This is a genomic window from Mucilaginibacter dorajii (assembly GCF_024808255.1).
Lineage (GTDB): Bacteria > Bacteroidota > Bacteroidia > Sphingobacteriales > Sphingobacteriaceae > Mucilaginibacter > Mucilaginibacter dorajii.
This window is the reverse complement of sequence record NZ_JANTYS010000012.1, coordinates 115,343-207,465: the sequence shown is the minus strand read 5'-3', so window position 1 is coordinate 207,465 and position 92,123 is coordinate 115,343. Positions and strand designations below refer to the sequence as shown.

Below are 92,123 nucleotides of genomic sequence, written 5' to 3'. Positions count from 1 at the left end.
TTAAAACAAATTAAACAATAAATAGATATTTGAATTTACAGCAATAAAACATTAGTAATAAAAAAGAGGCTGATCATGATTTATGATACAGCCTCATATATAATTGTTTATATAACAATTATATATGAGGCTAATTTGTCTGTTTTTTTGCTTGAAAAAAGGGGCGATGCGCAAAAAATTAGCAGATACTTACCGTAAATTATCCGGTTAAGCTTAAATGTTGGTTTTTAGGGTTAAGTAATTGTAAATTGAGTAAGGATTTAAAGATTTAAGATGAAGGTTTTACAATTTACCATCCCGGTGCCCCATGATAAAAGTGTAATAGTGGAAAAGGTTGTTTTACCGTATCACTATCCTTACCTGCACCGGCATAAAGAAATACAGATCACCTGGATACAGCATGGCGAAGGTACCCTGGTAGCGGGCAACAACATGCATGATTACTCGCCCGGCGATGTATTTGTGTTAGGCGCAAATTTGCCCCATGTATTTAAAAGCAATCCCGAGTATTTTGCCGGCAATAAGCAGATAGAAGCGTTAACCATATTTTTTAGTACCGAAGGTTCATTGGCCCATTTATTTGATTTGCCCGAGCTTAAGGTAAATAAAATGTTTTTGCAACAGCACCAGCAGGGCTTTAAAGTACCTCACCCGGTTGCCGATAAGGTTTGCAGTATCATGACCACGCTAAAAAACGCCACTGGTACTGCCCAACTCGCAGAATTTTTTAACCTGTTGAACAGTTTATCGTGTATCAAAAAACGGCTCGATCCGCTATCAACCTATGGTAACCTACCGGGAATCACCGAAAATGAGGGCATCAGGATAGGTAACATTTACAACTTTATTATGCAGCATTATGGCAAGCAGATTACGCTTGAAGATGTAGCCAAAGTTGCGTTCATGACACCTGAATCATTTTGCCGTTACTTTAAAAAGCATACCGGCCACACTTTCATTTCGTTTTTAAACGAAGTGCGGATCAACGAGGCCTGTAAAAAACTCATTGCGCATAAGTTTGAAAGCATCAATATTGTAGCATCAAATTGTGGCTTTAAAAGTATCACCAACTTTAACCGGGTTTTTAAAAGCGTTATTGGCAGCTCGCCAAGCGGATATCTGGAGGCTTACCATAACAATTTAATCAGTTTAAACCGGGCGGCAGGTTAAATAAGACAAAAGCAGTTAAGAATTCATGATATAGTATTATTGATGTTGATGAAAGAGAAGACCGCTCCGAAAGGGCGGTCTTTTTTATTGATATGGCTGATGCTGATACATCCTGCACGCAAAGCCGAAGCGGGTTTACCCTGCGATTAGCTTTGAAATGCCATTAACTCAAGATTAAGATGTGGTGATGTAGGTGTTAGGTTTTTTTCGATTTTCAATATAAATACTCGTTCTAAATCAATTTAATAGCTATAATATTCCTTTGCTTGTTGTTTTAAACTTGCGAATAAGTTAATATGTAATTTATTTCCTGCTAACATCATAAGCGTTGTTTTGCACTCAAATGTCGCCCGGTTACAACTCTGTTAACGGGCAGTATTCTTACAGGTTAAAGGGTTAAAACAATTTATTTGAAACTTATGAAAAAAAATTACCGATTTAATTTAAGGCTATTTTATGATTTAAAGCAAAAGGCTATTTTGCTTTTTTCATTGATGCTGCTGGCCTCGGCAAGTACTTTTGCACAGCAGGGTACAACAATAAAAGGAACAGTTACCGACGAGAATAACTCGCCCCTGCCAGGTGTGGTAGTTACGGTAAAAAGCTCGGGCAAAGGAACTTCAACTACTGTTAATGGTACTTACCAGGTTACAGTGAATGGCCCGGAAGACGTAATCAAATTTGCTTTCTTAGGCTCGGTACCCAAAGAAGTTACCGTGGGTACTAAAACCACGGTTAACGTTACCCTGGTAACCGATACCAAACAACTAAAAGATGTTGTAGTTATTGGTTACGGTACTGCAAGCCGTAAAGATGTAACAGGCGCAATCACCTCTGTTAAAGCCGAAGACTTTAACCAGGGTGTACTTACCACCCCTGCCGAATTGTTACAAGGCAAGGTAGCTGGTTTAAATATTACCAAAAGCGGCGATCCGAACAAGCAACCCGCTACCATTTTAAGAGGGCCATCAACACTGCGTGAAGGTGCTGCTCAGCAACCGTTTTATGTAATTGACGGTGTACCCGGTGCATCGATCGACCTTTTAGCCCCTGCCGATATCGAAAGCATTGATGTGTTAAAGGATGCATCTTCAACTGCTATCTATGGTTCACGTGCAGCAAACGGTGTAATTATTGTTACCACCCGCCGTGCAAAGGCTGGCCAAACAAGGTTAACTTACAGCGCTTATGGTGCTGTTGAAAACGTATCAAAAAACATCGACGTACTGACCGGCGATGAGCTGCGCAAATATTTAACTGACAATGGCGTGGCTAAATTAAGCGCTGCCGATGACGATGGCTCAAATACCAACTGGCAAAAACTGGCCGAAAGAACCGGCTACTCTCAAAACCATAACCTTTCATATGGCGGCGCTGGTACCAACTCAGAATATGGTGCAAGTGTAAACTATATGAAAAACAATGGTATATTAAAGAATACCAGCCTTGAGCGTACTATTTACAAAGGTTACATCAACCAGCGTTTTTTTAATGATCGTTTAAAACTGGGTATTACCCTTACTAACAGTGTTACCAAAAACAACGATATATTTCAAAGCCAGGTATTATCGGGTATTTTATTCTACCTGCCAACGGTTAGTCCCTTTAACGCCGATGGTACCTATAAGGAAAATTATTCCCGTACAGGCAGTGGCCCGTTAAACCCGCTGAGCTTAATTAATAACAACTTTACCAAAACAGAGAATAACAAAACGCTGATCAATGGTTTTGCCTCTGTCGATATATTAAACGGTTTAAAGTTTACCATATCGGGCTCAACTCAAAAAGAGCAAAATAACGTTAACACGTACTCTACCAGCCAGTCGGGCATATATGTTAACGCAGGCGGTGTTGCTGTACGTAGTGCTTACACTAATACCAGCAACGTTGTTGAGGCTTATTTTAACTATGATCGCGTTTTTGGTAAGCATTCGCTGAAATTATTAGGCGGTTACTCTTATCAGCAAGACCGTAATAACGATGGATTTGGTGTGCAAACCCAGGGTTTTTCAAATGATGCTTTAACTTACAATTACCTGGCCCTTTCTAACCCTACCCAGCTTTCGCAAATAGTTTTCAACCCTAACTATATCTCAACGTTAAGGTTTGTATCATTTTACGCACGTGCCCAATACGAATTTTCTGATAAATACCTGTTACAGGCCTCCCTGCGGGAAGATGGATCATCAGCATTTGGTATTAACCAGCGCCATGGTTACTTCCCCGCTGTTTCTGCTGGATGGAAATTGATCAATGAAGATTTCATAAAAGCTATCCCGGTTATCAGCGACCTGAAATTAAGGGCTGGCTATGGTGTATCAGGTAACAGTTTAGGTTTTGACGCCTTTACCGCAAGGTTAATTTATGGCGTTCCACCGGGCGGCGGTAAATTTTTAAGCAATGGTAACATTGTTAACCCTATTGGCCCTGTACGTAATGATAACCCGGATTTGAAATGGGAAAGTACAGCAACCACCAACATTGGTTTGGATTTTGGTTTGTTTAACAACCGTTTAACCGGTTCGGTAGATTACTATATCAAAAAAACATCAGATTTGATATACACGTACCCGGTATCAACCACCTTATATTTTTACCCTTTTTACACTGCTAACGTAGGTAAAATTAAAAACAGCGGTCTTGAAGTTGTTATTAACGCTGTGCCGGTAAAAACACGTGACTTTACCTGGCGTACGTCATTCAACGTTTCGCATAACAAAAACGTTGTACAAAGTTTATCAAACAGCCAGTTTGGCCTTAACTTTATTCAAACAGCCCAGTTAGGCGGTAAAGGTCAGTCGGGTAACTACAGCCAGATCATTCAGCCAGGCTATGCTATTGGTACGTTTGACCTGTGGCATTATTTAGGTAAAAACGCTAACGGCGTAAGTACCTATGAAAAGGCCGATGGGTCAACAACTGCTACCCAGCCACTTACTACAGATCAGTTTATTAAATACGATGCCCAACCTAAATTGATTTACGGCTGGAGCAACAGTTTCTTTTATAAAAACTTCGACCTTAACTTCCTGGTGCGCGGGGTGTATGGCAACAAGATCCTGAACGCAACTCTGGCCTCACTAAACAACCCTGCCGATTCAAAACTGCAGAATATCCCAACGTATACCTTAGGCGAATCGTTTAAAGATATCAATGCTTACCTTATCTCTGATCGTTTCCTGGAAAGCGGTTCATACCTGCGGTTGGATAACGCTACTTTAGGTTATACCATTAAGCCGCATATTCAGGCCTTTAAAAGCCTGCGTTTTTATGCATCGGGCAATAATATTTTTATCATCACCAAATACCGGGGTGTTGATCCCGAAGTTAATATCGGTGGCTTAACCCCGGGTATTGATAATCGCGATTTCTATCCTAAAACACGCACGTTCAGCTTAGGTATTACTGCACAATTCTAAAAAATCAGAAAGAGATAAAAAGATGAAAAAGATAATTATAATATGTGCCGCAATTGCTGTGATCATGAGCACATATTCATGTACAAAATTAGATGTACCTGTTGAATCACAATACGTAAAATCAAACTTCCCGGTTACCGATGCTGATTACACCGCATTGCTGGGTACTATTTATTCAAACCTATCGGCAAACTACGCGGTGCCATACTGGCGCATGCAGGATATGTCTACCGATGAGGCTATCCTACCTGCCCGCGACGGTAACTTTGACGACGGCGGTCAGTACAGGCAGTTACACTACCACACCTGGACCTTTGATCACCCCAACGTAATAACCGTTTGGCAATGGGGTTTCGGCGGTATCAATACCTGCAACCGTATTATCACCGTAATTAATGCTTCGTCATCAACAGCGGCAAAAAAAGCAGCCTCTATTGCCGAAGTTAGGGCAATGCGCGCCCTGTACCTTTATTTCATGATGGACCTGTATGGCAACGTACCTATCATTACCGATTTCCCGGTAACTACACAACCTGCCAATCAGCCGCGCGCCCAGGTGTATGCATTTATTGAAAACGAACTTAAAGCCGTGTTACCATTATTGCCTGCCAAAAGCGCCAATGCCGCTACAAACGTATCGCAGTACGGCCGCCCAACAAAAGGTATGGTATTTGCATTGCTTGCAAAAATGTACCTGAACTCGGGTGTATATACCGGAACCACCCGCTACCAGGAAACAGTTACCATGTGCGATAGCGTACAGGCCAACGCCAACTATTTTCTGGATGCTAAATACAGGGATATATTTTTGCCAACCAACGGCCCGGCGATTAATGAAACCATATTTGCAGTACCTTACGACCAGCAAATACCGGGCAACCAGTTTACCCGTTTCGGTTTCTTTTACTACCTGGTTAACGCATATGGCTTTAACGTGGGTTTAAGTATTGCCATGAGCACTACGCCCGAGTTTTATAACCGTTTTAACATTCCGGGCGACGACCGAACCAAAACATGGCTGGCTGGTCCGCAATATTATCCGGATGGTAATGGCGGTTTTACCAATCAACCTGTTTACTATCCTGTGGGAACTGCAGGGGTTCCGGCAAACACACAAATTAACATCAAACCTACGTTAACCTTAACAGGATTAAAACCAATGGATTTAGGTAACGATGTGCTTAACGCACAATCAGAAGGTGTACGTTCAATCAAATACTACCCTGATGTTAACATTATCCAGGCAACCCGTTTAAACAGTAATGATGTACCGGTATTCCGTTTGTCTGATGTTTACCTGATGAAAGCAGAGGCAATATTACGCGGAGCTACACCAACTACCATAAACGGCGAAACACAAATCCCGCTTACATTAGTAAACAAACTACGTACCCGTGCCCATGCGCAAGTGGCGTCGTCAATTGATTTGGATGGTTTGCTTGATGAGCGCGCACGTGAGCTTTCATGGGAAGCATGGCGCCGTAACGACCTGATCCGTTATGGTTTGTTTGAAAAAGAGTACCCACTACCGGTTGCCGGCGGTAAAACGGATGATTTGAAAATGAATACCGACATTACCCGCAGGTTATACCCAATTCCATCAACCGAATTAAAAACAAATCCTAACCTGAAACAAAACCCGGGTTATTAATTGATGTTATATTATACCATAAGCGCATCGGTTTTACCTTTGCGCTTATGGTATTTTTATTGAATACTAAAAAGATAAACCTATGAAACTCATTAGCGGCTTATTAGTAAGCCTTTTATTCCCATTATCGTTTTTTAAAACGGATGCGGATGATATTACCATCAACAAAATCCAGGTGATAGGATCGCACAATAGCTATAAGCGGGCTATTGACCCTAAATTGTTCCATTTTTTGCAATCGAGAGATTCTGTTGCAATGAGCAAAATTGATTATGAGCATATTGGTCTTTCAGACCAGCTTAACCTGGGTTTGGGCGCTTTAGAAATTGACGTGTATGCCGATGCTAAAGGCGGCAAATACGCGCATCCAAACGGGCTTAGCTGGGTGCCGGGCCAACCTGCATACGATACGCAGGGTGTAATGAAAGAGCCTGGCTTTAAGGTTTTTCACATACAGGATATTGATTACCGCAGCAACTGCTTAACCTTTAAACTTTGCCTGCAGGAATTAAAAAAATGGAGTGACGAGCATCCTGGTCATAACCCTATTTTTATTACCATGAATGCAAAGGATGAAGCCATGAAGAAACCTGGTTTTAAGGTGCCTGAAAAGTTTACATCAAAAGTATTTGCCCAGCTTGATCAGGCTATATTAGATAACCTGGGTCGTTCATATCTTATTACGCCCGATGATGTGCGCGGTAAATACAAAACGTTGGAAACTGCAGTATTGCATAACAATTGGCCAACCTTAAAAGCCGCAAAAGGTAAGTTCATTTTTATCCTTGACGAAAAGGGAACTAAACGGGCTACCTATATTGCAGGCCATCCATCGTTAAAAGGTCGTGTGCTTTTTGCTGACGCGATGCCCGGTACACCAGAGGCTGCTATTCATATCATGAACAATGCAAAGAAGGATTTGGCGGCGATAAAAAGCCTGGTAAAGAAAGGATACATCATCCGTACCCGTGCAGATTCTGATACGGAAGAAGCCCGTAACAATGATAAATCGTCATTTATAGCCGCGCAAAAATCTGGTGCACAAATCATCAGTACAGATTACTATAAAAAAAGCACACATTTTAAATCAGACTACGTGATAAGCTTTACCGATGGCACTTATTTTAAAACAGACCCGTTGTTTAAAACGGCGATGGCAAATAAATAAAAAGGTTTATAGTTAGAGCCTGTTTGAATTTTTTGAAGAATATTTTATATGATCTATGAGGCGAGTATTCAGCGCCCAATCAGTCAAATTGGGGCTTCTTTCAGGACGGCACATTTTGAAAGAAGCTTACACATTTATTGAATAGTCCTGTGATTAGTTTACAGGACAAAAATGGTTTTTGGGGGTTAAGTCACTGATAGAGAGGTAATAAAGTGTTCCACTCTTTTTGATATTTAAAAAACGCAACTTGTTGATTATTAATGGAAATGCGTTCCAAAGCGTTCCATGTGTTCCACCCGTTCCGGTGGAACAGTAACAAGGTAATGCATAGTACATCAGCTTAAGCAAACAAAAAGATTCAGAAGTTTAGCCGTTTTTCTTTTTAAACAGAATCTTATTACGAAAAGCCTCGGATCAAAACATCCGGGGCTTTTTTTAGGCCAAAGCCTGCTGTAAATCGGTAATTAAATATTGCGGATCTTCTAATCCGATATACATCCTGATAAGCTGGTGGGCTTCGTTATTAATATCATATTCCGCTGCATTCATGGATGCTATTGCCGGCACAACTAAACTTTCATGGCCTCCCCATGAAACGGCGATAAGGATGTGTTTTAGATGATCACAGAAAGCTTCGATCTTTTCAAGTGAAGAGTTTTTCAAAATAAAACTGAATAAGCCACCGCAACCCTGCATTTGCTCATGTGCCAGTTCATCCTGTTCAAAACCGGGGCTAAAAGGCCATAATACTTTTTCAACCTCCTCATGTGCCGCAAGCCATTGGGTAACAATGGTGGTGCTTTCAAAACTCCTTTGCAAACGCAATGGTAACGTGCGCAATCCTCTTAACAATAGCCAGGCTGAGTGGGGAGAAAGGGCCGGGCCAAGGTTCATAAACTCGTTATCAAAAATCTGTTTGATGAGCACGGTGCTGCCCGTTATCACCCCCGCAACTACATCAGAGTGCCCACCTATATATTTGGTTGCCGATTGCGCCACCAGGTCAATCCCCATTTTTATAGGTTGCTGATAAAGTGGTGTGCAATAGCTGTTATCAATCATGGTGATAATACTCCGCGATTTTGCAAAGGCAGCCACCTTTTTCAAATCCTGTAATTGATAAGTGAACGTATTGGGGCTTTCTAAATAAATCAACCTTGTTTCGGGTTTTACCGCGTTTTCAAAGTTGCTGAAATCGCTGCCATCAATAAAGGTAGCGGCGATGCCAAATTTGAACAGAAAATCGTTGAACAGCTTTCCTGTCCAACTGTATGGATCTTTAACCGTTATCACGTGGTCGCCGGTTTTAAGCAAAGAAAGTATGGTTACGCTGATGGCCCCTATACCGCTATTGAAAAGCAATGCATCTTCGGCACCATCCAAAGCCGCCAGCTTTTTTCTTAAAATGGTAAGCGTGGGATTTTGCCCGCGCGAGTATAGGCTGGCCTCAAATTCATTGGCCATAGCCACCCTTAAATCGGCAATGGTTTTAAATGCAAAATTGGTTGATTGCATAATAGGCGGCGAAACAGCGTTAAAGTAGTTCTCCCGGTCTTCGCCCAGTTCATTTAATATAAACGAAAGATCCATAATTAAGGTGTTGCTTTGGTTTTTTGACTGAATTTGGTAATAAAATATATAGCAAGGCCTACCGCAAATGTGCAAATGCATATTAGGGCAGCTGTAGGATTTTCAATAAAAATGGATAAGGTAACCAGCCAGTAGGTGATGATGAAAATGACCGGAATAAAAGGGAACCATTTTATGGTATAAATGCCTGTTATATCAATATGTTTTGTTTTTTTGCGTAAGATAAATATAGATAGTGCGGCTGTTGATAGGCCCACCGTATCAAAAAACATTACATAACTCATCATTTTTTCAAACGAGCCTACAAAAAACAGGATGATTAACACCGCCGCTACAAAAAAGCTTAGTCCGAATTCCTGTACTTGTGTTTTGGGGTTGATGTGTTTAAATATAGATGGCAGGATGCCATCTTCGGCCATAGCATAGTAAACCCTGGGATTGGCCATAATATTTACATTGATGAAGGCCAATACAGATACAAACATTAATAAGGAAATTACCTTGTAGCCTGTAGCGCCAAACATAACACCGGCTAAAGCGGCTGCAAGGGCAGGTCTGTGCTGAATGCCATCAATCCCCAAAACATAATAGTAAGCAAAATTGATAATCATATACAGGCTGATCACAACCAGCATTCCCCTGAAAATGGCTTTAGGTACGTTCACTTTAGCATTAATGCTATCGCCGCCAAAGTTTATGGTTTGCTGGTAGCCGCCGTAAGTGAAAAATATGGCTATAAGGCTTACCCCAAATCCGCTTAAATTATTGCGGTTGATATGGGAATGATTCAAATGAGCTGTTACCGCGGGCGTATTGCCTTTAAACACCGCGGCGCAAAGCAGTAATATCATTGCTATTTTAAAAAGAGTGAGCACATTTTGTGTACGGGCGCTCATTTTAATACCTAATAGGTTGATTACATATAACACCAATACCGAAGTAATAGAAATGATCTTGATACCTGTGTCGTTTTGCAAACCTGCAGGCATAATAACCGGGCTAATATATTCGGCACCGATTAGCGCTACGGCGGCTACCGAGGCTGCATTGCTGATCACCAATATCCAGTTGATCATGAACGCGAACGCCGGATGAAAGCAATAAGAAAATGCTTTGTAAAAACCGCCGGTAGTAGGGTAACGTGCACCAATTTCTGCAAAGGTAAGCGCGCCGCACAGGCTTATAGCACCGCCAAAAAACCAGGCGCCAAAATATAAATATGGATTGCTTAAGCTTACAGCCACTTCTGCAGGAGTAGCAAAAATACCCATCCCAATTACCAGGCTAATCACGATCATTGACAGATCAAAACGACTAAGCTTTGGAATTATACCCATAGTTGTTTTAAGAGTATCGCCATAAATGTTGATTTTACTACCTGCAAGGTAAGTTAACATTTTGGTAAACTAATAATCAATACAGTAAAAGGTTTTATCGGTTTTTGTGTCGATGAGTTAAAGTTTTGTTATATTTAGCCCAACGCTGTCCAATTATAACCTAAAAAGGTTCATTATCCTGCGCTAATCGTTAAATATTGTTAACATGCTTTATACCTTTACACATAAAAGGCTTAGCTGTGGCATAAATTTATAATTTTGAAAAGGAATGACCTTGCCTAAGCCCATGGTCAGCAGAAAAGGATAACACAACATGATCAAAAAGAAGATCTCGATAAAAGATATTGCCAGGCTCACCAATACGTCTATTACCACCGTATCATTTGTTTTAAACGGCAAAGGGCGCATTAGCAAAGAGATCAGCAAAAAAATATTGGATGTAGCGCAAAAGAACGGCTACGAACCCAATCGCATGGCTATTGGTTTACGCACGGGTGTATCGAAGGTTATTGGCCTTATTGTAGAAACCATTGGTGGTCCGTTTTTTGGTGCTATGGCTAAAGTTATTGAAGAAGAGGCCGAAAAAGCCGGCTACGGGGTTATATATTGTAGTACCAATAATAATATTCAAAAGGGAAAAGATGTGATCAAAATGCTGTCGCAGCAATTGGTGGATGGTTATATTATAACCCCGATGAAGGGTTTGGAAAAAGAAATTCAAAACCTGGTAGCTAATGAAAAACCTGTGGTATTGATTGACGGTTATTTTCCGGGTATCGATATCCCCCACGTGCTTGTTGATAATTATGGCAGTAGCTATAACGCTATCGAATTTTTGATTAAATCGGGCTATAAAAATATAGGTTTTGTAACTGCCGATCTTGAACTGGTTCAGCTTAATGACAGGATGCAGGGTTATAAAGACGCTTTAAAGGCCGGAGGCATTAAAGAAGATAAAAAGAAGATATTTAAATTGCCTTTTGACGCCGAAAGGGAAGAGGCAGTAAATGCTATAAAAACCTTTATCAGTCAGCAAAACCAAATGGATGCCATCTTCTTTACCACCAATTACCTCGGCATCATGGGGCTACAGAGCATTAATGAGCTTAAGTTGAATATTCCTGGCGAGTTGGCTGTGATCAGCTTTGACGATAACGAAATTTTTAATTTGTATCCGCCGGGCATTACAACAGTGAGGCAGCCCACTTATGAAATAGCCAAATCGGCAATTGATATGTTGCTATCACAAATGACAGCCGAAAAGTATAATATCGCCAAAATAAAACTCCAGATTCCGGCTACGCTCATTGAAAGGGGCTCAACTACTACTTTAGTGACTAAATAAAATACATTTTGCCTGTTTAATGTGTTGTTTGGTGGTGAGATATTGCCTGTTTTTTTACATTTTCATTTCTTGTTGTATTTTGTTTAATAAATCATTGATTTTATTGGTGTCATTTATAAAAATATACCAATAAAATTATAATTTTTATAAAATTGATATGTTTTTTATAAAAATGTATGTATTTTTTTGGTAAAACATTTTACTAACATTATATTTGAATTATAACAACGACCCTACATCTACTATTATATTGATAAAACGTTTTATCTGCTGATATTTATTTTGTTTCATTTCAGCGGCTCTTGATTTTGATCAATACTTAGTTCTTTTTTTTATTTTTCTTAGAAGGTAAACGCTTTATAAAATAGATAAAACGTTTTATCTTATTTTGTGAAATAATTTAAAATGAATTAGGATGATAAGATGTAGGTGTTAAGACTTAAATAAAATCGCTTATGACAAAAATTTACTTGCTCAATTACCAGTTTCAAATTCCAATCAAATAATCATCATGTATCATTCCTGTTGTGCTTTCCGGAAAGCACGGCGTGGGAGATAAGTTTATTTGGCGGTGTTATCGAATTGCAGTTAACTGCAATTGTCCTTAGTTCCCATTTTGATCATTTATTCCTTAACTGCGAATAAATTCCTAAAGCACGTTTTGAAACGTGGTGGTAAAGTATTGTCCAAATTTTAGGGTCGTTCCTGTATTGCAACTACTTAATTAATATATATGATTCCAAATTTTAAACAATTAAAAATTAACCTATGAATGTATTAAAACGAACCAGGCAAGTATTGGTAATGCTTTGTATTGCCGTAATTTTTGTTTCGGGTTGTAAGAAGGACAAGGTGCGTCATTACGACCTGCTGCCTCCTGATCCCGAAGATGTAACCGCAACGGGCGTGTTATCAACAAATATTGAAAACACGGGGGGCTCGAATGCAACCGAAGGATCGATCAGGGTAACTGATGGTGACATTAACACCAAGTTTCTCATTTTTAGTTACGATCCAACCTTTTACATCCAGCTGAAATTTAAAACAGCACAGCACATTACCAGTTACACCCTTACATCGGCCAATGACTCGCCTTCAAGGGACCCCAAAAGCTGGACGCTTTCGGGGTCAAACGATGGCACCGCTTTCACAGTATTAGACACGCGGACTAATGAAACATTTGCAGATCGTGAAACAACTAACAACTACACTTTTACCAATGATAAAACTTATACCTACTACCGGCTTAATATAACCGCGAATGGTGGCAGTTCATTATTCCAACTGGCTGAGTGGCGTGTAACTAACGTGCCGCAGTAAACAGTTAATTAATTAAACCAGAATATTTTTCATCCACAAATAAAGAAATTATGTCAAAAATTCGACTCCTTAATGTTCTTGTTGCGAAGTTGAAAAATAATAAGCTCCTGCATATGGCATTTATGCTAATGGTGTTTATTATACCGGCGCACGCACAAGAAACGCTACAAATAACCGGAACGGTTAAAGATGAGCTAAGCATGACTTTGCCGGGTGTAAGCGTTAAAAACTTGCACTCCAAAAAAATAAGTATCACCAATTTAGATGGTAAATTCACTATACCGGCAACCCGTGGCGACTCCTTGTTAGTTACTTATGTAGGTTTCCGTCCGTTTACCACGGTAGTTAAAGATGTAATTACCATCACCATTACATTACAAGCGGCCGAGAACAGCTTAAACGAGGTTGCTATTGTTGGTTACGGTCAACAGAAAAAAGTAAGCCTTGTTGGTGCGCAATCAACAGTTAACCTCGAGGATATAAAGCAGCCCGTGGCCAATTTAAGTGCGGCGCTTGCCGGGCGCATCAGCGGTTTGGTTGGGGTTCAACGTTCAGGTTTACCTGGCCAAAACGGCGCTGATCTTTGGATTCGCGGTATTGCTACTTTCAACCAGTCTGGTAACAGCGCATCTCCGCTTATTGTAGTTGACGGTGTACAAGGCCGGGATATCAATGCGCTTGATCCGGAAGATATATCTTCTTTTACTATTCTGAAAGATGCATCGGCAACCGCGGTTTACGGTGTTGCAGGTGCTAACGGTGTAATTTTGATCAACACTAAAAAGGGTACCTCTAATAGTAAAACTGTTTTAATGTTTAACTACAACCAGGGTATTACTTCATTTACAAAAACGCCCGAGCTTACCGACGGTGTGGAGTATATGATGTTAAGGAACGAGGCCCGTTTAGCCAGCGGCCAGGGCAAAGAGTATAGCAACAACTATATTAACTCGACCATAAAAAATGAAGACCCTAACCTCTATCCTAATGTTAACTGGATGGATGCTTTGTTTAAAAGCACAGCACAAAACAGGCGAGCCAATTTCAGTGCCAGGGGTGGTTCAGAAAATACTACCTTTTATGTATCCGGCGCTTATTATGACGAAGAAAGCTTGCTGAAAACAGATGCTTTACAAAGCTACGACGCAACCACCAGGTTTAAACGTTACAATTTTACCTCAAACGTTTCCATGAACTGGACAAGCACCACCAAGTTTGAGTTAGGTGTGCAAGGATATATTACCAATACTAATTACCCGGGCGTAGACCCTAACGCTGCATTTGCAGACGTAATGCAAACCAACCCTGTACTTTATCCGGTTATGTACCCGGGTAACCTGGTACCGGGAGTAAGCTCGGCAGGTGCGCAGCCCAATCCATATGCAGAGATCACACAAACAGGCTATCAAAATATTTTTAGTAACCAGGTTTTGTCAAATGCAAGGTTAACACAGGATTTAAAATTCTGGGTTCCGGGATTAACATTCAGCGCTTTGTATTCATTTGATGTTTACAATACACATACTATTGCGCGTACCCGTCAAAGAAGCTGGTACCAGATAAATAGGGCTAACCCTTACAATGATGACGGCTCAATTAATTTAAATGTAATACAACAAGGGTCGGATCAACTTGGTTTTAGTCAGGGTAGCGATGGCAACCGTCAGTTTTATACCGAGGCTTCATTGAACTATGATAAAAGCTTTGGTCAAAAAAACCACGTAACCGCGTTGGCATTGTTCAACCAAAGGGAACAGTTATTTAATGCTGCTACAGATTTAACATCTTCACTGCCTTATCGTAGCCAGGGTTTAGCCGGCAGGGTTACCTATTCTTATGATAATAAGTACTTTGCCGAAGGTAACTTTGGTTATAATGGTTCTGAAAACTTTGCACCTGCCAAAAAATTCGGTTTCTTCCCTTCTTTTGGTGTAGGATGGGTATTATCTAACGAGAAGTTTTATGAGCCTTTAAAAGACGTTATTGATTTTGCCAAAATCAGGTATTCTGATGGTATTGTAGGCGATGGCGGTAATGGCGGCAGGCGTTTTGGCTACCTTACATTAGTAAGCACCGGCGCAAGTGGTTATACCTTTGGTAACGGAACCGAAAATAAAGGATACGGAGGTACTGCTATAACAAGTTACGGTACTGATGTACAGTGGGCGAGATCGCATAAAAGAGATTTGGGATTAGAGATCCAGGCTTTCAGATCTCTGTTTTCATTAACTGTTGACGTGTTTAACGAGAGGAGAAGCGGTGTATTCTTACAAAGAGCTTCTTTACCGGCATTGGTGGGGCTTAGCAGCAACCCTTATGGGAACCTTGGTATTATTACCAATAAGGGTATCGATGCTACCATTGTACTTAACCCAACTAAAATTGGCGATTTTACACTTGATGTACGTGGTACGTTCACTTATAACCGCGATAAAGTTATCGAAAATGACCAGGCACCTCAACCTTATCCATATATGGAAAGAAGAGGTACCAACTACCTGGCAACATTTGGTTATGTGGCTACAGGCTTATTCCAAAGCCAGGCAGAAATTGATGCTGCTCCAAGTCAATCAGCCCTTGGTACCGTACGTGTAGGCGATATCAGGTATAAAGATTTAAATGGTGACGGTAAAATTGACGCGAACGACGTTACCCGTATTGGTAACGGAGACGTGCCTACTACTACTTATGGTATGGGCTTCAATTTACAATACAAACATTTTTACATCGGTGTATTCTTCCAGGGAGTTGCCGGTGCTGATAGGTTGCTGAGCGGCGATGGTATTATACCATTTAACAATAGCACCGGTGCCGAGCGTAGCAACCTTTTTGCTGTTGCCGAAGACAGGTGGACACCTGAAAATCCAAACCCTAACGCTTTTTATCCTCGTTTAGCTTATGGCAATAGTGCTAATAAAAATAACGCGGTTACCTCATCATGGTGGGTTAAAAACATCGATTTCATCCGTTTAAAAACCGCCGATTTCGGTTACAACCTGCCTAAAGGAACGCTTAAAAGTGTAGGGTTAAAAAATGCTCGTGTATATCTGCAAGGTTTAAATCTATTATACTGGAGCCCTTTCAAATTGTGGGATCCAGAGCTTAATACCACTAACGGTACCGCTTATCCAAACACAAGAACGTTAACCGCGGGTGTTCAAGCTAATTTTTAAGCGAAGTAAAAACGTATAATAAAAACAACATGAAAAAAATAACATATATAGGTTTGTGCGTGCTGGCGTTAAGCGTGGGCTCATGCAAAAAATATTTGAGCCAGGTGCCCGATGACGCGATCACCGTGGATAAGATCTTTACATCCAGGAACAATACCGATAACTTTTTGGCCAACATTTACAGCGCCATCCCTGATGAGTTAACGCAACGTTATAACGGAACAGGTAACTCTGGCCCTTGGACAGCATCGTCCGACGAAGCCAAATACAATTGGGATTTCAATTACAGTAATAACATGAACGCCAGTACCTGGAGCAATACCGATGGCGACGTGGCATTATATTGGAATAACTATTATGTAGCTATTCGCAACGCTACTTACTTTATGCAGAATATTGATAGTGCCAATCCTGCCGAGGTGGATGCCAACACGAAAAAGACCTACAAAGCCGAAGCACGTGGCCTACGTGCATTATATTACTATTGGTTGCTACGCACCTATGGGCCAGTGCCGATAATTGGCGATAAGGTGCTTGATGTTAACGCGCCGATAACAGACCTGAGGCTGGCCCGTACGCCATTTGACCAGGGGATTGATTATGTAGTTACCGAACTGGATGGAGCCGCCGCGGATTTAAACGCGACTCCTACAAATAACGCGCAATACGGAAGGATTACAAGTGGTATTTGTAAGGCCTATAAAGTAGAGGCTTTATTACTTAAAGCCAGTCCGCTTTATAATGGTAATACAGATTTTGCATCATTAAAAAATCATGATGGCACGGCGTTAATAAGCCAAACTGTTGATGTTGCCAAATGGACTGCCGCCGCCGCCGCTGCTAAAGAATTCATCAGTACTTTTGTGCCTACAACTTACCAGCTTTACCAGGAAACAGATGCCGACCCTTTTATTGCAGCTTATAAATCTTGCAAAAACGTAGTATTGGCAAACTGGAATAGCGAATGGATTTTCGCCAGATCTAATAGCGGAAGTTATACCCAGTATGATCGTACACCTAAACATGTTGGCGCAGCTTCTCCGGATGGCTCTAACCAGGGCGGTGGCGCATTGGGCGCAACACAAACTATGGTTGATGCCTATTTTATGGCCAATGGTTTGCCTATTAGCGATCCAGCATCGGGTTATATTTCAACTGGTTTTTCAAGCTTTAAAGCACCATTTGATGTAGCCGCCAGGAATACTTATAACCAATGGGTAGGTCGCGAGCCCCGTTTTTACGTCGGCATTACCTACACTGGCAGTTATTGGTTAAACCAGGTGTCGGGTTCAACACTTATTACCGATTTTACTTTTAATGGTAATTCAGGCAGGTCGCAAAGTACATCAGATGTAACCCCTACCGGTTATGTTATACGTAAAGATGTAACTACAAGCGATAATGCAAGAGGCGCTATTATGTTAAGGTTAGCAAATATCTACCTTGATTATGCCGAAGCGCTTAACGAATCAGACCCCGGCAATGCTGATATAGTTACTTATTTAAACCTGATACGTAAACGTGCTGATGTGCCACAGTATGGTGCGGGTGGTATCCCAATTCCGGCTGGACAAGTAGCTATGCGTGCTGCAATACGTAACGAGCGCCGTGTGGAACTTGCTTTTGAAAACGTGCGTTATTTTGACACACGCAGATGGAAAATAGCCGAAACTACTGATGCTGGTCCTTTCTATGGTATGGACATGACCAAAAGCGATAATACCTTCTATAATAAAACGCTTTTGGAAACCCGGGTATTCAGAAAACAACGCGATTACCTGTTTCCGGTACCTAACGATGAGGTGTTGAAAAACAACAACATGGTTCAAAACCCAGGTTGGTAATATAAAAGCAGCCCATAATAAAGCCGCATGGTTTTGTTATGGGCTTTTTATTTAAAAGCCGGTTTAAACAGTAATGGGTTGCCCCGTTTTAAATTATCTTTCGATTTACCTATTATGAAAAAAGTGATCTACGTAGCTTGCTTGCTGACACTAATGGCAGCATGCAGCAAAAAAACAACTACCCTGCCTAAAACACCTGGAGTAAATATTGACCCAAGTGCCCCGATGGCAACCTGGAAAGAACATTGGTTTGAACATGTGCAGTTGCTTAATCGGGTATTTTACGATACAAGCGTAGTTGTTTATTATGATAACGATATGAGAGCCGGTATCACATGGCCTAAAACCTATATGGCCCAGGCCTGGGACTATACAAAAAAAACATACGGCAAATTTGGTAATGACTCACGCCTGTACGTGATTTATCACGCCGGCAAATATGGTGGCGGGCACCCATCAACGTATATGGATGCCAGTCATGATTATCATAACCTAACAGATTGTGGTTCTAACGATCCTAATGCATGGACAGCTGGCACAGGTAATGATATCGACCTGTCAACACATGAAATTGGCCACATCGTTGAGGGCGCATCAAAAGGTGTACATGGTTCGCCGGCTTTTGTTATTTGGCACGATAGTAAATGGATGGAAATATATCAGTACGACGTTTACTTAGGTCTTGGCCGTAATGATGACGCAGTACGCTGGAGCAACCTGAAATTATCAACCTCTGATGATTTTCCCCGGGCAGGTACGCATTGGTATAGGGATTGGTTTTTACCTATCTATACCCAACACGGACAAACAAAAGCACTAAACAACTTTTTTACGTTGTTAGCAAAATACTTCCCCAAACACACGTTTAATAACGGAGTGCAAAATTACCCCGAATACTCAAGAGACTTAAATATGGGCGAATTTATACACTTTTGGAGTGGCGCCGCGGGAGCCGATTTAGCGCCTTTGGCGTTAACTGCCTTTGGCGATAAAGATGAACAGGGCAATAGCTGGGCTACGCAATTGGCACAGGCAAAAAAAAATTTTCCGGGCGTTACCTATTAAAAATCAGATTAGGGTTAAATTACCGGGTTAGATTAAACAAGATTAAAACGTTACTACATTATTATTAACAAATAACTATATACATAAAACAATGAAGAAAATGATTTTTCTGGGCGTAATTGGAGTTTTTGCATTTTGTGCCGTTGGCCATGCTCAGAGTACCGAGGTGATCAGCAAAAAAGGTTACAAACTAACCGTTATTAACCAGGACGCGGCATTTGATAAGGCCGAGATTGCCAAACTGGAAGAAACCTTTTTTGAGGTGTACCCTAAACTGGAGAAAGAGTACAACAAAAAGACATTAAAAGAGGTGACTTTTTTAATTGATACGGCCTATGGCGGCGTGGCCGAAACAGGTGGCGGTGTAGTAAAATTCAGCTCAAAATACATGACCAAACATCCTAAAGATATTGATGTAGTTACCCACGAGGTAATGCACATTGTACAAGATTATGGTAATGGTGCCGGGCCAGGGTGGTTAACTGAGGGTATTGCAGATTACGCCCGTAACAAATTTGGTGTTGATAACCCAGGTGCGCATTGGACATTACCTGAATTTAAATCTACACAGAATTATGATAACGCTTACCGTGTTACCGCCCGTTTTTTAATTTGGGTTGAGAAAAATTATAAAAAAGACCTGGTAAAAACTTTCGACAAGCAATTACGTGATCACACTTTTACAGATGATAGCTGGAAAAAGGAAACCGGTAAAACAGTTGATGAACTTTGGACTGCTTATGCTGCCAATCCAGCTATATAATAATTGGCTCTCTTTACAGAAAAAATGAAGAAATTTCTTTTTGCATTACTTTTAAGTCCGGCAGTTTCCCTTCATGCGCAAACGGCTTCGTCCGAGAAATTGGTCCAATACGTTCACCCTATCATCGGGACAGCGCGTATGGGTCACGTATACCCTGGAGCAACAGTCCCCTTCGGGATGGTACAATTGAGCCCCGAAACGGATACAGCCAGCTACGAGCTGAATGGTAGGTATAACCCCGATGTATACAAATACTGCGCGGGCTACCAGTACGAAGATAAAACGATAGTCGGCTTCAGCCATACCCACTTCAGCGGCACGGGGCACTCGGATCTGGGCGACTTTCTGATCATGCCCACCACAGGTACCCTGCAGCTGAACCCCGGTACGGCCGATAAACCCGGCAGCGGCTACAGATCAGCGTTCTCGCACCAGAACGAGCTAAGCCAGGCCAACTACTACAAAGTAAAACTGGATGACCATAACATCCTGGCCGAAATGACCACCACGGCAAGAGTAGGCTTTCATCAATATACTTTTCCTAAATCAGACCAGTCGCATATCATATTAGACCTGATGGCCGGCATCTATAACTACCCCGATAAAAACGTATGGACGTATTTGAGGGTAGTAAACGATAGTACGGTGATGGGTTTCCGCCAAACCAATGGCTGGGCACGTACCAGAACCCTGTACTTTGCCATGAGCTTCAATAAAGCTTTCTTCAAACACGGCTATAAAAAGTACGATAAAAGAGAAGTATACGGCGGTTTCTGGGGCAAATTCAACAAAACCGAGAACTTCCCCGAAATAGCAGGCAAACAGATCCGCGCGTACTTCGATTTTAAAACCGAAGAAGGCGAAAAAATAAAAATCAAATTCGCTATTTCGCCGGTAAGCATGGCCGGGGCGATGAACAATATGCAAACCGAGATCCCCGGCTGGGACTTTGATAAAGTAAAGAACGATGGCCAGCAGCAATGGGAAACCGAATTGCATAAAATAGAGATCAAAGGGAACCAGGAAACAAAGGAAAATTTTTACACCTCCATGTACCATACGATGATCAACCCGACCATCTACATGGATGCCGACGGCCAGTACAAAGGAATAGACCAAAACGTACACAAAGCCGAAGGTTTTACCAATTACACCACCTTCTCGCTTTGGGATACCTACCGGGCCCTGCACCCGCTGTTCAATATCATAGAACCAAAAAGGAATGCCGATATGGTACAAAGCATGCTGGCGCACTATGAGCAAAGCCCGGAGCATATGCTGCCCATCTGGTCGAACTCGGGTAATGAAAACTGGTGTATGAGCGGTTACCATAGCGTAGCCGTATTGGCCGACGCGGTTGTAAAAGGCACGATAACCGATATCAACACAGCCAACAAAGCACTGGATGCCTGTATAGCCACAGCCACTCATAGAGACTATGAAGGCATAGGCGAATACATGGACCATGGCTATATCCCCGATGAAAAAAGCGGCGTGTCGGTATCATCAACACTGGAATACGCCTTTGACGACTGGTCTATCGCCCAACTGGCCAAAAAGCTGAACCGGATGGATGTTTACGAAACTTTTATGAATAGATCGGCAAACTATAAAAACGTATATGATCCTAAAGTAGGATTCATGCGCCCGAAACTGGCTAACGGCGAATTCAGGAAAGGTTTCGATCCGCTGACGACGATCAATGAAGGATTCATAGAAGGCAACAGCTGGAACTATACCCTGTTTGCACCACAGGACCCAAAAAGCCTTATCCAGCTGATGGGTGGCAACAAAAGGTTCACCAGGTACCTGGATTCACTGTTCACGATGAACCTGCCGGATAAATACTTTGCCGAAACAGAAGACATTACAAGAGATGGTATTATCGGTAACTATGTACATGGCAACGAACCATCGCACCATGTAGCCTATTTGTACAACTGGACAGACCAGCCCTGGAAAACCCAGGAAAGGATCAGGATGATATTGCCAAGAATGTATAAACCGACATCGGATGGACTGGGTGGTAATGACGATACGGGCCAGATGAGTGCCTGGTACATCTTTAGTTCACTGGGCTTTTACCCGGTAGCACCGGGCTCAGACCAATACTCCACGGGAAGCCCCGCGGTAGATGGCGCGACGATCAACCTGGATAATGGCAAAACGTTTACCATCAACGTAAAGAACCAAAGCGCGAAGAACGTATATGTACAAAAGATGGTACTGAATGGCAAACCACTAACCGGCCTTACAATCAGCCATGCTGACATTATGAACGGCGGCGAGATCACTTTTTACATGGGAAGTAAACATAGGTAGATGTGCAGATGTGCGGATTTCAGATGTGCAGATGATTCTTTGATTTGAAAATTTGATGATTTGAGAATTTGAAAATGAAGGAATACGAGACTTGCAAATCAAAATCTTGCTAAATCTAATAAATCTGTTCAATCCCGGTTCAGATAAAAGCAAGAAAGCTTCGCATGAAAATGCGGAGCTTTTTTTGTATATATGTACCATAATTTTATGATGAAACCTATTTATCTTATTGCCTTGCTCGCACTGTTTAGCGCGGCATGTACCAACAAAGCTAAATCATCTCATAAGAATGTCTCCGGGCACGATACGTCAGTTAAAAAGGCCGAAATGGTGCTTTTGAACAAACCAACTTTAAAAATAAAACCAGATACTTTAATAATTGATACTACAAAGAAATTGCTTAGCTACTCTGCAAATGAGTTGTTTTCTGATACGGTATTTAAAGATCATTTCAGCATAGCACTTTATGGTGAAAGTATATCGAAGGGCGGCATCATCATTGCCATTGAGTTGTTTTCTGATACGGTATTTAAAGATCATTTCAGCATAGCACTTTATGGTGAAAGTATATCGAAGGGCGGCATCATCATTGCCATACATGACCATAATAACAAACAGATTTATAAAGAGGAATCTTGGTCGACAGATTTATTAGGAGATTCAGAATTATCCAACAATAAACAAATTGAAGATAGCATAAAGGTGCGAATGGCGCATTTTTTTGATAAAAGCAATTTTTTTAAACCGGCGATAGCTAAAGACGAAAAAATAGAAGATAGCTTTGACGACCCCGACGCTACGGATAAACAAAACTGGGCCGATATTAAGGCGGACCCTACTGCTATTAGTTTTAGCTATAACATTGGTTACGAAACCACCTTAGGGATCGCGTTCTCAAAAAAGACAAATAAGATGGTCACTATATTTGCCCAGGATTAAAATAGAGTGTTGTGCTACTGGTAATATGTTAGCTTGTTCAAGGGATTAATTACCCACCGGTGCAACTATTTAATTACCTGTGGCGTCTTTTTATAAAACAACCAAATCATGAAAAGAAAAGCATTCATTTTACTGGCATTGGCGTTTGCATTGATGACCTTTAATAGCATGGCCCAGGAAAGCAGAGCCGTTTCGGGCTTTAATAAAATTGAATCCGGCGGTCCGTTTAATGTACACATTAAAGTAAATGGTACCGAAAGTTTAAAGCTTGATGTAGATGCCGATGTTTTAAAGGATATTAAAACCGAGGTAGTTGATGGTACGCTCAGAATTGAATTCAGAAACCATTTTTCGTGGAACCGTAACATCAAAAAAGCCGATATCTACATAACCGCGAAATCGCTTCGCGGGCTGGCCAATAGTGGCTCGGGGAGTGTTGACCTGGATGGTGTACTAACCGGCGATAACGTAGGCGTAAGGCTAAGCGGATCTGGCAATATGGATGTAGCTGTTAAATCAAATACACTGGATGCCAAAGTAACTGGATCGGGTTCTATTAATATTGAAGGCAGCACCGGTTTGGCCGATCTGCGTATTTCGGGCTCAGGGAATATCTCTGGTAAATCATTACGCACCCAAACTACCAATGCAAGCATTACAGGTTCGGGCGGTGTTGATATCATTGCCGAGAAGAGCATCTCGGGCCACATTACAGGTTCTGGTGGTATCAACTATAGCGGTAATGCCGTAATAGCCGAGGCAAGATATACCGGATCTGGCAGGATCAATAAAGAAGATTAATTTAGGTGCTTTAAGGCAGAGATTAAATTAATTTTATATAACAACAAAGCAGGGAAAACGCATCTAATTGGGTTAACATAACTTAACATATTTCAGATAAAATACCATTTAAATATCTAATAATAAATTATTTGCATTTTTACATGGTTAACACAAAAATGATGTATCGCGCAATTTAGGCGCATCCAAATATTTGTGCCTGTTGTTGGTCAATATAAGTCCCTTCCATACGTGGATCATTTAACCAGGACCGGGCAATAAAAGCAGGGTATCGTTTGATGCTTATATCTTCCCGATGGCATACGCTTATTCCGTTAGCTATCATTAAATAACAGCTAACCATTAATTATTTAGATGCGTTTGCCCTGAACAACAAAGCCTCCTGTGATGGAGGCTTTGTTGTTATAAGATATCTTAACAGGTTAAAGCTTTTCTATTTCTTCAACTGATAGTTTTGTAAATTTTGCTATTTGAGTAATAGATAGCCCATCTTTTTTCATTTCACAAGCAATAGCAAGGGCTTCTTCATGTCGCCCCTTTGCTTCTGCTGTTGATACAGCATAATCCAGCACATTCTTATTGTCCCATTTATATTTCATACTGCTATCATACATGGTTCTTTCCTCCTTTGTCAGATTTGTATATTCAGCAATGCTGAATAACTTTTCAAATACATGGTTTACCAAATATAAAGTTTTATAGATATGATATCACTCCGCGCCGGAATTTATCAGCTATTTCACCAGCAGCTTATCAAAAGCTGTGGTATCGCCCCTGAAAATGCTCATATCAACCTTTTGGTTAATGCCGTTAATGCGGGCCTTATCTGAGTGTTGCCAAAACTGCCAGTTGGTTTTGGTGCCGATGTTAAGCTTGGGTTGATAGTAGTGGGCTATCCAAAGCGGATACTCATCAAAATAGCCCTGCAGGTAATCCTGGTAAAAACTGATATTGGTGTAAATAATAGGTTTTACGCCGGTTTTTGTTTCAACCTGGTTTATAAATAGAGTAAGCTGGGCGCGCATCTTTTCGGGTGTGGTGCGGTAAAGTCTTTCCACATCAACCACCATAGGCAGGTCGCCTTTTTCTATTTTAACGGTCTGTAAAAAGAAACGGGCTTGCCATAAGCCACTTTTCTGGGGTAAAAAGAAATGGTAAGCCCCGCAAATGATGCCGGCTTTCGGGGCCTCTCGCCAATTGCGCTGAAAATAAGGATCGGTCATTAAAATGCCTTCCGTGGCTTTGATAAAAGCAAATTTGATCTTTACGCCATCCTCTTCCATGGCCTTTACCTTTTGCCAGTTTATTTTGCCCTGGTACGATGATACATCAATGCCATGAACGGTGTAACCGCCCGGGATACGTACGTTAAAGCTTTTATAGGTGCGGTAATTAGTATCCTGTCCAATATCCAGGATCCACCGCCAGGTGGCACTCCCAAACCTTAAAATATACCCGTAATAAAAGGGAGATAACAAGATGAGCAGGAGGCCCACCAATGCTATTTTCCATCCCCATGATGTGCCTGCCGGCGCTTTCTTTTTAGCTACAGATTTCCTCTTTACAGGTGATGTGGTTTTTGCAGGTGTTTTTTTTACGGGAGGCGGCACGCCGTAAAATTACAAAAAACGGCCTGTATATCTGCCCGCGAATTTGCAGTTACAATATATTCAGCGGGTTATTTTTGAAGTAGGCTATTTTGTGTTGAAACATTTGGGCCATTTTATTAGCCCGCCACTTGGCTTCGTCGGCTTTAACTCCTGTAAACAAGGTGTCGATAGTTTTTGCAAATAGATTAAGCCATTGGTTAAAATGGGTTTCATCTACCGGCAGCTTTGCGTGCGGCGGAAACGGTGCGCCACTGTAGGTATATTCCTCCAATAACACTGTTTGCCAAAAGGTATACATTTTTTGCAGGTGGGGTAACCAGTTGTCTCCCAAACGGTCGGCAAAAATGGGAGCAAGCAGCGCATCTTCGGCTACTTTATTATAAAATGTGTCAACCAATAGCTTAACATCCTCAAGGGTTAATATGTCGTGGTTTTTATCCATGCTGATATTGCAAATTGACATATTTTAAAGCGGATTTAATCAATAAACATGCAATTTTATACATGATCATAATGAAAGCCAGGAGCTCGATGGTATTCCCTAAAATTAGGTTATGACAATAAAAAGATAAAACAATGCTTATATTTGTAAGGTAAACTTATAAGTTTACTTAATGAATAAAATGGATCAGCAAAAAGATATACAACTGGCGGTTGATTTACGCACCGTGGTTACCAGGCTTATTAAGATACTGCGCAGGCATTCGGTAACGGCCGATAAGCTGTCGTTAACTGAACGGTCTGTTATCGCGGCGCTCGACCTGCATAAGGAGTTGCTGCCTAATGAGCTTGCTACTATGGAAAAGATCACCACGCAAAGCATGTCGCAGATATTGGCTAACCTGCAACAGCGCGGATTGATCAAAAGACGCATTTCTGAAACGGATAAGCGTAAAGCCATCATTACCCTATCAGAAACGGGTGCCCAAATGCTTTACCAGGTGCGTACCGAACGTAACGCCTGGCTTAATGAGGCCATTGAGGCCACCTGTACAGCCGGGGAGCAGGAGCTGCTTAAAAAAGCCATAGGGCCACTAACTAAAATTGTAAATTTTGAATAAGTCCCCAGGGAAGGGGAAGATGGGTGAGGAATGAATATTAACACATTTAATGCTTTTAAAAGCCGTAACTACCGGCTTTATTTTACCGGCCAATCCATATCATTGGTTGGTACCTGGATGCAAAAAACAGCAGTAAGCTGGGTTATCTACTCGCAAACACACTCCAAATTTTTATTGGGTGTTACGTTGTTCGCCAGTTTGTTTCCATCGTTTTTACTTTCGTTTTTGGGTGGGGTGGTGTCTGACAGGTATGATCGGTATAAATTGCTGCTGGCCACGCAGGCGGCATCTATGATCCAGGCTGTTTTACTTACCGGCTTCATATTCTTTGGCTATTATAATGTTTGGGTAATTATTGGCCTGAGCGCCTTGCTGGGCGTTATCAACGCTTTTGACGTGCCGGCCCGGCAATCGCTGGTTTATGAAATGGTTGATGATAAGGCCGATTTACCCAATGCGCTGGCCTTAAACTCGTCAATGGTAAATTTATCCCGGTTGGTAGGCCCGGGTATTGCCGGCCTGGTTTTAGAAAAATTTGGCGATACGATATGTTTTGGTGCCAATGCCGCGAGTTTCATAGCCGTAATTGGTTCACTATTGATGATGAGGTTGCCAAAATCTGCAGCAAAACCACACAACCACAACATCTTTTTTGAACTGAAAGAGGGCTTTGCTTACATCAAAAACACGCCTTCTATAAAGTTTGTGTTGATGATGTTGGCCATGATCAGTTTGTTTGTGTTGCCATTTAGTACGCTGATCCCGGTTTATGCCAAGGATATTTTTAAAGGTACGGCATCTACTTTTGGGGTGATTGATAGCTTGATAGGCCTGGGTGCTTTATCGGGTGCCATATTCCTGGCATCGTTAAAGCCGGGACATAATCTTAAAAAAATCCTGGCTATCAATACGCTGGTATTTGGTGCCGGCCTGGTTATATTTTCCCATATGCCAAGTTATCCACTTGCTTTGCTGTTTGCGGCCGTGACAGGTTTTGGCATGATGTCGCAGATTACTATTAGCAATACCTTAATTCAAACCACGGTTGACCCCGCCATGCGTGGTAGGGTGATTAGCTTTTATGCCATGGCATTTTTTGGCATGCAGCCGCTTGGTGGTTTGTTGGTAGGAGGGATCTCGCAAAAAATAGGCGTACCCGATACCGTTTTGGGCGAAGGTGTAGTAGCGCTGGTCATCGGGTTATTGCATATGCGTTTCCTGAAGAAAAAGACATTGGAAAAAGCTACCGTGGATACTTTGGAGCACTCGCCTATAAATGCATTAGCATCAAACTGATACACACGAATTGCGCGGATTTTGGCGAATTGCACGAATTTGAGTTAACACGAATTGCACAAATTGGATCGAATTACACGAAATCTGCGGAGGCGAATCGACTTAACCCCGAATTTAATAACTAAAATAAAACATCATCATATGATAACTACAATTGATAAAAACACAGCTTTGGTTTTGATAGATCTGCAAAACCTGGTGGTAAAATTGCCATTGGCACACCCGGTTGCAGGTGTTTTGGCAAACTCGGCAAAACTGTTAGCCGCTTTTAGGGCAGCGAAACTGCCCGTTGTTTTAGTAAACGTTAACCCCGCGGGTTCAAAAGCATTTGCCGTGCGTAAGGATAGCAATCCAGCCGGCGGTGTTATCCCTGGTGCTGACTGGCTGGATATTACGCCCGAAATTGAGGTGAAGGATGAAGACATCAGGATCACCAAACACACCTGGGGCGCATTTTACGAAACTGCCCTGCACAATGAATTGCAAAAACGAAACATCACCCAGATTGTATTAGGCGGTATAGCCACAAGTATTGGTGTTGAAGGCACCGCCCGCCAGGCCAACGAGTTTGGTTACAACATAGCCTTTGCCAGTGATGCCATGAGTGATATGCTTGCCGACGCGCATGATAACAGCTTCAAGAATATTTTCCCCAGATTAGGAGAGGTTGGAACTACCGATGATATTATTGCTATGCTACAGGCATAAATTGAAGCAAAAGCATATGTCAATAAAAATCATTTCAACATTTTTTGTTTAATTGTCAAATATTATTCACTTTTGTATCATCAGAATTTATCCACTTATGTTGTCAGGCGGTTTTACCAAAGAAGATTTAATGCAGCAGCAGATCCTGACCGCGGCTAAAAGCCTTTTTAAGGTTTATGGCTTGGCTAAGGTGACGATGGATGACGTGGCTAAGGCGATTGGCAAAGGCCGCAGTTCCCTTTATTACTACTATAAAAATAAGGACGAAATTTTCGACGCGGTTGTAATGATAGAAATTGATGAAATGTTTGCAGCCATGACCCGCGCTGTTGAAGAGGCATTCGGCGTTGAACAAAAGCTTCACGCTTTCTTCCTTACCAAACTGAAGGTACTCCGCGAAAAAAAAGCTTTTTTTAAAATGCTTGATGTAGGGATGGATGCTGATGCTTTATCTAATTTCAAGAAAACCCAAATTGTTCATCATAACCGTATTATCCGGCAGGAAAGCACTTTATTGGAAGCATTGCTCACAGAGGGCATAAACAAGGGCGAACTGCGTAAAATGCAGGCCCCGGAACTGGAGGTGCTTATCCTTGTATTGTTGAGTAGTCTGCACGGGTTAAAAAGGGAACTGGATCTGGAAAATGACCATGCGAAGGTTGTGCCTATAGTAGATATGTTTACCAGGATGGCTATGTACGGACTAAATTCTTAATTTTTTTTAATCAAATTTCGACAAAATGACAAATAATGTCAAAAAGAAAAATATGAAAAACAAACGAACCAGGGATACATTTCGCGCATTCAGCAACCGCAACTATACTTTATTTTTTGCGGGTCAGTCTGTTTCCCAAATTGGCACCTGGATGCAGCGCACCGCTATTATCTGGGTTATCTACTCGCTCACGCACTCCGCCGCCATGATAGGTCTTGCCATGTTTGCACAGCAGTTTCCCTCTTTTCTGCTGTCGTTGGCAGGTGGGGTAGTGGCAGATCGCTACAGTCGTTACCGCATTTTACTCGTTACACAGGCGGCCTCTATGGTTCAGGCCATTTTGCTGGCAGTTTTGGTATTAAGTGGTCACTATGTTATTTGGGAAATCTTGTTGTTGGGTGCGGTTTTAGGTATTATCAATGCTTTTGATGTACCCGCAAGGCAGCCTATGGTACATGAAATGGTTAACAACAAGGAAGATCTGGCTAATGCCATTTCGCTTAACTCGGCTATGGTAAACCTTGCCCGTTTGGTTGGCCCGGCTTTATCGGGAATTGTTTTGCAGCAATTTGGTGCCGGCGTTTGTTTCATCATTAATGCCCTAAGCTTTTTGGCGGTTATGACATCCCTGCTTTTAATGCAGTTTGCCCCTTTTGTAGCCCCAACCGTAAAGAAAAAAGTTACTGCCGAACTTGCCGAAGGTTTACACTATTTGAAACAAACCCGTAGTATCGGCATGCTTATCATCCTGCTGATGTGCCTTAGTCTGCTGGTTTTACCTTATGATACCCTGGTGCCGGTTTTTGCTAAATCCATTTTTGAAGGTAACGCCGCCACCTATGGTTACGTTACCGGTGCTATAGGGTTGGGGGCATTGGGCGGTACTTTTTTCCTGGCTTCGGCCAAAAGAGGTGCCGATTTACGGACGTTTTTGCTGGGCAGTATCGCCGTGCTGGGCATAGGGCTTATGCTGTTTTCACGCGCTACCTGGTTCCCTATTTCGCTGCCGTTTGCCATCATCATTGGTTTAGGATCTATCACGCCTATGGCCGCCAGTATTACCATCATCCAAACAGAGGCTGCTGCCCATATGCGGGGGAGGGTAATGAGCTATGTTGCAATGGCATATTTCGGCATGCTGCCGCTGGGTAGTTTGGTGGTTGGTAACATTTCGCAAAAAATAGGAGCTCCGCTTACCATGCTTTGCCAGGGCATGCTGGCGGTATTGATAGCCATAGTATTTGGCAAACTATTGTATAAAAAGCAATCCGAACAATCTGTTAAAGCAACATTTTAAAAACAACAATAAATAATTACCTCATGGAACAACAAAATAACACCGCCCTTTTAATTATGGATATGCAGGCAGGCATTGTAGCCATGCTGCCCGACGCGGCAACTATCCTGAATAATACAGCCAAAGCAATTGCTAAAGCGCGCGATCAGAAAATTCCGGTCATCTATGTAGTGGTTGGCTTTAGGCAGGGTGCGCCAGAAATCAGCGTTAATAATAAAATGTTCGCCGCCACTAAGGAGCGGCTCGGAGGCGTTAACATGACTGAATTTATGAAGGTTCATGATGACTTAAACCCACAGGCCGATGAAGTGGTGGTAGTTAAACGGCGGGTAAGCGCGTTTACCGGCAGCGATCTGGAAGTTATCCTACGGGCTTATGACATTCAGCATCTGGTGCTTGCCGGTATTGCTACCAGCGGAGTAGTGCTATCCACCTTACGCGAGGCATCAGATAAAGATTACCGCCTAACTGTGCTGGCCGATTGCTGCGCAGACAGCGATGAGGAAGTACACCGCGTGCTAACCACCAAAGTTTTTCCGCGCCAGGCCGATGTGACGACTGTTGAAGAGTGGCATACTGCTTAGTGTAATCAATTTAACATTATTCTAAAACCTACAGCGGTTTGATTATGCCTGGTGTTTCGATTTTTCGGTATAAACATCAGGCATGATTAAAAGACGATCCTTTTTGATGCCGTATGAGGGGCATCAACATTTAAAAAACTCAAAACTGCCAACTCCAAACTCTCTAAGGCGCTTTCACCGCAGTAACTTTTGAGCCATCTATACCCATGCTTTCAAAAATGATATTGGTATCGGTAAGTTCTGAAACATAAAAAACAAAATCGCGCGTTTTGCCATCGGGCAGTACCTCGGTCATGTTCATGTTACTGCCATTGAGGGTATAGGTACCGTGCGACAGGAATTTGCCTCCCCATACAATAACCCATTTACGTTCGGGCGAAAACTGGATATAAGGTGCTACCTCGGCCAGGTCCATGGTTTTCATAGTATCCGGCGGACTGGCATTAGGATGCGCCACCTTTGCGTAATGCCATTTACCGGTAAGCGCTTTTACGCTCAATGACGGCTTACATGCCGCCATACAAAAAAGGATAGGGATGATCAAAAAATAGCTTAGTTTTTTCATAATTGTATTGGTTACGCTAAGCTATGCAATTAGGTTCAAAAATTATTTTACTTATTTACTTTCGCGCGTTTGCGCATGCGGTCTTCGGCTTTTTTAATCTCGTCCTTTTCGCTCATCGGAAAATCGGTTTTCAATTCTTTGGTACTTTGGGTTGCGGGGCTGCCTTCTTTTTTAAGAGTATTGGCCTTACCTGTTGATGCTGATGTTTTCATGATTGTGTGGTTTTGAATTTGTAGTAAAGGCGTTACTATATTAACTCGCCATTAATTGAATTGTTTTGGGCGGTATTGGGCAGCTATTATTCGGCATCAAGATTTTTTTGTCTGAACCGGGGGCTTTGAAACGGAAATTTTTGAACCTTCGTAACCCTTTAATCCTGAAAATGCCGGTTCAGACAAATCCTTGTGTTAGGGGTTGAAACGGATACCGGCCAACGTGGTTAAGGCCTGCGTAGTATGAGTGCAAAGCCCGGGCCGCAGGTAACACCATGTTAAGTCAAAAGTCAAAATTAAAAAGTCAAAAATTTTTGAAAATAGCCTGATAGCGGGAACGATTTGTAATATTCTTTCTATAATTCTTCGATTATTTAAGACTCATTAAATCAGTTGTTTATCTATCAGGATAAATCCGAAATCGAACATACGAAATCCCAACTAAAAAATAATTTGTAATATAAGTGTAACATCCTGTTACTTTACCTGTCTAAATGACACTATATAGCCAAGGTACTCCAATCCAGTTTAAGCTATAAGTGAGTTGAGGGCCCCGCACCTTAAGGGGCCCCGTAAAAAAAATCAATATATTTAAAAACTAAATCTTTAAAAAAATGGACAAATCAATTGTGATGTTATTTTATGCTGTGCCTGTAATTTTAATACTTGTACTATACAAGTTTGTGTTGCGGGTGTTTTTTGGTATGGTGATAGTACCTGATGACCGTATTGGTCTGGTGGTAAAAAAGTTCACCTTATCAGGCAAATCGCGCTTGCCCGATGGTAGAATCATTGCTACCGCAGGCGAAGCCGGTATGCAGGCCAAAGCATTGGCCCCGGGCTTGTATTGGGGTATGTGGCCATGGCAGTATGGCATTACCATGGAACCCTTTACCATTATTGAGCAAAACAAGCTTGGGCTGGTAAAGGCAAAGGATGGTGCATCTTTTGATACCGGTAGGGTATTGGGTAAACCGGTAAACTGCGATAAGTTCCAGGATGCCATCGCGTTTTTAGACAATAATGGTCAAAAAGGCCCGCAGGCGGCTTTCCTTACACCGGGTAGTTACCGTATCAATACCTTTTTGTTTGAAATTGTAACGGTGCCAATTACCCAGATACAGGAAAACAAGGTAGGTATTATTACCACCCTGGATGGCGAGCCACTGGCCAAAGGCGAAATTGCCGGTTACTCGGTTGAGGGGCATAAAAACTACCAGGACCCCATCGCGTTTATTAACGCAGGCGGCCGCAAAGGCTTGCAGGAGGATGTGATACTGGCTGGTACTTATTACCTTAACCCATGGTTTGTATTGGTTGAACAGGTTGATATGATTTACATACCTATTGGTTATGTAGGTGTGGTAAACTCCTTTGTTGGCCCCGAAGGCAAGGATACCAGCGGTGATGCCTTTAAACACGGTAATATTGTAAAACGGAACGAAAAAGGTGTTTGGGACGAACCGCTTGACCCAGGTAAACACCCGGTGAACATTTATACTCACGCGGTTGAAATTGTACCAACAACCAACATTGTATTGAACTGGGCCGATAGCCGTACCGAAGCGCATGAACTGGATAAAAACCTGTGTACAATTACTGTACGTTCAAGCGATGGTTTTACCTTCAACCTGGATGTGTCACAGATCATACACGTACCACGTAACGAAGCGCCAAAGGTGATTGCCCGTTTTGGTAAAATGAAAAACCTGGTATCGCAGGTGCTGGAGCCTACTATTGCCAACTACTTCCGTAACTCGGCTCAAAAAAGTGATGTTATCGGCTTTTTGGCCAACCGTATAGAAAGGCAAAATGATGCCAAGGCACATATTAGCACCGTGCTGCAAACGTATAACGTTATAGGAGTGGACACCCTGATTGGTGACATAGTGCCGCCAGCCGCTTTGATGAAAACTTTAACCGACCGTAAAATAGCCGAGCAGGAGAAAGTTACTTACGAGATACAACGCCATGCGCAAATTGAACGTAAGGAATTTGAAAGCGCCCGTGCCGGTGCCGATATGCAACCGGAGGTTGTAAAATCAACCCGCCAGGTTGAGATCAACACGCAAATGGCCGCTTCAAGGGTTGCCGCGTCACGTGGTGAAGCACAGGCCAAAACTATTAACGCTACCGCGGATGCCGAAGTAAGGATCACGATAGCCAAGGCCGATGCCGAAGCCAAAACCGTGAACGCCAAGGCCGATGCGAATGCTACCGAGGTAAACGGTGTGGCCGAAGGTGCTAAAATTAAAGCCATAGGTATGGCCGAAGCCGAAGTTACCAAGCAAAAAACCGAAGCCATGGGTACCGAACAATACGCCATAGTGCGTGTAGCCGAAGCCCTTGCCGCGGCTGGTATTAAACTGGTACCAGAAATATTGGTGAATGGTAAAGAAGGCGGTGGTAATGGTATGATTGATGCCCTTATAGGTACCGAGATGCTTAAAAAACTACAAAGAGCCAATGATGGTGGTAGTGGTAATGTGAGTGGTGAATAGTGAGCGGTGAGTAGTTATATGATTATTAAACTTACGGAGGGTAAAAGCTTCGTAAGTTTTTTTGTTTTAGGGAAGATTTTATGCTGGTATTTAAATCCCCGATGTCATGCTGAATTTATCTCAGCACCCCACGGGATAGGTGACCAACATGAAGTATACTTATCAGAGTGGGGCTGAAACAAGTTCAAGGGTGACCTTATACTTTATAGTTGTTAGTGATTAATGGATGCGTTAAAAATACTGTTTAAACACATCATACATCAGCCACACAACTCCGGCGCTTAGGCTAAACACTTTAAGGCGGTCGCTAACCTTATATTCCACCCGGATATCGGCGCGGCAGATAAAAACAGAAGCCAATATGCTGAAAAGTATTACCCCTGCCGAGGTAAACAAATAGCGGTAGCTAATGGTGGAACTAAACAGGTGATCCATTTTTACGCTTATATCGCCCTGCAGTATCAACAGTTGAAACAGCGCTTTATAAATGTTAACCGCGGTGATAATAACCCAGCCTGCTTTTTTTTTGAGCGTAAAAAGTACAATACCAACAGGGAATAGGAGGTAAGGTATAACGGCGTGAAAAAAAGTAACACTATAAAAACCAGGATTAAACAAGTTAGCGAGTACAAATCTGCCACTATAGCTCACCGCTACAACGTAAAGTATTATTGTTGCTACTATGGTAATGTAGATATTCCCGGTAACTGCCGATTGCGGCTTTATAACACTTAAAATCGATTGCTCAACAGCTTCAACCTTTTGTTGTTTAAGCGCTTTTTGCCGGTCCGTAATTTCGGCTTCGGCATTAAGCTGGTCAATTAGTTCTGTGCTTAATTGACGGCTTTCCAACTCGGCATTTGCGGCCTCAATAGCTAACGGCTGATAATTGTGAGGGCTATTTAAAATAGCCAGCAATTTGGCATCGCTTAAGGTTTTATATCGTGCAGCAAATAGGTTGGGGTGTTGTTGCATAAGGTTTTGGCAATGTGACAGGACTTCAGTTTATCAAAAAAAAACACAACTAAATATAAGAGGATTAAACTATTCTAAGCAACTCAAACTATCAACACTTACATTACGCCTTACTCACTACCCCCCATTATATTATCTTCATCACCTGCAATGTCAAAAAAGCAAAGGCCGCGGCAATAGTGAGCAACATGGCAGGTAAACCCGTTTTCATTTTTGCACGGATCCCCGGTAAACAAACAACTATTGAAATCAATAAAAAGAAAGCGATAACAACGCTGTTTTGCACAATGTTATCTATAGTTATCGCTTCGCTGTAATGTTTGTCGAGTTTTGCTTCAATGTCATTAATGAAAAAATAAGCTTGTTTTAAGGCATTATACATTACAGCCCAGCTAAGCATAATCCAGCCTAATTGTCGCCTTAAGCCAAAACCAATGGCACCAAACGGCAAGGCCAGGTAGGGTAGGGCTATCCAGATAAAAGAAGGACGATAGGAGCCTGATTGAACTATCATATGCAACACCACGGTATCGCCCTGTGCCAGCGTTATAAAATAAACGGCCAACACGGTTAACGAAACGGTGTTAATCACCCTGATTGCTGTAAAAAAAGGTTGTTTAACGGGGCGCGTTTTTGCCTGTGCCGGTTTAGGTGCCGCCCTTTCAATAGTTTCCTGGTTTACTTTACGTTTCAGGTAAAGGTTGAAATCGTCGGTTATTTGTTTGGCTTCTTCAGGTGATAGTACCCTGCGTTGTAATTCAATATACGCGGTTTCAACAGCAAGTGGCTGAAAGTTTCGGGAATTGTGCACAATAGCGATCAGCTCTTTACTTTCAAGCCGCTCGTACTTATACTCAAAGGTATTAGCGAGGTCCATAACAACGGTTTATAAAAAAGGGAAATTGGTATACAAATATATACACCAACCAACATAATTATATACCTGTAGCAGGGTATTATTTTTTGAGTCGCCTAAGCTCGGTTTTTAACTCCTGCAACTGTTGCTGGGCCTGTCGGTTTTCCAGGTAAAAATAAATGGCGCAGGCTAAAAAAATCTTACCTAACACAAATACAGCTGCAAAAACCCATTTCCAGCTTTTGCTTATCTTCATGTGGCTTGATTCGGCCTCTACCTCTATATACTGATGTTCGTTGTTGTAAGGTTTAGATTGCTTGAAATCATCATCGTTGTCGCGTTCTTTTTCTGTGAATTTTTCAGGGCTGGTTTTGTCGCGTACAATGATATCGTTTATTTCCTGTTCAATTTTTCCCCAGGTATTTGGCGGCGGCGTAATAGCCATATTGCGGGCAAGCAATTCCATATCCAGCTCAAGTTGCTGCAAGGCCTCGTTAACCTCGGGGAAACGGGCTTTCATGAACATTAACTCCTGGGTTTCATCGTCAGAGGCAGCACCCATTACAAAGGTTTCCAAAATGCCGCTTTCTATGTAGTCTTCAACTCTCATTTGGCAACCCGGATAATGGTGAAACATTCTTTCAATAATTTCCTCACAGCCTCTTCCGGTTTTCCAATTTCGGCAGCAAGTTTGCTGATACTTTTACCATGCCAGTGCGCGCCGCAAAAAACCAGTTGCTGATCGGGTGTCATTTCTTTTATAAATTTATTTTTAACAATGAACACATTGTTTTGTACAGCATTGTGGGTGTTGTGGTCTTCAGTATTTTCAAAAAAGCTGGCCATTTTTTTACGGGCCATTAATTGCAGGCGACAAAACGCGTTTACGCCGGGTTTATAAAACTCCTCAATTTCGTTGGGCACGTCATTAAACACCAACATGAGGTATTGCTCGGCCACCGAACGGCTTTTTACCACCTCGAAAAGGTAGCCTAACAGCATACCGGCATAGTTATTATACAGGTTGTTTACAGATGACAACTTACTACCGCCCACCTCTCCAGAAGTTTGTAACTGCATATTTAAAATTAAATCAGGGGTCTAATTTTTACAAATGTACCAATCAAATGTAATTATATTTTAAATTAAATTTCAGTTAATAAATTATCCTTTTTTAAGGTGTTAGCTTTTAAGTGCTTGATGATTATGTGTTTATAACTGATTGTTAATTAAAGTTAAAAGTACTTTCGTACCAGTTTACATTTAAATTTATTTTTTATTTTTAGCCATGCTTAAACATTTTTTTTTGTTATTCCTTGCAAGCACATTTTCGGTATTGGCATACGGCCAAACTACACGCACAGGGCTGGTGTATGAAAATACCACGCGGGTGGTATTACCAAATATACAGGTTGAAAACATTACCACGCACGATGTGGTTTTAACCAACAGGGCAGGCGCTTTTAGCATTGCCGGCAAAAATGGCGACATCCTGGTATTTAGCGGCAGCTTTTATAACGCCGATACCGTATTGCTCACCGGCAATAAGCCCATGGAAATATCGCTGATACCTAAACATAATATGCTGAACGAGGTAAAAGTAACCGCTACTGAGGCTACCCATACCGGCTCGTTCCAATCACCCGATTTTCATAACCAAACGGTGGTATATCAGCGCGATGAAAAAGGCAATTATAAAGGCGGCGTAGCCATACGCTTAAGCTATTTTAAAAAGGACGAGCATAAGCGCGAAAAACAGGCCGCGTTTTTGAAAGACCAGGAACAGCAGGACCAGATAGCCCAGGTTTTTAACGCCAAAAAAATCAGTGAATACCTGCCGCTTAAAGGCAAGGATATGGACGATTTTTTGGTGCTGTATACCCCATCGCCCAAAACATATTTTACACCTGCTTTTAATCTGGCAGCCTATCTTGATACCAGTTATAAAGAGTTTATAAAAATCCCGGCAGATAAGCGCAATACACAGCTGGAGGCGGCAAAAGCGGTTTCAAAAGAGTTGGAATAAATTTGTATTGGTAATTTAGCTATTTAAACAAACTCTCCAGCTTAATATCGTTTTGAATAAGCCCTAATTTATAGCTGTTATCCTGGGTGCCAAAAGTGGTAACCATTACAATAAATAATGTTTTTGAGGTTTTGGTTTTGCTTTTGAAAACATCTCTTTTTTGCACCAGTTCTGCAGCATAGGCTTTGTCTATTGTAAAGGCTGTGGTCGAAAACTTCATTTCGCAAATGCTAATGCAAAAATCCTGTCTGTCAAATAGTAAATCTATTTGTGCCCCCTGCCGGCCTTTGCCAGGAGCATACCTCCACGCCGATTCTTCGGTATAAACCCCTGCTATACCTAATGCTGCTTTAATCTCTTTGGTATGTTTTAAACAAACACTTTCAAAAGCTAAGCCGCTCCAACTTCGCCAGGATGGGGTTGTGGATAATTTGATCCAGGTTCCGGTGCCTGTAGCACGACTGCTTTCCATGAATTTCAGGTAAAATCTTGAGTACTCGTCAGAAAGTTTATAAATGCTGTCGCGCGTGTTTTTTTCAAACGGGAGGTAAGGAGATATAAAGCCCGATTCTGTTAACTCTTCAAGGAGTAGTGTGGCTGTACCACCGGTTGATAAACCACATTCGGTAATGATTTCTTTGCGGGTTAAGCCCGATGGTTTATCGGCAAGTGCTCTTACAACCAAAATATGTTTATCTGCCTCGGCAAATAACGACCGGTAAAGGTTATTGAATTCATTTTGTAAAGCGCCATCCTTGGTAAAGCATATCCGGTCGATATTCTGGGCCGCGCTTTGCCCCGGTAAAATATCTTTTAAGTATTGCGGAATTCCGCCTACAACCATGTATAACTGTGCTATTTGATAGTGATCAAGATTTACGTTGTTGTGCTTCAAATATTCACCGGTTTCGGCAAGGGTAAAAGGGAGCAACCTCAGTTTGCGGGTGATCCTGTTATGCAAACCGCCTTTATTGTTTACTACCTTTTGAATCATCCAGGATGCTGCGGAGCCACAAATGGTTAAAATTAGGTTGTTTTGCTTTGTTCCCCATGAATTCCAAAAAAACTCAAAGGCCGGCAAAAATCCCGATTTTGCGGAACTTAGCCACGGAAACTCGTCCAAAAAAATAACACATTTATTTTTCTTTAGCAGCGGCTCCGCATAATTTTTAAGCATTTGAAAAGCTTGTGTCCAGTTGGCTGGGATGACAGGAGGAACAGGTAATTTCATTGCTTCGGCCAATGTATTGCTGAAGTTTGTTAGCTGTTCCCTTAAAGTTGCATTATGAACGCCCGAAAACTCAAAAATCATTTGTTTTTGAAAGAATTTGCGGATAAGGTATGTTTTACCTACCCGCCTGCGGCCAAATATGGCAATCAGTTCTGCCTCGGTAGATTTTAAAGTTTGCTCAAGTATCCGTTTTTCATCTATGCGGCCAATAATTTCTTTCATCTATATAGCTATAAAATGTTGTGAAATTTATAATTGTGGCTAACTATTGGTGTAGTATAATCAGCCATAACTATACAAATATACATAGTTGTGGCCGATTATAAAAATATATACTCAGCCACAACTATGTTTTTAAATATACTTGTGGCCGATTATAAAATATATACTCAGCCATAACTATGTTTTATGAGGTACTTATGGCTGAGTATAATGTTTGTAAATCTTTTAAATAAACATTAAAACAGCTTTGTGGGTTTGTTTCCTGTCGCCTCCGAATCCTGAAGTCCCAAAGTCTTATCATCCCAAAATCCCATGGTCCCACTATCCAAATTAGCCCAAAAAAGCTATCTTGGCTTAAAATCTGTCACAAATGAAAAAATGCCTTGTTACTTTCGTTTTTATTTTAGCTGTTACTACGTCATTTGCCCAAAGTATTGCCGGCGATTGGTATGGTATTTTAAATGTGAATGGTACATCGATACATTTGGTGTTTCACATTTTGAGAACGGCAGATAAATACACTACCACCTGGGATAGCCCCGATCAGGGAGGCAAACAGCTGGCAACTACGGCAACCACTGTTATTGGTAATCAGGTTACTATTGATGCCACGACATTCGATATCAAATACACCGGTACTTTTGTGCCCGATAGTAACAAGATCAAAGGCTCTTTTACACAAGGTGCTGCTATATTACCACTGGTATTATCTACAAATAAAAACTCGGCAATAGCGACTAAGCCAGCTGCACGCCCCCAGGACCCTAAAGATTTTCCATATAAGCAGGAGGAAGTTACTTTTATAAACCCCAAAGCCGGCGACCGGTTAGCCGGCACCTTAACCATACCTGCCAATGGCAAAGTATCAAAAGTAGTGGTATTGATAACCGGCTCGGGGCCGCAAAACCGTAACGAGGAATTGTTTAATCACCGTCCGTTTTTGGTTTGGAGCGATTGGCTTACCCGCCGGGGCGTTGCTGTGTTAAGATATGATGACCGGGGTATAGCCAAATCAACAGGCGATTTTACCGGGGCCACCACAGCCGATTTTGCCGACGATGCCGAAGCAGCTGTGAATTACCTGAGCTCACGTGCCGATCTTAAATATGCAGCCATCGGCCTCATGGGGCATAGCGAAGGCGGCATTATAGCGCCCATGGTAGCCAGCCGAAATAAAGCGGTTAAGTTTGTGGTGCTGTTGGCAGGCCCGGGTGTACCATCCGAGGTATTGATGCAAAAACAATCGGCCGATCAGATGCGATTATTGGGTGCGCCTGAAAAAGCAATAACACAGGCGCTGGCATCTAACAATAAAATTTATCAACTTATCAGGGAAAACCAAAACCTGCCAACAGCAGCGTTTAAGATAAAGGCCGATACTTTGTTGTACCAGATAGCGCGCGTGTTTTCATCAGGCACGCTGGGTAACCAAACCGCGGATGAATTTGTAAAAGCCAAATCGGCAAGTATTGTAAGTCCCTGGTTAAGGTATTTTATGACCTTAAACCCTGATGATTATCTGAAAAAAGTTACCTGCCCGCTGTTGGCCATCAATGGTACATTAGATAAACAGGTAAGCAGCACCGAAAACCTTGCAGGTATTAAAGCAAGTATGGAAAAAGGTGGTAACAAGCATTACCAGGTGGTGCCATTGGCCAATTTAAATCACTTATTACAAAAAGCTACCACAGGCAGCCTTGCCGAATACGGCCAAATTGAAGAAACTATAAACCCGGTTGCATTGAAAACAGTGGGTGATTGGATAGAAGAGCTAAAGTATTAAAACTAATTTATTTAGGTAGCTACGTATCAGTTAGGTCAGGATTGAAAGCCCCAATTTTATTAGTGTGACAAATACCAAATACACTTCCCAAACATATACCCGATAAATAAAACCGATATTGAGATTATAATTAATAAAATGATTTTACCAGTAAAGCTATTATAATTGATTTTTCTAAGTAAATACATTGCAATTGTTTTTAAGTAAAACAAATATAATGATAAGGTTTTAATTTTCAATGTATTATGGTATGGAACCTGTTTTTACTTGTCACAGTTAAGTAATTTGCATGTTTTTTTAAACTTTTTTAAATCCTTTCCTGTTATAGTATTGATGAAAGGTGATGTTCCGGAAGCTGCTAAAAGATCAAAAAAAAATGCGCGAAACAACTCCTCGCTGTTCTCATTAATTTTTAAGATTGAGATATTTTAGGATCAAACTATGAATGAAATTATTTCGCTGGCAGAAATGGCTGCCAGAACGTTCACAACTGATGTAATTCACTTGTTGAAAAACGAACTTGGCGATCATGGTACCGTAGCCAGCCTGGGCAACCAGGTACTGATCAAAATAAGCCAGACTGATTTTGAATCGAGATTGGGTAATGTGCTTCAGCAAATTTACCGGGTTATTGATCAACACTTCCCCGTTCGGCAAAATCATTTGTCAATTATTATCCAGGATAACGAAGCCCGGTACAAAAATGTGTTCAAGATCTGGAAATCGGCATAAAAAATTATGTTGATGTAGCAATCCTAAAACAATAGGAGTAGCCATCGTCGTCGGTAAAAAAAAGCGTTTGGCCATAATCTCTATCTTCCATGTCTGATAGTTCGTATCCCATTTGTTTCAAGCACGCTCTTGAAACATGAATGTTGGCCGGTGCCGGGTACAGGCCAACCGCATACCCATAGTTTGTTAAGCTTTTGGCCAAAATAAAAAGAGTTGTCATTTCGAACGAACCTGCAGGGATTTGTGCGCTCAAGAGATAGTTTCTCCTCGCCCACCGCTTTTCTCTGCGCATGCTCGTTCGAAATGACATTTTCTTTAATACGCATACCAATCTCAAAACTCCCCTTATCAAAACTTGAACAAACTTGCACAGGTTTGAACTGCCCAATAGCCATACAATGCTGTATGTTTACTTTAAAATAAGGCAAATGAAAAGGCTATCATTAATCAAATTAAAACTGTGCGTGTTGCTTAGTATTTGCTCAATAGCCGCGGGCGCGCAGGTAAAGCAATATAACTTGCAGCAATTATTAAAAGCAGGCAGACTCATTACCGTTCCCGCCCATCAAACGCAGGTTTTGGAAGGCGCCAAACAAGGAGCCATCACCACTAAAGGCATCATTTGGATTAAAGGGATCAACTTTAAAAACGGTACAGTTGATATTGACCTGAGGGGCAAAAATGAGTTTTTGAAAAGTTTCCTGGGGATAGCTTTTCGCGGTACAGATACCACCACCTGCGATATCCTTTATTTTCGACCCTTTAATTTTAAACATGTGGATACGGCAAGGCATAAATGGTCGGTAGCGTACATGCACATTCCCGATAATGATTATGCTAAGCTCCGTAAAGAACATCCTGGTGTTTATGAAAATAAAGTTACTCCTGTGCCCGATATGGATGCCTGGTTTCATGCCACTATTGTGATTAAAGGTGATTTGCTAACTGTTTATGTAAACCATTCTACCACTCCTTCATTAACTGTAACCATGTTAAGCGACCGAAAGGACGGGCTATTTGGCCTTTACTCTGACGGGCTAACCAATGACTTTGCCAATTTGGAAATAAGCGATTAATTATAAACATATCGCCTGCCCTTCAGGCTTGTTTGAAATATGTACCTTTATATCATATAGGTGTATATGCAAATTTTGCCCGCTGCTTCGTTAGCTCATCTTATTAAACACTACCTGGTATTGGAAAATGAGGCTACGCAGACGCTGAATCTCAGGATTTTTGCCGATGGTAATCCCGGCATTGTTTTTTACTCGTCGCAACCGCTTTGGCAGCGCCATCAAAATGAAAACTACCTTCATCCTCAAAGTTTTTTGTACGGGCAGATCACGCAATACCAAAATCTGTTGTCGGCAGGCAGCTTAAAAATGTTGGTTGTTGTTTTGCAGCCCTATGCCATTTATGCACTTACAAAGATGCCTGTTGTCGAACTCAACAATATCAAGCTGGATTTGAAATACCTGTTTGGGCAACAGGGCGCCGATCTGGAAGATCAGGTTTTAAACGCTCCTCACTATCAGGCTAAAATTGAGCATATTGAAAAGTTCTTCCTCCAAAAAATGAGGCTTTTTGTACAGCCCGATCTATTGGTGCCCCATGCCATTAACCTCATTACGCGGCGCAAGGGGATCATTAGTGTTGAATCACTTTTAAAGGAACTTCCTGTTACCGAAAAGCAATTGGAACGGAAATTTAAAACCCAGGTAGGCATCGGTCCAAAAAAGTTTTGCGGCATTATTAAAATGGGCAATTTTTTGAAACTGCTCAGGGAGGGTCGGGCAACCACCAAAATAGGCGATTTGTATTATGAAGGCGGTTATTATGATCAGCCCCATATGAATAATTATTTTAAGAAAAACGCAGGCTTAACACCGCAGCAATATGCCGGTAACAGTAATGTGCTTGCTTTAAATTTCCTGCAAACTACCGCAGGTTTATAATTGTCGGTTTTTTACAAAGACAATCGTCAGGCACTCCATAATTTTGCCTTACAACAAAGTAAACTATGGAAAATTTGAAAATAGCGACCGCCCAATTTGAAAACCGCAGCGGCAACAAAGCTTATAATTTAAGTATCATTAGGGAACTTACCCAAAAAGCAGCGCAGCAAGGGGCTGGCGCAATTGCTTTTCACGAATGCTCTGTTACCGGCTACACATTTGCCCGAAACTTATCAAAAGCCGAACTGACCGAGCTTGCCGAGGTAATTCCCAACGGGACATCCGTAACGGCACTCATTGCCATTGCCGCGGAGTTTAACATCGCGGTGCTGGCCAGCTTGTTTGAAAAAGACCTGGCCGGTAATCTTTTTAAGGCTTACGTATGTGTAGATAAAAACGGACTGGTTGCCAAACACCGCAAACTTCATCCTTTTATTAACCCGCACCTTGTACCGGGCGATAGCTACACCGTATTTGATTTATATGGATGGAAATGCGGGATCCTTATTTGTTACGATAATAATATCATTGAAAATGTAAGGGCTACAACCCTGCTTGGTGCACAGGTGATATTTATGCCCCACGTTACTATGTGTACACCATCGCCCAGACCGGGGGCCGGGTTTGTTGATGCCAGGCTTTGGCTGGATAAGGAAAAGAACAAGCAGCTTTTACGCGAAGAGTTCGACAGCTTAAAAGGCCGTGCCTGGCTAATGAAGTGGTTGCCTGCACGCGCTTATGATAATGGCATTTACGCGGTTTTCTCAAATCCAATTGGTATGGATGATGATCAGTTAAAAAATGGCTGCGCCATGATCATCGATCCATTTGGTGATATTTTAGCAGAATGCCGCTCACTTAACAATGAAGTAGCCTTTGCTGAGCTCAACCCCGAAAAATTAAAGCAGGCCGGAGGATACCGATACCTTAAAGCCCGCCGACCTGAACTATATTCAGCAATAATTGGTGGCAGCCATGAAAGTATGCAGGCTGTAGCCTGGATGGGTGAGGGAAAATAATAAATGGTACACAAGCTTAAGCGATGGACAGTTTGTAAACCCCGAATGCTATAGCTGCCAAATTTTACACCCGCTGATACTTATTTCAGTATCCATGCTGCTTAAGCCCTGAACGGCCGATCCTGCTGTTAAATTGCTGGTGGCCACACTTGTAGTGGGCATATCATTTTTAGTTGCCCTGGGCGTGGTGAGGGTGCCGGGGGTGAGGGAGGTGGTGTAAATATTTAGCCCTAATAGTTGCTTTTAATTCTTCCGTTGCAAGTAACTTTTTTTTAATTGCATGCATTGATCTTCCTATATGTATGCGGCAATAATTCTATTCTGAGAAAAAAAGTTGCTATTATATCAATAAACAGGATGGATATTACCTTAACTAATCGTAATATTAAAAACTTAACTATGTTACCCGACTGTGCTTTTAAATTCAATAATATTACCTTGTTATAGTGTTGTGTAATAGTTGATTAACTTATTTAATTAAAAAAATATATTTAGCTTTAACTTTACAACTAATTGCTATATTTGGCTACTAACCCCTACCTTATGTCAAAACGTTTATTGTGTATTGATGATAACTACATTGATATAGCCATCATTAAAAATCACCAGGCCAAATCAAATACTTTTGAAGATGTTAAGTATTATATGGACGCTAAAAGTGCTATTAAATTCCTTAAGGATAATATGCACAAACCCACCGAACTCCCCGACGTAATTTTCCTTGACCTATATATGGATTCTTTTAGTGGATGGGATTTTTTGGACGAGTATAACCAAATATCAGGAACGCTTGCTAAAGAGATCACTATTCATATTGTTTCATTCTCCATTTTGCCTAAAGATATTTCCCGGTCAAAAAATTATTCGTGCGTTACCTCTTACTTTCCAAAGCCAATGACCCAAAAGGCATTCCAGGTTCTGTAGGGTAAATTGGTATTATATAACTTAACACAAAGCCGGGCTTAATGCATTCTGCCCCTTCGTGTTTACGGGGCGTTATATTACAGGAGCGTATCAACTTAATCCAGTAGATCGGTGAAGATGTATTCTTCATCGAATTCAACATCATAACCTTTTAATATTTCCAGATATTCATCCCTGAATGATTTTTTAAGGTGATGTTGTTTTTGGTTAAGGATGTATTTTACCACCCCATCAATATGCGATTTACTATTACTGAATGCGCCATAGCCTCGTTGCCATTGGAACTTCCTTTTTGTAAATCCCGATTTGTTAATAAACTCCGCGCTATCGCCTTTTACGAGCCGCATCATTTCGGAGATTGATTGTTGCGGATCGAGACCGATGAACATATGTAAATGGTCGGTGGCCGAGTTAATGGCCAGCATTTTATGTCCGTTATTTTTTACGATGCCAGTAATGTATTTATGCAGGTCATCTTCCCATTGAGGTTCTATAACGGCCAGCCGGTATTTGACAGCAAAAACGCAATGGATATATAATTGTGTATAGGTATTTGGCATAACCAAATCTAATAAATTAAGTGGCTTGAGACAGATATGCGTGTCGGAAAAATCATGTTAAAGAGAAGAAACAGGTAGCCGCTATGCGGCATAAACTTCATTCGGAATTGGCTACAAATAGGTAGCCGCTATGCGGCAGATCGGCGTATTGGAATTGGCAGTTATTTGGGAAGCGTTTGGTCAAGCAAACGAATAAAGATCTTTAATTGCCGCATCGCGGCTACCCGTTTGTAGAGAAGATCCCCACGCCAATCATGCCGCATTATGGCTACCTATTTTACCTATTTGTAAAAAGGGTCAAATGTGCCAATCATGCCGCATAGCGGCTACCTATTTGTAGAGAAGATCCCTCACGCCAATCATGCCGCATAGCGGCTACCTATTTGTAGAGAAGATCCCTCAAGCCAATCATGCCGCATAGCGGCTACCTATTTGTAGAGAAGATCCCTCACGCCAATTATGCCGTATAGCGGCTACCTATTTGTAGAAAAGATCCCCGCGCCAGTCATGCCGCATCGCGGCTACCTGTTTGTAGAAAAGATCCCCGCGCTAATTATGCCGCATCGCGGCTACCTATTTGTAGAGAAGATCCCTCACGCCAATCATGCCGCATCGCGGCTACCTATTTGTAGAGAAGATCCCTCACGCCAATCATGCCGCATAGCGGCTACCTATTTGTAGACAAGGTCCCTCACGCCAATCATGCCGCATAGCGGCTACCTATTTGTAGAGAAGATCCCTCACGCCAATCATGCCGCATAGCGGCTACCTATTTGTAGACAAGGTCCCTCACGCCAATTATGCCGCATAGCGGCTACCTATTTGTAGACAAGGTCTCCCTCACGCCAATCATGCCGCATAGCGGCTACCTATTTGTAGAACCTATAAACCGGCAAAAATACGGCGTCCTTCGGTTGTTGTTATGCTGTTTATAAACAGGTGGAGCGCCGCAAATATATCGCCGGGACCCCGTAAACTATTGAATAAAAAGAAGTCGGTTACCGAGGTGTAAATGCTGGCCGTGGTTTGAATATCGATTTCGGGTCTGTAAAGTGCTTTTTTTATACCACATTCCAGGTTTATTTCGATAGCCTTTTTCATGGTATCATTTTTAAAATGATGAAGGGCTCTGTGGGCTCTGGGATATCTTTGTAATACCAGGTCGTTAAAAATATACCTTAAGGTAATCAAATGATTAAAAAGATCCTGTTGAAGAAATAACTCCCTAACAGGATCAAGCGCTGTATTAGAGTTTGCCCTGAGGATATCATCGCCCTGTTTAATGAGCAGGTCAACAACAGCTTCAACAAGGATGCCTTTATTGGCAAAATGCTGATAAAGTGTTTTCTTCGACATGCCTGAAGCCCCCGCTACTTCATCCATAGTTACGCTTACGATACCATGTTTAATAAAAAGCCCGATGGCGTTATCTATCAAATGTGTTCTTTTATCTTCCATTGTGGCAGGTTGATATTGTTCACCATTTCCCCCAGGATTTTAGTAAGAGCAGCTATTGCGGCTGACTCTCTGTTTTTGCAGTAACGTAATTGTATACGGCCCATCGTACATAAAAATCGGCAAATGCGGTCGCCACGGTGCTTGAGGCCTGCTGGTAAGCGGCCTGTGCATCCAGCACTTCCGAAATGGTAGCTAAACCGGCTTTATAATTATCCTGGTTAACTTTTAAGTTTTCGGTAGCCTGTTCCAGGTTGTCTTTGGCATAACTTATCTGTGTAAGCTGGTCTTGCATATCATACCAATAGCGCACAATACCTACTTTTAATTGATTTTGTCCGTCATTGAAATCATTACGTGCTATTTGCTCACTAATGCGGTGCTGTTTAATCTTTTGCTTGCCACGGCCCCATAAACCGTTTGATATGGGGATACTTAGCGTAACAAAGCTGGCCGGTGCAAAATTGCTTCCAATCCCGCTGTTGATTGATCCCGTTTGTGATGCACTGAGGCCAATTGCCAGGCTGGGCAGGTTATCACCATTGGCAAGGCGGGTCTGCAGTTTTTCGCCTTCGATGCGCCTGGTTAGTAATTGATAATTGGCATTGCCGTTTAAGTTAGTATCAGGCTGCAAAGCAGGCAGCGCCGGTGTGGTTTTTTTGTTAAGCGTATCCTGCATCACCATTAGTGAATCAAAAGGAATGCCGGTATACATCGAAAAATCCAATTGGGCAACATGGCGTCCGTTTTGCAGTTTGCTTTTATTAACCAATAGCTGGCTAAGCTGCACCTTCACTTTCAGCAAATCGTTACGCGCTATTAAGCCCGACGCCAGCATATTTTTTTGCATTTTAAGCACGGCGTTAAGTAATGCCTCATTAACCAGTATGGTTTTTTGCTGCTCCTGTATGTTTACCAGGTTCCAGTATTTTTGTTCGGTTAACAATACTACAGAATCTGCCGACTGCTTTTTCCTGATCTGGCTTACCTGCAGCTGCAATGCGGCTAACTGGTTGCCTGTTTTAATTTTACCGCCGGCATAAAGCGATTCGGTACCGGTTACGCCAAACAGGTAAAAATTATCAATGCCTTTTTCTAAAAGGGGAGGCATGGCCGATACAAAATCTTTAAAGCCAAACAACCCCACCCCGGTGGCGCTCACCGAAGGCAGATAATCTGACTTGGCTGCTGCAACGTCGGCCTGTGCCGAACTGATTTTTAACTCGCCATTTTTTAAGGCATAACTATAGGCCAGGGCCGCCTGCTTACTCTCTTGCAGGGATATAATGTGCTGCTGGGCACCAGCCTGCAGGCACGTTAAAATGAATATGGAAAAAAAGAATGTTTTCATGATCATGAACTTATGCGGTTACAGTTTCCGGTGTTTGGCTATCCGGTTTGTTTTGATCTTCCTTGCGGAAGAAAAGCCAGTACAGGGTTGGCAGCACAAATAGGGTGAGCAGCATGGATACCAATAGGCCGAAGCAGATTACGGTACCAAGCGGCCCCCAAAGCGACGACCGGCTGATCACCATTGGGATCACCCCAACAGCCGCTGCAGATGAGGTAAGGAAAATTGGCCGCATCCGGCGCTCTGCAGATAGCTTCGCGGCTTCAAATACAGATTTTCCTTCGTGCAGCCGTAGTTCTTCGGCAAAATCTATCAGGATAATACCATTACGCACCACAATGCCGCAAAGGGCAAGCAGGCCCAAAAATGAAGTAAATCCAAAAGGATAACCCGCTACCAGTAAGCCGAAGGATGCGCCAAGCAAGCTTAACGGCATGGTGGTTATACTTAACAGCGCGTGTTTTAGGTGTTTAAAGTGCCAAAGCAGAATCAGGAATATCAATACAATACTCACGCCTAACGCAACACCCATCGGGCCCTGGTTTTCGCCCTGCAGCTCAAACTCGCCCCCATAACGGATCTCGACTCCCTGTGGCAGTTTTATTTTTTCAATGGCCGGTTGCAGGTCCATCAAAACGGCATTGGCCACCGCCTCCTGGGTTACATCCATCCTAACGGTTAGCGTGCGTACACTGTTTCGGCGGGTAATTTGTCCGTCGTTCCAATCCTGCTCCACATCGGCCACCTGCCTGAGCGGAATAATGGATTTAGTTTGGGGCGATACGATGTTTAGGTCCTGTAAATTAGCAAGGTTGCTCCTGGTCGCTTTGGGCGTTTTGATCTTCACATCCACCGCATAGGTGTTTTCCCAAAGTTGGGTAGCGGTAATGCCTTCGGTATGCATGGATACTGCGTTGGCAATGTCACTTTTGCTTAGCCCAAGCCTTGCTGCTTCGGCCGTTTTTACATCAATTTTAAGTGAGGGCTGCATTTCGTTATAATCCGTTCTGGCCCAGGTTACCTGTTTGTGGGTTTTGCCTATAGCCAAAACTTTATTGGCAACCTGTTTTAAAGCCGCTATATCGTTTCCGCTTATCCTTACTTCAATAGGGGCAAGGGCATTGATCATATTCAGCTGTTTCATACGTACATAAGCCGAGGGAAACAGGTTGCTATACTTTTTCTGGTATTCAATGATCACCTTTTCGGTAGCATCTTCAGATTCTGTTTTGATCAGTATCTGGGCATAGTTTTTTGCCGGAAGGTTTGGGGCATAAACCGAATGGAAACGCGGCGAACTGCTGCCAATGAAACTGGTATAAGTAACAATGCGCTTATCCTGTTTCAAAATGCGCTCCATGCCCTTTACCACACTATCTGTTTGCGATAGGTTGTAACCACTGGGCAGGTAAATCTCCATCGCGAATTGATTTCGTTCCACCTTAGGGAACAGCTGCTGGGGTAAAAAGCCCATCATGCCTATGCCAAGCACAACAGCCATTATTCCAAAAAATACGGTTAGCTTGTAATGTTTCATGGAGTTGCCTATATGGCTGTTAAAGAAATCCTGAAGCCTATCCAGGAAGGATCTTTTCTCGTCGTTTTTACCATGCAATAATCCTTTTTTGATAAAAATGGTGTTGAAAAAAGGCACCAGCAGCATAGATATCAGTAGCGATAGGGTTAGCGCTATCATGATGGTTACCGGGAACAGCCTGATAAAATCTTTAGATACGCCTGTCATGAAAAAAGCAAGGGGAACAAAAGTGGCCGATATAGCCAGCGTGGCTGTAAATACCGAAGGGAACAATTCCTGCGCGCTGCTTTTAGCCGCATCCCATACCGACATGCCATGATCCAGTTTTTCAACGTGATTATCAATCACCACTATCGGATCATCCACAACTATGCCCAGTACCACAATTAAAGCGGCTAAGGTTACCGTGTCAAGCTCTATACCAACCATATACATGATACCCAGTGTTGCTGCAATGGTAATTGGGATAGTTGCTGCCGCAACCGCCGCTACCCTTAAAGGCAACAACAACAGGGCTACCGCTATTACACCGATAAGGGCAAAGGCAAACTCTTTCATGAAATGACTGATAGAATCATCTACCACTTCGGGCTGGTCTGCCAGTTTAACCAATTGAACATCAGCCGGTAAATGGCGGCTTATTTTATCTATGTGCTCTTCCAGTTCTTTACCAAATTGTACAATGTTTTTGCCGGTGATCATCTCCAGCGAAATCACTATAGATTTGGTGCCGTTTGAGGTTACATAGCTATCGGGTTCATCGTACTCCCGTTTCAAGGTAGCTACATCGCGCAGGCGTACTGAGTTGCCGTTGGCATCCTGCCTGATGATCTGCTCTGCAAGCTCAGCTTCAGTTTTATAAAAAGTACTAAGGTGGATGGGCTCATCAACAACATCGCCTTCTTCCTTGCCTGCAGCATTGATAGCGCCTTCGTTTTGCAGGATCTGCATAATATTGTTTACCGATACACCCTTTTGCAACAGCTTATTGTTATCTACATACACCGTTATCTGCTCGTTTAGGTTGCCGGTGTGGGTTATTTTGGCAACGTCCTGTACCTGGCGCAGTTCGGCTTCAATATCTTCTACATTGCGCAGCAGCTCCTTGTAGGGCCTGGTTTTCGATTCTACCGCCATCAGCATGGCCGATGTGTTACCAAACTCACTATCTATATAAAAACCCTTAACCTCTTTGGGTAACTGGCTTTGCAAAATGAGCATGCCATTTTTAATCTTGTTCCAAAATGCCTTGGTTTGAATAGCATTTAAATTATCGGCAACTTCAACAAATACATACATCACCCCATCGCGGGAGTAGGAATACGTTTTTTTCTTATTGATCTCGTTATTGCTGAACAAGTACTCTTCTACTTTTTTGGTCAGCTGTTCTTCTACCTGTTTAGATGAAGCACCCGGATATTGACCAATGATTAAACCTTGCCGTATGGTAAAATCGGGAAACTCGTTTCGCGGCATGTTGAACAGCGCGGTAATGCCGAGGATAAAAAATATAGCAGACAGGGCAAGCGGAAATACATGGTATTCCATAGCCCATTCAATTAAATTACCTTTCTTTTTCATCGTCTGCGGTTAGTTATCGACAATTACAGGGGTTTGATCGGCAAGTTTCTGGTAGCCCGAGGTTATCACCTGCTCATTGCCAGTGAGGCCTGATTGGATAACTATACCTTTGCTGTAAAGCTGGCCGGTGCTTACTTCCTTCCTGGCAGCCTTATGATCGGCAGTGATGATATATACAAAGCTGTTCCCTTTTTCATCCACCTGTACAGCTTGTACCGGAACTATCACTTCTTTGGTGTTTTCGGCAGCGTTTGCAGCGTTGCTTGCTTTATCAAACACCACTTTACATAGCATACCTGGTTTTAACTTCATATCATTATTGGCCAGGGTAATCTTTACATTGTAGTTCGCGCTGCCATTGAGGGCTAAAACGCCTACCTCGGCAACGTGGCCTTGTAAAGGAGTATCCCCAAGGGCATCAATTTTTACCGTAGCTGGTGTTCCTGCTTTGTACCGGTTAATTTCACTTTCGGGCACTGCTACCAGTACTTTAACAGAGCGGGTATCCAGCAACTGTAAAACCGGTTGCCCGGGATTGGCTACCGCGCCGGCTTCGGCTTTCTTTTCGCCAACATAGCCGCTCACAGGGGCATAAAGGTGGGTATGGGCAATGTTTTGATAGGTTGCCTGCGCGGCCGATGTTGCCTGGTCAAAATTAGACCTGGCTTCCAGCATTTTTATCTCGGCAACGCTGCCTTTTTTAAATACTTCATTGATACGGTTGTAGTTTTCGCGGGCGAGTTTTGCTTGTGCCAGCTGGGCATCATACTGGTTGCGGTAAGTAGTTTCATCAACAGAACCAACCAGTTGCCCTTTTTTAACATAATCGCCGGTATGAACCGGGAGTGATAAAATGGTTCCTGAAACCTGGAAACTCAAATCGATGGTTTTATCGGCTTCAAGAGTACCATCGTAAACGGTATTGTTGTTGGCCGGTATGGATTTGCTGCTTAAGTTAAATACGTTGACAGCTAAAGTGTCTGGACCGTTCTTTTGCTCTTTTCCGCCGGAGCAGCCCGAAATCCATAAGGCAGTTAATACTGCTGCAGTAAGTGTAGTTTTGGTTTTCATTTAATTCAATTGAACATTTTATGTATTTTTGTCGATGTTTATTTCAAGCTTTTTTAATAAGATTAGTATAAAACTTAATGATCTTATTAATAAAATAGCAGGACTTTCTTTTTCCTGTGAATTGCGCTTAATATTAGTTTCGACAAATATACATTATTTGTATCTATGATATTTTTAATGTGAATGTCATTTTAGAATTTCGTTGAGATGATGATTAAACCACTTGATTACATATCAGTCACAAACAAAAAATGTATTTTTGTCGGGCCATGAAAGTAGATGAAAACGATAAAGTAAAAGAAGAGATCATTAAAGCATCGGGCGTAGTATTTGAGCGTTACGGTTATTTAAGGGTTTCTATGCAGGATATTTCAAACGAATGCAAAAAGGGACGTAGCACACTCTATCATTATTTTAAAAATAAAGAAGAGGTGTTAGATGCCGTGTGCTACAAACTTTTCTCGCACTGCGTGGAAGAAAGCGTGGCCTCGATAAGTAAAAGGCGTTCTTTTTCGGCCAATATGGAATCTTTTAACAGTATAAAGATTAAAAATTTACGCGAGGTAGTTTTAAAGTATAAGCTTGTTATCGACGATTTAAAGCAGGATCCTTCACTGCTCATATTAAAATCACGTGCTTTTGCCGAAGATGAGGTAGCGGCCGTAAAACAAATGATACGTTGGGGGATAGAAAATAAGGATATCGCCGAATTATCTGAAGAAGATACCCAGTTTCTGGCCGAAACATTAAGCGCAGCTTTTAAAAGCTTTGAACAGGAGATTATGATTTTTGGCCGTTTCCCTCAATTCGAAACTAAAATAGCCTGGCTATCACAAATGCTCCATAAGGGTTTGATGTAATTGTTTGAAACCAGTTACCAAGTGCTAATTTTCAAACAAATAACCGCTGTACGCTAAACCCTTGGCTACACTTTTAAAGTTATCGCCCGAGTTGAGGTTAACATGTGGAAACCTGTTTTTAAACAGCTTTTGAATACTCCCCACCATAGAGGTACCGCCGGTTAAAAATAAACTATTGATATTTTCGGGCTCGATGCTGTTTTGAGCCATAAACTCATCCAGGTAATTGGCAATCCTGTTTACATCTTTGGTTATGATGTCTTCATAAGCCGGTAAAGATATTTCTTCCTCAATATCAATATCCATTTTATGGTAAGTAAAGGTAGAGGTATCCCTGTTTGAAAGCTCAATCTTTGTTTTTTCGATAGATTGAAATACCGAATAGCCCAGGTTGTTATCAATAAGGGTGATCAGGTTTTTAAACTTGCGGTCGTTGCGCGAATAGTAGTAGTAATCTTCTATATCCTTTTTAATCCGCGGACCGTTAAAAAAGTTCATCTGCTCCCAGGAGCAAATGTTTGCAAAAAGCGAGTTGGGTACGGTCAATACCTTGCCCGGTGTGGCTTCATATTGGGTGTTTTTGCCAAAATAGGGGGTGCCCTTTTCCCACATAAAAGCCGAATCTAAACTATCGCCGCCAATGTAAATGCCGCCGCTGGCCATCATATCGTTCTTGCGGTCTTTACTGCCCACCTTTTCGGGATCGAGCACCAGGTAGGTAAAATCTGTGGTACCGCCGCCTAAATCGGCTACCAATACATTCTCCTTTTTTGCCAGTGTTTTTTCGTAGGCAAAAGCGGCACCGATAGGCTCAAATTGAAATCGGACTTCTTCAAAACCGGCAAGTGCCGCGGCTTTATTTAACCGGGTTTGAGCCAGGGTATCTTTTTGTACATCATCGTCATCAAAAAACACCGGGCGACCGATCACCGCTTTGCGGCAATCCTGGCCAATCAATTGATCGGCGCGTTCTTTCAGTTCCTTTAAAATAATGGCAACCAGGTCAGATGCGTTGTAGCGCTTATTGTGAATGCGGGTTTCTGTGAAGCTGCTTCTTGACAGGATTTGTTTAACCGATTTGATGAAACGCCCCTTCATATTGTCGTTAAGGTAGGCCGCAATGGCCTCCTCGCCTACAACATAATTTTTGACGCTTGCAATATCGGGCTGGGCATAAAAATAAATAAGAGATGGAATAATAATGGTATTACAGATCTCCTTGGTGTCTTCATCGTAAATAGCCAAAGCCGAATTGGTTGTTCCAAAATCAATTCCATATAAAAACTTACTCATAGCAGCAGCAATAAAAATTTAAAGGGCGGCGAAAGTATTAAAAAAATGTGTAGCAACGAAATTAATGGCAGTAGAAATGGCCATTTCTACTGCCGCAGTTTTACCAATTTATACACTTACGTTAACAAAAAAGCCCTGCATTACTGCAAGGCTTTTTTGTATTATTTGAAGGGCGGCTTATTTGATAGCGGTAACCTCGCCGGTAAGTAAATTGATAGAAAAGCCGGTGTAGGTACCATCAGTGTTTTTAAAGAAAGCTTTTGCCATACTCTCAGATAAAAACAGGATGTACCCGCTATAGCTATTCGTAGCACCATTATCAATCGCGGTGGTGCTAAAATCTACCCGGCCGAAATTATACATCGTTACGGTTGGTGAACGTATCCCGGCAACGGAAGTAAAAGTGTAAACTGTTGATAATTTGTGCGAATCACTGATTACACCGTTTTTTACCTTAGAAGTATACGATGACGTGGTTGTAGTGCCCCCGATAGTAACTGAGTTATAGTGAGAGTCTGCAGATTTTACTACATAATTTAAAGTAACATCGTAAATGTTATTGAAGCCGGTACCTGTTTCGGTGGTTTTTAAAGTATCAACCAGGGTGTAGGCATCTACATTCCAATTGTTGTTAAAATAGCCATTACACATGTACGTGAACGTTGAATGGCCTACATAAGTACGGGTAGTATCGCCGCTTGTAACTGTTTTATTGGTTGTGCCTTTAACAAACGAGCCACAAGGGTTGCTATTATCCATTACGGCAAGCCCGCTGTTGCTGCCGTTCGTTTTTAAATTATCAGAAGCGCTAACGCCGCTTGATAATGAATGGTAAAGATCAAAAGCGATCTGTTTACTTAAGTCAGAAGTGCTGATTGTTGTTTTAGCCGGATTAGGTGCAGATGCATTTTTTTTACAGGATACTTGTATCAAAATGGCGATGGCCGATAACGCCAGGGTAATTTTTGTGTAAGGTTTCATTTTGGGTTGCAGGGTATTATTTGCGCAAATATATAAAAATATTCGGGCTGGTTGTTGAAATAATACTAAGCATTTATCTTAAAAATCTAATTGCAGGCTGATAAATCACTTGCTTGCCCTGGTAGCTTCTGATGGCGTTAAAAATGATCAGGAAACCATTTACGCCATAGTAAAGTATAGCACCAAGTATGATTACCTCCGGTGCACCAACAGCGCCAATATTTAAATGTACCGGGATATCCAGGTGCAAAAACAGGAGGCAGAAAAATAAAATATAACTCAAAAAGATAAGCAGGCACCAGGTGATTTGAAAGTTGAGCAATCTTTTACCGGTTTCATTAATGTTTTTTACCTGGTCTTTTTTTAGCATATAGATAGTTAGCGGTACTATCACCCCCATCAACGGGAAGGCAATAAAAGCCAAAGCCGAGAGGTTTAAAAATACCAGCAGGCCCCGGTCTTCCTTTTCGGTCCATTCAATAAGGTCGTTGGGTAATACGTTGAGGGCGTTAGCCAGGCGTTTTAAACTATCGCCGTGGGGCTCGGTTTCACCGTTTTCTATGCGCTGAACGGTACGTAGGTTTAACTGCGTAATATCGGCGAGCTCACCCTGGCTTAAACCCATTTTGGCTCGTAATTCTTTGATCTTTTTGGTTAGGTCGGTATTTTTCATTGGTGTTGATATTTATGAAGCAAAGGTATTTTAAAGACCGATAAAATGCGTGCGACTTGTTTACGGCATTTATACGGCATTTGTGCCAAAGGCCCTATTGCCGGTATTTTACCATATCCCAGCTTCTGCCCGCCGGCCTTTTTCTCATACCATTATTTGGTAATTTAAGTTTTGATACCCATTAAGGAATAAGCAATTAAAAATACGCCGATGAGCAGTAAACCCGCGTATACATATTTAAAAAAAGACTCGCCCTGGAGCCGGTGGTTCAGGTACCGGCCCAAAAAGATGGCGGGGAAAACCGCCGGAAGCGATACTATAAAATATTTCAATACCTGTAGCGTAATTAAGCCTTTAAAAAGGTAGCCCAGTATACCAATAAAGCTGGCAGGCAAAAAATAGCCCTGCAACGTGGCCCTGAACTCTTTAGCGCTCCATTTTCTCATGTTTCCATACATCACCAGGGGCGGTCCGTTCACGCCGTAGGCTCCGCCCAAAATGCCCGAAAGAAAGCCGCAGATGAACAACCAGTATTTATTATCTTTTTGCAGATGGAAAGTGTTTTTACCAAACATGGCATACAATGAATACAGGATGATCAATGCGCCAAGGCCTATCTTTACCCAAAACCCGTTTCCATAAATGAGGATGAGCAACCCGATGGGAATACCCAATACGGCGAAAAAGATGAGCCATTTGGCGCTGTTTAAATGAATTTGACGGTGATCCTGGATAACTACTACCAGGGCTACCAATACCGAGATAAGCACCGAAAGCGGAACCGCTACGCTTAGAGGAATAAAAATACTGAATAAAGGCACAGCCACAAGCGATTCTCCGAAACCGAAGGTAGACCGTACCAGTGTTGCTATAAAGCTGATGATAAGTATATAAATAAAAATGATTTCCATTGTTGAAACATTAGAGCTGCCTTTAACATCGGGTATAAAACAGATGTTAAAGGAACCGGTGGCCAAACGTAAAGATAAAGGAGCTAATTGCCGGCAATTTTTACCAGCTATAATAGGTAGTGGTAATCATTAATTAACCACGTATTATCGCCGGCCTTTTATCCGGATTGATTTTTTAATTTTACGCCCGCGAAAAAAAATATATTCTGAATGAAAGAGCAACTACTTCAACTAATTACCGCATCAAAAGAAAAGTCAATACAGTTTACCGATGTTATAGCATTGATAGAAAAGTATTGCACCCATCAGCCAACCGCCTTTAAAAACGGTGGGGCATATAATGAAGCCACACAAAACCAGGGCAGTGCCAAAGTATTAAGCTTTGCTAAATTGAATAATTTGAGTGCCGAAGATACGCTTTACTTATTTGCCGAACATTACCAGGCCGTATTAGCCCATCCCGATGCAACAGACCATCAAAACATCAGGCAATTTATGGCCAATGGCTGGGCCGGTGTTGTTTTTGAGGGCGAAGCTTTAATAGCTAAATAGTTAGTTAAGAACAAAGCAGGAGTGTGATAAATATCGAATGTTAATCTCATAATTCGAAGTTGTCTGAAATGGTTTCGAAGAGATATAAAATCCGGCGGTTTTTGAAGGTAAAAATGACAAAGCGATGAAAGACTTACGAAGTTTTTAAAACTTCGTAAGTCTGGATCTACAACTTGTCATAGGTAGGCACGAAGCAATCCCCAACTATGCAGATCCGCCCTGTAAGTTGGGGATTGCTTCGCCGTTCCTCCTCGCAATGAAGATCTGTTTTTTCGTTTTAAACAACCTTTTGGATATTGGTCATTTGATATCCAGTATTAAATGACCGTCTTAATTCTTAACTCTTAACTCTTGATTCTTTTTTAAGCCAGTTTCCAATCCGGGCGTTCAAAGTGGCAGGTATACCCGTAAGGGTGTTTTTGCAGGTAATCCTGGTGTTCTTCTTCGGCGCTCCAAAAATCAGTGGCGGGTACAACTTCTGTCACTATTTTTCCGGGCCATTTGCCTGATGCTTCCATATCGGCAATTAAAGCGTTGGCCGTTTCCTGTTGTGTTTCATCCATATAAAAAATGGCCGAGCGGTATGATGTACCAATATCATTCCCCTGGCGATTGCGCGTTGTAGGATCATGGATCTGGAAAAAATATTCAAGCAGCTGGCGGTACGGCAAAAGCTCCGGATCAAAAATAATCTCGATACCTTCGGCATGTGTGCCATGGTTGCGGTAAGTAGCGTTGGCAACATTGCCGCCCGTATAGCCCACAACGGTTGATATAACGCCCGGCTGGGCTCTGAAAAGTTCTTCTACTCCCCAAAAGCAACCACCGGCCAAAATAGCTTTCTCAGTTTTCATTATAGCATGTATTTAGTTTGATAAAGGTAGGGTAGAAATGGGGAAATGGCAAGGAGTGCATCAGCTTATGACTTCAATGTTATTATCCGATTGATACAAACATGAAAAAGTTGATTCTATATGACTATTTCCGAGCGGCTATGGTAAAAATACTAACAACGGGGAAATACGGCATTATGCTGATGAATCGATTAAAAGACCTAACCGGCTCAAAATATCACTATATTTGAGCCGAATAATAAATTTAATCGGCTCATGATATATAACTGGCAATTACCCGAATGGCCCAATTTTGTATACGGTGTGCAGGAAATTCAGCCTTTAATACTGGCGTTTGCCCAGGAAACCGGCGAGGTGAGCGGAATAATCCAGGCGTTACCGGATGATTTGAAGCAGGATACTTTGCTGCAATTTATGCTGGCCGAAGCAGTTAAAACATCGGAAATTGAAGGCGAATACATCAGCCGGGAAGATGTTATGTCGTCTATCCGAAATAATATCGGGCTAAATGAAGTGCCTGTTTTTGTGAAAGATAAACGGGCCGGCAGGGTTGCCCAACTGATGTTGGAGGTGCGTAAATCATTTAGTAAGCCCTTAAGCTTGATTATGCTTAAAACATGGCACCGTACACTGATGAATGGGGTTGGAAATATTAATCCGGGCGAATGGCGAAAGGGTGAAGCCCCTATGCAAATCGTTTCGGGTGCTCATGGCCGGGAGGTTGTTCATTACGAAGCGCCCCCTTCGGCCATAGTGGACAACGAAATGGAGCGGTTTGTAAACTGGTTTAATACGGCAACTTTTGCCTTGAGAGGCCAAGTTGCGGAGGCGGTATTAAAATCGGCAATAAGCCACCTGTATTTCGAATCCATTCATCCATTTGAAGATGGCAACGGCCGCATCGGCAGGGCCATTGCGGAGAAAGCCTTGTCGCAATCGCTTGGAAGGCCGGTTATGTTAAGCCTGTCGAAAATTATTGAACAAAACAAAGCCGCCTATTATGCCGCTTTAAAGGATGCACAACGATTGATGGAGGTGAGTGACTGGATCAAATATTTTGCTACTGTTGTTTTAGATGCTCAGCGCGATGCCAGGGTTATGGTGCAGTTTACATTAAAAAAAGCCCGGTTTTTTGACAGGTACAAGCACCAACTTAACGACAGGCAATTGAAAGCTGTAAATAAAATGTTGGAAAAAGGTGCCGACGGCTTTGAAGGCGGGATGACCGCTAAGAAATATATAAGTATCAATAAAACCTCGAAGGCGACTGCCACCCGTGATTTGCAGGAACTTTACGTTACAGGTGTTTTTGTGCAGGAAGGCGCAGGCAGATCGGTAAGGTATAGGTTAAATTTGGATTAGGGTTTTAGGGTTGGTGAAAAAGTCACAAGTCATCCGCCCACAAGTGACTGCTCAAGATTTGCGCTAAGGAGGAAAAACAGGGCTATTTAATCATATTGTCGTACACATTATAAGTACATCCGTATACGGTATCCAGTGAGCCATCCAAATTAATACAAAGATGTTTTGTATCTGCCAGGGGCAGGTTATTATTACGTAATAAAACCGCTTTGGGCGTAAAGTTTAAATTTGCGGCCATTAGGTTACTTACCATGTAGTCAATTACCGGGTTAAAACATTCACTCAAGCTGTTTATAAACAGGTTTGCAAGTGGAATATACCATTCATCATCCCAGCCACTTGTTTTAAAAGTAACAGTACCCCAAACCGCCAGCGGGGCTTTTTTATTAATCATAAACACAATAGCGCTGTCGCCTGTTTCAGCGCCCTTTTCTCTAACTACCAATGAGAAAAAACTATACTGATAATTGGGGATGCCCCGGTTTTCGCAGAGTAAAAAGTTATGTTCCGGAAATAGGGCCCGCAACGATTGCACCCAAATTTGAAAATGGGCGTAAATGATGTAATCGTCTTCAGAAAGATAGGGCCAGTTACCGGCATCGTAGCTAAAATAGTCAACCGGTTTACTCTCATTATAATCTGCAAAACTGTAAGCCATATAGCGCAGGTCTTTTTTGGTGGCATATCTATCGCCCCATAGCAAGCGGTTATCGCCCACCTGCTGCGCGGTAACCGGCCTTAGGTTGTTAAGCATTTGCAGGGCATTGTTTTTGTCATACCCCAGGTAACGTAGTAAGCCATAAGTTATCATACCCGTGCGGTGGATGCCCGCAGAGCAATGAATATATATTTTGCCGCCGGTGTTTAACAGTAATTGTAATTGACCATACAGTTGCAAAACTTTAATGGTATCGTATTGTTCATACGGTTTTGAGGCCGAAAACGGGAACCATACCCAACCTATCCCGGCTTGTTGGGTTTGTGTGCCAATTTTTACCGCACCTTCTTTTTCATGCAGCAGGGTTACAATTGCACTTGCCCCCTCTTTTTTTAACCCCCAAAAAGAAATTTTGCCGCCGGGTTTGTGGCCTATTGCCAGGTAGCCATTTGCAACGGGTACCCAATTAATATCAGTTTCTAACTGTTGTAATTTGAGGCCATTGGTTATTAAGCTTATAAATTGCCCTAATTCTTTTCCTTTTGAGGAGCCGACTTTAATGGCTTCGCGGATGGTGTTAAGCAGTTGCTCGGCCTCATGCTTCGGCATTTGGCCGGTTTGAATAAGGGGAAGCAATCGCTCAATTTCATCTTTAATGGCGTCAGGCATACGTTGGAGCTGCTATTTATCAAACGGGTCTTTGTTTTTGGTGCAAAGGCCGCGCAGGTATACCAAGGCGTTATATACCCGTTCTGTCTCTTTTTCTGTAGCAAAGAAAGCAAAGATTTCATACTCTCCCTTGCTATTCATAATAAGTTTTATATACTGATAATCTGAGTCAACACAGTAAGCTATCCCTTTATCCTGTTTAATATTATTTTTGTTTTCAATTGGAGTTTCATAAAAGTTGAACAGGTTATATGATTTTTCTCCTGCTTTTATGGTTCCATCTTTTTGGGCCGTAAACGTTTTTGGATATTTGCAGACTGCCAGTTTATCATTAATATATTTCACCGTTTCTTCAAAGGTCATGTTTTGGGCTTTTGCGGTAAAGGCAGCAATTGAAAGTAGTAGGATGAGTATTGTTTTTTTCATGATGGGGTGGGGCTGTTAAAATGTTCGAAGGTTATTAATTTATTTTAATATAAACATACAGGGCGATATTTTTCGGGCGGGTTTCGGTGCCAACACCCGCAGTTGAATAATTGTTTTTAGATACAACGGGATAATGATTTTCGTGAGTGGGATCATCTGTCGGATTCATCCAACGTTGTTCACTTTTATTAGGATACCCATTGCCATCACGCCCCGTCCAGCCATGATTATGCGGCCCTACTATATCACCTTGATATTCGCCAGCCACCCTAACGCGGTGATGCTCTTTAAAAAAAGGATCTATTAAATCATCTTGCCTATCATAGTTCAGGCCGCGTAAAAACATGCCGCGAGCATCAGGTATGTTGTTCATGGAAAAGTGCTTTTGAAGTTGGCTGCCATTTACCTTTCGGCCGTCTAATAACACCCAGCCGCTGCCGTTCATTTGTTTAAACTGGTCGGGCGGCAAAATAGAATATTTGACATCGCCTAATGACGTCGCAGGTGATTCCTTCTGGTTAAAAGATAAGGCTGTAGTTATTACTATAACAGCAACAGCCGGGAATAAGAAATTTTTCATTTTATGATAAGGTTTAAGTTTAATATATATTCATTTACCAGCTTAGCCGCCTGTAAGGGCGGCAGTATGATTGCTTTTTATGATTATTCGCAGCTGTAGGCAAAATTGGTAAATTTCACCTCGTGCCCATCTGCCTTTTCCTGGGTAACCAGTTCGTCCATAGCATCCTGAGCCTGCTTTTGACTTAAATAGCTACGTGAAGAATTTTGATGTTTTGACTGTACAACCTGGCTGCTCGAACTGTATGTTTCGTTATCATAATAGGCCGTCAGGTATTTGCCAAAAGCAGATTGTGCATGAGACCAAAAGGAATTGTCCTTACAATCGGGGTATGGCGGCTCATAAATAATGCGACTGATTAGGGCGTGTTTAGAGTCGGTGAAAGTGCCACTTACATATACAAAACCGTACACGCCCTTATCGCCTGCCCTGTTTTTAAAACTGCTTAACGGCAGCGTTGTAATAAGCACCAGTAATAATAAAAGTGTTTGTTTAGGTTTCATATTAATTTATACTATAGTTTCGATGGCGTAGCTTAGCTACCAATTGAATTGCAAAGTGTTGTTTATCAAAAAAATGTGGTGGAGTTTCTGCAATGATTGGTTTAAACATCAGTAAAGTTTGTACCACTAAATAATGCAAAAAAAACAGCTGAAAAAATCCCCGGAAGCGGGGATTTTTAAGAAATAATTGGGCTTAACTATGTAATAATTTTTTTACATTAGCTATACCCTAATTTATGATGATTGAAAATTTAGAAAGTAAAATTCGTGACAGAATTGCTCAAATAGATGCTGTTGCCAATTTATTACCCGGTGTTATTATCATTCACCGTATGCCTGGTTTTTCGTTGGAATATATGTCGCCCAATGGATTGGCTCAGCTGGGCATCAGCCTGGCAGTGTTCCGGAACTATACCCTGCTGGAATATACTGAAAAGTATTTCAATCTTGAAGATGCAGAGGATTACGCTCCCAAATTGCATGCAATGATAGATAACAATACCGACGAAAATGTTACTTTTTTTCAGCAGGTAAAAATAAACGGCAGCCAGGATTGGACCTGGCACATGAGTATTGTAAAAATTTTATTGCGCGATGATGAAGGGCTTCCCCTGCTGGTAATTAATATGGCCTACAAGGTTGACCCAATGCAACACATTACCAAAAAGGTTGACCGCATTTTAAAAGAAAACGACTTTCTGCGAAAAAACCTAAACCGGTTTTCAAAACTCACCAAACAGGAGTGTGTTGTTTTAAAACTGTTGGCATTAGGATCAAGTTCGGCCGAAACAGCCGAAAAGCTTTTTATAACCGAAGGAACGGTAGAGACTCACCGTAAAAATATCAGAAAAAAATTGGATACCTCGGCTTATTTTGAACTGTGCGAATATGCAAGGGCTTTTGATTTGATATGAATAAGGTAATATATGATGCAGTTGAATAGTCCTTTTTTCATAAAGGAAGGTTTCGGCCAGCGGGAGTTAAAAAACTTTCGAACACTTAAATCCCCAATGCCAATTACCCATCCCCACATTTCCTATCTTAGCATCAAAAAGCTAAATACCGCGAATATCCATGTCCGAAACCAACGCCCTGATTGCCCATATTCAACAACGTGTTTCCCTTAGTGCAGCGGATGTAGAAACGATATTGCCTTACTTCAGCCTTAAAAAGTACAAGAAAAAGCAGTTTGTAGTGCAGCCAGATTTTGTGGCTAAGTACCGGAGTTATGTGGTACAGGGAGCTTTTAGGGCGTACGTAATAGGGGAGAACGGCGAGGAGCATACCATTCAATTTGGGATTGAGGACTGGTGGATCTCGGATTATAACAGCTACGTGTTTCAGCAGCCGGCTACCATGTTTGTAGTGGCGCTGGAGGATAGCCTTGTATTGCAGATAGATCATGAAAGCGAGCGCAAACTTAAAGCAGCCCTGCCCAAATACGAAAGCTTTTGCCTTATCATGGCCGAGCGTACAGCCGCCTTTCAGCAGCGCCGCGTAATTGCCAACCTTACCCAAAGCACGGGCGAACGGTATGCCCTTTTTATGAAACAATATCCGCAGGTTGCCCAGCGTATTCCGCAATACGCGCTGGCATCATACCTGGGTATGACTACCCAATTTCTATCGCGCCTGCGCAAAAAGCAGGCAAAAAGTTAAACTGGTTTCACTGTATTTTGTAAACTGGGTCAACTTTTATTGACCGGGGTTCATGCAATTTTGGAGTATTAAAAATAACAAAATCATGAGCTTAAAATTAGAAAATAGAGTAGCCGTAATTACCGGCGGCAGCGCCGGCATTGGCCTGGCAACTGCCAAATTGTTTGCAGCACAAGGTGCTAAAGTGGCCATTACCGGCCGTAACCAACAAAACCTGGATAAGGCCGTTGCCGAAATTGGGCACGGCGCGATAGGCATCCAGGGCGATGCGGCTATCCTGGCCGATCTTGACCGTTTATATGTTACGGTAGCGCAGCAATTAGGTAATGTTGATGTATTAGTGGCCAACGCTGCCGTTTACATGCTTGCCCCCCTTGCCGATTTTACCGAAGAGATGTTTGATAAGCAAAGTAACGTAAACTTTAAAGGCACGTTTTTTACCGTTCAAAAAGCTTTGCCTTATTTGAATGACAGGGCGGCGGTAATCCTGGTATCATCTATCGCCGGCGATAAGGGCATCCCTAACCATTCATCTTACTCGGCAACTAAAGCGGCCATCCGCTCCCTGGGCAGAAGCTTTGCAGCTGAGTTGCTGCCAAGGGGCATCCGTGTAAACGTGTTAACCCCCGGTCCGGTAGATACCAACGTGTTTGACCAGGTTACATCGTCGAAAGAAGAGGCCGATATGTTTAAGGGTAACATGGCCAACTTTACCCCAATTAAACGTTTGGGCAAACCCGAAGAACTTGCCGCCGCGGCCTTATACCTGGCCTCAGAAGATTCGGCCTTTATGATTGGTGCCGAGTTGTTGCTGGATGGTGGAGTACGGTCATTATAAGTTCCTCCAATTTTTAGCCTTGCGAAGTTTTTAAAACTTCGCAAGGCTTTTGCATTCCGGATGTTTTGTAATTTAAAGGAAACTACTCCTCAGCGAAGCAAATAATCGCGGTAATCCGTACATCCTATAAATCATGGTTCAGGTAGCTCCCGTTAGCGATTGCAGCGGATACCGGCCTAAGGCCTTGTGCGCGTATAAGCCTAAAGCGCGGGCCGCAGGCAACGGCATTATGATGACTTTAAGACTGGCGGGGTATGGGATTCGCCCGCTGTTGGTGTTGTCACCATAGCCGTTAACTTAAGAGCAAAACGCTTCAAAAAGCAGGGGAATGTGCGATTCCCCTCTTGAGAGGGGTGGAGGGGTGTGTCATTCTGCGTGCAGTCTATCGCTTGTATAACACACCCCTGCTCACGCTCTTTGCTACCCTCTCAAGAGGGGATTTTGAGAAGCCTAAGGCTAAATTTTCTTAAGTTAACGGCTATGGTGACAACACCAACAATGTGCGGAACGGGCGGTACTGTCCATGTGGAATAATACCATATAGCCCCAATATTGAAAGTCTCCCCTACCGGGGGAGATTTAGCGGGGGCTTATTTCGCCCGCTGTTGGTGTTGTCACCAACAGTAGCTTCGGATAATCAAGTGTTATTATTTCCCTTAGTGCATCGGATAGAGGGGCGCGTTTTTTATGAAACAGCGGCATTATCCTTTGGCGACGACACCGCCGGAAAAGAATTGTTGGTGACAACACCAACAACGTGCGGGCAGTACGCCAATGGCGTTATCGGTACGGTTTAGCTTTTCGTTACGCCCGTTGTTGGTGTTGTCACCAACAATAGGTTTCCCTACCAATATGTTGTCGCAAAACAAACTCGCCAGGTCCTGTAATATGAGAAGAAGACTGACAACAGGCTCGCTTACCCCATATGATGTCGTAAAAAACCAAATTCGTCTTCACCTGTGATGTAGAACCGCGCAGATGAGTATTTATAATCCTCAGGAAATTGCGCCAGTTTCCATTTTGGTTGAAGTGGGTTATTGTGGATATAATCCAGTTTCTGTATAAAAACTTTCGGACTCCATAAATCGACACTTAAAGGATTTCGCTCCCAAAACTGATATTTGCGATCTTTGGCATTCACGAGGAAAGCATCTATTAACGGGTTTTTAGAATCCAGTAGCCTGAATTTTATTTGCTGGGCGGTAAACTTCATCAACCGTTGCTGAACGACTTCCCGCTTATAGCCATCCTGTATTTGCCATATCATATGAAAATGATTGGGCATAATCACAAAAGCATAAACAACCACGCTTCCTTCATCGGATAAAAATTTGAGGCTTTTGATGATGATATCTTTGAACTCATTATCCCTTAACAGGTGTTTCCATTCAAGGATGGTGGCAGTGAAAAACTGAGGATGATAGTCGAAATTTATAGTTGCCATGAGCCGAATATCGTGCTTTCGACAGAAAATTCCTATTGTTGAATCGGCTGTACCCTGTAGCTATAAACTGTTGGTGTTCGCCCGCTGTTGGTGTTGTCACCAACAGCAGCTTCGGATAATCAGGTGTTATTATTTCTCTTACTGCATCGGATAGAGGGGGCACGTTTTTTATGAAACAACGGCATTATTTTTTTGGCGATGACACCGCCGGAAAAGAATTGTTGGTGACTCGCCCGTTGTTGGATGTTGTCGCGTTAACTCAAAGCCTCGGGCAGAGTAGGGGTTTATAGATACAGCGGCAATTGGTTTTTAATAACGACACCGCCGGAAAAGAATTGTTGGTGACAACACCAACAACGTGCGGGTTCTTTATTATTGTCCCGACAGGATAACACCTAATGCCCCCAATATTGAAAGTCTCCCCTACCGGGGGAGATTTAGCGGGGGCTTATTGCCCCACCTTTTTCAAACTATCCTCTTTGGCCTTCTTCGCTTTATCCTTAAAGAAACCTTTCAGGAAAAAGTTGTGTTGGGCGGCTTCCAGGTCGTCGTTTAGTTTGATGGAACTTTGTTGCAGGTTATTGAGGGTGGTTTGCACCTGTATGGCACCTTTGGGATCATTAAGCAGTACGCCAATGGCGTTATCGGTACGGTTTAGTTTTTCGCTGGCTTTGTTGAGGTTGTTGGTTAGGGTTGACGCGTTGTTTGCCGCCAGTTGTAGTTGGTTTGCGGCCTGGCGGATACGGTTAAACGTGGCGGTATCGGTAAGCAGGTTATCGGCAAAGCCGCCTTTGGTGTTGAGCTTATTGCTAAAACTATTTAGCTGGCCTGCCATTAACGCGGCGTTTTGGGTGGCAGTTTGCAGGTTTTTCATAGCGGCACGCAATTGCAGGGCCATGGTATTATCGGCCATTAAGGCACCAATGGTGCCTTTGCCTTGCAATATCTGGTGACTCAGATTTTTAAAGTCGCTGGTTATGGCAAGTAAATTCTGGTTATTTTCCTGCAGGGTTTTCAGCATATCATCGGTCGATAACAGTTTCTCGGCCTGTAAAACGTCGCCGTCCTGTACCTCGGGTGCTTGCGGACTACCGCCATCAATCACAATAATTTTGTTACCTATTAAACCGTCGCTGCTGATTTTGGCCTGGGCGTTGCGATGGATGAATTGCTGGGTGCCCTGGTCAATACTCATAAACACTTGTACCTGCGAAGGACCGGTAAACCGTACCGCGCTGATAGTGCCCACTTTTACCCCCGAAAACCAAACATTATTTCCCTTTTTTAAGCCGGCAACATCGCTGAATACCGAACTGAGCTTGATGTTTTTAACAAAGCTTTTTTGCTGACCGCCCAGGGTAAACACCCCAAGGATAAACAATATAAGCCCCAGCCCTAAAAACAGGCCTACTATGATTGCTTTTTTATTTTCTGATGCGTCCATGATATGGTTGTAATGTCTTTTGTATTATTGGATAAAGTTATAGTCGTAAAATGGTTTCACCCGGTCGTCGGTGGTAGCAAACACTTCATCGAAGGTACCGGTGCGCTGAAACTGGCCGTCGAGCAGCATGGATATCCGGTCGCCGGTTTGTTTGGCGCAGGTTAAATCGTGCGTGATGATGATAGACGAGGTGTTGAACCGGGTTTGTACTTCGTTAATCAGATCGTTAATCTCGATGCAGGTAATAGGGTCCAGACCGGCAGTTGGTTCATCGTACAGCATAATTTCGGGGTTCAGGATCAGCGTACGGGCAATGCCTATACGCTTGCGTTGCCCGCCCGACAGTTCGGAAGGCATTTGGTTGATGGTTTGCGACAAGCCAACGGCATCAAGCACTTCCTCAACGTTGGCATCAATCTCCTTACGGGTGATACCCCTGCGGTTACGCACCAACGGAAACTCCAGGTTTTTGCGTACCGTCATACTATCGTACAAGGCACTGTTCTGAAAAGAGAAACCAATCCTGATGCGCAGGGCCTGTAATTCGTAGTCGCTGATGTGGGCTATATTTTGGCCAAGTACTTCTACATCGCCTTCATCGGGCGGCAGCAGGCCAGATATAATTTTGATCAATACCGATTTACCCGTGCCCGACCGGCCAAGCACCACCAGGTTTTCGCCCTGGTAAAGGTCAAGATCAATACCGCGCAATACATGATAGTCCTCGAAAGATTTTTTTAGTCCCCTGATGCTGATCACCGGGTTGGTGTGGTCGCCTTTTACAATTTTCTTTTCCATGGTGATGTGCAATTAGCGAAACCAGCTGGTTATTTGTACAACAATAATTTCCTCAATAAACACCAGGAACATGGCCGTAACTACCGCGCCGTTGGCAGCCTTGCCCACACCCTCGGTACCCTTGGCCGAGTAATAACCCTGGTAGCAGCCCACAATGCCAATGGTAAAACCAAATAACACAGATTTGATGAGCGATGCCACAAAATCTGTATAAGTAAGGGGATCAAAAAACTCCTGTATAAAAGTGCTCCAGGTAGTGCCCTCGTTTTGGGCTACGTTTAGGTAGCCGCCAAACATGGCAATAAAACCGGTATAGGTAGATAGGATGGGGATGGTAAGTGTAGTAGCCAGTACGCGGGTGCATACCAGGAATTTAAATGGTTTGGTGCCCGATACTTCCATGGCATCTATCTGCTCGGTAACCCGCATGGAGCCCAGCTCGGCACCTATACTGGAACCTACCTTGCCCGATGCGATAAGGGCTGTAACCAATGGTGCCAAAGCCCGCATAATAGCTATAGATACCAGCGACGGCAGCCACGAAGTAGCCCCGAATTGTGACAGCGACGGGCGCGATTGTTTGGTGAAGATTAAACCCACAATAAAACCCGTTACGGTGATGAGGGTAAACGAGCGTACACCAACCTCATAGCATTGGCGCATTACCTCCTTAAACTCAAATGGGGGCATAAAAGCTTCCCTGAAAAAGCGCAGGATAAATTTGTTGATATTATACAGGCTTACAAAAAAGTCGGTGATGCTTTGCCACAGTTTCGACTTTTTTTTGCGTACCGCCGGGGTGCTACTTGCTGCTGTATCCATTAATGTAATATAGTAATTGTTTTTTCATTGTTGATTATTCTACAAGTGCCCGTTGGTATTTGTTTGCAATGGGCGTTTTATAGGTCATAATGTTAAAACGGTATGACAAAATTGATTTAGCCAATTATAATGCCATTATCTGGTGACTGGTTTTAAGTACTGACCTTTTGGGTTAAAAGTTATAGGATTTAACAATGGTGCAAACGTAAGTTTTTATAAATACCTGCTGGTAAACTAAATGTAAAATTTGGAATACACAAAGGTGTGAGAACGGTGCCGAAAGGTGTTCGAAAGGTGCGGGAAGGTATTCGAAAGGTGTTGGAAGGTTATTCAAAAGATGTTTAATAATACCAAAATGGTGTGTAATTGAACCGTTAGCATGATGAAATTCGAGCAAAATATAATTGAAAACTTACAAAAAAGATGAATAGTTGATATAGTTTTGTTAAATTCGTATCAGTATTTCTTCCAATTAAGCCTTTTCTGTTTTATGACAACCAATAACGTGATGCGCGAAATTACGCCGCTTACCCCAAGCGACTGCTTTACCATTTTTTCGAGGAATAAAAAGAAGTTTGATTTTCCGCTGCATTACCATGATGAGTATGAATTGAACCTGATTATCAATGCTAAAGGAGCAAAGCGGGTTGTTGGTGGCCACATTGAAATGATTGAAGAACTGGAACTGGCCCTCATTGGTCCTAACCTGTACCACGCCTGGTTTACCCACCAGTGTCAAAGCGAGGATATTACCGAGATCACCATCCAGTTTCACAAAGATCTGTTTGATGAAAAGTTTCTGAAACGCAACCAGTTGAGCTTTTTGAAAAGCATGCTGGAGCGTTCGCAGCGTGGTATTGTGTTCTCGCCCGAAACCATCCTGGCGCTCAAAGGGCGCATCCTTAACCTGGATAAAAAGAGCGGGTTTGACTCGGTGCTGGAATTGATGTCGATCATGCATGATCTGTCTATCTCCCGCAATATGAAGATGTTATCAGATCCAAGTTTCACTAACGATAAGTTTTATTACAACAGCCGTCGCATTGAAAGGGTGTTTGAGCACATGAATGCCAACTACAACAAACAGGTTTCCCTTGGCGAAGTAGCCAAAATAGCCAACATGCCCGAAGCCTCTTTCAGTCGTTTTATTAAGAAGCGCACCGGTAAAACCTTTATAGACAGCCTGAACGAGATCCGCCTGGGTCACGCCTCCCGTATGCTCATCGATTCTACCTCCACCGTGGCCGAAATAGCTTATAAATGCGGCTTTAACAATATCTCCAACTTCAACCGCATTTTTAAACGTAAAAAGCTATGCATCCCCAAAGAGTTCCGCGAAACCTACACAGGGAACAGGGTGTTCATTTGAATTTGAAGATTTGAAAATTTGAGGATTTGAAAATGAAATAGTGCTTGTTAGTCAATTGTTTATGATCTCTTATCGGTATTTTGACACCTTTTTTGTATATTTGAGTTATTCAGGGAGAAAGTCTTCTCCGCCATGAACTATCATCACTTTTTTCTCTGGTAAGCATCTTGCCGAAACAGGCTATAGTTGTTTGTTTGGACAAGCCTTTTTCATGAGAGTGATGCTATCGAACTTCAAAAATTAAAATATAAGGTTAAAAAAGTATTATGAAAATAGCTTTTATAAACCCAATTTTGAAAACGCCAATTATTATCAGAATTGAAAATTAATAGAATTTGAAATTTTCAAATCTTCAAATTCCCAAATAAACTAAATGAAGTTACACCTGCTCGATATCGCCATTATCGTTTTGTACCTGTTGAGCACCATTTTTATAGGCTTATGGTACCGTAAAAAGGCCCGCGAAAACAAGGAGAGCTACATGCTTGGCGGTAAATCCCTGCCATGGTATAAACTTGGGCTTAGCGACGCGTCAGACATGTTTGACATTAGCGGCACCATGTGGATGGTGAGCCTGTGTTTTGTGTACGGTATGAAAAGCATCTGGATTCCCTGGCTGTGGCCTGTGTTTAACCAGGTGTTTTTGATGATGTACCTTTCGCGCTGGCTTCGCCGCTCAAATGCCGCGACAGGTGCCGAATGGCTGGCCTCACGTTTTGGTAAAACCGGTGCAGGAGTTGGTCCGTCGCACATTGTGGTGATCGCTTTCGCGTTGCTGAGTTGTTTTGGTTTCCTTGCTTATGGCTTTATAGGGCTGGGTAAGTTCATCGAAATCTTTATCCCATGGGATTTGGTAAAAGGATACGCGCCTTTCAACATAGCCCCTCAATACGTGCCGCATGTGTACGGCATTGTGTTCACCCTGTTTGCTATGTTTTATTCCATTTTGGGTGGCATGCACAGCATCGTGTTAGGCGATATGATTAAGTATGGCATCATGAGTGTGGCCTGTATATGGATAGGTTTTATAGCCGCCAATAAACTAACCGGGCATTACCTTAACGTACCTGATGGCTGGTACAGCCCGTTTTTTGGCAAAAGCTTGGGCCTTAGCTGGTCGGGCATCATCAACGAAGTGAATCAAAAAATAAAGGATGACGGCTACTCGCTCTTCGGGTTGTTTTTTATGATGATGACCTTTAAGGGCTTTTTCGCGGCGCTGGCCGGGCCGGCACCCAATTACGACATGCAAAAGATATTGTCCACCCGCTCGCCAGAGGAAGCCAGTAAAATGAGCGGCTTTGTGAACATCATTTTGCTGCCCATCCGCTACTCGCTTATTGTAAGCTTAACCGTTTTGGGTTTGCTGTATTACCACGAAATGAACCTGAAAGATGCCACTGGAGCTATTGATTTTGAACGCATACTACCTGCGGTTATCAATAACTTTTTGCCCGTTGGCCTGGTGGGCTTATTGCTGGCCGGTTTGCTTGGCGCATTTATGAGCACCTTTAGCGGCACCATGAACGCGGCGCAGGCCTATATCGTAAACGATATTTATATTAAATATGTTAACCCCGAGGCCTCTACGCGTAAAGTTATCGCCATGAATTACCTGGTAGGGGTGTTGGTGGTGGCTATAGGCGTTATCCTTGGCTTTTTTGTAAAGGATGTAAACAGCGTGCTGCAATGGATAGTATCCGCGCTTTATGGCGGTTATGTGGCATCAAACGTATTAAAATGGCATTGGTGGCGCTTTAACGCCAATGGTTTTTTCTGGGGAATGCTGGCCGGTATCGGTTCTTCCCTGGTGTTTTCGCTGTTTATCCCTTCGGGCGAGTTATTGTATTGGTTCCCGGTGTTGTTTGGCATTTCGCTGGCCGGTTCAGTAATTGGTACTTACGCAAGCGAACCGACAGATATGGCTGTGCTCAAATCCTTTTACAGCACTGTACGCCCATGGGGTTTTTGGGAACCGGTTAAAAAACTGGTGATGGCCGATGATGCCAACTTTACCCCCAACAAAAACTTTAAGCTCAATATGTTCAATGTGGTGATCGGTACCATTGTGCAGCTATGCCTCACCATATTGCCCATGTACCTCATCCTACAGCAAAAAATGCCGCTTATGGTAACCATTGCCCTGTTAGTAGTGCTGATGACGGTGCTCAAAAAAACCTGGTGGAATAAATTAAAAGATTATTGATTACGATACGCGATAAATATATGAGCGCTCACTTTAAACAAAGGCTTACTTCGCTGCAACAAGAACAGCAACAACTGCTTACTAAGCCCAATCAAATAGCCGGTACAGGCAATGGCGTTTACGATCGTTACGTAAATCCTGTGCTAACTGCTGCCCACGCCCCGGTAAAATGGCGGTATGATCTGGATGCCAATACGAACCCATACCTGATGGAGCGCTTTGGCATTAACGCCGCTTTTAATGCAGGCGCTATTAAATTTAATGGCAAGTATATCATGGTGGTGCGGGTTGAGGGGGGCGACCGCAAATCATTCTTCGCCGTAGCCGAAAGCCCGGACGGCATCAGCAACTTTACTTTTTGGGAGTACCCCATAAACCTGCCACAAACCCATGAACCCGATACCAACGTATACGATATGCGTTTAACGCTGCATGAGGATGGCTGGATCTACGGCCTGTTCTGTACCGAAAGGCGCGACTCTGAAGCGCCCGCGTATGATCAATCCATGGCCATTGCCGCCTGCGGAATTGCCCGTACTAAGGATCTGGTGCAATGGGAACGCCTGCCCGATTTAAAAACCAATTCACCCCAACAACGTAACGTGGTGCTGCACCCCGAGTTTGTGGATGGCAGGTATGCACTTTATACCCGTCCGCAGGATGGTTTTATCAGCGCAGGTACAGGGGGCGGAATCGGTTTTGGCTTAACTGATACCATGGAAAATGCCGTTATTGACCAGGAAACCATCATCGACAATAAAAACTACCACACCGTTTATGAAGCCAAAAACGGCCAGGGTCCAACGCCCATAAAAACAGGTAAAGGCTGGCTGCACCTGGCGCATGGCGTACGCAACACGGCGGCCGGCTTGCGTTACGTACTATACATGTTTATGACCGATCTGCATGAATTGACCAAAGTTACCCACAAACCGGGTGGCTACTTCCTGGCACCCGAAGGTGAAGAACGGGTAGGGGATGTATCTAACGTGGTGTTTTGTAACGGCTGGATTGCCGATGAAGATGGTAAGGTGTTCATCTATTACGCTTCATCAGATACACGGATGCACGTGGCTACAACCACCGTTGAAAAATTAATTGATTATGTAATGAACACCCCAGCCGATGGTTTTAGGTCGTCAACTTCGGTGGATACGGTTTATGGTATTGTGAATAGAAATAATAGCTTGCAGGGAGCTTAGCGGTAGCCGATAAGAAATAGTGTAAACCAACCAAGGGAACGACTCACCCGGTCGAGGCTACGCCCGACCGCCCTCTCTCCGACTGCGTTGCAAAGAGGGCATCAGGAATTTTTACCCTCTTTGCGGCTTGCCGGAGAGAGGGTCGGCCAGCGAAGCGTTGCCGGGGTGAGTCTTTGCCAGTGTACAGAGCCAATTGCAAGGTTTAAGTTATATGCCTCTATCAATTACCCAATAGCATATTTACGTTAAGCAAATTTTAGTTTATACCACGTTATAAAACAGTTAAATAAAGCATGCCGGATAACACACCCCTGTCATCAAGCCCACTCTCAAGAGGGAATGAGGAAGCCCTGCAGCTTTACAAAGCTGAGCTTACTACCGAACTGGATCACATCATTACCTATTGGAAAAAATATACGCCCGATAACGTAAACGCCGGCTTTTTAGGAAGAATTGATAATGATAACCAGGTTACTGCCAATGCGCCCAAGGGGGCGGTTTTAAACGCGCGGATACTGTGGAGCTTCTCGGCTGCATATAATTTAAAGCCCGATACAGAGAGCCTGGCGATGACTCACAGGGCTTATGAGTATATTGTTAAGTATTTTATTGATGCCGAATTTGGCGGGGTATATTGGTCGGTTGATTTTGAGGGGAATAAGCTGGATACCAAAAAGCAGGTTTACGCCAGCGCGTTTACTATTTACGCTTTGAGTGAGTATTACATAGCCTCGGGGTTAACGGCGGCAAAAGAACTGGCCATCAGCCTGTATCATTTACTGGTTGATAAAAGCTTTGATCCCGATAAAATAGGTTACATGGAAGCTTTTACCCGCGATTGGCAACCCATAAGCGATTTACGCCTGAGTGCCAAAGATGCCAATGAAAAGAAAACCATGAATACCCACCTGCACGTACTGGAAGCCTACACCAACCTGTACCGTATTTGGCAGGATGCGGGACTGAAAAAACAGGTAGAAACGCTGATAGATAACTTTTGCGATCATTTTATAGATGCCAAAAACAATCACCTCATTCTGTTTTTTGATGAGGAGTGGAACCCAAAATCAAACACGGTTTCTTACGGGCACGATATTGAGGCCACCTGGCTTTTGCTGGAAGCTGCCGAAGTTATAAAGGATGCTGAACGGGTGGGCCATATAAAAGGGATCTGTGTTAAAATTGCCGACACTACAGTTGAAGGTTTAGACACCGATGGAGGTTTATGGTATGAGTACGAACCCGCCGATAATCATCTTATTAAAGAAAAACACTGGTGGGTACAGGCTGAGGCCATGGTTGGTTTTTTTAACGCCTGGCAAATCAGCGGCAATCAAAAATACCTGGAGTTATCTATTGCCAGCTGGGCTTTTGTGAAAAATAAAATAGTAGATCACCAAAACGGGGAATGGTTTTGGGGGATACTTGCCGATGGCAGCATAATGCCGGGCGAGGACAAGGTTGGGCTGTGGAAATGCCCCTATCATAATAGCCGGGCTTGTATTGAAATTATAAAACGGATAGCAGGATGAAAATAAGTTTGGAATGATAGTGCAGATGAGAATATCGCTATGTCATTGCGAGTTGTAAAATCCGGCGGCCTCTGAAGGTGAAAATGACGTAAAAGATTTGTCATCCTGAGGAACGAAGGATCTTCTTCGCCCTGCTCATCGCCGACTTTTATAGTGAAGAAGATCCTTCACTACGTGAAGGATGACAAACGTTTTTTATAAAACGTCATGGGTAGGAATGAAGCAATCGCGAACTTTACAAATCGGCCCTGTAGAGCATGAGATTGCTTCGTTACTACCTATGACAAGTTATAAAACGGAAGCAATCGCGAACCTGTTTCGGGACCCCCACAGGACGGGTGACCCGCATGATGTATACTTGGCGAGTGGGATGCTGAAACAAGTTCAGCATGACATCGGAATAAAATGAATAAACCTAATATAACCATATGAAAACCAGTTTATACAAACACATCGTCATTACCGTGTTGATCACCGTGTCAACATGCGCCAGATTATCCGCCCAAACTGCCGATGGCGCAGCACCCGTTGCGATAGCAAAAGAACAAATCGCTAAGGCCGGTAACCTGGCACCAACGCCACCCATGGGCTGGAATACATGGAATACTTTTCAAACCAAAATCGACGAACCTTTGCTGAAGGGAATGGTTGATGCCTATGTATCATCGGGCATGCGCGATGCCGGTTACCAATATTTTGTGCTGGATGATGGCTGGATGACCATGGAACGTGATAAAAATGGCGACCTTGTACCCGACCCCAAGAAGTTTCCTAACGGCATGAAAGCCTTTGCTGACTATGTACACTCCAAAGGACTTAAGTTTGGCATTTACAACTGCGCGGGCAATAAAACCTGCGCCGGTTACCCGGGCAGCCGTGGGCACGAGTACCAGGACGCCCGTTTGTACGCCTCTTTTGGTGTCGACTTTTTAAAGTACGATTGGTGTAATACCGATAGCCTGAATGCCCGCGAGGCGTATATTACCATGAGCCAGGCCTTAAAAGCAAGCGGCAGATTTATTGTATTTAGCTTATGCGAGTGGGGTAATCACCAGCCCTGGCTTTGGGCAGGTGGCGTTGGCGAATTATACCGTACCACAGGAGATATCACAGCCAGCTTTGATAAAAACAAAAACTATGGCAGTTGGTCGGCATTAAGTGTGATGTCGATTGTAGATAAGCAGGTAAATATTGCTAAATACAACGGCCCCAACCATTGGAACGATCCGGATATGCTGGAAGTAGGAAATGGGATGAGTTTTAATGAGGATAAAGCGCACTTTTCCTTATGGTGTATGTTGGCTGCCCCGCTGGCGGCCGGTAACGATCTGCGCCATATGTCGCCCCAAACACAATCAATCCTGACTAATAAAGAAGCTATCGCTATTGACCAGGATGTTTTGGGCATTGCCGCCACGCGCGTTTACCAGGTCGATAGCCTGGAGATTTGGGCCAAACCACTGGCCAATAACGAAGTAGCAATATGCTTTTTAAACCGTTCGGCAGTGGCAAAGGATGTTGTTTATAAATGGCAGGAACACGCTATCAGCAATGAGGCCGGTAAACTGAGCGTAGATTTTGCCAAAACTACCTACAAACTGCACGATGTATGGACTAAAAAGGATATTGGCACCACTAAAAAAGAATTTAAACAAACATTGGCGGCGCATAGCGTTGTAATGTTAAGACTTGTTAAATTTTGATTGGAAAAAAAAGCAATGGGTTTGCGCGATTCCTTCCTTGCGAAGATGGCAATGTCATTAGGTTAAGGGACTTCGCCCCGTCTACTGAGTGCACACATCTTTCCAACTAACAGAATATGTCATTTCGACGGAGCGAAGGTGGGGTATGAGCGTGGTGCGAGGAAGAAATCTTGTACAAGCGACAAGCAAACATGGCCTGTCGTACAAGATTTCTCCTCACTCCGGCGCACAATTCCCCTCAGGTTCGTTCGAAATGACAACGTTTTTGTTAATGATAATATTCATAAGATGTGTACACACGGTAGCTCCCGAGGGAGGAAATTGGAACGTATGCATAGCACAGGGAAAAACATAAAATGAGTAAATACGCAATAGCATTTGTACTGATGATTTCGGGATTGACAACAAAAGCACAATTATACGCGCCGGCAGATAAAATGGCTACGCCAGAAACACGCGCCCTGTATTACAGCATGCAGCGCCTGGTTGGGGCAGGTGTGCTGTTTGGTCATCATGATGATACGGCCTACGGTGTAGGCTGGCGTTATGATGCCGACCGGTCTGACGTGAAGAGTGTTACCGGATCATATCCGGCCATTTATGGCTGGGACCTGGCTAAAATTGAGCATGATAGCATCCACGACATCAACAGCATACCTTTTCAGTTACAAAAGCAACTGGTAAAAGATGCCTACAACCGCGGGGGTATCAATACCTTTTGTTGGCATATGGATAACCCTGCTAACGGCAAAACCGCCTGGGATACTACCAAAAACACACCGAAAACCCTTGTTGCAGGTGGCGCGTATCATGACGCGTACATTACCTATTTAGATAGGGCTGCCGCTTACCTCAAAGAATTGAAAGGCCCTGATGGCGAGGCTATCCCCATATTGTTTCGTCCTTTTCATGAGCTTACAGGGAGCTGGTTTTGGTGGGGCAAAAAGCAAAATACGCCCGATGAATTAATTGCCCTTTGGCAATTTACCGTTGATTACCTGCGCAATACCAAAAAGCTGCATAATTTACTCATCGTATATTCGGTGGCCGATTTTGATTCTGAGGCCGAATTTATGGAACGTTACCCCGGCGATGATTATGTTGATTTTATAGGATTTGACAACTACTGTACCCAAAGTGTAAACGTTTATCAAACCAGGTTGGATAAACGCCTAAGTATCATAGATGCCATAGCTACCAGTCACCACAAACGGGCCTGCCTGCCCGAAACCGGCTATGTAGAAATTCCACAGCCCGACTGGTGGACAAGCGTTTTATTGCCAACCCTAAGTCGCCACAAAATATCCTACGTAATGGCCTGGCGCAACGGGAACGATCATCATTATTACGTACCCTATCCCGGCCAGGCAAGCGCCGATGATTTTGTAAAGTTTTTTAACAGCGGGCAAACCATGTTCCAAAACAGGTTAACGGGGTTGGGGGTATATGGCAAGCCAGTTTTTAGTATCAAGTAGTTAGTATCAAGATTTTTTCTGAACCGGGATTGAACAGATTCTTTAGATTAACAGGATTTTTAAAGACATGAGGCAAAATCCTGTCAATCCTTTAATCCGAAAAATCATGGTTCAGACAAAAATCTGAAAATTCGGGTTCAGACAAATCCGTCCTGTATAACGGGAGACGCAAATATGCGTCGCCACAGAAAAATATTACGTTATGTTTAGGCCTTCTTCAATACAACTACGCCCAATATCCCGGCCAGCAACGAAGCCAATAAAATACCATACTTAGCCTGGTCAACCATCTCTGGGTGACTAAAGGCCAGCCCAGAAATAAACAGTGACATGGTAAACCCTACGCCGGCCAGCAACGCTACACCAGTGATTTGTTTCCAGTTTGATTTTGCGGGCAGCGGCGTGCCAAATTTTACCATAAGCCAGGTGGCCAGTAACACGCCGATGAATTTACCAGCCAGCAGGCCAATAGCAACGCCCATACTTACCGGGTTAAGCAGCGATGAAAAAAAGTTAGCACCAATAAGGATGCCGGCATTAGCCAGGGCGAAAAGAGGCATTACCACAAAGGCAACCCAGGGATGCAGTGCATATTCTACCTTTTGCAATGGCGTTTCGGCATCGGTGCTTAGTTCTTTTATTTTTTCGATGGTGTGGTGCTGTCCCGGTGTGGTAAGGGTGCTGTTATTGGGGATCTGTTCTTCAAAATCAAACAGCAGCTTGCGCAGGCTATCGGCATAGCTTTTCTCGTTGATGCGGGTGCGGGCAGGAATAGTAAATGCAACTAATACACCTGCTATGGTGGCATGCACGCCCGAGAGTAAAAACGCTACCCAAACCGCGAAGCCTATCACCAGGTAAAAGATGATACTGCGCACGCCCATTTTATTGCCTATCAGCAGGATCACCAAAAGCCAGATTCCTATGGTGAGTGGTACGAGGTCGATATGTGAGCTGTAAAATATGGCGATGACGAGTACAGCGCCAAGGTCATCGGCTACGGCCAATGCCGATAAGAATACTTTTACTGATGATGGGATACGCTTGCCCGCCAATGATAGTAAAGCCAGGGCGAACGCTATATCTGTAGCCATGGGGATGCCCCAGCCATGTTCAGATTCGGTCCCTTTATTGATAAAAAAGTAAATGATAGCGGGCACCAGCATACCGCCCAAAGCGGCTACCATAGGCAGGGATGCTTTTTTGACGGTAGAAAGTTCGCCGGCCATAAATTCCCGTTTCAACTCAAGGCCTATCACAAAGAAAAATACGGCCATCAGTCCGTCGTTGATCCATAGGTGCAGGGAATGGTTAAGCACGTGGCTGCCAATGCCCATGGAAAGCTTAAGGTCCCACAGTTGATGATAGGAGTGCTCAAAAGGTGAGTTTACCCAAATGATAGCCGCCAGTACACTGATAAAAAGCACAATACCACTGTTATGCTCCTGGTGAATAAACTTGTTTACCGGTGTGGTGATCTTATCAATAGGTAGCTTTTGCCTCATTGCCCCTAAATTACGTTTTTTATCGGGAATTGTCTGGGAGCAAGGATGGAAGGATAATGGATAAAAGACTTTGATAAGGGAGCAAAGATGGAAGGACAAAAGATAAAGGACTTTGATTTTATGGTGGAAACTAATCGGTGACGACTTACCCCGGCTGCGCCCGTCTTTCCCTCTCTTCGAGTGCATCGCATAGAGGGGCGGGTTTTATTTTGCTTTTTCCAGCCCTCTTTGCGACTTCAGCCGGAGAGAGGGCGGCCCAGCGCAGCGTCGGCCGGGTGAGTCGTCTACAACATACAGAACGAATGAGGAGTATTCAAATTCGTTTATTTCCCACCGTCCGCTTCCAACTTTTTAATCTGCCCGGCAGCGTAATCATTTTTAGGGTTTAGCTCCAGTGAGCGTTTAAAGTTTTTAATGGCGGGTTCTTTTTGGCCTAAGGCTTCGTAGGCTTCGGCAAGGCTGTCGTAACCATTGGCGCTGTTGGGGTACAGACTTAGGTTGAGCTTGAAGATCTCAAGAGCCTCGGTTTTTTGTTCGTTACGCATCAGCATAAAACCAAAGTCGTTCAGGTCGTCTTCAGGTAATTGATAGGCGGGGTTCTTTTTCTTTTCTTTTTCAACGACGTCGGCAGCATGGTCATAACCATATTTAGGGAGTTGGGCACGGAAGGCTTTCATTTCTGCCGGTTTTTTAAAACCGTAGCCAAGCCATTTGGTTGTCCACCAGGTTTGTTTGCCCAAAAAAACGTCTAAAATATCGGCGGTAATGTTTAGGCCGGCGTTGTTGTAAACAAAATATACCAGGCTTTCGTGCCTATCGGGGTAGGCGATAAAAAAGGCTTTAAAATCGCCGTTATCGCCCCAATGCCATATGGCATGGCCCAATTCGTTATCCTGCACGCCAACGCCAAGTCCCCAGCCAATGTGCGGGTTGGCATCGGTCATATCGTGGTTAAACCAGTTGCCTTCGCTGGCTTTTTGAAACATCAATTGCTTGGTAGCAGGTTTTAAGCCTACGCCTGCCGAGAGCGCCTGCACAAAAAGACTATAATCATGCGCATTGGTCAGTAAACTATATGCCGAAATGGGGTTTTTATGGCGATTAACTATATCTGTACTATTGCCAAACGCGGCTACCGAATCGTATTTATCTACCCATAAGTAATTACTATTCTCCATTTTTAGGGGAATAAAAACTTCCTGTTGCGCTAATTCCTGTAGTGGCTTATTGGTTAGTTTTTCGACCACGCGCTGCAAAAAAACAAAGCCTTCGCCCGAGTAGGAGAAAGTGCTGTCGGGTGTAAAGAAGAGTTTGGCTCCTTTATCGTCGCCCCAGTTGGGCAGGCCAGTACGGTGGCTTAGTACCATACGGGCGGTGATTTTTTCGTAGCGTGGGTCGGCATCGAAGCGAATGTAATGCTCTTTATAATAATGTAATAGTGGCGTATCAAGGCTTAAAACACCACGGTCATACAGACGCAATACTGTGTAGGCAAAAACGCATTTACTTAGTGAGGCCGCTTCAAATATGGTGTTTGATGTTACCTTTTTACCCGCTTTGGTGATGTTGCCAATATTAAAAACCTGGGTTTTATTGTTTTTAATATGCACCAGCTGAATGCCCGAAATATACTGATCGGCGATGATCTGTTGTAGCTTTTGTTCCTGTGCAAAAGCCGATGCAAGTATAAATAGTAAACAAAATGTGCTTATTGATCTTTTCATGATGGGTTGTTGGTATTGACTATATAATAGACACTTGCTTTGCATATTTCGTTGCAGAAAGAGTAATATTTTTAGCGAAGCTAAGGTCTTATGCGGAAATTGTCATCCGCCCGATAAATACAGGCAAAATATTAACTTTGTGCTATGCTGAAGGCAAAATCTATCTTTAAATCATACGGGCAGCTGCAAATACTTAAGGGGGTTGACCTTGAAGTTAAACGCGGCGAAATTGTGACCATCATCGGCGCATCCGGCGCGGGTAAAAGTTCGTTACTTAACATTTTGGGTACACTGGACAGGCCCGATTCTGGGCAGCTATATATTGATGATATTGAGCTAAGCGGTCTTAATAATAAAAACCTGAGCGATTTCAGGAACCGTAAAATTGGTTTTATCTTCCAGTTTCACCATTTATTAGCCGAGTTTACAGCCATCGAAAATGTTTGTATCCCGGCCTTTATTGCTGGTGTATCCAAATCGGATGCCGAAAAGAAGGCTAAAGAGCTGCTTGAACTGTTGGGATTGGCCGATAGATTGACCCACAAACCCAACCAGCTTTCGGGCGGCGAGCAGCAGCGGGTTGCCGTGGCAAGGGCATTGATCAATAATCCTGCGCTGATATTTGCCGACGAGCCATCGGGTAACCTCGATTCGGTAAACGCGCTGGAATTACATGAACTTTTCATTAAGTTGCGGAAAGATTTTAATCAAACCTTTGTAATTGTTACCCATAATGAAGATCTTGCCAACTTATCAGATCGTACCGTTACGATGAAAGATGGCTTAATTGTACCATAGCGCTATTATAAATTGAAGATACTGATCACCGCGGCTAACGCTGCACCAGCCTATCGTTTAAAAAATAAACTGAACGGCGATAACATCATCATGGGCGATTACATGGATCTGCCCGATTTTATGCTGAAACCTGGTCAATTGGTACGCTTGCCCAATCCTGCATCGGCAAGTTATACGCATGAAATGCTGGCCCAGTGCCTTGACCTGGAGGTTGAACTGGTTTATGTGTTCCGCGACCAGGAAATTGCCTTATTACAGCAATCTGAAGTGTTATTTAATGAATACAATATAAAAATAGTGGCCGGTGCCAATGAAGTATAAGGATATTGATAAGCGTAAAACCGTGTTCATTTTGGAGCTGGATGATGTGTTATTTCCGGCTAAAGACTATTTGTACCAGGTTTATTACCTGTTTGCCAATATGCTGGAGTATGTGGAATTGGTTGATGCTAAACCCACAACCAAATTGATGACAGATACGTATATAAACCAGGGAGCCGACGAGGTTTTTGATATACTGGCCAAAGAATACCCGGTGGCTGAAGGCTACCGCGATAAATTTGATAACCTGCTGATAACCGCCAAGCTGCCTTTAAAATTGTTATTATACCAAAATATGCTTACCTTAATCCAGGAAGTTGTTGTAGATAGAAAGAAACTATTTATTGTAACCAACGGGAATGTACCTCAACAGGTTAATAAAATTAAACAAGTTGAGTGGCATAAACTGGAACCATATCTTACCTGCTATTTCGCGGAAGAAACCGCGCCTAAGCCCGAACCGGATGTTATTCACCTGCTGATGCAGGAACATAACCTGCAACGACGGGATATTTTAATGATAGGAAATTCTGAAATTGACAATTTATGTGCCGAGACAGTAGGAATTGACTATTTAAGCGTAGAGAAATTTTTGTAGCACTTTTTGTAAGATACTTATTTTTATTTCGTTAACTCCTTGTAATTCATTTGTACATGAAAAAAATACTTTACTTCACGCTTGTTGTTTTTGCAGGTTTGCTAACAGCCTGTTCAAAAAGCAAAAATGTAATTAAGCCCAATGATACCTCTACCACAAAGCCAACAACACTCGATCTGATTAAAGATTCGGTTTACCTGTATACCAAGGAAACTTATTTGTGGTATGATGCGCTGCCCGATTATAAAACCTTTGCGCCGCGTAGCTTTACGGGGTCAACCGATGCCAATGCGCTTACCAGTGAGGTTGATAAATTATCGCAATACAAAATAAACCCGGCAACCGGATTGCCTTATGAAAATTATTTGCCAGCGCCAGGAGAAGCTAAATACTCTTTTATCGATGATGGATCGGTATCCACTCAGCTTGGTGGCAGCAGCGGCGATTTTGGATTTTCCGTGTTTTTTCCAAGTGCTACCAGTCTGTATGTTAAATATGTATATCCAGGTTCGCCGGCCGATTCGGCAGGGCTAAAAAGAGGGTATCAAATAACCAAACTTAACGGGCGCACCGGCCTTAATGCAGATAATGACTCAGACCTGCAATTTGTAGTCAATACGATATTTGGAACCAGTCCGTTTACCATGACGGTTACCAAGCCCGATGGTACGCAACTTAATGTTTCAATAAAAGTTGCTGAGTATACAGCCAACCCTGTTTTAACATACAAGATTTTTACAATTGGCACAAAAAAGGTAGGTTATATTGTTTTTAACGAATTTACAGTACCAGATAACGCTTCACCGCAATTGCTTAAAGCGTTCAACGCGTTTACCGATGCCAAAGTCAGCGAATTAGTTGTTGATTTACGTTATAATGGCGGTGGCTCTGTGGCTACAGCTCAATATCTTGATAACCTGATAGTGCCATCAGCCAACAACGGCGGGCAGATGTTTACCTATTATTATAACGATAAACTACAGGCAGATAATCACCCTTTATTAAGTGCCATATATGACATTAACAAAGGCGATTTTTTACCCGCTAACAACAGAGTTACCTTTTCAAAAGTTGGTTCATTAAATATAAGCCGTGTATTTTTTATTGTTACAGCATCTACGGCATCGGCCAGTGAGTTAACCATAAATAACTTGCTGCCACATATGGATGTCAAACTTATTGGCCGTACATCTTATGGTAAACCCGTAGGCTTCTTTGCTATTGACATCAATAAGTATCAGTTGTATGTTCCTCAGTTTGAAACCCGTAACTCTGCAAACCAAGGTGGCTATTATTTGGGAATGGAGCCTGGTTCAACAACTTACCCCGGTTATAAAGACGATGACGACGTAACCAAGGATTTTGGTGATAGTACCGAAGTGTTATTACAACACGCCCTGAATTTTATAAAAACCGGCAATTATTCAGTTTCCAAACCGAAGGTTGAAAGCTTGTCATCAGCTCAAAAACTTACTGATCTGCAAATACAACATCAAACGCTTGTACTTGATAGCCGTAAGTTTAGAGGTATGGTAGGCGGCAAAACCCTGAGAGCTAAAAGATAAACCAAACGCTTAAAGTTGATAAAATACCAAATAGGGCAAATGATCATCATCATTTGCCCTATTTCTGTTTGTAGAAATGTCTTATTGGTTAATCGGCCAGTTCCCGTAAATCCACAGGTACCACGCGCGAAATGCCCTGCTCAACCATGGTTACGCCGTAAATAACATCAGTACTGGCAATGGTGCGCTTGTTGTGTGATACAATGATGAATTGCGAATCTTTTGAAAACGTGCGGATGATGTTATTGAACTTGTCAATATTGGTATCATCAAGCGGGGCATCAACCTCATCAAAAATACAGAAGGGGGCAGGCTTTAACAAATAAAGCGAGAACAGGATAGCGGTAGCTGTCAATGTTTTTTCGCCACCAGATAGCTGGTTAATGGATAGCGGACGCTTGCCCTTTGGCTTGGCAATAATATCAATATCAGACTCTAACGGGTGACTTGGATCGGTCAGGATCAAATCGCAGGAATCCTCATCATTAAACAGCGAACGAAATACCTTGATAAAATTCTCGCGCACCATGATAAAGGCATGCATGAATTTCTCTTTGGCGGTATCGTCAATCTCCTGTATGGTGGCTAATAGCGATGCTTTGGCCTCGCTCAAATCCTTCTTTTGGGCCTGGATAAAGGTATAACGTTCGTTCATTTCGTTATAAGCCTCAACTGCCATTGGGTTAATGGCTCCAAAATCATCTAATTGTTTCTTGAGTTTCTCGGCTTTTTCGCGCAGCTCCTGCTCACTTTCGGCAGGTGGCTCGGTTTCGGGCAGGTCTTCTATATCGATGTTAAACTCAACAGAAAGGCGTTCTTTAAGGGCATTAAGTTCCAGCTTCAGGTTATTGCGTTCATCGCGCAGCTCGTTCTCAATTACTTCGTGATTATCTTTTTTACGCCGAAGGGCCGAGATCTCGTTCTCGTTTTCGGTGATCTGACCGCGCCATTGGTAGTGTTCCTGTTCGGCTTGTTGGGTGGCTTTTTCCAGGTTTTCTTTTTGCTCGTACATTTCCAGCAGGTCATCGTCGGAGTTATCAGCCTGTTTCAGGTTATCCTGTATCGCTATTTTAACTTTCTCCAACTCGCTGCTGTTTTGTTTGATACGGGTTTCCAGGCTTTCCTGCTGCGTATCGCGGTAATCTAAATCTTTTACCAACCCCGATACCTTATTTTGCTGCTGATGGAACTTAATGTTTTCCTGGTTATAAGCGTTTGATTGTACCGATACGTATTCGTTAAGCTCATTAAACGCAGCCTGCTTATCAACCAGCAGCTCGTTTTGAATTTGCTTTTGCGTTTTTAAATCGACCAGCAGCGGATGCAGGTTCATCATTTCCTCGCTGATGCCGGTAATTTTACGGGCTATATCTTCCTTGCGGTTAAGGCTGTTTTCAATAAATGTTTGATATTGTTCCTGGCGTGTTTTAACGGTGATCAGCTCGGTATTTAGCCGGTTAATGATCATCTGCTGCTCGTTGATCTCGGCGGCTTTGGTAGATGCCTTAAGGGCACTCAAACGGCTTTGCAGCTCATCTGATTTTGTCTTTAGCAGGTTTACATTACTCTCAATGCCTTTGATCTCCTTGGCCAGGTTCTCTAAATTTTTTGCACGACCAATCCTTTTACCCTCAAACAAGCCTACCGAACCACCGGCCATAGTATGTTTTGATTTGTTGAACTTGCCACTTTTGCCAATCAGCACCACACCATCCGGCAGGGCGGCGTTGTTAATTTGCTGGTCTTTATCATCATCAACCAGGTAAACATTTTTTAATAAATGGTTACAAAGGCGGGTATAGCGTTTATCAACCTCAATTACCTTTAATGCCGATACCGCGCCCGCGTTTTCAAAAGCGGGGCTGGTTGGGTTTTCTTCGGTATAATTTTCAAGGATGAAGAAGTGCGCACGACCGCGGGCCGCGTTGCTCAGCAACTGGATAGCCTTTATAGCCTCATCGTAGTTTTCAACTACGTAGTAGTTCATTAATGGCTCCAGGTAGTTTTCGATAGCTACGCGGTATTCTTCCTTACAAAACAGCACATCGCTAAATAGCGGGGCATTTTTAGCCCAGTCGGCATTTTTCTTTAAAAAGCGAATGGACTCCGGGAATCCTTCCAGGTTATCCACCATGCTTTTGGTTAGGTTGTACTCGTTTTGTTTGGCATCAAGTGTACGGCTTTCTTTAATGATACTATCTTTTACCGATGCCAGTTCAGTATCCGTTTCGGCTATCTGTTCTTTTAATTTATTCTCAAAATCAAGTGCCGATTGATAGTCATGGTCCAGCGTTTCCTTGCGGTTGGCCAGTTCGGCAACTACCTGGTTAAAGTGCGAAAGCTCCACCTCCTTATTGGTGGTATCTTCCATATTACGCTGGCTTTCCTGCTCCAAGGCCTGTTGCTGAATTTGCAGGATATCAATATCCTTTTCGGCCTTGTAAGCCTGGTTTTGCAGGCGGGTGTTGATACCGGTTATCTCGGTTAATTCGTTGCGTGCTTCAGCTTGCTGCCCGCGCAATTCATCAACCGCTTCCTTCAGTTCAAAAAGCCTGCTTTGAATTTTTTGCAGGGTTTCATCCTCCAAAGCCTTTTCCTCGCTCAGACGTTTAATATTGTATAAAACGTGGTTAAGCTGGTTTTTATCCTTATCCAGTTCGTCGGTTAACCTTGCTTCCTTATCCTGTTGAAACTTGAGTTGCTCGTTTTTGATCTTTTTCTCGCTTTCATAAGCGCGGATCTTCGATATAAACTCATTGGTAGTTTTTTGTTGTACCGATAGGTTTTTCTCGCGGATAATGCTATCCAGTTTTTGTTGCTGCAAGGCAGCCTCCAAAGTATCTATCTGGGCAACAATGCCGCCCTTATCTGCTTTTTGCTTTTGCTCCAGGTCTTCAATTTTCTTTAACGATTCGCTGAAGGATACGATCCTGAAGGAAGCAAGCATAACACTGAGCGTTTTATATTGCTCCTTTATACGGTAATAGCGTTCTGTTTTTTTAGCCTGGTTCTCCAGCGATTTAAGGTTCTTTTCTATCTCGAAAAGCAAATCCTCCACCCGTTCCAGGTCGGCCTCGGTATCCTTTAACTTGTTAAAAGTTTGTTTTTTGCGGAGTTTGTATTTGGAGATACCCGATGCTTCCTCAAACAAATTACGACGAGAGCCTTCTTTGTTGGTGATGATCTCATCAATCATCCGTAACTCGATGATGGAGTAGGAATCCGAACCAATACCCGTATCCAGGAAAAGGTCGGTAATGTCTTTTAAACGGCACTGTACATCGTTGAGGCGGTACTCACTTTCGCCCGTGCGGTAAAGCTTGCGGGTAAGCGTAACCTGCGAATAATCTGTAGGGAGTACGTTTTTGGTGTTATCAAAAGTGAGGGAAACTTCAGCAAGGTTAGCGGGCTTACGGCTCTTGCTGCCGTTAAATATTACGTTATCCATCTTTTCAGATCGTAACATCTTGGTGCTCTGCTCGCCCAAAACCCAGCGGATAGAATCCACCACGTTTGATTTACCGCAGCCGTTAGGCCCCACAATAGCAGTTACACCCTCATTAAAATTAATGGTGATCTTATCTCCGAAACTTTTAAAGCCCTTGATTTCTAAGCGGGTAAGCTGCATTTATCCTGTTGTATCCTTGCAAAAATTTAACCTTCAAAGTAATCATATTTTTTTGATTATTGAAAGAGATTTTTGGATTGTGAGACTGTGGGATTTTTAGACTTTTGGGACAGAGGACTTTTGGATAAAAGACAAAGGACTAAAATAAAACAACGCTCCCACGGGCTTTCAGCCCGTGGGTATTATGGTTGCAGCTTTCAGCTGCTCTGCGTTTAAGTTTTTTTCTGAACTGGGATTAAACAGATTTATCAGATTTTTTGGATTTTGACTTACAACGTGTTTGTGAACTTGAAAGGAAATTCTGTTAATCCTATAATCTGATAAATCGTGGTGCAGACAAATCCCGGTTCAGACAAAAAAACTTGCGAAGTTTTTAAAACTTCGCAAGTTTAATCAAGTTCCAACTAATGAACTAATGAACTAATGACTAATAATAATTTCGCCCTTTAAATACGTTACCGCTTTGCCGCTCATGAGCACGCGGTCGCCTTTGAGTTCGCACCAGAGTTCGCCGCGGCGGGCCGAGATCTGGTAGGCATGAAGGTTGTTTTTGCCCAGTTTTTTTGCCCAGTAGGGGATAAGGTTACAATGTGCCGATCCTGTAACTGGGTCTTCGGGAATGCCCGCGCCGGGTGCGAAAAAACGGGAAACAAAATCCGAATTATCGCCTGGCGCTGTAGCTATTACGCCTACGGTATCCATTTTTGACAGGGCGTAAAAATCGGGTGTAAGGTCTTTAATATCCTGCTCGCTTTCATAAACCAGGAAATAGTCCCTTGACCTTAAGAAAGCCCTTGGTTGTTTTTCGCCCAGTGCTTCGGCCAGTCCGTTTGGTGGCTCGATGGGGATAGGTGGCCGCGATGGAAAATCCATGGTGTACTTATCGCTATCGCGTTTAATATGAAGCGTGCCGGCTTTTAGGGTTTCAAAATGAATTTCGTTACCATCAAAACCTAATTCGGTAAACAATATATGCGCCGATGCCAGGGTAGCATGGCCGCAAAGGTCAATTTCATATTCGGGTGTAAACCAGCGAAGTTTATAGCCGGCTTCGGTCTTTACAAAAAAAGCTGTCTCGGCCAGGTTGTTTTCAATGGCTATCTTTTGCATAGTAGCATCGGGCAACCACTCCTCAAGCGGACAAATAGCTGCCGGGTTGCCGCCAAACAAAGTATCAGTAAAGGCATCGGCCTGGTATATAGGAATAGTCATGGCTTTTTGGTGTTATTAGCTAATATAGGGAGTAGAGTCAAGAATTAAGAATCAAGAATTAAGATTTTTATTGGTTTTGAGCGTATTGCGTATTTTTTGAACTTGCTAAATGATATCAAAAGCCCCTTTTAATTTAAAGCCCCTATATTTTTCCTGTCTTAACTCTTGATTCTAATCTCTTGACTCTCCGTCACTCTATCCAAATAAAAGAATTCCCGCTGTTG

At 42.8% G+C, this 92,123-nt stretch carries 79 protein-coding genes and 1 pseudogene (1 of these 80 cut by a window edge); 44 read left to right on the top strand and 36 right to left on the bottom strand.

Annotated elements, in window-relative coordinates:
* Positions 1 to 273 precede the first annotated feature (273 nt).
* The 4 genes from FHS10_RS17505 to FHS10_RS17490 all read left to right on the top strand — a co-directional run bounded on the left by FHS10_RS17505 (position 274) and on the right by FHS10_RS17490 (position 7,408).
* Positions 274 to 1,170, top strand: a complete 897-nt coding sequence (locus FHS10_RS17505; RefSeq protein WP_259092930.1) for an AraC family transcriptional regulator — start codon at positions 274 to 276, stop codon at positions 1,168 to 1,170.
* 419 nt (positions 1,171 to 1,589) lie between these two features.
* Positions 1,590 to 4,589, top strand: coding sequence for a SusC/RagA family TonB-linked outer membrane protein (locus FHS10_RS17500; RefSeq protein WP_259092928.1), 3,000 nt, complete (start codon positions 1,590 to 1,592; stop codon positions 4,587 to 4,589).
* A 22-nt stretch (positions 4,590 to 4,611) separates the two neighbouring features.
* Complete coding sequence (locus tag FHS10_RS17495; protein ID WP_259092926.1) at positions 4,612 to 6,240, top strand: RagB/SusD family nutrient uptake outer membrane protein; 1,629 nt, start codon at positions 4,612 to 4,614, stop codon at positions 6,238 to 6,240.
* A gap of 82 nt (positions 6,241 to 6,322) precedes the next feature.
* On the top strand, positions 6,323 to 7,408 hold the full coding sequence (locus FHS10_RS17490; RefSeq protein WP_259092925.1) for a phosphatidylinositol-specific phospholipase C1-like protein: 1,086 nt from the start codon (positions 6,323 to 6,325) through the stop codon (positions 7,406 to 7,408).
* Positions 7,409 to 7,843: 435 nt separating this feature from the next.
* Here FHS10_RS17490 and FHS10_RS17485 read toward each other — a convergent pair whose 3' ends face one another.
* Positions 7,844 to 8,998, bottom strand: a complete 1,155-nt coding sequence (locus tag FHS10_RS17485; RefSeq protein WP_259092924.1) for an aminotransferase class I/II-fold pyridoxal phosphate-dependent enzyme — start codon at positions 8,996 to 8,998, stop codon at positions 7,844 to 7,846.
* A gap of 2 nt (positions 8,999 to 9,000) precedes the next feature.
* Positions 9,001 to 10,395, bottom strand: a complete 1,395-nt coding sequence (locus tag FHS10_RS17480) for an APC family permease (protein ID WP_259092922.1) — start codon at positions 10,393 to 10,395, stop codon at positions 9,001 to 9,003.
* Between the two features lie 253 nt (positions 10,396 to 10,648).
* Between FHS10_RS17480 and FHS10_RS17475 the strand changes: the two genes are divergently transcribed.
* From FHS10_RS17475 to FHS10_RS17435, 9 genes are all read left to right on the top strand, one after another.
* Positions 10,649 to 11,680, top strand: coding sequence for a LacI family DNA-binding transcriptional regulator (locus tag FHS10_RS17475; RefSeq protein WP_259092919.1), 1,032 nt, complete (start codon positions 10,649 to 10,651; stop codon positions 11,678 to 11,680).
* A 768-nt stretch (positions 11,681 to 12,448) separates the two neighbouring features.
* A complete protein-coding gene (locus tag FHS10_RS17470; RefSeq protein WP_259092918.1) occupies positions 12,449 to 13,000 on the top strand; it encodes a discoidin domain-containing protein in 552 nt (183 codons plus the stop codon).
* 113 nt (positions 13,001 to 13,113) lie between these two features.
* A complete protein-coding gene (locus tag FHS10_RS17465) occupies positions 13,114 to 16,173 on the top strand; it encodes a SusC/RagA family TonB-linked outer membrane protein (protein ID WP_259092916.1) in 3,060 nt (1,019 codons plus the stop codon).
* 29 nt (positions 16,174 to 16,202) lie between these two features.
* Positions 16,203 to 18,017, top strand: a complete 1,815-nt coding sequence (locus FHS10_RS17460) for a RagB/SusD family nutrient uptake outer membrane protein (protein ID WP_259092914.1) — start codon at positions 16,203 to 16,205, stop codon at positions 18,015 to 18,017.
* A 114-nt stretch (positions 18,018 to 18,131) separates the two neighbouring features.
* Entirely contained in the window at positions 18,132 to 19,082 is a 951-nt protein-coding gene (locus FHS10_RS17455; RefSeq protein WP_259092912.1) for a hypothetical protein, read from the top strand.
* A gap of 91 nt (positions 19,083 to 19,173) precedes the next feature.
* Positions 19,174 to 19,845: a basic secretory protein-like protein gene (locus tag FHS10_RS17450; protein WP_259092911.1), complete on the top strand. Its 672-nt coding sequence runs from the start codon at positions 19,174 to 19,176 to the stop codon at positions 19,843 to 19,845.
* A 24-nt stretch (positions 19,846 to 19,869) separates the two neighbouring features.
* Positions 19,870 to 22,167 carry a GH92 family glycosyl hydrolase gene (locus FHS10_RS17445; RefSeq protein ID WP_259092908.1) on the top strand — a complete coding sequence of 766 codons (2,298 nt, stop codon included), beginning with the start codon at positions 19,870 to 19,872 and terminating at the stop codon, positions 22,165 to 22,167.
* Between the two features lie 207 nt (positions 22,168 to 22,374).
* Positions 22,375 to 23,106, top strand: coding sequence for a hypothetical protein (locus FHS10_RS17440; protein WP_259092906.1), 732 nt, complete (start codon positions 22,375 to 22,377; stop codon positions 23,104 to 23,106).
* A gap of 108 nt (positions 23,107 to 23,214) precedes the next feature.
* The gene (locus FHS10_RS17435) at positions 23,215 to 23,907 is read left to right on the top strand and encodes a head GIN domain-containing protein (RefSeq protein WP_259092903.1); all 693 of its coding nucleotides are present in this window, start codon (positions 23,215 to 23,217) and stop codon (positions 23,905 to 23,907) included.
* Positions 23,908 to 24,329: 422 nt separating this feature from the next.
* On the opposite strand, the pseudogene FHS10_RS17430 reads toward FHS10_RS17435, so the two are convergent.
* The 3 genes and pseudogenes from FHS10_RS17430 to FHS10_RS17420 form a co-directional block, all read right to left on the bottom strand.
* Positions 24,330 to 24,599, bottom strand: a pseudogene (locus FHS10_RS17430) (PD-(D/E)XK nuclease family transposase); the annotation flags it as partial.
* A 42-nt stretch (positions 24,600 to 24,641) separates the two neighbouring features.
* Positions 24,642 to 25,517 carry a glycoside hydrolase family 25 protein gene (locus FHS10_RS17425; RefSeq protein WP_259092899.1) on the bottom strand — a complete coding sequence of 292 codons (876 nt, stop codon included), beginning with the start codon at positions 25,515 to 25,517 and terminating at the stop codon, positions 24,642 to 24,644.
* A gap of 49 nt (positions 25,518 to 25,566) precedes the next feature.
* On the bottom strand, positions 25,567 to 25,959 hold the full coding sequence (locus tag FHS10_RS17420; protein WP_259092896.1) for a group III truncated hemoglobin: 393 nt from the start codon (positions 25,957 to 25,959) through the stop codon (positions 25,567 to 25,569).
* Positions 25,960 to 26,131: 172 nt separating this feature from the next.
* Between FHS10_RS17420 and FHS10_RS17415 the strand changes: the two genes are divergently transcribed.
* The 6 genes from FHS10_RS17415 to FHS10_RS17390 all read left to right on the top strand — a co-directional run bounded on the left by FHS10_RS17415 (position 26,132) and on the right by FHS10_RS17390 (position 31,178).
* Positions 26,132 to 26,578, top strand: a complete 447-nt coding sequence (locus tag FHS10_RS17415; protein ID WP_259092894.1) for a MarR family winged helix-turn-helix transcriptional regulator — start codon at positions 26,132 to 26,134, stop codon at positions 26,576 to 26,578.
* Positions 26,579 to 26,608: 30 nt separating this feature from the next.
* Positions 26,609 to 27,874, top strand: a complete 1,266-nt coding sequence (locus tag FHS10_RS17410) for an MFS transporter (RefSeq protein ID WP_259092891.1) — start codon at positions 26,609 to 26,611, stop codon at positions 27,872 to 27,874.
* Positions 27,875 to 28,015: 141 nt separating this feature from the next.
* Positions 28,016 to 28,582: an isochorismatase family protein gene (locus tag FHS10_RS17405; protein WP_259092889.1), complete on the top strand. Its 567-nt coding sequence runs from the start codon at positions 28,016 to 28,018 to the stop codon at positions 28,580 to 28,582.
* Positions 28,583 to 28,679: 97 nt separating this feature from the next.
* A complete protein-coding gene (locus FHS10_RS17400) occupies positions 28,680 to 29,297 on the top strand; it encodes a TetR/AcrR family transcriptional regulator (protein ID WP_259092887.1) in 618 nt (205 codons plus the stop codon).
* Between the two features lie 52 nt (positions 29,298 to 29,349).
* Complete coding sequence (locus FHS10_RS17395) at positions 29,350 to 30,594, top strand: MFS transporter (protein ID WP_259092886.1); 1,245 nt, start codon at positions 29,350 to 29,352, stop codon at positions 30,592 to 30,594.
* Positions 30,595 to 30,617: 23 nt separating this feature from the next.
* Positions 30,618 to 31,178, top strand: a complete 561-nt coding sequence (locus FHS10_RS17390; protein WP_259092884.1) for a cysteine hydrolase family protein — start codon at positions 30,618 to 30,620, stop codon at positions 31,176 to 31,178.
* A gap of 163 nt (positions 31,179 to 31,341) precedes the next feature.
* On the opposite strand, the gene FHS10_RS17385 is transcribed toward FHS10_RS17390, so the two are convergent.
* Both FHS10_RS17385 and FHS10_RS17380 read right to left on the bottom strand, forming a co-directional pair.
* The gene (locus FHS10_RS17385; RefSeq protein WP_259092883.1) at positions 31,342 to 31,743 is read right to left on the bottom strand and encodes a hypothetical protein; all 402 of its coding nucleotides are present in this window, start codon (positions 31,741 to 31,743) and stop codon (positions 31,342 to 31,344) included.
* Positions 31,744 to 31,790: 47 nt separating this feature from the next.
* Positions 31,791 to 31,955 carry a hypothetical protein gene (locus tag FHS10_RS17380; protein WP_259092881.1) on the bottom strand — a complete coding sequence of 55 codons (165 nt, stop codon included), beginning with the start codon at positions 31,953 to 31,955 and terminating at the stop codon, positions 31,791 to 31,793.
* A 614-nt stretch (positions 31,956 to 32,569) separates the two neighbouring features.
* On the opposite strand from FHS10_RS17380, the gene FHS10_RS17375 reads away from it, so the two are divergent.
* A complete protein-coding gene (locus tag FHS10_RS17375; RefSeq protein ID WP_259092880.1) occupies positions 32,570 to 34,456 on the top strand; it encodes an SPFH domain-containing protein in 1,887 nt (628 codons plus the stop codon).
* A 231-nt stretch (positions 34,457 to 34,687) separates the two neighbouring features.
* On the opposite strand, the gene FHS10_RS17370 is transcribed toward FHS10_RS17375, so the two are convergent.
* The 4 genes from FHS10_RS17370 to FHS10_RS17355 all read right to left on the bottom strand — a co-directional run bounded on the left by FHS10_RS17370 (position 34,688) and on the right by FHS10_RS17355 (position 37,367).
* The gene (locus tag FHS10_RS17370) at positions 34,688 to 35,431 is read right to left on the bottom strand and encodes a hypothetical protein (RefSeq protein WP_259092878.1); all 744 of its coding nucleotides are present in this window, start codon (positions 35,429 to 35,431) and stop codon (positions 34,688 to 34,690) included.
* A 127-nt stretch (positions 35,432 to 35,558) separates the two neighbouring features.
* Positions 35,559 to 36,308: a hypothetical protein gene (locus FHS10_RS17365; protein WP_259092877.1), complete on the bottom strand. Its 750-nt coding sequence runs from the start codon at positions 36,306 to 36,308 to the stop codon at positions 35,559 to 35,561.
* A 79-nt stretch (positions 36,309 to 36,387) separates the two neighbouring features.
* Complete coding sequence (locus FHS10_RS17360; RefSeq protein ID WP_259092876.1) at positions 36,388 to 36,897, bottom strand: hypothetical protein; 510 nt, start codon at positions 36,895 to 36,897, stop codon at positions 36,388 to 36,390.
* Positions 36,894 to 37,367, bottom strand: a complete 474-nt coding sequence (locus tag FHS10_RS17355; protein WP_259092875.1) for a hypothetical protein — start codon at positions 37,365 to 37,367, stop codon at positions 36,894 to 36,896. The genes FHS10_RS17360 and FHS10_RS17355 overlap by 4 nt, the downstream gene beginning before the upstream one ends.
* A 208-nt stretch (positions 37,368 to 37,575) precedes the next feature.
* Between FHS10_RS17355 and FHS10_RS17350 the strand changes: the two genes are divergently transcribed.
* On the top strand, positions 37,576 to 38,313 hold the full coding sequence (locus FHS10_RS17350) for a hypothetical protein (RefSeq protein WP_259092873.1): 738 nt from the start codon (positions 37,576 to 37,578) through the stop codon (positions 38,311 to 38,313).
* Positions 38,314 to 38,332: 19 nt separating this feature from the next.
* Here FHS10_RS17350 and FHS10_RS17345 read toward each other — a convergent pair whose 3' ends face one another.
* On the bottom strand, positions 38,333 to 39,766 hold the full coding sequence (locus tag FHS10_RS17345; protein ID WP_259092872.1) for an AAA family ATPase: 1,434 nt from the start codon (positions 39,764 to 39,766) through the stop codon (positions 38,333 to 38,335).
* 370 nt (positions 39,767 to 40,136) lie between these two features.
* Here FHS10_RS17345 and FHS10_RS17340 point away from each other — a divergent pair, with 370 nt between their 5' ends.
* Together FHS10_RS17340 and FHS10_RS17335 are read left to right on the top strand one after the other, a co-directional pair.
* A complete protein-coding gene (locus tag FHS10_RS17340; protein ID WP_259092870.1) occupies positions 40,137 to 41,549 on the top strand; it encodes an alpha/beta hydrolase family protein in 1,413 nt (470 codons plus the stop codon).
* A 441-nt stretch (positions 41,550 to 41,990) separates the two neighbouring features.
* Positions 41,991 to 42,281 (top strand): hypothetical protein, encoded by a 291-nt coding sequence (locus tag FHS10_RS17335; RefSeq protein WP_259092869.1) that lies wholly within the window; start codon positions 41,991 to 41,993, stop codon positions 42,279 to 42,281.
* A gap of 4 nt (positions 42,282 to 42,285) precedes the next feature.
* Here FHS10_RS17335 and FHS10_RS17330 read toward each other — a convergent pair whose 3' ends face one another.
* Positions 42,286 to 42,534 carry a hypothetical protein gene (locus tag FHS10_RS17330; protein WP_259092868.1) on the bottom strand — a complete coding sequence of 83 codons (249 nt, stop codon included), beginning with the start codon at positions 42,532 to 42,534 and terminating at the stop codon, positions 42,286 to 42,288.
* A gap of 175 nt (positions 42,535 to 42,709) precedes the next feature.
* Here FHS10_RS17330 and FHS10_RS17325 point away from each other — a divergent pair, with 175 nt between their 5' ends.
* The 4 genes from FHS10_RS17325 (at position 42,710) to FHS10_RS17310 (ending at position 46,179) form a co-directional block, all read left to right on the top strand.
* Complete coding sequence (locus tag FHS10_RS17325; protein WP_259092866.1) at positions 42,710 to 43,357, top strand: 3-keto-alpha-glucoside-1,2-lyase-like domain-containing protein; 648 nt, start codon at positions 42,710 to 42,712, stop codon at positions 43,355 to 43,357.
* Between the two features lie 66 nt (positions 43,358 to 43,423).
* Positions 43,424 to 44,236 carry a helix-turn-helix domain-containing protein gene (locus FHS10_RS17320; protein ID WP_259092865.1) on the top strand — a complete coding sequence of 271 codons (813 nt, stop codon included), beginning with the start codon at positions 43,424 to 43,426 and terminating at the stop codon, positions 44,234 to 44,236.
* 65 nt (positions 44,237 to 44,301) lie between these two features.
* Positions 44,302 to 45,255, top strand: coding sequence for a nitrilase family protein (locus FHS10_RS17315; RefSeq protein WP_259092863.1), 954 nt, complete (start codon positions 44,302 to 44,304; stop codon positions 45,253 to 45,255).
* 543 nt (positions 45,256 to 45,798) lie between these two features.
* On the top strand, positions 45,799 to 46,179 hold the full coding sequence (locus FHS10_RS17310) for a response regulator (protein WP_259092861.1): 381 nt from the start codon (positions 45,799 to 45,801) through the stop codon (positions 46,177 to 46,179).
* A gap of 95 nt (positions 46,180 to 46,274) precedes the next feature.
* Here the strand turns inward: FHS10_RS17310 and tnpA are convergent, their stop codons facing one another.
* Positions 46,275 to 46,739 (bottom strand): IS200/IS605 family transposase, encoded by a 465-nt coding sequence (gene tnpA / locus FHS10_RS17305; RefSeq protein ID WP_259092860.1) that lies wholly within the window; start codon positions 46,737 to 46,739, stop codon positions 46,275 to 46,277.
* Positions 46,740 to 47,198: 459 nt separating this feature from the next.
* Here tnpA and FHS10_RS17300 point away from each other — a divergent pair, with 459 nt between their 5' ends.
* Positions 47,199 to 47,420 carry a hypothetical protein gene (locus FHS10_RS17300; protein WP_259092858.1) on the top strand — a complete coding sequence of 74 codons (222 nt, stop codon included), beginning with the start codon at positions 47,199 to 47,201 and terminating at the stop codon, positions 47,418 to 47,420.
* Positions 47,421 to 47,621: 201 nt separating this feature from the next.
* On the opposite strand, the gene FHS10_RS17295 is transcribed toward FHS10_RS17300, so the two are convergent.
* From FHS10_RS17295 to FHS10_RS17280, 4 genes are read right to left on the bottom strand one after another with little or no spacing between them, the layout of a single operon-like run.
* Positions 47,622 to 48,197, bottom strand: coding sequence for a TetR/AcrR family transcriptional regulator (locus FHS10_RS17295; RefSeq protein WP_259092857.1), 576 nt, complete (start codon positions 48,195 to 48,197; stop codon positions 47,622 to 47,624).
* A gap of 52 nt (positions 48,198 to 48,249) precedes the next feature.
* Positions 48,250 to 49,545, bottom strand: coding sequence for a TolC family protein (locus FHS10_RS17290; protein WP_259092855.1), 1,296 nt, complete (start codon positions 49,543 to 49,545; stop codon positions 48,250 to 48,252).
* A 10-nt stretch (positions 49,546 to 49,555) separates the two neighbouring features.
* Positions 49,556 to 52,663, bottom strand: coding sequence for an efflux RND transporter permease subunit (locus FHS10_RS17285; protein WP_259092854.1), 3,108 nt, complete (start codon positions 52,661 to 52,663; stop codon positions 49,556 to 49,558).
* A gap of 9 nt (positions 52,664 to 52,672) precedes the next feature.
* The gene (locus tag FHS10_RS17280; protein ID WP_259092852.1) at positions 52,673 to 53,734 is read right to left on the bottom strand and encodes an efflux RND transporter periplasmic adaptor subunit; all 1,062 of its coding nucleotides are present in this window, start codon (positions 53,732 to 53,734) and stop codon (positions 52,673 to 52,675) included.
* 269 nt (positions 53,735 to 54,003) lie between these two features.
* Here FHS10_RS17280 and FHS10_RS17275 point away from each other — a divergent pair, with 269 nt between their 5' ends.
* Complete coding sequence (locus FHS10_RS17275; protein ID WP_259092850.1) at positions 54,004 to 54,594, top strand: TetR/AcrR family transcriptional regulator; 591 nt, start codon at positions 54,004 to 54,006, stop codon at positions 54,592 to 54,594.
* 24 nt (positions 54,595 to 54,618) lie between these two features.
* On the opposite strand, the gene FHS10_RS17270 is transcribed toward FHS10_RS17275, so the two are convergent.
* From FHS10_RS17270 to FHS10_RS17255, 4 genes are all read right to left on the bottom strand, one after another.
* Positions 54,619 to 55,887, bottom strand: a complete 1,269-nt coding sequence (locus FHS10_RS17270; protein ID WP_259092846.1) for an Hsp70 family protein — start codon at positions 55,885 to 55,887, stop codon at positions 54,619 to 54,621.
* Between the two features lie 177 nt (positions 55,888 to 56,064).
* The gene (locus FHS10_RS17265; RefSeq protein ID WP_259092844.1) at positions 56,065 to 56,868 is read right to left on the bottom strand and encodes a hypothetical protein; all 804 of its coding nucleotides are present in this window, start codon (positions 56,866 to 56,868) and stop codon (positions 56,065 to 56,067) included.
* Positions 56,869 to 56,941: 73 nt separating this feature from the next.
* The gene (locus FHS10_RS17260; protein ID WP_259092841.1) at positions 56,942 to 57,541 is read right to left on the bottom strand and encodes a helix-turn-helix domain-containing protein; all 600 of its coding nucleotides are present in this window, start codon (positions 57,539 to 57,541) and stop codon (positions 56,942 to 56,944) included.
* A 164-nt stretch (positions 57,542 to 57,705) separates the two neighbouring features.
* Positions 57,706 to 58,452 (bottom strand): sulfite exporter TauE/SafE family protein, encoded by a 747-nt coding sequence (locus FHS10_RS17255; RefSeq protein WP_259092839.1) that lies wholly within the window; start codon positions 58,450 to 58,452, stop codon positions 57,706 to 57,708.
* Between the two features lie 210 nt (positions 58,453 to 58,662).
* Between FHS10_RS17255 and FHS10_RS17250 the strand changes: the two genes are divergently transcribed.
* Positions 58,663 to 59,004, top strand: a complete 342-nt coding sequence (locus tag FHS10_RS17250; protein ID WP_259092837.1) for a HopJ type III effector protein — start codon at positions 58,663 to 58,665, stop codon at positions 59,002 to 59,004.
* A gap of 362 nt (positions 59,005 to 59,366) precedes the next feature.
* On the opposite strand, the gene msrA is transcribed toward FHS10_RS17250, so the two are convergent.
* Complete coding sequence (gene msrA, locus FHS10_RS17245) at positions 59,367 to 59,858, bottom strand: peptide-methionine (S)-S-oxide reductase MsrA (RefSeq protein WP_259092835.1); 492 nt, start codon at positions 59,856 to 59,858, stop codon at positions 59,367 to 59,369.
* 255 nt (positions 59,859 to 60,113) lie between these two features.
* Between msrA and FHS10_RS17240 the strand changes: the two genes are divergently transcribed.
* Positions 60,114 to 61,220, top strand: a complete 1,107-nt coding sequence (locus FHS10_RS17240) for a Fic family protein (protein ID WP_259092834.1) — start codon at positions 60,114 to 60,116, stop codon at positions 61,218 to 61,220.
* Positions 61,221 to 61,302: 82 nt separating this feature from the next.
* Here the strand turns inward: FHS10_RS17240 and FHS10_RS17235 are convergent, their stop codons facing one another.
* The 4 genes from FHS10_RS17235 to FHS10_RS17220 form a co-directional block, all read right to left on the bottom strand.
* Positions 61,303 to 62,547 (bottom strand): protein-tyrosine phosphatase family protein, encoded by a 1,245-nt coding sequence (locus FHS10_RS17235; protein WP_259092832.1) that lies wholly within the window; start codon positions 62,545 to 62,547, stop codon positions 61,303 to 61,305.
* Positions 62,548 to 62,559: 12 nt separating this feature from the next.
* Positions 62,560 to 62,973, bottom strand: coding sequence for a hypothetical protein (locus FHS10_RS17230; protein ID WP_259092831.1), 414 nt, complete (start codon positions 62,971 to 62,973; stop codon positions 62,560 to 62,562).
* A 34-nt stretch (positions 62,974 to 63,007) separates the two neighbouring features.
* On the bottom strand, positions 63,008 to 63,553 hold the full coding sequence (locus tag FHS10_RS17225) for a hypothetical protein (RefSeq protein ID WP_259092829.1): 546 nt from the start codon (positions 63,551 to 63,553) through the stop codon (positions 63,008 to 63,010).
* Between the two features lie 83 nt (positions 63,554 to 63,636).
* Positions 63,637 to 64,056 (bottom strand): hypothetical protein, encoded by a 420-nt coding sequence (locus tag FHS10_RS17220; protein WP_259092826.1) that lies wholly within the window; start codon positions 64,054 to 64,056, stop codon positions 63,637 to 63,639.
* A 236-nt stretch (positions 64,057 to 64,292) separates the two neighbouring features.
* Here FHS10_RS17220 and FHS10_RS17215 point away from each other — a divergent pair, with 236 nt between their 5' ends.
* From FHS10_RS17215 to FHS10_RS17205, 3 genes are all read left to right on the top strand, one after another.
* Positions 64,293 to 64,970: a helix-turn-helix transcriptional regulator gene (locus FHS10_RS17215; protein ID WP_259092824.1), complete on the top strand. Its 678-nt coding sequence runs from the start codon at positions 64,293 to 64,295 to the stop codon at positions 64,968 to 64,970.
* 160 nt (positions 64,971 to 65,130) lie between these two features.
* The gene (locus tag FHS10_RS17210) at positions 65,131 to 65,715 is read left to right on the top strand and encodes a Crp/Fnr family transcriptional regulator (RefSeq protein ID WP_259092821.1); all 585 of its coding nucleotides are present in this window, start codon (positions 65,131 to 65,133) and stop codon (positions 65,713 to 65,715) included.
* 85 nt (positions 65,716 to 65,800) lie between these two features.
* On the top strand, positions 65,801 to 66,553 hold the full coding sequence (locus tag FHS10_RS17205; protein ID WP_259092819.1) for an SDR family oxidoreductase: 753 nt from the start codon (positions 65,801 to 65,803) through the stop codon (positions 66,551 to 66,553).
* Between the two features lie 916 nt (positions 66,554 to 67,469).
* Here FHS10_RS17205 and FHS10_RS17200 read toward each other — a convergent pair.
* The 4 genes from FHS10_RS17200 to FHS10_RS17185 form a co-directional block, all read right to left on the bottom strand.
* Positions 67,470 to 67,997: a transposase gene (locus tag FHS10_RS17200; protein WP_259092816.1), complete on the bottom strand. Its 528-nt coding sequence runs from the start codon at positions 67,995 to 67,997 to the stop codon at positions 67,470 to 67,472.
* 448 nt (positions 67,998 to 68,445) lie between these two features.
* A complete protein-coding gene (locus FHS10_RS17195) occupies positions 68,446 to 69,441 on the bottom strand; it encodes an MlaD family protein (RefSeq protein WP_259092813.1) in 996 nt (331 codons plus the stop codon).
* A 24-nt stretch (positions 69,442 to 69,465) separates the two neighbouring features.
* Positions 69,466 to 70,239, bottom strand: coding sequence for an ABC transporter ATP-binding protein (locus FHS10_RS17190; RefSeq protein ID WP_259092812.1), 774 nt, complete (start codon positions 70,237 to 70,239; stop codon positions 69,466 to 69,468).
* Positions 70,240 to 70,251: 12 nt separating this feature from the next.
* Positions 70,252 to 71,061 carry an MlaE family ABC transporter permease gene (locus FHS10_RS17185; protein ID WP_259092811.1) on the bottom strand — a complete coding sequence of 270 codons (810 nt, stop codon included), beginning with the start codon at positions 71,059 to 71,061 and terminating at the stop codon, positions 70,252 to 70,254.
* A 490-nt stretch (positions 71,062 to 71,551) separates the two neighbouring features.
* Here FHS10_RS17185 and FHS10_RS17180 point away from each other — a divergent pair, with 490 nt between their 5' ends.
* From FHS10_RS17180 to FHS10_RS17155, 6 genes are all read left to right on the top strand, one after another.
* On the top strand, positions 71,552 to 72,430 hold the full coding sequence (locus FHS10_RS17180) for an AraC family transcriptional regulator (protein WP_259092810.1): 879 nt from the start codon (positions 71,552 to 71,554) through the stop codon (positions 72,428 to 72,430).
* 373 nt (positions 72,431 to 72,803) lie between these two features.
* Entirely contained in the window at positions 72,804 to 74,636 is a 1,833-nt protein-coding gene (locus FHS10_RS17175) for a sodium:solute symporter family protein (protein ID WP_259092809.1), read from the top strand.
* Between the two features lie 20 nt (positions 74,637 to 74,656).
* Positions 74,657 to 75,838, top strand: coding sequence for a glycoside hydrolase family 130 protein (locus FHS10_RS17170; RefSeq protein ID WP_259092808.1), 1,182 nt, complete (start codon positions 74,657 to 74,659; stop codon positions 75,836 to 75,838).
* Positions 75,839 to 76,131: 293 nt separating this feature from the next.
* On the top strand, positions 76,132 to 77,370 hold the full coding sequence (locus FHS10_RS17165; RefSeq protein WP_259092806.1) for an AGE family epimerase/isomerase: 1,239 nt from the start codon (positions 76,132 to 76,134) through the stop codon (positions 77,368 to 77,370).
* A 428-nt stretch (positions 77,371 to 77,798) separates the two neighbouring features.
* The gene (locus tag FHS10_RS17160; RefSeq protein ID WP_259092804.1) at positions 77,799 to 79,073 is read left to right on the top strand and encodes a glycoside hydrolase family 27 protein; all 1,275 of its coding nucleotides are present in this window, start codon (positions 77,799 to 77,801) and stop codon (positions 79,071 to 79,073) included.
* A gap of 356 nt (positions 79,074 to 79,429) precedes the next feature.
* Positions 79,430 to 80,548 carry a glycoside hydrolase family 26 protein gene (locus FHS10_RS17155; protein ID WP_259092803.1) on the top strand — a complete coding sequence of 373 codons (1,119 nt, stop codon included), beginning with the start codon at positions 79,430 to 79,432 and terminating at the stop codon, positions 80,546 to 80,548.
* A 206-nt stretch (positions 80,549 to 80,754) separates the two neighbouring features.
* Here the strand turns inward: FHS10_RS17155 and nhaA are convergent, their stop codons facing one another.
* A complete protein-coding gene (gene nhaA, locus FHS10_RS17150) occupies positions 80,755 to 82,053 on the bottom strand; it encodes a Na+/H+ antiporter NhaA (RefSeq protein ID WP_259092801.1) in 1,299 nt (432 codons plus the stop codon).
* Positions 82,054 to 82,376: 323 nt separating this feature from the next.
* Positions 82,377 to 83,777 (bottom strand): serine hydrolase, encoded by a 1,401-nt coding sequence (locus tag FHS10_RS17145; RefSeq protein WP_259092799.1) that lies wholly within the window; start codon positions 83,775 to 83,777, stop codon positions 82,377 to 82,379.
* A gap of 144 nt (positions 83,778 to 83,921) precedes the next feature.
* Here FHS10_RS17145 and FHS10_RS17140 point away from each other — a divergent pair, with 144 nt between their 5' ends.
* The 4 genes from FHS10_RS17140 to FHS10_RS17125 are packed head-to-tail and all read left to right on the top strand — an operon-like array spanning position 83,922 to position 87,059.
* Positions 83,922 to 84,575, top strand: coding sequence for an ABC transporter ATP-binding protein (locus tag FHS10_RS17140; RefSeq protein WP_259092796.1), 654 nt, complete (start codon positions 83,922 to 83,924; stop codon positions 84,573 to 84,575).
* A gap of 12 nt (positions 84,576 to 84,587) precedes the next feature.
* A complete protein-coding gene (locus FHS10_RS17135; protein WP_259092794.1) occupies positions 84,588 to 84,896 on the top strand; it encodes a hypothetical protein in 309 nt (102 codons plus the stop codon).
* The gene (locus tag FHS10_RS17130; RefSeq protein ID WP_259092791.1) at positions 84,886 to 85,494 is read left to right on the top strand and encodes an HAD family hydrolase; all 609 of its coding nucleotides are present in this window, start codon (positions 84,886 to 84,888) and stop codon (positions 85,492 to 85,494) included. The genes FHS10_RS17135 and FHS10_RS17130 overlap by 11 nt, the downstream gene beginning before the upstream one ends.
* Positions 85,495 to 85,550: 56 nt before the next feature.
* Positions 85,551 to 87,059 carry a S41 family peptidase gene (locus FHS10_RS17125; protein WP_259092790.1) on the top strand — a complete coding sequence of 503 codons (1,509 nt, stop codon included), beginning with the start codon at positions 85,551 to 85,553 and terminating at the stop codon, positions 87,057 to 87,059.
* 88 nt (positions 87,060 to 87,147) lie between these two features.
* Here the strand turns inward: FHS10_RS17125 and smc are convergent, their stop codons facing one another.
* From smc to FHS10_RS17110, 3 genes are all read right to left on the bottom strand, one after another.
* Positions 87,148 to 90,687, bottom strand: a complete 3,540-nt coding sequence (gene smc, locus FHS10_RS17120; protein ID WP_259092788.1) for a chromosome segregation protein SMC — start codon at positions 90,685 to 90,687, stop codon at positions 87,148 to 87,150.
* Between the two features lie 420 nt (positions 90,688 to 91,107).
* Entirely contained in the window at positions 91,108 to 91,899 is a 792-nt protein-coding gene (locus tag FHS10_RS17115; protein ID WP_259092786.1) for a PhzF family protein, read from the bottom strand.
* Between the two features lie 190 nt (positions 91,900 to 92,089).
* A protein-coding gene (locus FHS10_RS17110; RefSeq protein WP_259092785.1) for an early set domain-containing protein crosses the window boundary here: on the bottom strand, positions 92,090 to 92,123 show its final stretch. It continues 1,406 nt past the right edge of the window; the window shows 34 of its 1,440 coding nt (coding positions 1,407-1,440); its start codon lies off the right edge, out of view; the stop codon is at positions 92,090 to 92,092.

What these genes read in the sequence shown, in the direction of transcription:
- FHS10_RS17505 (WP_259092930.1), top strand. Translation starts at nt 274, where the DNA reads ATGAAGGTTTTACAATTTACCATCCCGGTGCCCCATGATAAAAGTGTA.
- FHS10_RS17500 (WP_259092928.1), top strand. Translation starts at nt 1,590, where the DNA reads ATGAAAAAAAATTACCGATTTAATTTAAGGCTATTTTATGATTTAAAG.
- FHS10_RS17495 (WP_259092926.1), top strand. Translation starts at nt 4,612, where the DNA reads ATGAAAAAGATAATTATAATATGTGCCGCAATTGCTGTGATCATGAGC.
- FHS10_RS17490 (WP_259092925.1), top strand. Translation starts at nt 6,323, where the DNA reads ATGAAACTCATTAGCGGCTTATTAGTAAGCCTTTTATTCCCATTATCG.
- FHS10_RS17485 (WP_259092924.1), bottom strand. Translation starts at nt 8,998, where the DNA reads ATGGATCTTTCGTTTATATTAAATGAACTGGGCGAAGACCGGGAGAAC.
- FHS10_RS17480 (WP_259092922.1), bottom strand. Translation starts at nt 10,395, where the DNA reads ATGTTAACTTACCTTGCAGGTAGTAAAATCAACATTTATGGCGATACT.
- FHS10_RS17475 (WP_259092919.1), top strand. Translation starts at nt 10,649, where the DNA reads ATGATCAAAAAGAAGATCTCGATAAAAGATATTGCCAGGCTCACCAAT.
- FHS10_RS17470 (WP_259092918.1), top strand. Translation starts at nt 12,449, where the DNA reads ATGAATGTATTAAAACGAACCAGGCAAGTATTGGTAATGCTTTGTATT.
- FHS10_RS17465 (WP_259092916.1), top strand. Translation starts at nt 13,114, where the DNA reads ATGGCATTTATGCTAATGGTGTTTATTATACCGGCGCACGCACAAGAA.
- FHS10_RS17460 (WP_259092914.1), top strand. Translation starts at nt 16,203, where the DNA reads ATGAAAAAAATAACATATATAGGTTTGTGCGTGCTGGCGTTAAGCGTG.
- FHS10_RS17455 (WP_259092912.1), top strand. Translation starts at nt 18,132, where the DNA reads ATGAAAAAAGTGATCTACGTAGCTTGCTTGCTGACACTAATGGCAGCA.
- FHS10_RS17450 (WP_259092911.1), top strand. Translation starts at nt 19,174, where the DNA reads ATGAAGAAAATGATTTTTCTGGGCGTAATTGGAGTTTTTGCATTTTGT.
- FHS10_RS17445 (WP_259092908.1), top strand. Translation starts at nt 19,870, where the DNA reads ATGAAGAAATTTCTTTTTGCATTACTTTTAAGTCCGGCAGTTTCCCTT.
- FHS10_RS17440 (WP_259092906.1), top strand. Translation starts at nt 22,375, where the DNA reads ATGATGAAACCTATTTATCTTATTGCCTTGCTCGCACTGTTTAGCGCG.
- FHS10_RS17435 (WP_259092903.1), top strand. Translation starts at nt 23,215, where the DNA reads ATGAAAAGAAAAGCATTCATTTTACTGGCATTGGCGTTTGCATTGATG.
- FHS10_RS17420 (WP_259092896.1), bottom strand. Translation starts at nt 25,959, where the DNA reads ATGGATAAAAACCACGACATATTAACCCTTGAGGATGTTAAGCTATTG.
- FHS10_RS17415 (WP_259092894.1), top strand. Translation starts at nt 26,132, where the DNA reads ATGAATAAAATGGATCAGCAAAAAGATATACAACTGGCGGTTGATTTA.
- FHS10_RS17410 (WP_259092891.1), top strand. Translation starts at nt 26,609, where the DNA reads ATGAATATTAACACATTTAATGCTTTTAAAAGCCGTAACTACCGGCTT.
- FHS10_RS17405 (WP_259092889.1), top strand. Translation starts at nt 28,016, where the DNA reads ATGATAACTACAATTGATAAAAACACAGCTTTGGTTTTGATAGATCTG.
- FHS10_RS17400 (WP_259092887.1), top strand. Translation starts at nt 28,680, where the DNA reads ATGTTGTCAGGCGGTTTTACCAAAGAAGATTTAATGCAGCAGCAGATC.
- FHS10_RS17395 (WP_259092886.1), top strand. Translation starts at nt 29,350, where the DNA reads ATGAAAAACAAACGAACCAGGGATACATTTCGCGCATTCAGCAACCGC.
- FHS10_RS17390 (WP_259092884.1), top strand. Translation starts at nt 30,618, where the DNA reads ATGGAACAACAAAATAACACCGCCCTTTTAATTATGGATATGCAGGCA.
- FHS10_RS17385 (WP_259092883.1), bottom strand. Translation starts at nt 31,743, where the DNA reads ATGAAAAAACTAAGCTATTTTTTGATCATCCCTATCCTTTTTTGTATG.
- FHS10_RS17380 (WP_259092881.1), bottom strand. Translation starts at nt 31,955, where the DNA reads ATGAAAACATCAGCATCAACAGGTAAGGCCAATACTCTTAAAAAAGAA.
- FHS10_RS17375 (WP_259092880.1), top strand. Translation starts at nt 32,570, where the DNA reads ATGGACAAATCAATTGTGATGTTATTTTATGCTGTGCCTGTAATTTTA.
- FHS10_RS17370 (WP_259092878.1), bottom strand. Translation starts at nt 35,431, where the DNA reads ATGCAACAACACCCCAACCTATTTGCTGCACGATATAAAACCTTAAGC.
- FHS10_RS17365 (WP_259092877.1), bottom strand. Translation starts at nt 36,308, where the DNA reads ATGGACCTCGCTAATACCTTTGAGTATAAGTACGAGCGGCTTGAAAGT.
- FHS10_RS17360 (WP_259092876.1), bottom strand. Translation starts at nt 36,897, where the DNA reads ATGAGAGTTGAAGACTACATAGAAAGCGGCATTTTGGAAACCTTTGTA.
- FHS10_RS17355 (WP_259092875.1), bottom strand. Translation starts at nt 37,367, where the DNA reads ATGCAGTTACAAACTTCTGGAGAGGTGGGCGGTAGTAAGTTGTCATCT.
- FHS10_RS17350 (WP_259092873.1), top strand. Translation starts at nt 37,576, where the DNA reads ATGCTTAAACATTTTTTTTTGTTATTCCTTGCAAGCACATTTTCGGTA.
- FHS10_RS17345 (WP_259092872.1), bottom strand. Translation starts at nt 39,766, where the DNA reads ATGAAAGAAATTATTGGCCGCATAGATGAAAAACGGATACTTGAGCAA.
- FHS10_RS17340 (WP_259092870.1), top strand. Translation starts at nt 40,137, where the DNA reads ATGAAAAAATGCCTTGTTACTTTCGTTTTTATTTTAGCTGTTACTACG.
- FHS10_RS17335 (WP_259092869.1), top strand. Translation starts at nt 41,991, where the DNA reads ATGAATGAAATTATTTCGCTGGCAGAAATGGCTGCCAGAACGTTCACA.
- FHS10_RS17325 (WP_259092866.1), top strand. Translation starts at nt 42,710, where the DNA reads ATGAAAAGGCTATCATTAATCAAATTAAAACTGTGCGTGTTGCTTAGT.
- FHS10_RS17320 (WP_259092865.1), top strand. Translation starts at nt 43,424, where the DNA reads ATGCAAATTTTGCCCGCTGCTTCGTTAGCTCATCTTATTAAACACTAC.
- FHS10_RS17315 (WP_259092863.1), top strand. Translation starts at nt 44,302, where the DNA reads ATGGAAAATTTGAAAATAGCGACCGCCCAATTTGAAAACCGCAGCGGC.
- FHS10_RS17310 (WP_259092861.1), top strand. Translation starts at nt 45,799, where the DNA reads ATGTCAAAACGTTTATTGTGTATTGATGATAACTACATTGATATAGCC.
- tnpA (WP_259092860.1), bottom strand. Translation starts at nt 46,739, where the DNA reads ATGCCAAATACCTATACACAATTATATATCCATTGCGTTTTTGCTGTC.
- FHS10_RS17300 (WP_259092858.1), top strand. Translation starts at nt 47,199, where the DNA reads ATGCCGTATAGCGGCTACCTATTTGTAGAAAAGATCCCCGCGCCAGTC.
- FHS10_RS17295 (WP_259092857.1), bottom strand. Translation starts at nt 48,197, where the DNA reads ATGGAAGATAAAAGAACACATTTGATAGATAACGCCATCGGGCTTTTT.
- FHS10_RS17290 (WP_259092855.1), bottom strand. Translation starts at nt 49,545, where the DNA reads ATGAAAACATTCTTTTTTTCCATATTCATTTTAACGTGCCTGCAGGCT.
- FHS10_RS17285 (WP_259092854.1), bottom strand. Translation starts at nt 52,663, where the DNA reads ATGAAAAAGAAAGGTAATTTAATTGAATGGGCTATGGAATACCATGTA.
- FHS10_RS17280 (WP_259092852.1), bottom strand. Translation starts at nt 53,734, where the DNA reads ATGAAAACCAAAACTACACTTACTGCAGCAGTATTAACTGCCTTATGG.
- FHS10_RS17275 (WP_259092850.1), top strand. Translation starts at nt 54,004, where the DNA reads ATGAAAGTAGATGAAAACGATAAAGTAAAAGAAGAGATCATTAAAGCA.
- FHS10_RS17270 (WP_259092846.1), bottom strand. Translation starts at nt 55,887, where the DNA reads ATGAGTAAGTTTTTATATGGAATTGATTTTGGAACAACCAATTCGGCT.
- FHS10_RS17265 (WP_259092844.1), bottom strand. Translation starts at nt 56,868, where the DNA reads ATGAAACCTTACACAAAAATTACCCTGGCGTTATCGGCCATCGCCATT.
- FHS10_RS17260 (WP_259092841.1), bottom strand. Translation starts at nt 57,541, where the DNA reads ATGAAAAATACCGACCTAACCAAAAAGATCAAAGAATTACGAGCCAAA.
- FHS10_RS17255 (WP_259092839.1), bottom strand. Translation starts at nt 58,452, where the DNA reads ATGGAAATCATTTTTATTTATATACTTATCATCAGCTTTATAGCAACA.
- FHS10_RS17250 (WP_259092837.1), top strand. Translation starts at nt 58,663, where the DNA reads ATGAAAGAGCAACTACTTCAACTAATTACCGCATCAAAAGAAAAGTCA.
- msrA (WP_259092835.1), bottom strand. Translation starts at nt 59,858, where the DNA reads ATGAAAACTGAGAAAGCTATTTTGGCCGGTGGTTGCTTTTGGGGAGTA.
- FHS10_RS17240 (WP_259092834.1), top strand. Translation starts at nt 60,114, where the DNA reads ATGATATATAACTGGCAATTACCCGAATGGCCCAATTTTGTATACGGT.
- FHS10_RS17235 (WP_259092832.1), bottom strand. Translation starts at nt 62,547, where the DNA reads ATGCCTGACGCCATTAAAGATGAAATTGAGCGATTGCTTCCCCTTATT.
- FHS10_RS17230 (WP_259092831.1), bottom strand. Translation starts at nt 62,973, where the DNA reads ATGAAAAAAACAATACTCATCCTACTACTTTCAATTGCTGCCTTTACC.
- FHS10_RS17225 (WP_259092829.1), bottom strand. Translation starts at nt 63,553, where the DNA reads ATGAAAAATTTCTTATTCCCGGCTGTTGCTGTTATAGTAATAACTACA.
- FHS10_RS17220 (WP_259092826.1), bottom strand. Translation starts at nt 64,056, where the DNA reads ATGAAACCTAAACAAACACTTTTATTATTACTGGTGCTTATTACAACG.
- FHS10_RS17215 (WP_259092824.1), top strand. Translation starts at nt 64,293, where the DNA reads ATGATGATTGAAAATTTAGAAAGTAAAATTCGTGACAGAATTGCTCAA.
- FHS10_RS17210 (WP_259092821.1), top strand. Translation starts at nt 65,131, where the DNA reads ATGTCCGAAACCAACGCCCTGATTGCCCATATTCAACAACGTGTTTCC.
- FHS10_RS17205 (WP_259092819.1), top strand. Translation starts at nt 65,801, where the DNA reads ATGAGCTTAAAATTAGAAAATAGAGTAGCCGTAATTACCGGCGGCAGC.
- FHS10_RS17200 (WP_259092816.1), bottom strand. Translation starts at nt 67,997, where the DNA reads ATGGCAACTATAAATTTCGACTATCATCCTCAGTTTTTCACTGCCACC.
- FHS10_RS17195 (WP_259092813.1), bottom strand. Translation starts at nt 69,441, where the DNA reads ATGGACGCATCAGAAAATAAAAAAGCAATCATAGTAGGCCTGTTTTTA.
- FHS10_RS17190 (WP_259092812.1), bottom strand. Translation starts at nt 70,239, where the DNA reads ATGGAAAAGAAAATTGTAAAAGGCGACCACACCAACCCGGTGATCAGC.
- FHS10_RS17185 (WP_259092811.1), bottom strand. Translation starts at nt 71,061, where the DNA reads ATGGATACAGCAGCAAGTAGCACCCCGGCGGTACGCAAAAAAAAGTCG.
- FHS10_RS17180 (WP_259092810.1), top strand. Translation starts at nt 71,552, where the DNA reads ATGACAACCAATAACGTGATGCGCGAAATTACGCCGCTTACCCCAAGC.
- FHS10_RS17175 (WP_259092809.1), top strand. Translation starts at nt 72,804, where the DNA reads ATGAAGTTACACCTGCTCGATATCGCCATTATCGTTTTGTACCTGTTG.
- FHS10_RS17170 (WP_259092808.1), top strand. Translation starts at nt 74,657, where the DNA reads ATGAGCGCTCACTTTAAACAAAGGCTTACTTCGCTGCAACAAGAACAG.
- FHS10_RS17165 (WP_259092806.1), top strand. Translation starts at nt 76,132, where the DNA reads ATGCCGGATAACACACCCCTGTCATCAAGCCCACTCTCAAGAGGGAAT.
- FHS10_RS17160 (WP_259092804.1), top strand. Translation starts at nt 77,799, where the DNA reads ATGAAAACCAGTTTATACAAACACATCGTCATTACCGTGTTGATCACC.
- FHS10_RS17155 (WP_259092803.1), top strand. Translation starts at nt 79,430, where the DNA reads ATGAGTAAATACGCAATAGCATTTGTACTGATGATTTCGGGATTGACA.
- nhaA (WP_259092801.1), bottom strand. Translation starts at nt 82,053, where the DNA reads ATGAGGCAAAAGCTACCTATTGATAAGATCACCACACCGGTAAACAAG.
- FHS10_RS17145 (WP_259092799.1), bottom strand. Translation starts at nt 83,777, where the DNA reads ATGAAAAGATCAATAAGCACATTTTGTTTACTATTTATACTTGCATCG.
- FHS10_RS17140 (WP_259092796.1), top strand. Translation starts at nt 83,922, where the DNA reads ATGCTGAAGGCAAAATCTATCTTTAAATCATACGGGCAGCTGCAAATA.
- FHS10_RS17130 (WP_259092791.1), top strand. Translation starts at nt 84,886, where the DNA reads ATGAAGTATAAGGATATTGATAAGCGTAAAACCGTGTTCATTTTGGAG.
- FHS10_RS17125 (WP_259092790.1), top strand. Translation starts at nt 85,551, where the DNA reads ATGAAAAAAATACTTTACTTCACGCTTGTTGTTTTTGCAGGTTTGCTA.
- smc (WP_259092788.1), bottom strand. Translation starts at nt 90,687, where the DNA reads ATGCAGCTTACCCGCTTAGAAATCAAGGGCTTTAAAAGTTTCGGAGAT.
- FHS10_RS17115 (WP_259092786.1), bottom strand. Translation starts at nt 91,899, where the DNA reads ATGACTATTCCTATATACCAGGCCGATGCCTTTACTGATACTTTGTTT.